This is a genomic window from Vibrio sp. Vb2880 (assembly GCF_033337975.1).
Taxonomy (GTDB): domain Bacteria; phylum Pseudomonadota; class Gammaproteobacteria; order Enterobacterales; family Vibrionaceae; genus Vibrio; species Vibrio alginolyticus.
In genome coordinates this window covers 57,672-148,790 of the sequence record NZ_JAWORT010000014.1, presented here as the reverse complement: position 1 = coordinate 148,790, position 91,119 = coordinate 57,672, and the positions used below count along the sequence as shown (strand labels likewise).

General features: G+C 45.6%; 76 protein-coding genes and 1 other RNA gene. 48 read left to right on the top strand and 29 right to left on the bottom strand.

Annotated elements, in window-relative coordinates; all coding sequences use genetic code 11:
• Nucleotides 1-100: 100 nt before the first annotated feature.
• The 4 genes from rpoD to rpsU all read right to left on the bottom strand — a co-directional run bounded on the left by rpoD (nucleotide 101) and on the right by rpsU (nucleotide 4,665).
• On the bottom strand, nucleotides 101-1,963 hold the full coding sequence (gene rpoD, locus R7M92_RS16165; protein WP_005395986.1) for an RNA polymerase sigma factor RpoD: 1,863 nt from the start codon (nucleotides 1,961-1,963) through the stop codon (nucleotides 101-103).
• 99 nt (nucleotides 1,964-2,062) lie between these two features.
• The gene (gene dnaG / locus R7M92_RS16160) at nucleotides 2,063-3,829 is read right to left on the bottom strand and encodes a DNA primase (protein ID WP_005379719.1); all 1,767 of its coding nucleotides are present in this window, start codon (nucleotides 3,827-3,829) and stop codon (nucleotides 2,063-2,065) included.
• A 149-nt stretch (nucleotides 3,830-3,978) separates the two neighbouring features.
• The gene (locus tag R7M92_RS16155) at nucleotides 3,979-4,422 is read right to left on the bottom strand and encodes a GatB/YqeY domain-containing protein (RefSeq protein ID WP_005379720.1); all 444 of its coding nucleotides are present in this window, start codon (nucleotides 4,420-4,422) and stop codon (nucleotides 3,979-3,981) included.
• A 27-nt stretch (nucleotides 4,423-4,449) separates the two neighbouring features.
• Nucleotides 4,450-4,665 carry a 30S ribosomal protein S21 gene (rpsU, locus tag R7M92_RS16150; RefSeq protein ID WP_001145625.1) on the bottom strand — a complete coding sequence of 72 codons (216 nt, stop codon included), beginning with the start codon at nucleotides 4,663-4,665 and terminating at the stop codon, nucleotides 4,450-4,452.
• A 230-nt stretch (nucleotides 4,666-4,895) separates the two neighbouring features.
• On the opposite strand from rpsU, the gene tsaD reads away from it, so the two are divergent.
• Complete coding sequence (tsaD, locus tag R7M92_RS16145) at nucleotides 4,896-5,912, top strand: tRNA (adenosine(37)-N6)-threonylcarbamoyltransferase complex transferase subunit TsaD (protein ID WP_005379854.1); 1,017 nt, start codon at nucleotides 4,896-4,898, stop codon at nucleotides 5,910-5,912.
• Between the two features lie 176 nt (nucleotides 5,913-6,088).
• Entirely contained in the window at nucleotides 6,089-6,904 is an 816-nt protein-coding gene (locus tag R7M92_RS16140; protein WP_318133826.1) for an alpha/beta fold hydrolase, read from the top strand.
• A 34-nt stretch (nucleotides 6,905-6,938) separates the two neighbouring features.
• Here R7M92_RS16140 and plsY read toward each other — a convergent pair whose 3' ends face one another.
• Nucleotides 6,939-7,550 carry a glycerol-3-phosphate 1-O-acyltransferase PlsY gene (plsY, locus tag R7M92_RS16135; RefSeq protein ID WP_005379857.1) on the bottom strand — a complete coding sequence of 204 codons (612 nt, stop codon included), beginning with the start codon at nucleotides 7,548-7,550 and terminating at the stop codon, nucleotides 6,939-6,941.
• A gap of 250 nt (nucleotides 7,551-7,800) precedes the next feature.
• Here plsY and folB point away from each other — a divergent pair, with 250 nt between their 5' ends.
• The 3 genes from folB to R7M92_RS16120 are packed head-to-tail and all read left to right on the top strand — an operon-like array spanning nucleotide 7,801 to nucleotide 9,457.
• Nucleotides 7,801-8,160, top strand: coding sequence for a bifunctional dihydroneopterin aldolase/7,8-dihydroneopterin epimerase (folB, locus tag R7M92_RS16130; RefSeq protein ID WP_005387458.1), 360 nt, complete (start codon nucleotides 7,801-7,803; stop codon nucleotides 8,158-8,160).
• Nucleotides 8,157-8,639 carry a 2-amino-4-hydroxy-6-hydroxymethyldihydropteridine diphosphokinase gene (folK, locus tag R7M92_RS16125; RefSeq protein ID WP_005387457.1) on the top strand — a complete coding sequence of 161 codons (483 nt, stop codon included), beginning with the start codon at nucleotides 8,157-8,159 and terminating at the stop codon, nucleotides 8,637-8,639. Before folB ends, folK begins: the two co-directional genes overlap by 4 nt.
• 14 nt (nucleotides 8,640-8,653) lie before the next feature.
• Nucleotides 8,654-9,457, top strand: a complete 804-nt coding sequence (locus tag R7M92_RS16120; RefSeq protein WP_137281697.1) for an undecaprenyl-diphosphate phosphatase — start codon at nucleotides 8,654-8,656, stop codon at nucleotides 9,455-9,457.
• Between the two features lie 52 nt (nucleotides 9,458-9,509).
• On the opposite strand, the gene R7M92_RS16115 is transcribed toward R7M92_RS16120, so the two are convergent.
• Nucleotides 9,510-10,730 carry a multifunctional CCA addition/repair protein gene (locus tag R7M92_RS16115; RefSeq protein ID WP_318133824.1) on the bottom strand — a complete coding sequence of 407 codons (1,221 nt, stop codon included), beginning with the start codon at nucleotides 10,728-10,730 and terminating at the stop codon, nucleotides 9,510-9,512.
• Between the two features lie 138 nt (nucleotides 10,731-10,868).
• Between R7M92_RS16115 and R7M92_RS16110 the strand changes: the two genes are divergently transcribed.
• The 3 genes from R7M92_RS16110 to ggt all read left to right on the top strand — a co-directional run bounded on the left by R7M92_RS16110 (nucleotide 10,869) and on the right by ggt (nucleotide 15,175).
• The gene (locus tag R7M92_RS16110; protein WP_104975840.1) at nucleotides 10,869-12,485 is read left to right on the top strand and encodes an ExeA family protein; all 1,617 of its coding nucleotides are present in this window, start codon (nucleotides 10,869-10,871) and stop codon (nucleotides 12,483-12,485) included.
• Nucleotides 12,485-13,171, top strand: a complete 687-nt coding sequence (locus tag R7M92_RS16105; RefSeq protein ID WP_005387437.1) for a general secretion pathway protein GspB — start codon at nucleotides 12,485-12,487, stop codon at nucleotides 13,169-13,171. The genes R7M92_RS16110 and R7M92_RS16105 overlap by 1 nt, the downstream gene beginning before the upstream one ends.
• Before the next feature lie 273 nt (nucleotides 13,172-13,444).
• A complete protein-coding gene (gene ggt, locus R7M92_RS16100) occupies nucleotides 13,445-15,175 on the top strand; it encodes a gamma-glutamyltransferase (RefSeq protein ID WP_318133821.1) in 1,731 nt (576 codons plus the stop codon).
• An 89-nt stretch (nucleotides 15,176-15,264) separates the two neighbouring features.
• On the opposite strand, the gene R7M92_RS16095 is transcribed toward ggt, so the two are convergent.
• The 3 genes from R7M92_RS16095 to R7M92_RS16085 form a co-directional block, all read right to left on the bottom strand.
• On the bottom strand, nucleotides 15,265-15,876 hold the full coding sequence (locus tag R7M92_RS16095; protein ID WP_005379900.1) for a TIGR04211 family SH3 domain-containing protein: 612 nt from the start codon (nucleotides 15,874-15,876) through the stop codon (nucleotides 15,265-15,267).
• A 178-nt stretch (nucleotides 15,877-16,054) separates the two neighbouring features.
• Nucleotides 16,055-17,314, bottom strand: coding sequence for an inorganic phosphate transporter (locus R7M92_RS16090; RefSeq protein ID WP_005379898.1), 1,260 nt, complete (start codon nucleotides 17,312-17,314; stop codon nucleotides 16,055-16,057).
• Between the two features lie 131 nt (nucleotides 17,315-17,445).
• Complete coding sequence (locus R7M92_RS16085) at nucleotides 17,446-18,126, bottom strand: TIGR00153 family protein (RefSeq protein WP_005379896.1); 681 nt, start codon at nucleotides 18,124-18,126, stop codon at nucleotides 17,446-17,448.
• A 212-nt stretch (nucleotides 18,127-18,338) separates the two neighbouring features.
• Between R7M92_RS16085 and R7M92_RS16080 the strand changes: the two genes are divergently transcribed.
• Nucleotides 18,339-19,871, top strand: a complete 1,533-nt coding sequence (locus R7M92_RS16080) for an inorganic triphosphatase (RefSeq protein WP_005379894.1) — start codon at nucleotides 18,339-18,341, stop codon at nucleotides 19,869-19,871.
• Between the two features lie 41 nt (nucleotides 19,872-19,912).
• On the opposite strand, the gene R7M92_RS16075 is transcribed toward R7M92_RS16080, so the two are convergent.
• Nucleotides 19,913-20,686 (bottom strand): potassium channel family protein, encoded by a 774-nt coding sequence (locus tag R7M92_RS16075; RefSeq protein WP_005387432.1) that lies wholly within the window; start codon nucleotides 20,684-20,686, stop codon nucleotides 19,913-19,915.
• 105 nt (nucleotides 20,687-20,791) lie between these two features.
• On the opposite strand from R7M92_RS16075, the gene R7M92_RS16070 reads away from it, so the two are divergent.
• The 3 genes from R7M92_RS16070 (at nucleotide 20,792) to hldE (ending at nucleotide 26,503) form a co-directional block, all read left to right on the top strand.
• The gene (locus R7M92_RS16070) at nucleotides 20,792-22,048 is read left to right on the top strand and encodes a methyl-accepting chemotaxis protein (RefSeq protein WP_005379890.1); all 1,257 of its coding nucleotides are present in this window, start codon (nucleotides 20,792-20,794) and stop codon (nucleotides 22,046-22,048) included.
• Nucleotides 22,049-22,161: 113 nt separating this feature from the next.
• Entirely contained in the window at nucleotides 22,162-25,005 is a 2,844-nt protein-coding gene (gene glnE / locus R7M92_RS16065; protein WP_137281700.1) for a bifunctional [glutamate--ammonia ligase]-adenylyl-L-tyrosine phosphorylase/[glutamate--ammonia-ligase] adenylyltransferase, read from the top strand.
• A gap of 67 nt (nucleotides 25,006-25,072) precedes the next feature.
• A complete protein-coding gene (gene hldE, locus R7M92_RS16060) occupies nucleotides 25,073-26,503 on the top strand; it encodes a bifunctional D-glycero-beta-D-manno-heptose-7-phosphate kinase/D-glycero-beta-D-manno-heptose 1-phosphate adenylyltransferase HldE (RefSeq protein ID WP_017633601.1) in 1,431 nt (476 codons plus the stop codon).
• 178 nt (nucleotides 26,504-26,681) lie between these two features.
• Here hldE and tolC read toward each other — a convergent pair whose 3' ends face one another.
• Nucleotides 26,682-28,010: an outer membrane channel protein TolC gene (tolC, locus tag R7M92_RS16055; RefSeq protein ID WP_005379884.1), complete on the bottom strand. Its 1,329-nt coding sequence runs from the start codon at nucleotides 28,008-28,010 to the stop codon at nucleotides 26,682-26,684.
• A 229-nt stretch (nucleotides 28,011-28,239) separates the two neighbouring features.
• On the opposite strand from tolC, the gene nudF reads away from it, so the two are divergent.
• The 6 genes from nudF to parC all read left to right on the top strand — a co-directional run bounded on the left by nudF (nucleotide 28,240) and on the right by parC (nucleotide 35,252).
• Nucleotides 28,240-28,890 carry an ADP-ribose diphosphatase gene (gene nudF / locus R7M92_RS16050; RefSeq protein ID WP_017633602.1) on the top strand — a complete coding sequence of 217 codons (651 nt, stop codon included), beginning with the start codon at nucleotides 28,240-28,242 and terminating at the stop codon, nucleotides 28,888-28,890.
• Nucleotides 28,890-29,333 (top strand): DUF1249 family protein, encoded by a 444-nt coding sequence (locus tag R7M92_RS16045; RefSeq protein ID WP_005379879.1) that lies wholly within the window; start codon nucleotides 28,890-28,892, stop codon nucleotides 29,331-29,333. The genes nudF and R7M92_RS16045 overlap by 1 nt, the downstream gene beginning before the upstream one ends.
• A gap of 61 nt (nucleotides 29,334-29,394) precedes the next feature.
• Nucleotides 29,395-30,201: a 3',5'-cyclic-AMP phosphodiesterase gene (gene cpdA / locus R7M92_RS16040; protein ID WP_005387419.1), complete on the top strand. Its 807-nt coding sequence runs from the start codon at nucleotides 29,395-29,397 to the stop codon at nucleotides 30,199-30,201.
• A gap of 47 nt (nucleotides 30,202-30,248) precedes the next feature.
• Nucleotides 30,249-30,833 carry an esterase YqiA gene (gene yqiA, locus R7M92_RS16035; protein WP_017820245.1) on the top strand — a complete coding sequence of 195 codons (585 nt, stop codon included), beginning with the start codon at nucleotides 30,249-30,251 and terminating at the stop codon, nucleotides 30,831-30,833.
• Between the two features lie 249 nt (nucleotides 30,834-31,082).
• Nucleotides 31,083-32,963, top strand: a complete 1,881-nt coding sequence (gene parE / locus R7M92_RS16030) for a DNA topoisomerase IV subunit B (RefSeq protein WP_005387417.1) — start codon at nucleotides 31,083-31,085, stop codon at nucleotides 32,961-32,963.
• A 3-nt stretch (nucleotides 32,964-32,966) separates the two neighbouring features.
• Nucleotides 32,967-35,252, top strand: coding sequence for a DNA topoisomerase IV subunit A (gene parC, locus R7M92_RS16025; protein WP_017633605.1), 2,286 nt, complete (start codon nucleotides 32,967-32,969; stop codon nucleotides 35,250-35,252).
• Nucleotides 35,253-35,289: 37 nt separating this feature from the next.
• On the opposite strand, the gene degS is transcribed toward parC, so the two are convergent.
• From degS to zapG, 3 genes are all read right to left on the bottom strand, one after another.
• Complete coding sequence (gene degS, locus R7M92_RS16020) at nucleotides 35,290-36,354, bottom strand: outer membrane-stress sensor serine endopeptidase DegS (RefSeq protein WP_017633606.1); 1,065 nt, start codon at nucleotides 36,352-36,354, stop codon at nucleotides 35,290-35,292.
• Nucleotides 36,355-36,544: 190 nt separating this feature from the next.
• Nucleotides 36,545-37,912 carry a Do family serine endopeptidase gene (locus R7M92_RS16015; RefSeq protein ID WP_025768400.1) on the bottom strand — a complete coding sequence of 456 codons (1,368 nt, stop codon included), beginning with the start codon at nucleotides 37,910-37,912 and terminating at the stop codon, nucleotides 36,545-36,547.
• 200 nt (nucleotides 37,913-38,112) lie between these two features.
• Nucleotides 38,113-38,556: a Z-ring associated protein ZapG gene (zapG, locus tag R7M92_RS16010; RefSeq protein ID WP_005379861.1), complete on the bottom strand. Its 444-nt coding sequence runs from the start codon at nucleotides 38,554-38,556 to the stop codon at nucleotides 38,113-38,115.
• A gap of 195 nt (nucleotides 38,557-38,751) precedes the next feature.
• Between zapG and zapE the strand changes: the two genes are divergently transcribed.
• From zapE to sspB, 8 genes are all read left to right on the top strand, one after another.
• Complete coding sequence (zapE, locus tag R7M92_RS16005; RefSeq protein WP_005387411.1) at nucleotides 38,752-39,855, top strand: cell division protein ZapE; 1,104 nt, start codon at nucleotides 38,752-38,754, stop codon at nucleotides 39,853-39,855.
• Between the two features lie 251 nt (nucleotides 39,856-40,106).
• Nucleotides 40,107-40,535 carry a 50S ribosomal protein L13 gene (gene rplM, locus R7M92_RS16000; RefSeq protein WP_005372872.1) on the top strand — a complete coding sequence of 143 codons (429 nt, stop codon included), beginning with the start codon at nucleotides 40,107-40,109 and terminating at the stop codon, nucleotides 40,533-40,535.
• A gap of 15 nt (nucleotides 40,536-40,550) precedes the next feature.
• On the top strand, nucleotides 40,551-40,943 hold the full coding sequence (gene rpsI, locus R7M92_RS15995) for a 30S ribosomal protein S9 (protein ID WP_005372876.1): 393 nt from the start codon (nucleotides 40,551-40,553) through the stop codon (nucleotides 40,941-40,943).
• 693 nt (nucleotides 40,944-41,636) lie between these two features.
• Complete coding sequence (gene petA, locus R7M92_RS15990) at nucleotides 41,637-42,227, top strand: ubiquinol-cytochrome c reductase iron-sulfur subunit (RefSeq protein WP_005372877.1); 591 nt, start codon at nucleotides 41,637-41,639, stop codon at nucleotides 42,225-42,227.
• Nucleotides 42,227-43,492, top strand: coding sequence for a cytochrome b (locus R7M92_RS15985; RefSeq protein WP_005372880.1), 1,266 nt, complete (start codon nucleotides 42,227-42,229; stop codon nucleotides 43,490-43,492). The genes petA and R7M92_RS15985 overlap by 1 nt, the downstream gene beginning before the upstream one ends.
• Nucleotides 43,489-44,226, top strand: a complete 738-nt coding sequence (locus R7M92_RS15980) for a cytochrome c1 (RefSeq protein WP_005372881.1) — start codon at nucleotides 43,489-43,491, stop codon at nucleotides 44,224-44,226. Before R7M92_RS15985 ends, R7M92_RS15980 begins: the two co-directional genes overlap by 4 nt.
• A gap of 96 nt (nucleotides 44,227-44,322) precedes the next feature.
• Nucleotides 44,323-44,958: a stringent starvation protein SspA gene (gene sspA / locus R7M92_RS15975; RefSeq protein WP_005372897.1), complete on the top strand. Its 636-nt coding sequence runs from the start codon at nucleotides 44,323-44,325 to the stop codon at nucleotides 44,956-44,958.
• 17 nt (nucleotides 44,959-44,975) lie between these two features.
• Nucleotides 44,976-45,461, top strand: a complete 486-nt coding sequence (sspB, locus tag R7M92_RS15970) for a ClpXP protease specificity-enhancing factor (RefSeq protein ID WP_005387408.1) — start codon at nucleotides 44,976-44,978, stop codon at nucleotides 45,459-45,461.
• Between the two features lie 71 nt (nucleotides 45,462-45,532).
• On the opposite strand, the gene R7M92_RS15965 is transcribed toward sspB, so the two are convergent.
• Genes R7M92_RS15965 through R7M92_RS15950 form a run of 4 tightly spaced genes read right to left on the bottom strand, consistent with a single transcriptional unit; the run spans nucleotide 45,533 to nucleotide 48,983 of the window.
• Nucleotides 45,533-46,201 (bottom strand): BON domain-containing protein, encoded by a 669-nt coding sequence (locus R7M92_RS15965; protein ID WP_318133819.1) that lies wholly within the window; start codon nucleotides 46,199-46,201, stop codon nucleotides 45,533-45,535.
• Between the two features lie 21 nt (nucleotides 46,202-46,222).
• Nucleotides 46,223-46,813: a phosphoheptose isomerase gene (locus R7M92_RS15960; protein ID WP_005372901.1), complete on the bottom strand. Its 591-nt coding sequence runs from the start codon at nucleotides 46,811-46,813 to the stop codon at nucleotides 46,223-46,225.
• A gap of 3 nt (nucleotides 46,814-46,816) precedes the next feature.
• Entirely contained in the window at nucleotides 46,817-47,185 is a 369-nt protein-coding gene (locus R7M92_RS15955) for a YraN family protein (protein ID WP_005372903.1), read from the bottom strand.
• A complete protein-coding gene (locus R7M92_RS15950; RefSeq protein WP_318133817.1) occupies nucleotides 47,172-48,983 on the bottom strand; it encodes a penicillin-binding protein activator in 1,812 nt (603 codons plus the stop codon). The genes R7M92_RS15955 and R7M92_RS15950 overlap by 14 nt, the downstream gene beginning before the upstream one ends.
• 68 nt (nucleotides 48,984-49,051) lie before the next feature.
• Between R7M92_RS15950 and rsmI the strand changes: the two genes are divergently transcribed.
• The 16 genes from rsmI to lpxC all read left to right on the top strand — a co-directional run bounded on the left by rsmI (nucleotide 49,052) and on the right by lpxC (nucleotide 67,360).
• Nucleotides 49,052-49,915: a 16S rRNA (cytidine(1402)-2'-O)-methyltransferase gene (rsmI, locus tag R7M92_RS15945; protein ID WP_182038534.1), complete on the top strand. Its 864-nt coding sequence runs from the start codon at nucleotides 49,052-49,054 to the stop codon at nucleotides 49,913-49,915.
• Between the two features lie 167 nt (nucleotides 49,916-50,082).
• Nucleotides 50,083-50,513: RNase P RNA component class A (gene rnpB, locus R7M92_RS15940), an RNA gene on the top strand.
• Nucleotides 50,514-50,688: 175 nt separating this feature from the next.
• Nucleotides 50,689-51,639 (top strand): 16S rRNA (cytosine(1402)-N(4))-methyltransferase RsmH, encoded by a 951-nt coding sequence (rsmH, locus tag R7M92_RS15935; RefSeq protein ID WP_005372918.1) that lies wholly within the window; start codon nucleotides 50,689-50,691, stop codon nucleotides 51,637-51,639.
• Nucleotides 51,640-51,644: 5 nt separating this feature from the next.
• Nucleotides 51,645-51,962 carry a cell division protein FtsL gene (ftsL, locus tag R7M92_RS15930; RefSeq protein ID WP_005372920.1) on the top strand — a complete coding sequence of 106 codons (318 nt, stop codon included), beginning with the start codon at nucleotides 51,645-51,647 and terminating at the stop codon, nucleotides 51,960-51,962.
• Nucleotides 51,959-53,752, top strand: a complete 1,794-nt coding sequence (locus R7M92_RS15925; RefSeq protein WP_086046525.1) for a penicillin-binding transpeptidase domain-containing protein — start codon at nucleotides 51,959-51,961, stop codon at nucleotides 53,750-53,752. Before ftsL ends, R7M92_RS15925 begins: the two co-directional genes overlap by 4 nt.
• A gap of 62 nt (nucleotides 53,753-53,814) precedes the next feature.
• Nucleotides 53,815-55,296 carry a UDP-N-acetylmuramoyl-L-alanyl-D-glutamate--2,6-diaminopimelate ligase gene (gene murE, locus R7M92_RS15920; protein WP_054578500.1) on the top strand — a complete coding sequence of 494 codons (1,482 nt, stop codon included), beginning with the start codon at nucleotides 53,815-53,817 and terminating at the stop codon, nucleotides 55,294-55,296.
• Nucleotides 55,293-56,657 (top strand): UDP-N-acetylmuramoyl-tripeptide--D-alanyl-D-alanine ligase, encoded by a 1,365-nt coding sequence (locus R7M92_RS15915; protein ID WP_054574276.1) that lies wholly within the window; start codon nucleotides 55,293-55,295, stop codon nucleotides 56,655-56,657. Before murE ends, R7M92_RS15915 begins: the two co-directional genes overlap by 4 nt.
• Nucleotides 56,657-57,739, top strand: a complete 1,083-nt coding sequence (mraY, locus tag R7M92_RS15910) for a phospho-N-acetylmuramoyl-pentapeptide-transferase (RefSeq protein ID WP_005372931.1) — start codon at nucleotides 56,657-56,659, stop codon at nucleotides 57,737-57,739. The genes R7M92_RS15915 and mraY overlap by 1 nt, the downstream gene beginning before the upstream one ends.
• A gap of 39 nt (nucleotides 57,740-57,778) precedes the next feature.
• Complete coding sequence (gene murD / locus R7M92_RS15905; RefSeq protein WP_053306876.1) at nucleotides 57,779-59,092, top strand: UDP-N-acetylmuramoyl-L-alanine--D-glutamate ligase; 1,314 nt, start codon at nucleotides 57,779-57,781, stop codon at nucleotides 59,090-59,092.
• Between the two features lie 18 nt (nucleotides 59,093-59,110).
• A complete protein-coding gene (gene ftsW, locus R7M92_RS15900) occupies nucleotides 59,111-60,307 on the top strand; it encodes a cell division protein FtsW (RefSeq protein WP_005372933.1) in 1,197 nt (398 codons plus the stop codon).
• Nucleotides 60,294-61,361: an undecaprenyldiphospho-muramoylpentapeptide beta-N-acetylglucosaminyltransferase gene (gene murG / locus R7M92_RS15895; RefSeq protein WP_318133815.1), complete on the top strand. Its 1,068-nt coding sequence runs from the start codon at nucleotides 60,294-60,296 to the stop codon at nucleotides 61,359-61,361. The genes ftsW and murG overlap by 14 nt, the downstream gene beginning before the upstream one ends.
• 23 nt (nucleotides 61,362-61,384) lie before the next feature.
• Complete coding sequence (murC, locus tag R7M92_RS15890; protein ID WP_005387395.1) at nucleotides 61,385-62,842, top strand: UDP-N-acetylmuramate--L-alanine ligase; 1,458 nt, start codon at nucleotides 61,385-61,387, stop codon at nucleotides 62,840-62,842.
• Nucleotides 62,843-63,034: 192 nt separating this feature from the next.
• Entirely contained in the window at nucleotides 63,035-63,817 is a 783-nt protein-coding gene (locus tag R7M92_RS15885; protein WP_025768409.1) for a cell division protein FtsQ/DivIB, read from the top strand.
• Nucleotides 63,810-65,072, top strand: a complete 1,263-nt coding sequence (gene ftsA / locus R7M92_RS15880) for a cell division protein FtsA (RefSeq protein ID WP_005372946.1) — start codon at nucleotides 63,810-63,812, stop codon at nucleotides 65,070-65,072. The genes R7M92_RS15885 and ftsA overlap by 8 nt, the downstream gene beginning before the upstream one ends.
• Nucleotides 65,073-65,102: 30 nt before the next feature.
• Nucleotides 65,103-66,341, top strand: a complete 1,239-nt coding sequence (gene ftsZ / locus R7M92_RS15875) for a cell division protein FtsZ (RefSeq protein WP_017633617.1) — start codon at nucleotides 65,103-65,105, stop codon at nucleotides 66,339-66,341.
• Nucleotides 66,342-66,442: 101 nt separating this feature from the next.
• The gene (gene lpxC, locus R7M92_RS15870; protein WP_005381871.1) at nucleotides 66,443-67,360 is read left to right on the top strand and encodes a UDP-3-O-acyl-N-acetylglucosamine deacetylase; all 918 of its coding nucleotides are present in this window, start codon (nucleotides 66,443-66,445) and stop codon (nucleotides 67,358-67,360) included.
• A gap of 113 nt (nucleotides 67,361-67,473) precedes the next feature.
• Here the strand turns inward: lpxC and R7M92_RS15865 are convergent, their stop codons facing one another.
• Nucleotides 67,474-67,932, bottom strand: a complete 459-nt coding sequence (locus tag R7M92_RS15865; RefSeq protein ID WP_005381869.1) for a DUF721 domain-containing protein — start codon at nucleotides 67,930-67,932, stop codon at nucleotides 67,474-67,476.
• A 407-nt stretch (nucleotides 67,933-68,339) separates the two neighbouring features.
• Between R7M92_RS15865 and secA the strand changes: the two genes are divergently transcribed.
• From secA to carB, 5 genes are all read left to right on the top strand, one after another.
• Complete coding sequence (gene secA, locus R7M92_RS15860) at nucleotides 68,340-71,069, top strand: preprotein translocase subunit SecA (RefSeq protein WP_225473423.1); 2,730 nt, start codon at nucleotides 68,340-68,342, stop codon at nucleotides 71,067-71,069.
• A gap of 155 nt (nucleotides 71,070-71,224) precedes the next feature.
• On the top strand, nucleotides 71,225-71,623 hold the full coding sequence (mutT, locus tag R7M92_RS15855; protein WP_005387387.1) for an 8-oxo-dGTP diphosphatase MutT: 399 nt from the start codon (nucleotides 71,225-71,227) through the stop codon (nucleotides 71,621-71,623).
• A gap of 110 nt (nucleotides 71,624-71,733) precedes the next feature.
• Entirely contained in the window at nucleotides 71,734-72,543 is an 810-nt protein-coding gene (gene dapB, locus R7M92_RS15850) for a 4-hydroxy-tetrahydrodipicolinate reductase (protein WP_318133813.1), read from the top strand.
• 481 nt (nucleotides 72,544-73,024) lie between these two features.
• Entirely contained in the window at nucleotides 73,025-74,164 is a 1,140-nt protein-coding gene (carA, locus tag R7M92_RS15845; protein WP_017821483.1) for a glutamine-hydrolyzing carbamoyl-phosphate synthase small subunit, read from the top strand.
• 16 nt (nucleotides 74,165-74,180) lie between these two features.
• Nucleotides 74,181-77,414 (top strand): carbamoyl-phosphate synthase large subunit, encoded by a 3,234-nt coding sequence (gene carB / locus R7M92_RS15840; RefSeq protein WP_318133811.1) that lies wholly within the window; start codon nucleotides 74,181-74,183, stop codon nucleotides 77,412-77,414.
• 323 nt (nucleotides 77,415-77,737) lie between these two features.
• Here the strand turns inward: carB and R7M92_RS15835 are convergent, their stop codons facing one another.
• Both R7M92_RS15835 and R7M92_RS15830 read right to left on the bottom strand, forming a co-directional pair.
• The gene (locus tag R7M92_RS15835; protein ID WP_017633621.1) at nucleotides 77,738-78,163 is read right to left on the bottom strand and encodes a hypothetical protein; all 426 of its coding nucleotides are present in this window, start codon (nucleotides 78,161-78,163) and stop codon (nucleotides 77,738-77,740) included.
• On the bottom strand, nucleotides 78,160-79,029 hold the full coding sequence (locus tag R7M92_RS15830) for a hypothetical protein (RefSeq protein WP_054576665.1): 870 nt from the start codon (nucleotides 79,027-79,029) through the stop codon (nucleotides 78,160-78,162). The genes R7M92_RS15835 and R7M92_RS15830 overlap by 4 nt, the downstream gene beginning before the upstream one ends.
• Before the next feature lie 304 nt (nucleotides 79,030-79,333).
• Between R7M92_RS15830 and R7M92_RS15825 the strand changes: the two genes are divergently transcribed.
• A complete protein-coding gene (locus tag R7M92_RS15825; protein ID WP_017821480.1) occupies nucleotides 79,334-80,113 on the top strand; it encodes a TSUP family transporter in 780 nt (259 codons plus the stop codon).
• Here the strand turns inward: R7M92_RS15825 and R7M92_RS15820 are convergent.
• The 8 genes from R7M92_RS15820 to gltB form a co-directional block, all read right to left on the bottom strand.
• Entirely contained in the window at nucleotides 80,055-80,909 is an 855-nt protein-coding gene (locus R7M92_RS15820) for a LysR family transcriptional regulator (RefSeq protein ID WP_005387379.1), read from the bottom strand. The two genes, R7M92_RS15825 and R7M92_RS15820, sit on opposite strands and share 59 nt — an antisense overlap.
• A 128-nt stretch (nucleotides 80,910-81,037) precedes the next feature.
• Nucleotides 81,038-81,658, bottom strand: a complete 621-nt coding sequence (locus R7M92_RS15815; protein WP_005387377.1) for a TRIC cation channel family protein — start codon at nucleotides 81,656-81,658, stop codon at nucleotides 81,038-81,040.
• A gap of 69 nt (nucleotides 81,659-81,727) precedes the next feature.
• Complete coding sequence (gene btuF, locus R7M92_RS15810) at nucleotides 81,728-82,549, bottom strand: vitamin B12 ABC transporter substrate-binding protein BtuF (protein ID WP_213877239.1); 822 nt, start codon at nucleotides 82,547-82,549, stop codon at nucleotides 81,728-81,730.
• The gene (locus tag R7M92_RS15805) at nucleotides 82,549-83,502 is read right to left on the bottom strand and encodes a cobalamin biosynthesis family protein (protein ID WP_318133809.1); all 954 of its coding nucleotides are present in this window, start codon (nucleotides 83,500-83,502) and stop codon (nucleotides 82,549-82,551) included. Before R7M92_RS15805 ends, btuF begins: the two co-directional genes overlap by 1 nt.
• Nucleotides 83,503-83,513: 11 nt before the next feature.
• A complete protein-coding gene (gene mtnN, locus R7M92_RS15800; protein WP_318133808.1) occupies nucleotides 83,514-84,209 on the bottom strand; it encodes a 5'-methylthioadenosine/S-adenosylhomocysteine nucleosidase in 696 nt (231 codons plus the stop codon).
• 63 nt (nucleotides 84,210-84,272) lie between these two features.
• Nucleotides 84,273-84,701: a DUF1499 domain-containing protein gene (locus tag R7M92_RS15795; protein ID WP_025768418.1), complete on the bottom strand. Its 429-nt coding sequence runs from the start codon at nucleotides 84,699-84,701 to the stop codon at nucleotides 84,273-84,275.
• A 91-nt stretch (nucleotides 84,702-84,792) separates the two neighbouring features.
• Complete coding sequence (locus R7M92_RS15790; RefSeq protein ID WP_213917038.1) at nucleotides 84,793-86,205, bottom strand: FAD-dependent oxidoreductase; 1,413 nt, start codon at nucleotides 86,203-86,205, stop codon at nucleotides 84,793-84,795.
• Nucleotides 86,206-86,225: 20 nt separating this feature from the next.
• Nucleotides 86,226-90,689, bottom strand: a complete 4,464-nt coding sequence (gene gltB, locus R7M92_RS15785; protein WP_318133806.1) for a glutamate synthase large subunit — start codon at nucleotides 90,687-90,689, stop codon at nucleotides 86,226-86,228.
• Nucleotides 90,690-91,119: the final 430 nt, after the last annotated feature.

The following is a 91,119-nucleotide window of genomic DNA, read 5'->3' as shown; positions in this document are numbered from 1 at the left end:
TGGCGCTGGACTAAACAAAGGCCCCCTTTTAGGGGGCTCACACAAAGCCACCTTCTTTAGAAGGTGGTAATTTACTTCTAAAAGCTTGTATGCGCTGCGATTATTCGTCTAGGAAGCTGCGCAGAGTCTCTGAGCGGCTTGGGTGACGAAGTTTACGTAGTGCTTTTGCTTCGATCTGACGGATACGCTCACGAGTAACGTCGAACTGCTTACCAACTTCTTCTAGAGTATGGTCAGTGTTCATGTCAATACCAAAGCGCATACGAAGTACTTTCGCTTCACGTGGTGTTAGACCTGCAAGCACGTCTTTTGTTGCCACTTTAAGGCTAGTTGCTGTTGCAGAATCTAGCGGAAGTTCTAGCGTTGTATCTTCGATAAAATCACCTAGATGCGAATCTTCGTCGTCACCGATTGGTGTCTCCATTGAGATAGGCTCTTTAGCGATTTTTAGAACTTTACGAATCTTGTCTTCTGGCATTTGCATGCGCTCTGCCAGTTCTTCCGGTAGTGGCTCGCGACCCATCTCTTGCAACATTTGACGAGAGATACGGTTTAGCTTGTTGATCGTTTCGATCATGTGTACCGGAATACGAATCGTACGTGCTTGGTCCGCGATTGAACGAGTGATTGCCTGACGGATCCACCACGTTGCGTAAGTCGAGAACTTGTAACCACGACGATATTCGAACTTATCTACCGCTTTCATCAGACCGATGTTACCTTCCTGGATCAGATCCAAGAACTGTAGGCCACGGTTGGTGTATTTCTTCGCGATAGAAATTACAAGACGCAAGTTCGCTTCAACCATCTCTTTCTTCGCACGGCGAGCTTTTGCTTCACCGATAGACATACGACGGCTGATGTCTTTAATGTTCTGTACGTTTAGAGAAGTCTCTTCTTCAATCATTTTTAGCTTAGCGATTGAACGACGGATTTCTTCTTCGTTACGTTTGATCTTTTCAGCGTATGGCTTGTCTGAAGCAAGAACTTCATCCAGCCAAGCTTCACTTGATTCATTACCAGTGAACAGCGCGATGAATGATTTCTTCGGCATTTTGCCGTATTCAACCACTGACTTCATGATCAGACGCTCTTGAGTACGAACGCGATCCATAGCAGTACGCAGTTCATTCACTAGGTGATCAAACTGTTTAGGCGTTAGACGAAACTCGCGGAATACGTCTAGCATCATTTCATTAGCAACGGTTGCTTTCGGGCTGTTATAGCCGTACTCGTTGATTGCTAATTGAAGATTTTGATAGGTGCTGCGTAGTTGGTTGAATTTCTCTAGCGCTAGCTCTGGGTCGATACCTACATCTTCTTCAGAATCATCTGAATCGTCATCGCTATCTTCGTCGTCATCAACGTCTTCATCGTCTTCTTCTTCTAACTGAGATTCAGTCAGTTCAGAACCGATGTGTGTTGCCGTTGGTGCAGCGGTGTCGTCAGCATCTGGATCTACAAAACCTGAAATTAGGTCTGTAAGACGTAGTTCTTCAGCTTGAACTTTGTCAAATTGCTCAAGAATGTACGGAATTGTGCCTGGGTATTCAGCAACAGACGATTGAACTTGGTTAATACCTTCTTCAATACGTTTTGCGATGTCGATTTCGCCTTCGCGAGTTAGAAGTTCGACAGTACCCATCTCACGCATGTACATACGTACTGGGTCTGTTGTACGACCAATCTCACTCTCTACGCTAGAAAGTGCAGCGGCTGCAGCTTCGGCTGCATCTTCATCGGTAATATTTGTGTCATCGTTCAGTGCTAAATCATCAGCATCAGGAGCAGTTTCTACTACCTTAATGCCCATGTCGTTGATCATCTGAATGATGTCTTCTACCTGTTCTGAATCTACGATTTCAGCAGGTAGGTGGTCATTTACTTCGGCGTAGGTCAGATAGCCTTGTTCCTTGCCTTTAATAACAAGTGACTTTAGCTGTGACTGCGGATTGTGATCCATAGACGGTATCCAACTTCGTAATCTGGTGAAGGAATCAGTATGCGAAATGCAAACCACTTACTATAACAAATTAAATCGTTGCTGACTAATTAAACAGGGTTACGCTTTTAAATCTAGCATAAGTGCTAGCAGCTCCCTTTTCTCTTCGGCTGATAAACCGACACTTCTTGCTTTGGCCTGCAGGTTTTCAATTTGTTTTTCTACGCACTGGGCAATAATTTTATCCAGTGAGTCTAAAAAGATTTCTTCTTGGTTGTCCTCATCGAGTGGAATGTCCCAACTCGCGAGACGAGACAGAAGGGTCTCATTTTGGCTGTTTCGCCAATGCTCTAATAATTGGCCTGTGTTGATATGGGGATGCGCTTGGCATTTATCAAGTACATCAACAAATAAACTTAGACCAGGAATGGGCAAATCTCTAACGCTAGTTAGATCTGGCACCATACTTACGTATTGTGGGTTTTGAATCAGTAACGCGATCACTTCTCGCATCGGTGTTCGCTTGATTTCTTTATGAGGTTGAGGCCTTTTATCCTCTTTACCTTGTTTTGAAATTAGCTGCTGTAGTTGGCGTTCATCAACCAAACCCAAACGGCGGCCAAGCAATTCTCTCAAGTATAGTCTTAAAGTGCCGCCAGGGACTTTATCAATGAGAGGAACCGCAAGAGTACTCAGTTTTGCCATGCCTTCTTTCGTGCTCATGTCGACCTGCTGAGTCAATGAGCTGAACATGAATTCAGACAAGGGCATCGCATTAGACACTTGCTGCTCAAATGCTTGTTTTCCGTTTTGCCGGATATAAGAGTCGGGATCTTCTCCATCCGGCAAAAACATGAATTTTAACTGGCGACCATCAGTTAGGTAAGGCAATGCATTTTCCATGGCACGCCACGCTGCTTCACGGCCTGCGCGGTCACCGTCATAACAACACACGACGGTGCTTGTTTGCCTGAATAACACTTGCAAGTGATCGCCCGTTGTCGAGGTTCCCAATGAGGCAACGGAATAATCTACGCCATATTGAGCAAGCGCGACAACATCCATATAGCCTTCAACCACTAAAATTTGTGGTGGCTCACGGTACGCTTGTAGTACTTCATAAAGGCCATACAACTCTTTACCTTTATGAAATATCGGGGTTTCGGGTGAGTTGAGATATTTTGGTGTCCCATCACCTAATACTCGACCACCAAAGCCTATTACTCGACCGCGTCTGTCTCGAATAGGAAACATCACTCGACCACGGAATCGGTCGTAGCGGTTGCCTTTATCGTTTTCAATCAACATGCCGCCAGTGACGAGCATGTCTTGGTTTTCTTTATTCTGGCCAAAGTTCTTACGAACTAAATCCCATTCATCAGCCACATAGCCGATGCCAAACTTCTGGACGATTTCACCAGACAGGCCGCGATCTTTTAGATACTCAATCGCCACCTTACTTGCTGGCTGTTTGAGTTGGTTACGATAAAATTGAGCAATGCTGCCCATTAAGTCGTATAGGTTACGTTTTTCACTGCTGCTTGCTTGTGGGCCTGATTGAAACGAACCATTACCGCCGCTACGTTGTTCGCGAGGAACATCTAAACCCAAGTATGAAGCGAGTTCTTCAATGGCTTCGACGAATTCTAGTCGGTCGAATTCCATCAAAAAATCGATGGCATTTCCATGCGCGCCACAACCAAAACAATGGTAGAACTGCTTTTCTTGACTGACACTGAATGAGGGTGTCTTTTCGTTGTGGAAAGGGCAGCATGCGCCGTAGTTTTTGCCTTTTTTCTTAAGTTTCACACGTGCGTCGATGATATCGACAATATCAAGTCGAGCTAGAAGGTCATCGATAAAACTGCGAGGGATGTGTCCAGCCATAAAACCTAACAAAAAAAGAAGATGATGAGTGGAGTGAATGCCTTAAAAGAATGAGCGTATTGCCCATTGATTTCATTCCATCCATCCAGATACAAACAAGCCGTGCGCTCCAAAGGATAGCACGGCTTGCTGCAATTGGGTGGGGTACCTTAAGCCAATTTAGCGCGAACTAAACCGCTTACTTTACCCATATCTGCACGCCCTTGAATTTGCGGTTTCAGAACGCCCATTACTTTGCCCATGTCTTGCATGCCAGCTGCGCCAGATTCAGCAATCGCGTTCTCGATGAGAGCCGCTACTTCTTCGTCTGTCAGTGGTTGAGGCATAAAGTCCTCAAGAACGGTAATTTCTGCTTGTTCCGCATCAGCAAGATCTTGACGACCCGCTGCTTCAAACTGCGCTACAGAGTCGCGACGTTGTTTAACCATCTTGGTCAATACTGCAAGAATGTCGTCATCGTTCAGAGTAATCTGTTCGTCAACTTCACGTTGCTTGATTGCTGATAGGGCTAAACGAATAGTACCAAGGCGCAATTTGTCCTTGGCTTTCATCGCTAATTTTTGCTCTTCTTTGAGTTGATCAATCAGAGCCATAACTAAATTCCTTTTGGAGCTCAGTTATTAGTACAGGCGAACGCGACGAGCGTTTTCGCGAGCTAGCTTCTTAGCGTGACGCTTTTGAGCAGCTGCTTTAGCGCGTTTGCGAACTGTAGTTGGTTTTTCGTAGTGCTCACGACGACGCACTTCAGAAAGGATACCTGCTTTTTCGCAAGAGCGCTTAAAACGACGTAGAGCAACGTCGAACGGTTCGTTTTCACGTACTTTAACTACTGGCATATGCCTTTCACCTCAGGGGTTATTCGTTAACGCTGGTATTCAACAGACCAAATCACAATTGTTAGGTCTCTTACCAGCTTGATCAAAAATGGTGCGGAATTTTAATCCGATCACAACTACTTTGTAAAGCCTTTTGTCGATTATTGTCTGTACAAAATTTGTTTGCAGCACCAAGGCGAGGTAATATGACGCCCAAATTTCCTCTATACAGAAAGCATACTGAGAAAACCATGCGCATTATTGGTATTGAAACCTCTTGTGACGAGACTGGCATCGCAATTTATGACGATGAAAACGGTCTCTTGTCACACAAGCTATACAGCCAAGTAAAACTGCACGCAGATTACGGCGGTGTGGTGCCTGAGTTGGCTTCACGTGACCACGTAAAGAAAACCATTCCTCTTATTAAAGAGGCACTAAAAGAAGCGAACTTAACTTCAAAAGACATCGATGGTGTCGCGTATACCGCGGGGCCTGGTCTTGTTGGGGCGCTATTAGTGGGTGCGACTATCGGTCGCAGTATTGCTTATGCTTGGGGAGTGCCAGCGGTACCTGTTCATCATATGGAAGGTCACCTATTGGCCCCAATGTTGGAAGATAACCCTCCACCGTTCCCGTTTGTGGCGGTATTAGTATCGGGCGGCCACTCTATGATGGTGGAAGTGAGAGGCATCGGTGAGTACAAAATTCTAGGTGAGTCGATTGATGATGCGGCGGGCGAAGCGTTTGATAAAACAGCGAAGCTAATGGGTTTGGATTACCCAGGCGGTCCACTATTATCTAAACTGGCGGAAAAAGGTACACCGGGCCGCTTTAAGTTCCCACGCCCAATGACGAATGTGCCAGGTTTGGACATGAGTTTCTCTGGTCTAAAAACCTTTACGGCTAACACGATTGCTGCAAACGGTGATGACGAGCAAACTCGCGCGGACATCGCATTGGCATTTGAAGAGGCTGTGTGTGCTACGTTGGCTATTAAATGTAAGCGCGCGCTTGAGCAAACAGGCATGAAACGCATTGTTATTGCTGGTGGTGTGAGTGCTAACCGTCGTTTGCGAGCTGAGTTAGAGAAGTTAGCGAAGAAAGTTGGCGGCGAAGTTTACTACCCACGTACTGAGTTCTGTACAGATAACGGTGCGATGATCGCTTACGCAGGCATGCAGCGCTTGAAGAATGGCGAAGTGGCTGACATGTCAGTAGAGGCTCGTCCACGTTGGCCAATTGATCAACTAACACCTGTCGCTTAGTCAAATTTATGCGGTAGGTTTGAAACCGGTTCTGTGTAATAAAGGTCTCTGCTCCTCAGAGGCCTTTATTTTTAATTATTCAATGAACCGCCTCGTTTTACATTCTGACTGATGCGAGCAGTTCGCTATTGTTTCAGTGCTAGGATGACGTGGAAGAATAAGAAATGGATATAACAATGAATAAGTTTGAAATTGAAGGTCAGCAACTTGCTTATCTAGATAAAGGTGAGGGCCCTGTGCTTCTATTTGGTCATAGTTACCTTTGGGATAGCCAAATGTGGGCGCCGCAAGTTGAGGTTTTAAGCCAGTCATTCCGTTGTATTGTGCCAGATCTTTGGGCACATGGTGAATCGGACGCTGCACCTGCATCGACACAGTCATTGGCCGACTATGCACAACATATGTTGGCATTGATGGATCATTTAGATATCGAAGAGTTCTCGATAGTGGGCTTATCTGTTGGCGGCATGTGGGGAGCAGAGCTAACGGCTCAAGCGCCGCAACGTGTTAAGTCACTGGTATTGATGGATACCTTCATTGGCTGGGAGCCAGAAGTTACGTATAAGAAGTATTTTGCAATGCTTGATACCATCAGCCAAGTCCAAGCAGTGCCTGCGCCAATTATTGAAGTCGTTGTGCCGCTGTTCTTTGCCAACAACGTCAATCAGGATAATCCTAAACTTGTCGCTTCATTCAAACGCAGTTTAGAAGACCTGAATGGTGAGCGTGCGGTGGAAGTCGCTCGCATAGGGCTCATGGTGTTTGGTCGCCGTGATGTGATTGAGGATTCGGAAAAATTTGCTCTGCCGACGTTAATTGCAGTGGGCTGTGAAGATAAACCACGTCCAGTTTTTGAATCTTATTTAATGAAAGACTGTATCACAGGCAGTGAGTTGGTGGAGATTCCCCAAGCTGGACACATCAGTTGTTTAGAGCAACCTGAGTTCGTCAACCAGATGTTGTTGAACTTCCTGAATCGAGTTCATGCATAACCAATACATCCTTCTTTAAACGAAAAACTCGGCATTAAGCCGAGTTTTTTTGTGTCAGTTTTTTCTCGCCGATTTTTGGCTCGTCGCCAGACAAAAGCCGACGAATATTTTGATGATGCTTAAATACGATTAAGCAGCACAGCATAGCAACAGGTAACGTGTATTGCGGTTTAAACATCCAAGTATAAAACGGAGTGACCAAAACCGTGACGAGAGCCGCTAAGGATGAATAGCGGAATAGCGCGGCTACTGACAGCCAAGTTAACATTACCAATCCTGTTAAGTCCAAACCAATCGGAGCGATAGCGCCAAGCGCGGTTGCGACACCTTTTCCGCCTTTAAAGTGGAAAAAGATAGGGTACATGTGGCCAAGACAGGCAGCAATGGCGATGACGCCAAGAATGATAGGGTCGATACCAAGAAAGTATCCGCCCCACACGGGGATAGTGCCTTTGAGCATATCGCACAACAAGACTGAAACAGCGGCTCCTCTTCCGCCAATACGCAATACGTTCGTTGCTCCAGGATTGTTAGATCCCACACTGCGTGGGTCTGGCAGTTTTAAGAGTCGACAGATCAAAACCGCACTGGAAACCGAACCTAATAAATAGGCGGCCATTGTCATTATCAGTGCCAGTGCGTCCATAGAAGTCCTTGATGGATTGGAATTTAATGCTCGGTTCCCGCGTAGTTGCTATCATACCCCGAATTTACATAATGCAGAAATCCTCACTGTGATAGAGCTTGCATTATGTGATTTCTTGTATATAAAGATGCTTTCGCAGTTTATACCTAAGTAACATTGTGATGACCAAAGTAAATGTTACTTAGGTATAGAATACTACGATCAAATTACCCCTCACGGGTATCCGACCTCTGTAATAGAAGGACATAAGATGGCTCTGGATAAAGTTTTTATTGAACAGTTAGAAGTAATCACCACAATTGGCGTGTACGACTGGGAACAACAAATCAAACAAAAGTTGGTTCTAGATATTGAAATGGCACACGATAATAAACCTGCGGGCAAAAGTGATGATGTGCAAGATGCACTGGATTATTCGCAGGTGAGTGAGGCGGTACTTAACCACATTGAAAATGGTCGTTTCTTACTGGTCGAGCGCGTGGCTGAAGAAGTAGCAGAGCTTATCATGCAGCGTTTCTCTGTGCCTTGGGTGAAAATCCGCCTAGCGAAGCCTGGCGCCGTGCCACAAGCACGTGCTGTTGGTGTGGTGATTGAGCGAGGCCGAGCATGATCACCACCTATATCGGTGTTGGGACGAACGTAGAAAGAGAGCAACATGTGCTTGCTGCGTATCAGGAGCTGCAACGGCTTGGAGAAAATCTCCTCGTATCACCGATATATGAATGCGAACCTATTGGTTTTAGCAGCAAGAATTTCTACAACTTTGTCGTTGCAATGCGTACCGAGTTGTCATTAGAAGAGTTGAGCCATCAACTACGCGAGATTGAATTTAAGTGGGGACGCGAAGAAAACGCGCAAAAGTATCAGGATCGAACACTGGATCTCGATATAGTGTTGTTCGGTGAGCGCGTCTCCAAGAAAAAACCTGAGCTACCTCGCAGTGATATCTACAAATATCCTTTTGTCACAAAGCCGCTGTATGATCTCGAACCGCAATTAGTGATCCCAGGCGATGGACGCACAGTCGCAGACATTTGGCATGCTATGCAGCCAGTCGATTCGCTCAAACCCGTTTCCTTTCATTTTTAATTTGAGTTGTTTACATGAGTTATTTTGAAGCCTTTATTTTGGCTCTGATTCAGGGGCTGACAGAGTTTTTGCCTATCTCAAGCTCTGCCCATTTGATCCTGCCTTCCGCTATTTTAGGATGGGAAGACCAAGGTCTGGCCTTTGATGTTGCTGTTCACGTCGGTACATTAATGGCTGTCGTGATCTATTTTCGTCATGAAGTAATCACTTTGTTTCAAGCGTTATTTGCTTCGATCTTTAAAGGAGATCGCAGTAAAGAAGCTAAATTGGCTTGGATGATCGTGATTGCGACGATTCCAGCTTGTGTGTTCGGCTTATTGATGAAAGACATCATTGAAGTGTATCTACGTAGCGCTTACGTCATCGCGACTACCACGATCGTATTTGGCTTGTTGCTATGGTGGGTAGACAAAAACGCTGAACTCGTTGCCGATGAATACCAAACGGGTTGGAAGAAAGCTGTATTTATCGGTATTGCCCAAGCCTTAGCGATGATTCCTGGAACTTCACGTTCAGGGGCGACCATTACAGCAGCGCTTTACCTTGGCTTTACTCGAGAAGCGGCTGCCCGCTTTTCATTTTTAATGTCGATCCCAATCATTACATTAGCTGGTAGCTACTTAGGTATGAAGTTAGTGACCAGTGGTGAACCTGTCCATGTTGGTTTCTTACTGACTGGCATTATCACATCGTTTATCAGTGCGTACATCTGTATCCACTTCTTCTTGAAGATGATTTCACGCATGGGCATGACACCGTTTGTGATTTACCGTCTGATTTTGGGCGTCGGTTTGTTCGCTTTTCTATTAAGTGCATAATTGATGTTAACGAAAAACGCCCGTGAAATCCGCGGGCGTTTTTGTTTGTTCGTTACTTCTTAAGTGCTGCTTTCACTGCTTCAATACGTCGTTTTTCTTGCTCGTCACGAATCGCAGGGCCTTTAAAGCCCTCTTTGATTATGGTTTGAACGTCAACTGCCGCTGCTGCTTGGTAGGCTTGCCTAAAAATATCCGCCTGTGGATATGGTTGCGTTTCCAGTCCTTTACGACCAGCGTGATCCGCTTGGCAGCAAAGCAAGATATCTTGCAGACGTTCGGACTTACGCCACACATCAAGTTTATTGAGTATTTTAATTATGGTTTGTGGTTTAAGTTCAGCCGCGCGATGAATATTGGAGTGCTGTTCGCACACCATCAAGGCTAAATCACGAAACTCATTTGGTACCCGGACACGTTCGCACAGCTTTTTGATCAGTTTTAATCCTGTATGGCAATGCATTTTGTGGCTTGGCCATTCGCTCTCTGGCGTCACGCCTTTACCCAAGTCATGCACTTGGGCGGCAAACCTGACGGGGAGTGAGTTACTCAATTTTGCGGCTTGCTCTGCCACCATCAAAGTATGGATGCCAGTATCGATTTCTGGATGCCACTTCTCAGGTTGAGGCACGCCAAATAGTGCATCAATTTCAGGTAAAACCACGGTTAATGCACCACAGTCTCGTAGAACCGATAAGAAAATATCAGGGCGAGGAGTAGGGAGAGATTTATGCCATTCTTGCCAAACACGCTCGGGAGTCAGTGTACTTAGCTCTCCAGATTCTGCCATGTGACGCATTAACCGCATAGTTTCGTCGGCAACCGTAAAGTTTAGATCAGCAAGCTTTGCAGCGAAGCGAGCGACACGTAAAACGCGTAGAGGGTCTTCAATAAAGGCGTCTGATACATGGCGTAGCAGTTTATCGTTGAGATCTTGCTGGCCACCATATGGGTCATGGATCGTGCCATCACTCTCCATTGCCATCGCGTTAATGGTTAAATCACGACGTATCAAATCTTCTTCTAAGGTGACGTTTTGATCGAAGAAACATTCAAAACCAGTGTAACCAGAACCTGACTTTCTCTCTGTTCGTGCAAGGGCATGTTCTTCTTTACTTTTGGGATGCAGAAATACAGGAAAGTCTTTACCAACGGCGGTGTACCCTTGGGACAACATCATCTCAGGCGTCGCGCCTACGACCACCCAATCGTTGTCATAGCTATCAATTCCGAGCAATTTATCTCGAACTGCGCCACCTACTAAATAAACTTGCACGAATTACCTCTTAATTTATGGATATGCCGTTGGACATTGTAGCAAGCAATGGTACTTTTCTTTACTCCCGAGAGTAGATGCGGCTATGTTTATATTATATCTGACTATTCTCAGGTGGTTTTTTAGCTGGAGAGCCTAATGTATAAGGACTTTTTTGGGTTTGTCGAACAACCATTTTCGATTGTTCCAAACTCACGTTATTTGTATTTAAGCCAACGTCACAAAGAGGCAATCACACATCTCCAAGCCGGGCTAGGCGATGGCGGTGGTTTTGCTATGCTTACTGGCGAAGTAGGTACAGGCAAAACGACTGTCGCAAAAGCGATGCTGGCGAATTTGGGTGATAACACCAAAGCGGGTCTTATCCTCAATCCCACGTTTTCGAGTCGGGACTTGCTCGAAGCCATTTGTGATGAGTTCAAAATCACCTATCCACCAGATGCAAACCTCAAACAGCTAAACCAGGTTATCCATCAATATTTGCTGCGTAATTATCGTTCAGGCTGGCAGACATTGCTGGTCATTGATGAGGCTCAACACCTTGCTGCCGACGTTCTAGAGCAGTTGCGCTTGTTGACCAACTTGGAAACCGATACCAGAAAACTGCTCAAAGTGTTGTTGGTCGGGCAACCTGAATTGCAGCGGTTATTACAAACAACACAACTACGCCAACTTGCCCAGCGTATTACCGGGCGTTATCACCTGTTGCCGTTGGATGAAAAAGAGACAGAAGATTACATCGCATTTCGACTACATACAGCAGGTGGCGACCAGCAACTGTTTAATCGTGCTTCTTGTAAACTTATAGCCAAATACAGTCACGGTATACCGCGGCTCATCAACCTTATCTGTGACAAGTCCCTCAACATTAGTTATCACCAGGGTAATGTGGTTGTGGATAAGCAAACCGTTCAGCAGGCCTGTGAAGAGGTGATGCAGTTTCAGGCAGATATTTATCAGCAAGATAAAAAAGAGCGCCGGACTTTCCGTTGGCCTGCTTGGGGCTCTGTCACGGTAGGCCTTATTGCTGCATTAAGTACGGGGTGGGCGGTCGTGAATTATATGCCAGCTCAAGCGACGTCAGTGTTGACACAAGTGACGGAGCCAAGAGTAGAGCCAACACCAACCGTCGTCAGCCAACAGTTAACGGATGAGCAGCGTGCTTTATTGTTAACACAAAAACAGTCGAACCTCGCTGTAAATGATTTGTATCGTTTGTGGGGGTATCAAGCATCGGTTCGCGATAATCTTTGTTTGTCAGAACCGCAGTCGACTATGCGTTGTGAGCGTAAAATGGCGACTTGGCCGCTGTTGATGCAACAAAATCGCCCTGTGATCTTGGAGTTGAATTATCAAGGTGATGTTGGGTATGTCATTCTATATGCCGTCGGTAATGATCAAGCTGAAGTGCTCAATGGTAAGCAGCGTCTCCGTCTGCCAGTTTCGTGGCTAAAGCCGTTGTGGCAGGGAAATATTATCGAGCTGTGGCATGCTCCGCTGAATGAAACATTACGTTTAGACATGGAAGGCCCTGCGATTGAAGTATTAGACCGATTATTAGCAGAAGCGGTGAGTGAGCCACTACTTGAAACGTCTATTTTTGATGGTGCGATGAAAGAGCGAGTCGAGTTATTTCAACGTTGGCAAGGAATTGGTGTCGATGGTATTGCAGGTAAGCGAACGCTAGACCGACTTCAGCAAAATGTTCAGCCAGATGCGCCTCAACTGGCGAGAATAGAAAAGGAGGACGCATAATGTCAGCTGTGAAACATATAGGTCTGTTCTTGCTGCCAATCACTGCTTCTGCTATTGGAGTCGCTTGGTACTTAGATCTCTTTGCACCGAGTGTTGAAGTAGATACAACGTCCCCGATAGAAAAGGTTGAAGTGGTATCACCTTTCAAAGTATTAGACTATCCAGAGAACACCCAGTTGGCCCAATTGCCAAGAGAGTGGCCAAGTGCAGAGCTATCGCGTGATTTTGGTACATTTACCACCCCCGATGAATACACGAGCCATACACCAAGCAGAGATGAAACACGCAACTCAGCATCAACCCAAACGACTTCTGCTGCTGAAGAGGACCTCGGGTTGTCTTTGGATGATCTGGATTTATCCTCATTATCTCCTGATTTAGCTAGGAAGGTCGAAAATGCTTTATCCCGAGATGATGACAATTCATCATCACAAACGGCACGCGTGAACGATTTAGAGCGCAACGCTCACCAGTGGCAAGGGCGTCTACCTGCGCTTAATTTGCAAACCCATATGTATGCTAGTGATGAAAATCGCCGTTGGGTGAAAATTAACAATGTTGAGTATCATCAAGGGGATGTCGTTGATGATCAGGTCACTCTAAGAGAAATACAACCGCAAGCTGTGATTGTTGAGTTCCAAGGTGAGCAAATTCGTATACCAGCGTTGTATGAGTGGAAAGGGTAACTCTTGTAGAAACACATCAAGCCAGCGAAATTATATCGCTGGCTTTTTATTTTTCAGAGCATCTTTTGCATCTATTCTGGTGATGATTTTTAGATACTCAAACAAGCAAAATATAGCTTTTCTCAGTCGTTTAAATAGCACCAATATCATTCATCTATTGATAGCGCGATTCCAGTCAGCGTTGTGTAAAAAGACACCATTTTCACGAACTTCGGAGTAATGACTTGGTCCACGTTAGACCCCTTCACATAATAGGAGTCTAAACAGAGACACATGCGTATTCTGATTTTTTCTTTAAGTATTGTTGCATCGACAAGCTATGCAGCAAAGCCAGACCCATTCCCAGTTACACCAGATAGTCGCGGGCAAGATTTCATGGTCAGTGCGACGAATCCTTACGTGAGCAGTACCGGTTACTCAATATTGAAAGAAGGCGGTAACGCTGTTGATGCTATGGTCGCGATGCAGATGGTGATGTCTGTCGTTGAGCCAGATATGACCGGAATTGGCGGCGGGACTTTCGCGCTGTTTTATCAACATGACGAGAAAAAATTTCTGGCCCTTGATGGTCGAGATGAAGCGCCCTCTAGCGCGAACCCTGAAATGTTTGTTGAGAATGGGGAAGTACTCAGTCGCAACGAAATATTAGGCCCTCGTTCTGTTGCGGTTCCGGGCACGTTGCGGTTGCTTTACACCACTCATGAACAATACGGCAAGTTGCCATGGGCAGAGCTGATTAAGCCGGCGATTACATTGGCGAGCAATGGGTACGCGATGAACAGCTACACCTACGACATCGTAGTAAGAGAGCAAAGCCGACTTGAGCAAGATCCGGAAGTGAAAGCCTTGTATTGGCAAGGGGACGATATTAAGCCGACGGGAACCTTGATGAAGAACCCTAAGATGGCTGAGACGCTGAGGAAGATCGCGCAACAAGGCGATAGTTACCTTTATGGTGGTGAGCTTGGTCAGCACATCGTAGAGACGGTTAATAGTCGTATTGACGACCAACACGAAAAGTTGTCTTTAGAAGATTTTAAACATTACCAAGTGAAGCAGCGTGACATCATTGAGAGCGACTACCGTGGGAATAAAATCGTCTCTTTTGGTTACCCAGCTTCGGGCGGTGTGATGGTCGCTCAGAGTCTTGAACTGCTTGCACCCTATGACATTGCCCATATGGCGAAAACGGATGTGGAACCTTGGCGTCTCATGACTGAAGCGATGCGAATTGCAAAAGCCGATCGTATTGCGTATGCCGGAGATCCGGATTATGTGGAAGCGCCAGTTGAACAGTTATTGTCTAAAGCCTATCTAGATCAGAGACGTGATTTAATCCCTGATAATGGCACTTTAAAAGAGGATCCAAAAGCAGGACAGATAACGCAAACTCAGTATGCGCAATATCAAGGCTTCGAGAGCAAAGATACAGGGCACATTTCTATCGTTGATAGGGAAGGTAATGCGATTGCTATGACCAGCACCGTTGGCACGGGAATGGGATCTGGTGTCATGGTTGATGGCGTTATCTTGAATGCACAAATGGCGAACTTTTCACCTCAACCAACGCTTAACGGTAAGCCTACTCAAAACTCGATTGAAGCGGGTAAGCGTCCACGCTCAGCCATTACGCCATTAATGGTGATGGACAGTGATGATAACTTGCGTTTGGTGGTTGGGTCACCAGGTAGTTCACAAATCCCGGGGTATGTACTCAAAACCGTGGTTGGGGTGCTGGATTGGAATTTATCAGCGCAAGAGGCTATTGACTTACCAAACATCCAGTATGGCACTAAGATAGACCGCACCAAGTCTTATGACCCGACTGGTTTGCTGGTGGAAAAGAAAACGTTCGCAGAAATGTTGGTGCCTGAGTTTATGGAGCTTGGCTACCCAGTGCACGTTATTCCAGTGGTAAGCGGTTTGAATGCAATTGAGCTAAAAGATGGCAAGCTTTATGGCGCAACGGATCGTCGTCGAGCCTCTAGTTCAATGGGGGAGTAGTACTCACTTCTATCAAACGAAGCAAACTAAAAAGCCAGTCAATATCGACTGGCTTTTGCGTTCTTTTTATAGATAAAAGGGCGAAGGATTTATGCCCAACCCGCAGGTGAACGTTTTCTACGAGGCATGACATGCGGAAGAATCAAACCAAATAGTAAACCTAAACCTGCAACACCGCCGCCATAAGTGAAGTACTTAAGCAGCATGTCATCTTTTTGTGTATCCAGTTTTGCGCGTAGCTCGCGGTTTTCTGTTTCAACAGAAGTAAGCTGATCGCTGATCTCAGAGTATTTATTTTCTAGATCTGAAATTTGTTGGTTACGTGTTTCGAGAGAGGTAACAAGACCGGCTTTCTCTGCATCAGAAGTTTGACGAGCATTAGCAAGCTGCTCTTTTACTTCGGCTAGCTCTTTCTCAATGCGAGGAAGGCGAATTGCCATGCTCTCTTGGTTTGTCACAAACTTGCTTTGTACCCAACCAGTGCGACCACGGTCATCACGAACTTGCGTGTAGCCAGTATCTCGGTTGGTTTTAATCAGTTGTACTTTAGAACCGGCGTTAACACTACCAATAATACGGTAGGTGTTATTTGGACCTGAGTGCATAAAAGTGAAGAGGTCATCAGAAATATAACGGTCTGCTGCTAGGGCCGCTGGCGCTGCTAGCAAAGTAAACAAAACCGTGATGATTAGTTTTTTCACAGTAAATCCCTTAACGATTTTTCTTGGAGACAGCGTTGGCACCGAATGATTGGAGCCGGAAATAGACGAATAGTATGCAGTTTCAAACTTCGGTGCAACAAAGAAGGGAGGCAAAGCCTCCCTTTCTGTGCGTTTGAGTCAATAATGACAAAGCGCTTACATTCTATTGACGAGTGTCTTAAGCGAACATCGCTTGAAGTCCGTAGAAGAATACTACGGCCAATAACGCACCCGCTGGTAGTGTAACGATCCATGATGCCACGATGTTACGAACTACGCCTAGGTTCAGTGCTGCGATACCACGAGCAAAGCCAACACCGAGAACCGCACCAACCAATGTTTGAGTAGTTGAAATTGGCAGGCCTGTACCAGACGCTAGAACTACCGTACATGCTGTTGCTAGCTGTGCTGCAAAACCGCGGCTAGGCGTTAGCTCAGTGATGCCTGTACCAACGGTTGCCATTACTTTGTGACCCAGTGTTGCAAGACCGACCACGATACCAATACCACCAAGAGGTAGAATCCACCAAGCGATGGTGCTTTTCGTGCTGATTTCGCCCATGTGTTCAACAGTCGATACGACAGCAGATAGTGGACCAATGGCGTTTGCAACGTCGTTTGAACCGTGTGCAAATGCCATCGCACAAGCGGTGATAACCATCAGAACGCTGAAGATACCTTCCACGCCAGAAAAGCTGCGGTCCTCTTCGCGATTAGCGAATTTTTTCTGGATGTATACGTAGCCGCCAATCATCACAAGTGCTGAAACTGCTGCTGCCCACATCCAGGCTTCACCATTGGTCAGGTGAAGACCAACGTGTTTTAGACCTTTTTTGATGGTTACAAGTGCAATCACCATTGTTGTGATGAACATGTAAACAGGTACAAAACGTTTCGCGTTAAACAGAGGGTTCTCTGTATCAAAAATCAGGCGTTGTGCGCTGACAAAGATAACGTAAGCAAAGAAACCTGAAATCACTGGCGTAATAATCCAGCTACCAACAATGCCTTGAACGCTGCCCCAGTCAACCGCTTCAGTACCTACTGATACGCATGCAAAACCAATGATTGCACCGATGATTGAGTGAGTCGTTGATACTGGCCAGCCCATGTAAGAAGCAAGAAGCAGCCATGTACCTGCTGCTAAAAGCGCAGACATCATGCCGTAGACAAGAACATCTGGTTGACTAGCAAATAAAGAAGTTTCGATTACACCTTTACGGATAGTGTCGGTTACTTCACCGCCTGCAAGGTAAGCACCTGCAAATTCGAAGATCATCGCAATGATGATAGCTTGTTTTACAGTTAGCGCTTTTGAACCTACAGATGTACCCATCGCATTAGCAACGTCGTTCGCGCCAATACCAATCGCCATCATGAAACCAAAAATCGCTGCAACAATAATCAGGACAGTGCCGTAGTTCGCAAGGATATCCATCGTAATACCTAGTTGTTTTATAACAAGCGGAACAAAATTTTACGCGCGCCAAACCATAAGACGATGAAAATAGTCATCGTCCCTATGACACGTGTTAATTATGCTCTTCGTTATGTCGTTAACTTTATGTTTTAAGATCGAGATAGCATGACTTCCAAACGAGCACCTACGCGCTGCGCTTGGTCGGCAATACCACCTACCCATTCAAGAATCTTGTACAGGAACATGACATCGATAGGGTTCATGTCAGCTTCAATCACCATCAACTGTTGGCGAAGTTCAATCTGCATGGCATCGGTATCATCTTCGATAACGTCTAATTGATGAATCATTTCAGCGACGAGCGTCACTTCACGGCCTTTGAAGCCGGTTTCTAGCAATTCATCAAGTTCATTGATTACCTTTTGCGCCTGATCGGCAGCATCAAGACAACGTTGAACGTAAGCGAGGAAGTTTGGTTGGAGAGCCTCAGGGATGACAAGTTGACGACCATATACACGGCCAGCAATGTCTTTTGCCAGGTTTGCAAGTTTGTCCTGTTGAGTCAAAAGCTCAAGCATGTCAGTACGGTCGACTGGCATGAACAAACCGCGAGGCAGTTTTAGACGGATTTCACGTTTCAGCACATCCGCTTCTTTCTCTAGGTGAGAAATTTGTGCACGGATTTCTGCTGCTTTTTCCCAATCACCCTTTGAAGATACTTCAAAGAATTTCACCAAGTGTGAACAACATTCGTTGACACACACAACGTGGCGTTGCAAAGGCTTAATTGGGGACTTTGCAAATAACCCCATAATTGTATTTACTGGCATGGTCATTCAACCTAATAACTATAACCTTAAAAAAACATACACCATTTCTGAGTGCTTGGCGAAATGTTGAACGATGGCTATAAAGGCGCGCATGGTAACGCATTAAATCGCTCATTAAAACTGTTTTAGATCATCAATCCGGCGATATTTCTCTCTTGCCGTGTGAGAAATTACGCAATATCCTGTTTCTATCTGCTTTGAAAGGTATAGCTATGGAAACCGAAATAGAACTGAAGTTTTTTGTTTCTCCTGAATTTTCAGAAACTTTAAAAGAAAAAATTTCTGAGACAAAAGTACTTCAGCATAGTTGTCGTGACTTGGGTAACACCTATTTTGATACTGCCGATAAATGGCTTCGAAAGCACGACATTGGTTTAAGAATTCGCCGTTTTGATGATGTATTCGTCCAAACCGTAAAGACAGCAGGACGCGTCGTCGCAGGCTTACATCAAAGACCAGAATACAATGCTGAGCACACTAGCGACGAGCCTAATCTGTCGCTTCATCCTCTAGATATTTGGCCTCCAGGTAAAGATGCAGAAACGCTGCAATCCGAGCTTATGCCATTATTCTCGACCAACTTCACACGTGAACAATGGCTGATTGGCATGCCCGATGGCAGTCAGATTGAAGTTGCTTTTGACCAAGGCTTAGTTGTAGCCAAAGGTGAAGACGAAGAAGAGAAGCAAGAGCCAATTTGCGAAGTTGAACTGGAACTTAAGTCTGGCCAAACCGAAGCTTTATTCACACTGGCACGCAGCTTTTGCGAGCAAGGTGGTATGCGCTTGGGTAACTTGAGCAAAGCGGCGAAAGGTTATCGACTTGCAAGCGGTTATGCGGGTGATGAAGTAAAATCATTGGCACTTGTGGACAGTAGTCCGACGGATACCGTTGAATTTTGCTTGATCAACTCTTTAGAGCACGCTTTGTCTCATTGGCATTATCACGAGCAAATTTATGCTGAGCGTGACAGCGTGGAAGCACTGCGTGAAATCAGTAATGCCATTCGTTTCATTCGTCAAACATTGACCATTTTTGGCGGGATTGTCCCTCGTCGCGCGAGCGCGATTCTGCGCCAAGAGCTTAAATGGTTGGAAGAAGAACTGAGTTGGTTAGATGAGCATGCACACCTTGAAGAGCTCTTAGATGACAAAGGCAATGTGCTGCGTAAGTTGGATGCGCGTAAGTTCTTAGTATCTGAGCTGACTCAGCAGTTACAAGAGTTGCCAAGCCGTGAAGAAGTGCTAGGGTTGCTCAATTCCGCGCGTTACACAGGGTTACTGCTGGATCTAAGCCGCTGGATCTTAGCACGCGGTTGGCAGCCATTTCTTGATGAAAAAGCACGTGAAAAAATGGCAAGTAACATCATGCCGTTTTCAGTTACTCAGCTCGATCGCACTTGGGCTGAGCTAATGGAAGCTTTCCCAGCAGAGCGCGATTTGACGGCGCAAGAGTACGTTGATCAGCGTTATCGCTTATTGCGTAACCTCTATACTGGTATTGGTTTCGCGAGTTTGTATAACTCGGATGAGCGTAACAGCTTCCGTTTACCATGGGCGGATCTAGTGCATGGTATCGATGATCTGCTAATGCTGAACCACTTACTCCCGTTGGTTGATATGCTGGAAGACGCAGAAAAAGAGCAGTTAGAACGCTGGTTGCACCGTCAAGAGCGCTCAATTTTGCATGCAATGGATCAAACCCGAGCGATCAGTGTGGAAGTTCAGCCTTATTGGCGTGAATGATCGTTCTGGTGATAAGAACAAAAAAATAGGACCGCATGGTCCTATTTTTTTGTCTCTGTTTTACGTTGTTGTAGCTCTTTTTCCATGAAATCGAGTCGTTCTAGTATTTGCGCTTGTTGGCTTAGGAGCTGCTCGAGCATACGTTCTTTATTGATTGAACTGTGCGTCTGTTGTTTCGTTGGGGCAGTAAGGATAGAGGTGATAAGACCCGAGATCATACCAAAGATACCCACCCCGCAAACAATGATGATGACAGCCAAAAACTTTCCTATGGAGGTCACTGGATAATGATCGCCGTAACCAACCGTTGAGATTGTTACAAATACCCACCACAAAGCATCGGCGCCAGTACGAATATTCGCTTCTGGGTTTTTCGCTTCGATAAACAGCATTGCACTAGAACCGAGTGTTATGAGGATAACCATCAATAGCAGTATAGAGGCGACCGTGGTTTCGCGGCGGTTTTCTTTGAGCTGATGCAAAATGAACTTTGACGAACGCAGTACTAATACCACTCGCATAATATGAAAAATACGAGCAAAGCGCAGGGGCTCTATCAATGGGATGCTCGCCACGAAATCTATCCAATGACGTTTAAGGAATAACCAGCGATCTGTGGACCGGATCAAATCAATGGTGAGCTGTAGTAGAAAAATACTACAGATTATGAAATCCAGACCGATAAGAACTTGACGGGTTTCGTGATCGATCGGGAAAAACAACAAGCCAGAGATCACAAATAGTGCCATAAAAGACAATATTAGTGACAACAGGCCCATCGGTCGTGTGCTGTCTTTGATATCATTGTTTTTCATACGAAGCTCAAAATAAATCGCGTAACCACGCAAAGCGCGAACATAACTATAAGTAATATAAAGATTATAGATAAAGACTATATAAGACTCGGTGGAGAACTGACAATGGAAAAGCTGGCATTTAAGCCATGGGAAAGGGTCATATCCGACATTCGACTGGTGCCTAAAATGGTCATGTTGATGGTCTTCAGTACTGTCCTGATCGTGGCAAAACAACTGTGGGACGCAAACACTTTTTACGACTCACTTTTAGCGGCGACACAAAACGCGCAAGTTGCCCAACAGCATTATGAAGCATACTTAACGCAAGTTGCTTGGCAAACCGCCTTATTGATAGTGGTTTTTGTCGTGCTCTTATTAGCGGCGGCTAGAGTGATGTTGCGTCAAACACAGTATCTGAGCGACGCGATCAAACTGATGGCGAGCAAGAACCTCTCTGTTCCATTTGGTATGGATTGTAAAGATGAATACGGAGACGTGGCACGTGAATTAGAAAAGACACGTCGACAATTGCACGATGTGATTCAAATGCAAATTAATGCGTCTGATGAATTATCAACGCTCACCGAAGTCATGACACTGAGCATGTCGGAAACGAAGGAATCGGCGCAAGAAGAGTTTAACGAAATTGATCAACTTGCTACGGCGATGAGTGAAATGTCGTCGACGGTCCAAACGGTTGCGGAACATGCCCAGACGGCATCTTCTCTAACAGAGCAAGCTTCCGCGCAAGCAATTTCTGGTCAGCAGTTCTTGCAAAGTACAATGGCGAAAATGAGTGAACTTTCGTCGGATATCGCTTCATCGGCACAAGCGGTTAACCAAGTTGAAGAGCGTGTTGAAGCCATTGGTAGCGTTGTGGGGACGATTCAAGGCATTTCTGAACAAACCAACCTGCTTGCACTGAATGCGGCGATTGAAGCGGCGCGAGCTGGCGAGGCTGGGCGGGGTTTTGCTGTGGTTGCAGATGAAGTTCGTAACCTTGCCCAACGCACACAACAAGCGACGGTAGAAATTCAAGAGATGATCGCACAGCTGCAAACCAGTGCTGAATCTGCGGTAGAACTCATGGAAAAAAGCGTTGTAGAAGCGGCAGATGGAAACGAGCTGGTTTCTAATGCTGGATCTGAGCTCGATGGTATTGTTGGGCAAGTGACGCAAATCAATGACATGAACTTCCAGATCGCGACGGCGTCTGGTCAGCAAAGCAGTGTTGCAGAAGAGATGAGCCAAAACCTCACCAATGTACGTGAGTTGGTGGAAGCCTCAGTTGTTGTTGTTACCGAGCTGCTAGAAACCTCTGAAATGATGCAAAATAATGCAGGTGAGCTAGACAAGAAGATCAAATCTTTCCAAGTTTAATATTCGATCCCGAACTTTTGATAAAACGCCCACAAACCTTTTGTGGGCGTTTTTATTTGCTTTCAGTCTGGTATAAAGAATGAGTTACCGTGCTTTTCAAACAAGGAAGAAAAATGCAGCTGCCTTCGCCACTGATTTCTATCGCTGAATCTGCCGTACAAAACGCCCAAGACGCAGGTTATTTTCCCCTTTGGCCCGATGAGGTTGCGCAGCAATTTCGTTATGTGGCGGGCTTAAGCCAATTTATAACCGAAGCCATTCATCGCGATGAAGTCCTAGCCCGTGAGTTGCCAAGTATGTTAGCGCAGCCAAGTCGTCAGGAGTCTTACCGCTCACGTCTTGCTGAACTGTTGGAACAATGTCCTGATGAGATGTCTGGTCATCGCGTGTTGCGTCAGTTTCGCAACCGAGAAATGGTGTACATTGCGTGGAAGGATTTCACGCATGCATGGTCGCTAGAGACGTCTTTAAGCCACTTATCTGAGTTGGCAGAAGCGATGATTTTTGAAACCTATCAATGGCAATATCAAGTGTGTTGTCAGGAGTGGGGCACACCAACAAGTGAGGACGGTGAAGTGCAGCCGATGTTAATTATCGGCATGGGGAAACTGGGTGGTGGCGAGCTAAACTTTTCTTCCGATATTGATCTAATTTTCACGTACCCAGAGAATGGCGAAACCCAAGGCGCACGCCGAAGCATTGCCAATGCCCAGTTCTTTACTCGTCTTGGTCAACGCATCATCAAAGCGCTCGACCAACAAACCTTCGATGGTTTTTGCTACCGCGTCGACATGCGACTTCGCCCATTTGGAGAAAGTGGCCCCTTGGTAATGAGCTATGCCGCACTTGAAGATTATTACCAAGAACAGGGGCGAGATTGGGAACGTTACGCGATGATCAAAGCTCGGGTGATGGGATGTGAGATGTACCCGCAGTATCAAGAGCTACGCCAAATGCTGCGCCCTTTTGTTTTTCGTCGTTATATTGATTTCAGTGCGATTCAATCTTTGCGACGAATGAAGTCGATGATCAGTAGCGAGGTTCGCCGCCGAGGGTTGAATAACAACATTAAGCTAGGTGCGGGTGGCATCCGAGAAATTGAATTTATCGCTCAAGTTTTTCAATTAATTCGAGGTGGTCGAGAGCCTTCTTTGCGTAATCGAGGGCTGTTGGAAACGCTGCAAGGCATTGAAGAGCTGGCATTGCTTACTCCACAAGAAGTCAGCGATCTAGAAGCCGCATACAAGTACTTGCGTCAATTAGAAAACTTGTTGCAAGCAATGGCGGATAAGCAAACCCAGACGCTGCCTGATTGCGAAACCGAACGCTTAAAGCTCGCCACCGCGATGAAAATGAGCTGTTGGGAGCAATTAATTGAGCAAACCCAGCAGCATATGGCAAATGTTCACCAAGTTTTTGAATCACTAATTGGTGATGATGAAGAAGACGAGGGGACTACCGTTGCTCGTCATTTTCATGAGCTATGGGATATGGCCGACAAACAAGACGTTCTTGAGCATATCTTGCAGCAGGATATTCAGATTGAAGACTTTGCTTCATGCGCGAAAACCATCATCAACTTTAAAACCGATCTGGCCAAAAAAACGTTAGGCCCACGTGGACGCGAAGTGCTCAATCGTTTGATGCCGAAAGTGTTTGATGCGGTGTTTGCCCATCCTGATGCACAGTTTGGTTTATCTCGTGTACTTCATTTGCTACACAACATCTGCACTCGCACAACTTACTTGGAATTATTGGATGAGCATCCAGCGGCTCTGGTGCAGCTCGTACGTTTGTGTACCGCAAGCCCAATGATTTCAGAGCAGCTGTCTCGTTATCCTATCTTGCTTGATGAGTTAATCGACCCTGCGCAGCTGTACAATCCCATTCCATTAGACAGTTACCGTACAGAGCTGCGTGATTATTTGGCGCGTATTCCTGAAGATGATATGGAACAGCAAATGGAAGCGTTGCGTCAGTTTAAGCAAATTTGTATTTTGCGTATTGCAGCGGCAGATATTGCTGGCGCATTGCCAGTGATGAAAGTGAGTGACCATTTAACTTATTTAGCGGAAGCTATCGTGGATGCGGTGATCTGTCAGGCTTGGTTGCAAGTATCTGAAAAGTATGGCGAGCCAACGCATGTGAAAGATCGTGAAGGCAAAGGCTTTGCTGTAATTGGCTATGGTAAAGTCGGAGGGTGGGAGCTCGGCTATAACTCCGACTTGGATATTGTCTTCATGCATGACTGCCCAGTCAATGTCTACACTGACGGCAAAAAAGAGATTGATGGTCGTCAGTTCTACCTTCGTTTAGCACAGCGTATCATTCATATTTTCTCCACTCGCACCGCTTCCGGTATTTTATACGAGGTCGATACCCGATTGCGTCCGTCCGGTGCATCGGGTTTGTTGGTTAGCCCAACGGACGCGTTCGACGACTATCAACATCAAGACGCGTGGACATGGGAGCATCAAGCACTTGTCCGCGCGCGCATGATTTATGGTGATGAACCACTGGCGATTGCATTTCACAATACGCGGCATGATGTGTTGTGCAAAGCACGCGATCAAGCTGAACTGAAAAAAGACGTTGTCGAAATGAGAGAAAAAATGCGCGGTCATCTTGGGGGGAAAAAGCCAGGCCGCTTTATGCTCAAGCAAGATGTAGGTGGGATTACCGATATCGAATTTCTCGCTCAGTACCTAGTGCTCAACTATAGTCACGATAAGCCGAAATTGACGCGTTGGTGTGATAATGTGCGCATCTTTGAAACGCTCATTGCGCAAGATGTTATGGACGAAGACCAAGCAATGCAGTTGATACGTGCTTACACGACAATGCGCAACGAAATACACCGCCGAAATCTACTCAATTTAGACGCTGATGTGGTGGAAGATAAGTTTGTTGCCGAAAGGGAGTGGGTAAAACAGGCTTGGAATCAGTGGTTCAGTTAAGACCATATATTTAGCCTCGATAAGGGCTGTGATAAACTCACTTCGATTTAATTTTTGGAGACCAACAATGAAACCAATTCTACCTGATTACAACAGCGCTGGTGTGCTCATCATCGGTGATGTCATGCTAGATCGTTACTGGTATGGCCCAACCGGGCGCATTTCTCCTGAAGCGCCGGTTCCTGTTGTAAAAGTAGAAAACAATGAAGAGCGTCCTGGTGGTGCTGCGAACGTTGCGATGAACATCGCATCACTAGGTGGCCATGCTCACATTGTTGGTCTAACTGGGGAAGATGAGCCTGCAAAAGTGCTGACGGAGACGCTGAGCTCACTCAATGTGAAGTGCGATTTCGTTGCACTGCCTGATTACCCAACGATTACGAAGCTTCGTGTAATGAGCCGTGGACAACAGCTTATTCGTCTCGACTTCGAAGACAAGTTTGAAAACACAGATTCTGCGCCAGTGTTATCTCGAATGGATGCCGCACTGCCAAACGTTAAAGCCGTGATTATGTCTGATTACGCAAAAGGTTCGTTAGAGCATGTTCAGGCATACATTCAAAAAGCGCGCGCAGCAAATATTCCGGTTTTCATTGACCCGAAAGGTGCGGATTTTGAACGCTACCGTGGCGCAACACTTCTTACGCCAAACATGAAAGAGTTCGAAGACGTTGTAGGTAAAGTGAAATCTGACCAAGAGCTAGTAGAGAAAGCACTGGCTTTGGTTGAAGAGTTTGAATTTGAAGCGCTTTTGGTGACACGCAGCGAAAACGGAATGACCTTGATTCGTCGTGGCCAGGAACCGTTCCACCTTCCAACTCAAGCGAAAGAAGTGTACGACGTGACAGGTGCGGGCGACACGGTTATCTCTGTATTGGCAGCGTCTGTTGCCGCAGGCAAATCATTTGAAGAAGCGTGTGCATTAGCAAACGCAGCGGCAGGTGTTGTGGTTGGTAAACTAGGCACGTCAACGCTTTCTGAGATTGAATTAGCAGAAGCGGTACATGGCAGCCAAGACACGGATTACGGTGTGATTTCAGAAAAAGCACTGATCGAAGCGGTGAAAAAAGCACGAGCTCGTGGCGAGAAAGTCGTTATGACAAATGGCTGCTTTGATATTCTACACGCTGGGCATGTGTCTTACTTAAACCATGCTGCTGAACTGGGCGATCGCCTAATCGTTGCGGTAAATACCGATGAGTCAGTAAAACGCCTTAAAGGCCCTGGTCGTCCGGTAAACCCAACCGATCGCCGCATGGCGGTGTTGGCAGGTTTGGGCGCTGTGGATTGGGTTGTACCATTTAGTGAAGATACGCCGCAGCGTTTGATCTCAGAAGTTCTACCAAGCTTGCTAGTAAAAGGCGGTGACTACAAACCAGAAGAGATTGCTGGTGGTAAAGAAGTCATTGCGGCGGGTGGTGAAGTTCGTGTATTGAACTTTGAAGATGGCTGCTCGACCAGTGAAATCATTAATGCAATCAAAGGCGGTAAGGGCTAAGCTTGCTGTTTGTTAGCATTGAAATGCTATTTACTTATAAAGGTCGCTAAGTGCGGCCTTTTTGATACTTGATGCTCAGAGACACTTATAGGCTCTGAACTATAAGTAATAAAAAACGCCAGCTGATAACTCAACTGGCGTTTTTTATTTATTAAGGCCTGGAGTATTCAGTTCGCGGTTATTTTGCCGCTTTCAAACCTGCATCAACATCCAAGATGTCTTGTTCGCTTAGCGTACCAACGGCTTGGCGTAGCTGAAGAACACTTAAAATGTAGTCGTAACGAGCGTTCGATAGGTTTTTGTTCGCATCGTATAGACGACGAGTCGCGTCCAGTACATCAACGATAGTACGAGTACCTACATCAAAGCCAGCTTCTGTTGCTTCTAGTGCAGAGCGTGCAGAAATAACCGCTTGCTCATACGCACGTAATGCGCCGATAGAGGCGTTAATGTTGTTGTTTTGTGCGCGAACATCTTTGACTACGCTACGGTACTGTGCTTCAAGATCTTCGCTTGCTGCCACGTACGCGTATTCAGCTTGTTTGGTTTGAGAGGTTACGTTACCACCTGTGTATAGCGGTACAGCAAGGTTCACACCAATATTGAAGTTGTCTGTCGTGTTGTCACGAGAGCTATGAGAAGTATCACCGTAGTTGTAACCACCGTCTAGAGAGAGCGTTGGTAGGTGGCCAGAGCTTGCTAGTGAAATATTGTCACGCGCAATGTCTTGAAGAATACGTGAAGATAGCAAGGTCAGGTTTTTGGTTTTTGCTTCATCAATGAGCGATTCAGCTGGTACGGTCGATGGGCTAGCAGTGAAGCGGCCAGTGTCCAAAATGTTGAGATCTTTGTGCTCTTGGCCTGTAATTTCACGCAGTGACTCGTAGCTATTAGTTAGCGCGTTTTCTGCCAACACTTCGTCCGCTAGCACTTGGTCGTACTGAGCTTGTGCGTCATGCACGTCAGTGATTGCAGACAAACCTACTTCAAAACGCTGTTTAGTTTGCTCAAGTTGACGGCCAACCGCGGCTTTTTCTGCACGTACGAAAACAAGATTATCTTGTGCGCGTAGAACTTCAAAATACGCTTGTGACACGCGAAGAATCAGTGCCTGTTGCGTCGCTGCGTAAGTTGCGTCTGCTTGGCGAGCACTTTTCTCAGCAGTATCTAGAGAGATCCAAGATGCGCGGTTGTAAAGTGCTTGTGAAAAGCTAACGCCAGCGGTTAGTGCGTTGCCATCGTTTGATACGTCGCTAATTAGATTTGAATCGTATTCAGTATCACCACGAGTTAAATTGTAACCCGCAGTAAGGTTAATTTGTGGTAATAGAGCACTACGGCTTGAGGTGATTGCTTCGAAAGCTTGGTCACGTTGTGCTGCTACACTGAGCAATTGTGGATCATTTTGTTTTGCCAAGTCGTAGATTTCAGCCAAAGAGTCTGCGAACGCAGACGTACTCATGCTACCTAGCGCTGCACTGATAAATAGTGGAAGCAATTTTTTCATTTTCTATTCCCGCGGTCCATAGATTGGTTAATTCTCAGTAGTTTAACTCAATTTGCACGATATTTACTCTAAAGTTTGCACTTTTTTACACGTAATTATCCACTTGTGCAATAAATTTTTAGCAAAGACTTAAATTAATTTGTAACTATTATACAAAAAGTTGAGCCAAGTCCTTTGAGCAAGCGAATAACAATGAGTAAACTACAGGATTCACTCAGAGAGGTGTTGAATGCAACAGCGTGACAAACAACAACAAGATTTTACTTCGCGAGATGTAAAAGTCATCTCGAAAGAAACCTTATTTGAAGGTTTTTTCAAAATGGTGAAATACCGCTTTCAGCATAGGCTATTTGCTGGTGGTTGGAGTGGAGTTGTCGAACGAGAAATGTTCGAGCGTGGTCACGCAGCAGCGATGCTTCCTTATGATCCAAAGACGGACCAGGTCGTAATCATTGAACAGATTCGTATTGGCGCGTTGGAACATGAACACCCTTGGCAGCTAGAAATTGTCGCCGGTATGATTGACCGCGATGAATCTGCTGAAGCCGTAATTCGTCGAGAGGCTGTCGAAGAAGCGGGGATTCAGGTGGGGCGCGTTGTACCTGTTACGTCCTATTATCCTTCGGCTGGTGGTTGCTCGGAAAAGCTAGACGTCTTTGTTGGTGAAGTGGATGCGTCTAAAGCGCACGGCATTCATGGTTTAGACTATGAGAATGAAGATATCCGAGTTCATGTCATGAGTCGTGAAACGGCGTATCAATGGGTGAAGGACGGAAAATTTGAAAATGGTGCGTCGATTATTGCGTTGCAATGGCTGCAATTACACCATCAAGAGTTAAAGTCAGAATGGGGACTATCCCAAACGGTGGAGAGTGAGTAATGGCACAATTGGCTGAAAAACAGAGATATCATGTTGATTTAGCTGGTCTTATGAGAACGTATGAGACCAACTACGCTAAATTGAATGCCTTATTGCCTGCTTCTGCTGAAGTTGGGGATGTACGTTGCTACCAAGCGGCGAACATGGTTTACCAATTGACCGTGAATGAAATCACAAAATACACCACAGTTGTTGAGATATGTCAGAGTGATGAAACGCCAGTGTTTCCTTTACCGACGATGTCTGTCAGGCTTTATCATGATGCGAGAGTAGCCGAAGTATGCTCAAGCGGAGAGTTCTCTCGCATAAAAGCTAAGTATGATTATCCCAATGACCAACTGATGCAGAAAGATGAAAAGCATCAATTAAACACATTCCTCGGTGAATGGCTGACGTTTTGTTTACGAAGTGGTATCAGTAGAACACCACTTGCCTTCAATTGATCGTCACTTCACTAAAGGAAAATAACAAATAACGATATAGTGGACGAATCAGGTTTTCATTTTGCAATCATCTAGTGACAGCATCAAACTTTTACAAATTACGGATACTCATCTGTTTGCTGCCGATGAGGGAAGTTTGCTAAGCGTAAAAACAGTCGATAGCTTTAATGCTGTTGTTGCTGATGTTTTACGCCGCAACGTGGCGTTTGATTACATTTTGGCGACGGGCGATATTTCCCAAGACCATAGTGCAGAATCTTATCAGCGCTTTGCCAACGGCATTGAACCGCTAGAGAAAGACTGCTTTTGGCTACCTGGTAATCATGATTACAAGCCTAATATGGGCAGTGTTTTGCCTTCGCCACAAATCAAAGCCGCAGAGCATGTGTTGCTTGGCGAGCATTGGCAGTTAATTCTTTTAGACTCGCAAGTTGTTGGCGTTCCTCATGGGCGCTTGAGTGATCAGCAATTAACGCTACTCGAAGAAAAGCTAGCCGAACACCCAGAAAGACACACACTTGTTTTGTTGCATCATCACCCGTTACTGGTGGGAAGCGCGTGGCTTGATCAACATACTTTAAAAGATGCCGAAGCGTTTTGGCAGGTTGTCGAGCGTTTTGATAACGTGAAAGGCATTCTCTGTGGCCATGTTCATCAAGATATGAATGTGCTTCACAAGGGTATTCGAGTGATGGCAACACCCTCAACTTGTGTTCAGTTTAAGCCTAACTCGGATGATTTTGCCCTTGATACCACTTCGCCTGGTTGGCGGGAGCTGCAACTACACGCTTGTGGCGATATTACGACCCAAGTAGGTCGGCTTCCTGATGGCCAGTTCCAACCAGACTTCTCTTCTAACGGCTACTAACGCGCCCGAGCTCTCTGTTCGGGCTCGCTTTTTTGTGCGAGATATCTATGAGTAAACCTTCACTTCTTCTCTATATCCATGGCTTTAATAGCTCTCCACTCTCCATGAAAGCGAATGTGATGAGAGCCTACTGCGAGCAACATAGGCCTGATATTAAGGTGATTGTTCCCCAGTTACCTTGTTATCCTCAGCAAGCGGCGAAAATGTTGTTGGATATTATCGAGCAATATAAAGACGACTATAAAATTGGTCTAGTGGGCAGCTCATTAGGCGGTTTTATGTCAACGTGGCTAAATGACAAGTTTGGGTTTAAAGCGGTAGTGGTCAACCCCGCAGTCAAGCCTTATGAGTTGCTAGTAGATTATTTGGGTAAGCAAACTAACCCATATACGCATGAAACCTATACACTTGAAGCTTGTCATATTGACGAGTTAAAAGCTCTTGATGTACAAAGCATCGCGTCGCCACATTCTTTTTGGTTATTGCAACAAACAGAAGATGAGGTTTTAGACTATCGACAAGCGGTAGATAAGTTTGCAGACGCTAAGCAAACAGTAGAACAAGGCGGTGATCACAGTTTTGTAGGCTTTGAGCGTTATCCTGCACAGATTATCGAATTTCTAGAACTGTAATTCGAAAGCGATTGGAAAAGGCTCATAGTTTTTATTGATATATCCAACCGTTTCTTGACATGGGCGGTATGCTTTCCGACTATGTTTTGCCAAAAGATCTTAAGGGTCGAGGACCCTGGCTACTTTGTTATGCATCATGTTTACAAACTCTTAGTGATGTGAACAGGGTGGCTTTTTCGTTTCCTGAGTATGGGTACGCCCATTGGTGATACTCAGGCAACAAGTAAACTTTGAGAATAATTCCGTATTATGACTGAACAATATAATGCTGGTGCCATTGAAGTACTGAATGGCTTAGAGCCAGTGCGTCGCCGACCAGGGATGTATACGGATACAGCGCGCCCAAACCATTTGGGCCAAGAAGTTATCGACAACAGTGTCGATGAAGCGCTAGCCGGACATGCCTCAAAAGTACAAGTCATCCTACATGCTGACCAATCACTCGAAGTGATCGATGATGGTCGAGGCATGCCTGTTGATATCCACCCAGAAGAGAAAGTATCAGGCGTAGAGCTAATTCTATGTAAGCTACATGCGGGTGGTAAGTTCTCTAACAAAAACTACCAATTCTCTGGTGGTTTGCACGGGGTAGGTATATCTGTAGTAAACGCGTTGTCAAAACGCGTTGAAGTAACAGTTCGTCGTGATGGTCAAGTGTATGAAATTGCATTTGAACACGGCGAGAAAGTGTCTGATCTGACCGTAACTGGCACATGTGGTCGTCGCAATCGCGGTACCAGCGTACATTTCTGGCCTGATGCGAAGTACTTCGATTCGGCTAACTTCTCTGTGACGCGCTTAGTCAACAACCTGCGCGCAAAAGCGGTTTTGTGTCCGGGCTTAGAAATCACATTAACCGACAAAGTTAATGGCAAAGACTATAAGTGGTACTACGAAGATGGTTTGAAAGACTATCTTGCGGAAGGTGTAAAAGGCTATCCAGTTATTCCTGAAGAACCATTTACTGGTGAGTTCTTGGCGGATACTGAAGCGGCAAACTGGGCGGTAATTTGGCAGCCAGAAGGCGGTGAGATGATCACCGAAAGCTACGTTAACCTGATCCCAACCGCTCAAGGTGGTACGCACGTTAATGGTTTACGCCAAGGCTTGTTGGAAGCGATGCGCGAATTCTGTGAGTTCCGTAATCTATTACCTCGTGGTGTGAAGCTAACGGGTGATGACGTTTTCGACCGCTGTTCTTACGTGCTGTCGGTTAAGATTCAAGACCCGCAATTTGCAGGCCAGACCAAGGAACGTCTCTCTTCTCGTCAAACCGCGGCATTTGTCTCTGGCGTAGTCAAAGATGCGTTCAGCCTTTGGTTGAACGAAAAGCCTCAGCTCGCAGAGCAATTGGCAGAAGTCTGTATCGCTAACGCGCACCGTCGTATGCGAGCGGCGAAAAAAGTCGTACGTAAGAAAGTGGCTTCTGGCCCGGCACTGCCAGGTAAGTTGACCGACTGTTCTGCACAGGACTTAAGTCGCACGGAAATCTTCTTCGTGGAGGGTGACTCTGCGGGTGGCTCGGCAAAACAGGCACGTGACCGTGAATTCCAAGCCGTGATGCCACTGCGTGGTAAGATCTTGAACACTTGGGAAGTCTCTGCCGATCAAGTTCTTGCGTCTCAAGAAGTACACGATATCTCCGTTGCTTTGGGTATTGACCCAGATAGCGACAACCTCGAGAGTCTTCGTTACGGTAAGATCTGTATCCTTGCCGATGCGGACTCGGATGGTCTTCACATCGCAACGCTGCTTTGTGCTCTATTTACTCGTCACTTCCGCGCACTAGTGGAAGCGGGTCATATCTATGTGGCGATGCCGCCTCTGTATCGAATCGACTGCGGGAAAGAAGTGTTCTACGCTCTCGATGATGATGAAAAAGATGGCATTTTAGAGCGCTTGTCGAAGAAGAAAGCCAAAATCAACGTGCAACGATTCAAAGGTCTGGGTGAGATGAACCCACTTCAGTTACGTGAAACCACCATGGATCCGAACACGCGTCGCTTAGTGCAGTTAACCATTGACGACTCTACGGCGACCATGGAAATGATGGACATGCTGCTAGGTAAAAAGCGTGCAGATGACCGTCGTTCTTGGCTACAAAACAACGGCGACTTGGCAGAGGTGTAACGGATGTCTACAGAAATTACCTACGATGGCGTCGAACAATTGCCAATGCGCAAGTTCACTGAAGACGCTTATCTGAACTACTCGATGTACGTAATCATGGACCGCGCCTTGCCATACATTGGTGATGGCTTAAAGCCGGTTCAACGACGCATCATTTATGCGATGTCAGAGCTTGGTCTCTCTGCATCAGCAAAATACAAAAAATCTGCACGTACCGTTGGTGACGTGCTAGGTAAATACCATCCGCACGGTGATTCAGCGTGTTACGAAGCGATGGTATTGATGGCTCAGCCATTCTCTTACCGCTATCCATTAGTGGATGGTCAAGGTAACTGGGGTGCGCCAGATGATCCGAAATCATTTGCGGCAATGCGTTATACCGAAGCAAAACTGTCTAAGTTTGCTGAAGTATTGCTTGGCGAACTTGGCCAGGGCACGGTTGAATGGCAACCTAACTTTGATGGCACAATGAAAGAGCCACAAATGTTGCCAGCACGTCTGCCTCACATCCTGCTCAACGGTGTAACCGGCATTGCCGTTGGTATGGCAACAGACATCCCACCGCACAACGTTCGTGAAATCGCAGATGCGACTATTCATTTGATCGACAACCCGAAAGCAGAACTGCCGGACGTGATGCAGTATGTCAAAGGTCCAGATTACCCAACAGAAGCAGAAATTATCTCGCCGCAAGCGGATATCGAGAAGATTTACCGCAACGGTCGTGGCAGCATCAAAATGCGCGCGGTTTGGCATAAAGAAGGTTCTGATATTGTTATCACTTCTTTGCCTCACCAAGTATCGGGTGCCAAACTGCTTGAGCAAATCGCTAACCAGATGCGTGCGAAGAAGCTGCCAATGGTTGACGATCTTCGTGACGAATCGGATCACGAGAACCCAACGCGTATTGTTGTGGTGCCTAAGTCAAACCGCGTCGATTGTGACTTGTTGATGAACCATTTGTTCGCATCAACGGATCTTGAGCGCAGTTACCGCGTTAACTTGAACATGATTGGTTTGGATAACCGTCCTCAAGTTAAAGGTCTGGTGCAAATTCTATCTGAGTGGATCGAGTTCCGTCGTACGACTGTGCGTCGTCGTCTACAACACCGCCTAGACAAAGTAATGGCTCGTCTACACATCTTGGAAGGTTTGTTGGTTGCTTACCTCAACCTAGATGAAGTGATTGAGATCATCCGTACTGAAGACGATCCAAAAGCGGTGCTGATGGAACGCTTTGGTATTACCGATATCCAAGCGGATGCAATTTTAGATACCAAACTTCGTCATCTAGCAAAACTAGAAGAGATGAAGATCCGTGGTGAGCAAGACGAGCTAGAGAAAGAGCGTGAGAAGCTAGAACAGCTACTCGGTTCTGAGCGTCGTCTGAACACACTACTGAAAAAAGAAATCAAAGCAGATGCAGAGAAATACGGTGATGACCGTCGCTCTCCAATGGTTGAGCGTGCAGAAGCAAAAGCGCTGACTGAACGTGACCTCGTACCAAGTGAGCCAATCACGGTTGTGCTTTCTGAGAAAGGTTGGATTCGTCACGCGAAAGGCCATGACGTGGATGCCGAAGGCTTAAACTATAAGTCGGGTGATAAGTATTTAGCGCATGCTCGAGGTAAGAGTAATCAGCCTGCGGTATTCCTAGGTAGTGACGGTCGAAGTTACTCTCTGGAATCGCACTCACTGCCTTCTGCTCGTAGTCAAGGTGAGCCGATTACCGGTCGCTTGAATATTACGGCTGGTAGCAGTATTCGCCAAGTCATCATGAGTGAAGAAGATCAGCTGTGGCTGGTGGGCTCAGATGCAGGTTACGGCTTTGTATGTAAAGGCGCGGACTTGCTGTCTAAAAACCGCAGTGGTAAAGCGCTCGTCACTTTACCTGCCAACTCTGAGATAATGACGCCAAAAGAGATTGAAGATTTAGACTCTGATGAAATCTTAGCAATCACTAACCAAGGTCGCATGCTGCTGTTCCCAATCAAAGACTTGCCACAACTGGCGAAAGGTAAGGGGAATAAGATCATCAACATTCCTGCTGCTAAAGCAAAAGAGCGAGAAGAAGTACTATCTCACTTAATGTCTTTACCAAAAGGTGCATCGTTAACGCTGTACGCGGGTAAGCGAAAGTTGGGTCTTAAACCGTCTGACCTTGATAACTTCCGTGGCGAACGTGGTCGCCGAGGTGGGTTATTACCGAGAGGTTTGCAGCGAGTCACTCGCATTGAAGTTGAGCTAGATGATTCCGATACGACGGAAACACCGAGCGATAGCGAGTAACGCACAAATAAAAATCCCAGCCAATGGCTGGGATTTTTTATGCTTCTTGCTTGTCTTCGGCAATGGTGACTTTCAAGGTCATCTCTTTTCCTTTGCGAATAATGCCGACATCCACGGTGGTGCCAGGCCGTAAATCGGTGACGATATCCATAACGCTCTGACGCCCCTGAACCTTATTGCCATCAATACTGATAATGATATCTTGTTTTTGAAAGCCAGCCGCATTTGCTGGGCCATTTGGATCAATACCAAGTACGACAATACCACCTATGTGTTCATTTCCAAGTAAGCGAGCAGTGACCGCATTAATGTCTTGGCCGTCGATTCCAATATAACCACGAATCACGCGGCCATCAGCGATGATTTTCTGCATGATCTTACTGGCTAGCGGCGCAGGGATCGCAAAAGAAATACCGTAAGTTTCTAAGTCTGTCGCTTGCTGAAAAGAGGCGGTGTTAATGCCGACGAGCTCGCCTTGTGTGTTCACTAGGGCTCCACCAGAATTACCTTCATTGATGGCGGCATCGGTTTGAATGAATGCTTGACGACCATCGCTAATAGATGAACGACCTGTGGCAGAAATAATGCCGAACGTTGTGGTTTGTCCAAGGTTGTATGGGTTACCGATGGCTAGTACTACATCGCCCACTTGTGGTTTGTAATTAGAGTTTAGAGGGATTACGGGCAAATTCGAACCTTCGACACGCAGCACGGCTATATCAGTACGTTTATCTGTCCCTACGAGCTGAGCCGCTGCGGCTCTGCCGTCTTGTAATGCCACAACAATTTGATCAGCTTGAGCAACCACATGATAGTTAGTAATGATGTAGCCTTTCTCACTAACAATGACACCTGACCCCAGACCTTGAGTCGAGAGTTTACTGCGATCATTCTCAACATACTTACGGCTGTAGATGTTTACCACTGCAGGCGCTGCTCTTCGGACCGCTTGATTAAACGTCAACTCGACTGATGCGATATTAACAGGTTGAGGATCAAGCGCGGCAGGAATTACGTTGTTGCGCAAAGATGGAACCGCCAGTAATACCACTGCGGCAGTAGCCAAGCCTAAAAAGACAGAACGTAATAAAAAGCTGAGCATATCCTCTCCATGCGTGAGCGCCAAAATGGCATCGAAGATGAAGAATAGCATTACATTGAAAAATAACAAAAGGGCAGCACGTCATCGCGCTGCCCTTTTCATTAGTTATTGAGCGATAAGGAAAAGTGATCGAGCCTTATCACTCAGTACTATGCATCGAAAACCTTATTTTCTATCACTTTGAAAGTGGTTAACGAATGACAAGGTAAATAGTACGTTCACCACGTTGAATATTAAGAGCCAGTACACCTTTGTGTTTCTCTACGATTGTACGAAGCTCGGCAAGGTTTTTCACTCGTTGACGGTTCACACCGATAATAATGTCACCTTGTTGTAATTGATATTGAGCAGCCGGAGAGTTATCTGCAACGCTCGATACTTTAACACCTTGGATTACATCACTTGGTGTTGTATTGCTTAATTCCGCACCTTTGAGTCCCTCATGTAATGTCTCCGCTTTAGCTTTCATATTCGTAGATTCGCCAAGCGTTACATCAAAGGTTTTATTCTTACCATCTCGAACCACACCTAATGTGATTTCTTTACCTGCGCCCAGTGTTGCCACTTTTGCGCGGAGCTCTGAGAAAGTATTAATCGCTTTGCCGTTCACCGATACAATTACGTCACCGGCTTTTAACCCTGCTTTATCGGCTGCGCTGTCCGGTACGACTTGACCAATAAAGGCCCCTTTACTCGACTCGTAACCCAATGCATCAGCTAGCTCAGAGGTTACTTCGCCACCTTGCACACCCAACATGCCGCGTTTGACTTCACCAAACTCTAGAATTTGATCGGTGAGGTTTTTCATCATGTTTGATGGAATCGCAAAGCCAATACCCACATTACCGCCGTTAGGGCCTAAAATCGCAGTATTAATACCGATCAGCTCACCATTAAGGTTGACCAATGCACCACCAGAGTTACCGCTGTTAATTGCGGCATCGGTTTGGATGAAGTTTTCGAAGTTTTCAACGTTTAAGCCACTACGACCAAGGGCTGAAACAATACCCGAAGTCACAGTTTGACCGAGTCCAAATGGGTTACCAATCGCAACCGTAAAGTCACCGACACGCAGTTTGTCGGAATCCGCGACTTTAATCTGCGTTAAGTTTTTCGCTTTCTCTAATTTAAGTAACGCAACATCGGCCATTTCATCACCGCCAACGAGCGTAGCGTCATACTCGCGCCCGTCAAAGAGGCGAACTCGAATCTCATCTGCCCCCTTGATCACGTGGTAGTTAGTGACAATATGGCCTTTCTTCGCATCAATAATGACACCAGAACCTAAACCTCTGAACGGGCGCTCTCGCCTTTGTTCCATAGGAAAGTCTGGGCCAAAGAAAAATTGAAATTGCTCGGGAATGCGGCTGGTTTGTACTTGTTTACCTTCTACAGCAATACTCACAACAGCTGGGGTCACCTTCTCAAGCATTGGTGCCAAGCTAGGTAACTGTTGGCCATCCACATTCAAAGGTAATGCGGCAGTGGCTTGAACTGGGGCAATAATCGAACCCAAACTCAGAGATAGAACGGTGAGCGCAAGCAGTGGTTTTTTCATCCAATAACTCCTCTTGAAACATGTCTGCCAAAAAGAAATATCCGAACGGTTAGTTCACTTTGTTAATAACTAATATAGGGTCTAGTTCGGACAATCAAAAGGGGAGGCAGTGCACATCCAAGTTAGAGCGAAGGTGAGGGGAAAAAGTTCAAAAAAGGGCCGATGCAAATGTATCGGCCCTAGATAGAAGTAAGAGAGGATTATGATGCTTTTGCGGTTACCGCTTCGGGAGCATTAATGATTTCTTTCTCTTGATCCTTCAAAAGACCGGTGGCGCCATTAGCGTAGTCTTTTGGTTGTTCGTTAAACTCTGGTTGATCTTCTGCAATGGTTTCAGACGACATTGCCGTTTTCTTATCAAACGGGTTGTCTTGTTCTGGTAAGTTTGGCAAAAGCTCAGAAGAGGTCTTGGCCATATGTTGGTATAGCTTGGTGTAATCTTTACCTAGGGTGTCCAACATTTCTGCGGTTTGTGCAAAGTGATCGACGAGCTCTTGACGTTGTTGCTCTAATTCAAACTTGGCCGCTTCAAGTTCTTTCTGCACAGACTTTTGTTTCTTGTATTCAGGGGTGGTTAGTCTACTAATGACTACGCCTACGATTGTACCGACCAGCAAACCCACAATGGCATAAATCCAAGGCATAACTGCTCCTTATAGTTGTTTTAACAAGTCTTTTACTACTTAGTTACACGCGGTGCTCGTCCATGTTACTATGGCTTGAACAGCCGATAAAGAAAAATAGCAGTATGTCTTCGGGGACTGATAACTACTTCTCTCTATTCTCAAAGTTGACCCCGAGGTAACCCTTTTCTCTATACCTCTATACGACTTAATACGATGACACCACTACAACAATATCAAAAAGACATAGCAGAACACGGGTTTCAGCGTGATGAAGCTCAGTATCAAGCGGTCGTTGCATTAGACAAGCTTTACCATGCTATCGTTGAATTTCAGTCAGCGCCTGTGCCTCAGCTTTCCAAATGGCAAAAGCTAATGGGGAAAAAAATCGACAAGCCTGAACCACCAAAAGGCCTTTACTTTTGGGGTGGGGTAGGTCGCGGTAAAACCTACCTTATGGACGCATTTTTTGATGCTTTACCGACCCAAAGAAAAATGCGCGTCCACTTCCATCGATTTATGTATCGAGTACATGATGAGTTGAAGCTGTTAGGTGATGTCGAAAATCCTCTATCAAAAGTGGCGGATAAATTTAAAGAAGAAGCAGATGTGGTTTGCTTTGATGAATTTTTTGTTTCCGACATTACTGATGCGATGATCCTTGCAACGCTACTTCAAGAAATGTTCAAGCGGCAGATGATCCTAGTCGCGACTTCAAACATCGAGCCGCAGAACTTATATCGTAACGGTTTGCAAAGAGCGCGCTTTTTGCCCGCGATCGATATGATTTTGGCACGTTGTGAAGTGTTGAATGTCGATAGTGGCGTTGATTATCGCTTAAGAACGTTAGAACAGGCTGAAATATACCATTACCCGCTTGATGAGCAGGCTAGCATAAACCTTAACAAATATTATCAGCAGCTGACTGGAGAGCGTCAGTTTGTTGCTCATCAAATCGAAGTTAACCACCGTCAACTAGCGGTGATTGAAGCAAGCGACGGGGTGCTGCATGCGTCGTTTGCTCAGTTGTGTCAAACTGCTCGCAGTCAAAATGACTACATTGAATTGTCTCGTATTTACCACACTGTATTACTGGCAGATGTTCAACAAATGAACCGAAAAATAGATGATGCGGCGAGACGCTTTATCGCGCTAGTCGATGAGTTTTACGAGCGCAATGTTAAGTTGATTATTTCTGCTGAAGTGCCAATGGCCGACTTATATACTGACGGGCAGTTAGAGTTCGAATTTAAGCGCTGTTTGTCTCGGCTTACTGAGATGCAAAGTCATGAGTATCTCGCGCGTGAACATTTGGCCTAGATCCAATGGGTTCTTAAAAAAGTGAAGAAAAAATTAGTGATTTGGCGCAAAAAAAGGTGATTTTTTCTTCGCTCTTCTCTATAATCCTGCGACCCACCGTTACTGCAGACCTGATTATCGAAGTTATTTCGAAATTGAAGGTCGAGAGTACCAACGACTCGAAGGGGTGATGACTGGGCTCTTAGACAGTGTGGGAGCACTATTGGGTGTTCCTTTAAAGTTTAAAATTTAATTAACGGGTTATTGTTAGCATGAAAACTTTCGTTGCTAAACCAGAAACTGTAAAACGCGACTGGTACGTTGTAGACGCTGAAGGTAAAACTCTTGGCCGTCTAGCAAGTGAAATTGCATCTCGCCTACGTGGCAAACATAAAGCTGAATACACTCCTCACGTTGACACTGGTGATTACATCATCGTTATCAACGCTGAGAAAGTTGCTGTAACTGGTAACAAAGCTAAGAACAAAGTGTACTACCGTCACTCTGAATTCCCAGGTGGTCTAAAATCTATCACTTTTGAAAAGTTGATCGATCGTAAACCTGAGATGGCTCTTGAGCTTGCAGTTAAAGGCATGCTTCCACGTGGTCCTCTAGGCCGTGCTATGTACCGTAAGCTAAAAGTTTACGCGGGCGCTGAGCACAACCATGTTGCTCAACAACCACAAGTACTAGACATCTAATTGGGGATTTCGAAAATGGCAGAGAATCAATACTACGGCACTGGCCGTCGCAAAAGCTCAGCTGCACGTGTTTTCATTAAACCAGGCAGCGGTAACATTGTAGTAAACAAGCGTAACCTTGACGAATACTTCGGTCGTCCAACAGCACGTATGGTTGTACAACAACCTCTAGAGCTAGTTGAACTAACTGAAAAGCTAGACCTTTACGTAACAGTTAAAGGCGGCGGTATTTCTGGTCAAGCTGGTGCTATCCGTCACGGTATCACTCGCGCGCTTATGGAATACGATGAGTCTCTACGTCCTGCTCTACGCGCAGCTGGCTACGTTACTCGTGACGCTCGTTGCGTTGAACGTAAGAAAGTTGGTCTACGTAAAGCACGTCGTCGTCCACAGTTCTCTAAGCGTTAATTTCCTCTTATCGGGAATTATGCTTTCAGAGTTACTCTGGAAACTGTGTACCAAAAGCTCGGCTCTATGCCGGGCTTTTTTGTATTTAAAGACATCATACTTGTCTTCAAGCAACGAACAGCCTTCACTTATCATCACACTCCGAGCAGGCCTTCTTATTCGTCCTCTTCGTCGAAAGGTTGTCAGTGCCGTTTTATATGTGTGCCTTATTTAATCGCGACTCACCACGCTTTCTCTTGCGATGCAGCATAGATGTATTCATCAGCAGGAATGTCTTTGTATCTTATTCTTCCTGTAACATGTTTTAAAATGACTTACGTTCCTTTTTGAGCATTCTGCGTGCTACAAAATTGAAAATATAAACACAGTAAGCTGAACGCGTAATACGAAATATTTCTCTGTGTAATTAACTGAAAACTACCAAGATAAAAGGTTTTATCCGCTTTCAGCGGGGCTTCTATGTGGTGCTTTCTTGTTACAAATCACATCAATTTTTTATAATTCTGCCGCTTTTGTGACGACGCGAGCGATTTGCCTCACAAATGTTACAAAAAGGTAGCTTTATCTTGTCAAAAAGTAGGGTTTTCTTTATCATTTCCCTCCAATAAATAGAACTAAATTCATTATTTGTTAGCCATGCTCTTATAAGCGGAATAATAACGATCCAAAGGGAGCAAATGGGAGAATGTTTGGATGAGCAACGCGCCTTTAAATAACGGTCGCAGGCGTTTTCTAACCGCTACAACGGCAGTTGTTGGTGGGTTAGGGGCAGTCGCCGTCGCCGTGCCTTTTATCAAATCATGGAATCCGAGTGCTAAAGCCAAAGCGGCGGGCGCACCGGTTGAAGTGGATATAAGTAAAATTGAACCAGGTCAGCTGGTTCGTGTTGAGTGGCAGGGAAAACCTGTATGGATTGTTCGCCGCACTCAAAGCGTTCTGGATAACTTAAAATCGATCGGTGATAAGCTTCGCGATCCACAATCTGAAATGGAGCAGCAGCCTGAGTACGCTCAGAATGAGTTTCGTTCGATTAAGGAAGAGTTTTTCGTCGCAGTTGGTTTCTGTACCCACTTAGGTTGTTCACCAACCTATCTACCTGACTCTTTCTCAGAGCAGGTGCAGGGCGTAAGATCTGGCTTCTTCTGTCCTTGTCATGGTTCTAAGTTCGACATGGCTGGTCGAGTGTTCCAAGGAGTACCTGCTCCGTTGAACCTTGTCGTTCCTAAGCACATGTATTTGAGCGATACCAAGCTCATTGTGGGTGTTGATGAGGGAGATGCATAATGCAAGCAATGTTAGATTGGGTTGAAAAGCGTATTCCTGCAATGAATGCTTATAAAAAGCATTTGTCTGAATACCCAATGCCTAAGAACTTCAACTTTTGGTACCTTTTCGGTTCTCTGGCGATGCTGGTTCTTGTTAACCAAATCCTAACGGGTATTTGGCTAACGATGAACTATGTTCCTTCAGGTGACGGTGCATTTGCGTCTATCGAATACATTATGCGTGATGTAGAGTACGGTTGGCTTCTGCGTTACATGCATTCCACTGGCGCGTCAGCGTTTTTCGTTGTTGTGTATCTTCACATGTTCCGTGGTTTGATCTACGGTTCATACCAAAAACCTCGTGAACTATTGTGGATCTTCGGTATGTTGATCTTCCTTGTTCTCATGGCTGAAGCGTTCATGGGTTACCTACTTCCATGGGGTCAGATGTCATACTGGGGTGCGCAGGTAATCATTTCCCTGTTTGGTGCTATTCCTGTTATCGGTGATGACCTAACGCTTTGGATTCGTGGTGACTACATCATCTCTGGTGCAACGCTAAACCGTTTCTTCGCACTACACGTTATTGCCCTGCCTATCGTTTTGCTTCTTCTTGTTGTTTTGCACGTATTGGCGCTGCACGAAGTAGGCTCAAACAACCCGGATGGTATCGAAACTAAGCTGCCAAAAGGCTCAATGGGCGACGATTACAAAACGCAATTCAAGTTCCACGATTACTACACGAAGAAATATGACATCATTGATTCGATTCCTTTCCATCCGTACGGCACGGTTAAGGACTTGGTTGGTGTCGCTGGTTTCTTGTTCTTCTTCTGTTACGTGCTGTTCTTTAACCCAGAGATGGGTGGGTACTTCCTTGAGCCGCCTAACTTTGAAGCTGCAAACCCACTGAAGACACCAGAGCATATTGCTCCGGTATGGTACTTCACGCCGTTCTACGCAATCTTACGCGCGGTTCCAGACAAACTATTAGGTGTTATCCTAATGGGCGCGTCAATTGCAGTGCTGTTTGTTCTACCTTGGTTGGATCGTTGTAAAGTTCGTTCATACCGTTACCGTAGCAAACTTCATCTATTGAATATTGTACAGTTCACTATCGCCTTTATCGCTCTGGGTATTTTAGGTGCGTTACCTGCAACACCAACGTACACACTACTATCTCAGATCTTTAGCTTGTGTTACTTCATGTTCTTTGTGTTGCTGTTCTTCTACAGCAAAAATGAAGCAACCAAACCATTACCAGAGAGGGTGACATTCAAATGAAGAAGTGGATTGTAATTCTATTTGCTATGTTGCCATCACTAGCGATGGCAGCTGGGGCCAATGTTCCGCTGGATAAAGCGAATGTTGACCTTACGGATAAAGCTTCGCTACAAAACGGCGCGAAGTTGTTCATGAACTACTGTTTTGCTTGTCACTCTACGCAATACCAGCGTTACGAGCGTGTAGCAACAGACTTGGAAATTCCAACAGACTTAATGAAAGAAAACCTGATTTTCAATCCTGAAGCGAAAATCGGTGATCTAATGGTCAATGCTATGCCACCGAAGCAAGCGGCAAACTGGTTTGGTGCTCCACCACCAGATCTTACGTTGGTTGCACGAGTTCGTGGTGCTGATTGGTTATACACTTACTTACGCTCTTTCTATGTTGATCCATCTCGTCCATTCGGCGTGAACAACATCGTCTTCCCGAGTGTTGGTATGCCGCATGTGCTTGAAGAGCTACAGGGCATCCCGACGCCGATTTACGATACGAAAATCGTAGATGGCGAAGAAGTACAAGTTGTTGTTGGTACTGAAACCGATGGCACGGGTGAGCTGAGTGAAGGCGAATATGACAAAGCGGTTGGCGATCTCGTTAACTTCTTAGTTTATTCAGGTGACCCAGTGCAGCTTGAGCGTCATGCTCTAGGCTGGTGGGTAATGGGCTTCTTAGTGCTTCTAACCATCGTTGTTGTGATGCTCAAGAAAGAGTATTGGCGCGATGTGCATTAATTGTGCTAAAATACCGTGCTAATTCCCAATTTTAATTGATGTACAATGGAGGCTTAGCCTCCATTGTTTTTATTTGTAAGTGTACTGGAGGGCTCCATGGCTGTAGCTGCCAATAAACGTTCTGTGATGACTCTTTTCTCAAGTGCATCAGATTTGTATAGCCATCAGGTTCGCATTGTACTAGCTGAAAAAGGCGTAAGTGTTGAAGTTGAGCTTGTTGACGAAGCAAACCTTCCTGCTGAGCTTGTTGAGCTAAACCCATATAAATCAGTGCCAACTCTTGTTGACCGTGAGCTAGCTCTTTACGATTCAAAAATCATCATGGAGTACTTGGACGAGCGCTTCCCTCATCCACCTCTAATGCCGGTTTACCCTGTTGCTCGTGGCAACAGCCGCTTGATGATGTACCGTATCGAACGCAACTGGTATTCACTCGCTGAAAAAGTGATGAAAGGTAATGCGGAAGAATCAGAAAAAGCACGCACAAAGCTGCGTAATGATCTTCTGACGTTAGCGCCAATTTTTGCTGAATATGAGTACTTCATGAGCGAAGAATTCAGCTTGATCGATTGTTACCTAGCTCCACTATTGTGGCGTTTGCCTCAACTTGGTATCGATCTTGTTGGCCCTGGTTCAAAAGAAATCAAGGTATACATGAACCGCGTATTTGAACGTGATTCGTTCCTTGCTTCTTTGACTGAAGCTGAACGTGAAATGCGCCTAGTTCGCTAAGCGATTTAAAACACGTTATGGATATTGCAAAAATGACTGCTCGCCGCCCGTATATGCTTCGCGCATTTTACGACTGGTTAGTAGACAATGACTTGACTCCTCACTTGGTTGTGGATGCAACAATGCCAGGGGTGCGTGTCCCGGTTGAATTTATTCAAGATGGTCAAATTATTTTGAATATTGCGCCACGTGCAGTGGGTAATCTTGAGTTAGGTAATGATGCGATTACCTTCCATGCTCGCTTTAGCGGTCGTCCGCACTCAGTGATCGTGCCTGTGTATGCTGTTCAAGCTATTTATGCACGTGAGAATGGTGCTGGTACTATGTTTGAACCAGAAGAAGCGTACACTCACATCGAAGAAGAAGCGATGACCGAGGAAGAATCATCCCCATCGTTCACAACGGTTAGCGATGAGCCTTCTGAGTTAGTTTCTGATTCAGATGCCGAAGAGGACGATGCTCCTCGACCAAAAGGCAAACCAAGCTTAAGAGTGATTAAATAATAAAAAAGCAGCGTTACGCTGCTTTTTTCTTTTTAACTTGTTGAAGATGATTTCAAGCCAGACTTTGGAAATTACTCACTAATCGTAAAGACTTCGACGTTCTTTTCACTTTCTGTACTTGCCTCACTTTCTATTGTTTGTACACCGTCACTCGGTAAGTCTACTTCAACAGGCTCCATTTCGCCGTATTGGAACCCTTTAATGACTTGTTTTACGCCTGAGATATTACGCGCGATTTCTGTCGCTCGATCGCCTTGCTCTGGCGTGACATAACCAAACAGAAAAACGTCGCCATCTTCGGTGATCACTTTAACCTTAACACCATTAAGCTCAGAATCAGTAAGCAAAGCTGACTTTACTTTGGTTGTGATCCAGCTGTCATTGCTAATCTGGGTAACAGTGAGTTGCTCTTTTTGTTTGATTTGATTGTGTATGACTTTTACACCACTAACTTCTCGAGCCCTTCGCTCTAAAGCAAGGATAAGGTCTTGTGTCGGAGCTTGTCCCATAAGGACTACAGTCCCATTATATGAACTGGCAACGACACGAACTTCACCTTTAAACGGTGCTTTATTGCCGATCGCCGCAACTTCGAATTCGATGTTATTGTCCTGCCAGATTTGTTTTGTCGTGCGTGTGTCCGTGACAATATTCGCTGTGGTTGCTGCACCTGCGATAAACAAACCTGCGCAACCACTTAAACTCAATGCTGTTAATAAGATAACAAGGCTACGTATCATAATTCTGACTCTCAGTCTTGGTTACTCTTCGTGAGCAGGGAAAAGCACCTGGTCAATAAGATCACAAAGACAATGGAGTGTTACCATATGTACTTCGTGAATACGTGCAGTGCGGTGTGATGGAATACGAATTTCGACGTCGTTCTCACCGAGCAGCCCTGCCATCTCTCCGCCATCTTTTCCTGTTAGCGCGATAATCGTCATGTCTCGAGTTACGGCTGCTTCCATCGCTTTGATAATATTTTTACTGTTACCGCTAGTCGACATGGCAAGCAAAATGTCGCCTGGTTGACCAAACGCTCGTACCTGTTTTGAGAAGATTTCCTGGTAGTGGTAATCGTTGGCCACTGCGGTTAGGGTGGTATTATCGGCGGTTAAGGCCATTGCTGGTAGGCTAGGGCGCTCAGTTTCAAAACGGTTTAAAAGACAAGAAACAAATTGTTGAGCGTTTGAAGCACTGCCGCCATTACCACAACATAAAATTTTATTGCCATTAAGCAGGCTCGACACCATCGCTTGAGCTGCATGAGTAATGGCATCAGGCAGCGCCTCTGCTGCTGCGATTTGAATTTGAATACTTTCTGTAAAGCTGTCTTTAATGCTGTCTAGCATCGCTTATCCTTCAGAGATTGCGTTTTCTATCCAGTTGATATCTCGCCCATTATCATGAATGGCGATGACATCAAATCGATAATCGATATTGTGTTTTAAGCGCTTTTGTTGGCTAAGCCAAACTTGTGCGGTTTTGACTAGCTTGCGCATTTTAGCGTGCGTCACCATTTCTGCTGCCGAGCCAAAGTGATTGTTCTTACGGTATTTGACTTCAACAAACACAATAGTTTCACCTTGTTGGAAGATTAAATCAATCTCACCGACCTTAGTCAGAAAATTTTGTTCAATAAAGTTTAAGCCCTGGCGTTGTAAATACTGCTTCGCCAGAGCTTCATATTGATTTCCGATTTGGCGCTTACTAAAGAGCCCCACGCTCAGCCCAGCTTAGCTCACGCTGTACAACACAATTATTGTCGATACTTAAAATACCGGTTTGGCCGCCAACTGAGTAGCCCGGAACGACCTTCATTTGTGGCAGCTCCCCAATCAATTTATACGCATCCATACCCAGTGCTTTCAAACGTTTTTCCATGTTAGATTGCTCTGACCACAGCTCGTTCATTTCAGCAGTCACGCTAGGGTCTGGGTCAATCAGTAATGGGATATCGCTGTAGATGATGCCTGTTAGATCTTCGTAAGTCGCGCCGCCACTGTTGCTACGCGAGCTAGAGAAAATTTGTGGTGCTTTGGCGTCTGGGTTAATCGCTACCTCAATAAACGGCTTGATCAAAGTCAGTTCCGTGCTTCTAGCAACAATATAAACCGCATCGACATCACGACGGCTACGTGGCTGTGTTTCAAGCTTGATACGCATTAGTGATTGCATCTGAGCAATACGTTGTTTGCTTTCTTGCAGACCAAATACTTCATTGATGTCTTTTTGAAGTTGGCGCTTGTCGCCAAAATAACTTGCTGCGACTTTATTAGAGCTGTACTTGCGCCATTCTTTGTTGAACGCTTCAGTTACACGCTCACCAAAGCTGCCCTTTGGTGCCAGAATCAGAGGGAAGTTATAGCCTTCGCTGAACAAGTGTTTCGCTGCCTGTGCGGCTTCTTGTTCTGGTGATAATGCCAAGTAGCAAATATTGCTATCTGGTTGCACATCTTCGGGAATATTTAGCGCAAGGGCTGGAATCGTAGGACCATTTTCTGAGCCATCCATGGTTGTGTGCAATAGCTCAACGTTTTCTTTTTCTAGGGGACCAACAACAAAGTCGATGTTTTCATTGATCAAACGTTGTTTAATTTGGTCGGCGTTATACGCATTAGTGTCTATTACCGTGAGGGTAGCGCTTGGATCACGGTTACGATCATTCATCATCGCAAACACAAAACCATCACGAATTAATTGCGCTTGTGGCGAGAATTTACCAGTAAGCGGCAGTAACAAAGCGGTGTTGTTTGGTTTAACAATGTCTAGAGAGAGAATGTTTTGAATCTCTTCTGGTGTGTAGATAGCGGCTGGGTGAGATGGGTTCTCGTTTAACCAGCGTTCTAGGGTATTTTTTAGTTGGGATAAGTTGCCCGACAGCGTTTTCGCATAAATAGCGAGTTGTAGCCAACCATCTAAAACATCTTCATTTGGCTCTGTTTCTAATGAGGTCAGTTCGTACTCGGAGTAGCTGCCAAAGTTCATCCAAATACGGCTAGAAATATCTCTCTGCTCCGCGGACGATGCATATTGGCCAAATGCAACCAGTTGGCGGTTTGCCTCAAACGCTTGGTTAAGACCTTGATAAGCGTCGGCACGCATCAAGTAATAGTCTTTCCATTGCTCATTTGGCAACTTCCACCAAGGTTTAAAATTCAACAATTGCAGCAACTGAGAGTAATTACCCTGTTTTTGCTGTATGGTCGCACGCGCTAGTTGCCACTCTGCTTGCTGAACTTCGGTTAACTGTTGACGAGCCAGGCGCTTGATCAACATTTCTGCTTGATCAAACTGGTTTGCTTGAATCGCGGCTTTGGTTGCCATGATCAACCAGTCATTTTGTAAACTGCCTTCCGTGCTATCAGCTTGGATCATATAGTTCTGAACAGACTGAGTAGGCTCAAGTGTTACATCAACGCCATCAGGCTGTCTTGGACCTGAAGAACAGGCGGCGAGCGTAATTGCTAGTGCAACAGGAGTAAGTATGCGTGGTACACTGAGTCTCTTATGGTTAATCATTGCCGTGAGTTCTCTATAATTTTGTACAAAATTGTCTCTATATTAATCGTTGAAGTGATGGTAAACAAATGACAGATAAAAATAAGTTGCCGAATGAGGGGCCAACTCTCTATATCGTACCGACTCCAATCGGAAATTTAGCGGATATCACCCAACGTGCTATCGAAATTCTGTCGACTGTGGACATCATTGCCGCTGAGGATACTCGACATACGGGCAAATTACTGTCTCACTTCAATATTCAAACCAAAACTTTTGCTCTACACGACCACAATGAGCAGCAAAAAGCACAAGTTTTGGTAGAAAAGCTGCTTTCCGGTCAGTCTATCGCATTAGTTTCTGACGCTGGTACGCCACTTATCAGCGACCCAGGATACCATTTGGTGACAAAATGTCGTCAAGTGGGCGTTAGAGTTGTGCCTCTTCCAGGTGCTTGTGCGGTCATTACGGCGTTAAGTGCCTCTGGCTTGCCATCGGATCGCTTTAGCTTCGAAGGTTTTTTACCACCGAAAAGCAAAGGTCGTAAGGATAAATTCCTAGAGATTGCTTCGGTAGAGCGTACGTGTATTTTTTACGAGTCACCGCACCGTATTTTAGACTCTCTACAAGACATGTTAGACGTTCTTGGCCCAGATAGAGAAGTTGTGTTGGCAAGAGAGCTAACAAAAACCTTTGAAACCATTCAAGGCATGCCGTTAGGTGAGCTGATTGAATGGGTGAAAAGTGACGATAACCAACAGCGTGGTGAAATGGTATTGTTGGTACATGGCCATCGTGAAACAACAGACGACTCACTACCTGAAGATGCTTTACGCACGTTAGGGATTTTGACCAAAGAGCTGCCTTTGAAAAAAGCAGCTGCTTTGGTGGCAGAAATACATAACTTGAAGAAGAATGCGCTATATAAATGGGGCTTAGAAAACTTAGACTAAGTGCCGCTAGCGAGATAAATGGTCAATGAGGGCTGATGTTTAGGCATCGGCCTTTTTATTATCTATTTTTGGCACGTTGACTAAAAAGTCATCACTTAGTGCATTCATTTCATCATATCTGTGATCTAACTAGACTCTGAAGTGAGAACTCTATACAATCCGCCCTCGGAGCTGACTGGGTAGTCGCTGCTTTGTTGATGTCCTTCGGGAGACTGACGTCGAAGTCCCTTTGGGAGACTGACGTTGACGTCCTTCGGGAGACTGACAAAGGGGAGGAAAGTCCGGGCTTCATAGAGCAAGGTGCCAGGTAACGCCTGGGGGGCGCAAGCCTACGACAAGTGCAGCAGAGAGAAGACCGCCGATGGCCCGTAAGGGTACAGGTAAGGGTGAAAGGGTGCGGTAAGAGCGCACCGGACGACTAGCAATAGTTCGTAGCAGGGTAAACTCCACCTGAAGCAAGACCAAATAGGCCTCCACATTGCGTTGCTCGCGTAAGGAGGCGGGTAGGTTGCTCGAGCCAGTGAGTGATTGCTGGCCTAGACGAATGGCTACCGCCGCGCAAGCGGAACAGAACCCGGCTTATGTGTCGGCTCCACCTATTCGAGACCCATCTCTACTTCGGTAGTGATGGGTTTTTTGCATTTAATTGACGCAAACTATGTCATTACCAATAAACTTGGCGTAAATCACGTCTAACTTTAGACTTGTGGTGGCGATGATGTAGGAAATCAGTACACTAAAGAATCGCTTCAAGATCATTCAACGAGAAAGCTATGACCGAAACCTTCCAACATATTTCCGTGTTATTAAATGAATCCATTGATGGCTTAGCTATCAAACCAGACGGCGTCTATATTGATGGAACATTTGGCCGTGGCGGTCACAGCCGGACAATTCTATCTAAACTCGGTGAAAATGGCCGACTGTACAGTATCGACCGTGACCCTCAAGCGATCGCTGAGGCAGGAAAAATCAATGACCCTCGCTTCACCATTATTCATGGTCCATTTTCTGGTATTGCTGAGTATGCTGAAGAGTATGGGCTAGTTGGAAAAGTGGATGGTGTTCTGCTGGATTTAGGCGTTTCTTCTCCTCAGTTAGACGACGCAGAGCGTGGCTTTAGCTTTATGAAAGACGGTCCGCTAGATATGCGTATGGACCCGACATCAGGTGTTCCAGTATCTCAATGGTTGATGGAAGCAGACCTCGATGATATCACTTGGGTCATTCGCGAGTTTGGGGAAGATAAACATGCGCGCCGTATTGCAAAAGCGATTGTTGCCTACCGTGAAGACGAAGAAAATGAGCCAATGGTTCGCACTGGTCAGCTGGCAAAATTGATTTCAGATGCCGCACCGAAAAGTTTTAAAGAGAAAAAACACCCTGCGACTCGTGCTTTCCAGGCTTTTCGTATTTACATCAACAGTGAGTTAGAAGAAATTGATACGGCACTTAAAGGCGCGGCGAGCATTCTGGCTCCTGAAGGCCGTTTATCTGTGATTAGCTTTCACTCTCTGGAAGACCGTATGGTCAAACGTTTTATCCGTAAAGAGAGCAAAGGGCCTGAAGTGCCACACGGTATTCCAATGACGGAAGAGCAAATTCGTGCTCTTGGTAGTGCGAATATGAAAGCGGTGAGCAAAGCGATTAAGCCAAGCAAACAAGAAATTGAAATGAACCCTCGCTCGCGCAGCTCTGTGTTAAGAATTGCGGAAAAGCTTTAATTATTATGACGAAATCCACTCCTAATCTTGCTAAGTTGATTGCAACAGATCTCCTCACTGTTGGTCGCTGGCCATTACTGTTGTTGCTATTGATCGTGGCATCGGCAATGGGAGTGGTATTTGCTACCCACCATGCGCGTCAAGCGATTACCGAGAAAGACCATACGTTGGTTGAACGAGAACGATTAGATAGCGAATGGCGTAACTTAATGTTGGAAGAAACTGCCCTCGCGGAACACAGTCGTGTTCAAGACCTTGCCAAAAAAGAACTTGAAATGAAACGACCTGATGGCGATAAAGAAGTGGTTGTCACGCTCAAATGATTAGAAAAAAATCCAACACGAAACAAGCCAATAAGCGTAAACCTGTAGCAAAAGAGAAAGCGGCTACGGGGGATAAGAAAACCGATAACAAAGCAGTGAAAGTGGCGGTCGAAGAATCTTTCTTGATTCGTTGGCGCTTCCATCTATTACTGTTTTTTGTTTTTTGTGCATTTGCCCTTTTGGTGGCACGCGTAGCCTACATCCAAATCATTGAGCCAGATAACCTTATTAAACAAGGTGACCTACGTTCGGTTCGTGTTAAATCCATTCCTTCTGCTCGCGGTATTATTTCGGATCGAAATGGTGAGCCGCTTGCTGTCAGTGTACCGGTTGAGGCGGTTTGGGCAGATCCTGCCACGATATTTAAAGAAAACGCGTTAAGCCAGACCAAAAGTTGGCATGCATTAGCGGATGTTCTTGGTATTGACCGACAAGGGTTAATAGACAAAATCAAGCGCAATGAAAAACGCCGCTTTATCTACTTGCAGCGCCAGGTCAGTCCGGCCATGGCGAACTATATTCGTGAGCTAAAGCTGCCAGGTGTTGGCCTTAAGTCGGAATCTCGTCGTTATTATCCTGCAGGTGAGGTTAGTGCTCACTTAGTCGGTGTAACAGGCATTGACGGGCATGGCCTAGAAGGTGTGGAGCGTAGCTACGATGAGTGGCTCACTGGCGCGGCGGGTAAGAAAACTATTCGTAAAGACCGTTATGGTCGTGTTGTGGAAAACATTGCTTGGCAAGACAAGCAAGAAGGTAAATCACTTCAGTTAACCATCGATCAGCGCCTACAGGCGATTGCGTATCGTGCGATTAAGCAAGCCGTTGCGGACCACCGCGCCACTTCAGGTTCCGTTGTCATGTTGGATGTAAAAACGGGCGCCGTATTGGCCATGGTTAATGCTCCTTCTTACAACCCTAACAATCGTAGCGATTGGCAAAGCTATCAAATGCGTAACCGAGTGATCACGGACTCAATGGAGCCTGGTTCGACCATTAAGCCTTTCGTTATTTTAGCCGCCTTAGAAAATGGGATAGCCGATAAAGATACCATCGTAGATACCGGTAATGGTGTCCTACGTTTAGGTGGTAGTCGAGTCAGAGATGTCTCTCGCGTAGGCAAAGCGAGCTTGACCACGATCCTTAAAAAGTCGAGTAATATCGGTGTGACGAAGCTAGCAATGCAAATGCCGGTAGAGGCGCTTCTTGGGCTGTACAGTTCAGTGGGTTTTGGTGAGCTTTCTGGCCTAAACCTAGTTGGGGAAGTGACGGGTATTTTTCCTACACGAACTCGTTGGTCGCCAATTGAACGCGCCACGATTGCGTTTGGTTACGGTCTATCAATTACACCAATCCAGCTAGCCCATGCTTATGCGACGCTTGGAAACCTTGGCAAATACGAGCCTATTCATATTATTGAAAGCAATGATCATGACATGTCACGTCAAGTGGTGAGTGCGAAGTATGCGCGTCAAGTATTAGACATGTTGGAAACCGTAACTCAAAAAGGGGGCTCGGCTCGCAGAGCGGCAGTTCCTGGTTATCGAGTAGGAGCGAAAACGGGTACATCACGTAAAGCTTCTGCCGGTGGGTACAGCGACGAGTACATCACCTACACGGCTGGGCTTGCTCCGGTTAGCGATCCGCGAATTGCTTTAGTAGTGATCGTAAACGAGCCTCAAGGCGATGACTACTATGGTGGCTCGGTAGCGTCTCCTGTCTTCTCTGAAATCATGAAAGGCGCGCTACAAATACTCAATGTTGCACCTGACGAAAACAAATTCCAACAGTAAGCCCTGTGGTTTACTGAGCAAACAAAATTAAGAAAACCTGAGCCAAAGCTCGGAGAACAAATATGACTAAAGCCATCAGTATGGACGTGCTGCTTTCCCCTTGGGTGGATTGCCCTAGCTTATCGTCCGTTCTTGTTTCTGAATTGGAGCTCGACAGCCGAAGAGTTCAACCTGGAACCACGTTTGTAGCAGTGATTGGCCATGTTGTGGATGGGCGTAAATTCATTGCCTCTGCAATTGAGCAAGGTGCAAATGCAGCCCTGGCGCAAGCCTGCGATGTCAAAACACATGGTACGGTGGAAATCATTGATGATGTTCCCGTCATTTACATTGATAGGTTGGACCAACGTTTATCCGCAATTGCTGGAAAGCTTTATGCTTACCCTGATATGGATTTGATTGGTGTCACCGGCACCAACGGCAAAACCACCATTACCCAGTTAATAGCGCAATGGCTAGAACTGCTTGACCATAAAGCGGCGGTAATGGGAACAACAGGAAATGGCTTCCTCAATAACTTGCAACAAGCTGCGAATACAACGGGGAATGCCGTTGAAATTCAGAAAACGCTCTCCTCTCTCGCAAATCAACAAGCCACATACACCGCGCTAGAAGTATCTTCCCATGGCCTGACGCAAGGTCGTGTCAAAGCATTATCATTTGCGGCGGGCGTGTTTACTAACTTAAGTCGTGACCATCTTGATTACCATGGCACGATGGAAGAGTATGCCAATGCAAAGCTTGGGTTGTTCACGCAACACCAATGTGAACGTGCCATTATCAATGTTGATGATGAAGTAGGTCATCAATGGGCGTCGCAGTTAAGTAATGCGGTCGCTGTTTCGCTCAAACCGAACACTGAATTTGAAAGCGCAATTTGGGCGACGGAAGTCAGTTACGCGGAGTCAGGGATTACTATTAAGTTCGATGGTAAATTTGGCTCAGGTGAATTGCACGCGCCATTGATTGGTGAGTTTAATGCAACCAACTTAATGCTCGCTTTTGCGACCTTATTAAGCTTAGGTAAAGAGAAACAAGCGTTACTCGAAACCGCAGGTCAACTGCAACCTGTACTCGGCCGAATGGAGTTATTCCAAACTGAGGATCGTGCCAAAGTCGTGGTTGATTATGCCCATACTCCTGATGCTTTAGAAAAAGCGCTGCAAGCTTTACGAGTTCATTGTGAAGGCCAGCTGTGGGCTATTTTTGGCTGCGGTGGCGATCGCGATGCAGGTAAGCGCCCAATGATGGCGGAAATTGCAGAGCGTCTAGGCGACAGAGTGGTGTTGACTGACGATAACCCACGCAGCGAAGACCCGGTTCAGATTGTGAAAGACATGTTAGCTGGGCTGTCAAAACCTGCTGAAGCGATTGTTCAGCATGACCGCTTCAAAGCACTGTCTTATGCCATTGAAAATGCTTCGCCAAACGACATTATCTTGTTAGCTGGGAAGGGTCATGAAGATTATCAGATTCGTAATGGCGAAACGATTCATTACTCCGACCGCGAGTCCGCAATGCAACTTTTAGGATTGACCTCATGATCAAAGTAACGTTATCTCAAATTGCAGACATCACACGTGGCGAGCGATTCGGCGACGATCTACTTATCGACGCGGTTTCTACTGATACACGAGCGATTGAGCGTGGGGCTCTATTTGTGGCGTTAGTAGGGGAGCGCTTTGATGCGCACAACTTTTGCCAACAAGCGGTAGATGCAGGTGCCGGTGCTTTACTCGTGGAAAAACGCTTAGATGTGAATGTGCCGCAAATTGTGGTGTCGGATACCAAACTTGCATTGGGTGAATTTGCTTCTTGGGTGCATCAAGCATGCCAAACACCTACCGTTGCGATCACCGGAAGTTGCGGTAAAACGACCGTAAAAGAAATGGTTGCGAGTATCCTGCAATTGAAAGGCAAAGTGCTATTCACGGCGGGTAACTTCAATAATGATATTGGTGTTCCGTTGACATTATTACGCTCACAGCAGGATGATGATTATGCCGTGATTGAGCTTGGTGCTAACCATATAGGTGAAATTGCTTACACGACTCAGTTAGTAAAACCAGATATCGCGTTAGTGAACAATGTAGCCGCCGCTCACCTTGAAGGCTTTGGTTCTATCGATGGCGTGAAACAAGCCAAAGGTGAAATCTACCAAGGCCTTTCAGCTGGTGGTATTGCGATTGTTAACCTAGACAGCAATGGTGAAGCCAAGTGGGATGAAGTGTTAGCAGATAAGAAAGTCATTACTTTTTCACAAAGTAATACTGATGCAGACTTCTTCGCTTCTAACATCGTATTGAACGCCGCAGGTGAAGCAAGCTTTGACTTACATATCGCAGCAAGCTCACAAGAAATTGAACTGTCTCTGGGTATTATAGGTCAACACAACGTTGCGAATGCCATCGCTGCTTCTATTATTGCGTTACAAATGGGCGCCACATTAGAAGAGGTTCGCGCTGGCCTTAAACATTTGAACAAAGTGAAAGGTCGCGTCGAGGTTGAAGCGCTGAGCGAAAAGATAAAATTGATTGACGACAGCTACAACGCGAGCGTGCCAGCCATGAAAGCGGCAGTTGATTTATTGGCCGCTTTCCCAGGTCAACGCTGGCTGATTTTAGGTAATATGGCGGAATTGGGCGAGGAAAGTCTTGCACTTCATCGTCAAGTCGGGGAACATGCTGCCCCACAAAAATTTGAACATGTTCTCACATATGGTGCAGACGCCAAGGTGATCAGTGATCTTTGCCAAGGCATTCATTTTGAGACGCACCAAGAGATGATTGAATACATCAAGCAGCATCTAGACCAAGCCGTTCCTGAAAACCATACGATATTGGTGAAAGGAGCGAACGGTGCACGTATGTTTGAAGTCGCTGCTGCTTTGAAGGAGTATTATTAATGATTATTTGGCTTGCCGAGCTGCTACAGCCATACCTGTCTTTTTTCCGATTGTTTGAATACTTGTCTTTTCGAGCAATCCTAAGCGTATTAACCGCTCTAGGTCTGTCATTATGGATGGGACCAATCATGATCAAGCGTTTGCAAATGCTGCAAATTGGTCAGGTAGTGCGTAACGAAGGTCCTGAATCTCACTTTAGTAAGCGTGGTACCCCAACAATGGGCGGTATCATGATCTTAGCGGCCATCTCAATCACGATTTTGCTATGGACAGACTTATCCAACCCTTACGTATGGGCGGTACTGACAGTCTTACTTGGCTACGGTGCGGTCGGATTTGTTGATGATTATCGTAAAGTGGTACGCAAAAATACCGATGGCTTGATCGCGCGTTGGAAGTACTTCTGGCAGTCGTTGATCGCGTTTGTCGTCGCTTTCGCATTGTATGCTTACGGTAAAGACACAGCAGCAACTCAGCTAGTGGTGCCATTCTTTAAAGACATCATGCCGCAGCTTGGTTTGATGTATATCATTCTGACTTACTTTGTCATTGTAGGTACAAGTAACGCGGTCAACCTGACTGATGGTCTAGACGGTTTGGCAATCATGCCAACGGTTCTTGTTGCAGCAGGCTTCGCGGTTATTGCATGGGCGACCGGTAACGTTAACTTCTCTGAATACCTTCATATACCATACTTACCACATGCTTCTGAGTTAGTTGTCGTATGTACAGCAATCGTAGGTGCAGGCCTTGGTTTCTTGTGGTTTAACACGTACCCAGCACAAGTGTTCATGGGCGATGTGGGCTCACTAGCGCTTGGCGGTGCATTGGGCACCATTGCTGTTCTAGTTCGTCAAGAGTTGGTGTTGGTGATCATGGGTGGCGTATTTGTAATGGAAACGCTATCAGTCATCCTGCAGGTAGGTTCTTACAAATTACGTGGTCAGCGCATTTTCCGTATGGCACCAATTCACCACCACTACGAATTGAAAGGTTGGCCAGAACCTCGCGTAATCGTGCGCTTCTGGATTATTTCTATGGTTCTTGTTCTGATTGGTCTTGCGACATTGAAAGTGCGTTAATCGCGCTTTCCAAGAACAAGATTTACAGTGTGATCAAATATGGAACGTTGGCAAAACATACATAGTGTTGTCGTCGTAGGGCTCGGTATTACCGGGCTCTCTGTCGTTAAACACCTAAGAAAAAATCAGCCACAACTTGTGGTCAAAGTCATTGATACTCGTGTAAACCCTCCAGGTGCAGAGCGCTTGCCGGAAAGTGTTCAACTGCATAGTGGTGGTTGGAATACAGACTGGCTTTCTGACGCGGATCTTATCGTGACCAACCCTGGTATTGCGCTAGCGACACCAGAGATCCAAGCCGTATTAGCAAAAGGTACGGCCGTAGTAGGTGATATCGAGTTATTCGCTTGGGCGGTGCAGAAACCGGTGATTGCGATTACGGGCTCAAACGGTAAGAGCACAGTAACCGACCTCACAGGTGTGATGGCTGAGGCTGCAGGTTTGGATGTTGGCGTTGGTGGTAACATCGGTGTGCCTGCACTGGATTTGTTAGAACAAGACGCAGACCTATATGTACTCGAACTCTCGAGCTTCCAGTTAGAAACGACGTCAAGCTTAAAGCTCAAAGCCGCTGCGTTTCTGAATCTTTCTGAAGATCATATGGATCGTTATCAAGGCATGTCTGACTATCGACAAGCTAAGTTGCGTATTTTTAACCATGCTGCTCTTGCAGTCGTGAACCGTGATGATCAAGAAACCTTCCCAGACGCAGAGATGCCATTGGTGACATTTGGCAGCGACAATCAGGACTTTGGTCTCGAGGTGGATGGCAACCGTACTTGGCTGCTCGATCACGGTCAACGAGTTGTCGCAAGTGATGAGCTTAAGTTGGTTGGTAAGCACAACTTATCTAACGCTCTGGTTGCTTTAGCGCTATTAAAAGCTGCGGACGTAAACTATCACAAAGCATTGAATGCACTTAAAAATTACACAGGACTGACACACCGATGCCAGGTGGTTGCGGATAATCAAGGCGTCAAATGGGTGAATGACTCTAAAGCAACTAATATTGCCAGCACTATGGCTGCGCTATCTGGTTTGGAATCGACAGGCAAGCTCTACTTACTCGTTGGTGGTGTTGGCAAAGGTGCTGACTTCTCGCCATTAAAACCGATCTTCGCGACGCTTAACTTGCAACTGTGTTGCTTTGGCGCTGATGGCGATGAATTTATGCCACTGCATGAATCTGCAATACGTTTCGACACTATGGAAGATGTGATTCAACAAGTATCTTCGCAGTTAAAACCAGGTGATATGGTGATGCTGTCTCCTGCATGTGCTAGCTTTGATCAATTCGACAACTTTATGGCAAGAGGTGATGCTTTCGCTGCTCTTGCTCAGAAATATGCATAATTAAAGGTTACACACTTCGTGGGTTTAGGTAACGTTAAACGCAGTATTGGCAATTGGCTCAAGCATCCAGCCCCAGAGGCGATGTTTGATCGTCAGTTAGTGTGGATTGCACTGGGTTTGATGTTGACTGGTTTGGTCATGGTAACCTCTGCATCATTTCCAATCAGCTCTCGATTAACGGAACAGCCGTTCCACTTTATGTTTCGTCATGCGACGTTTCTCGTGCTGGCGTTAGGGACCTCCGCTGTTATTTTGCAAGTGCCTTTGCAAGAGTGGTTTAAGAAGAGCCATTACTTACTTTGGGCTTCTTTCGCACTGTTGATCATCGTGCTTTTGGCGGGTAAGTCGGTTAATGGTGCGTCTCGTTGGATTCCCCTCGGGCTGTTTAACCTTCAGCCAGCGGAGGTCGCGAAGCTATCGCTGTTTATCTTCATGTCTGGTTACTTAGTTCGAAAGCAAGACGAAGTACGACAAACGTTCTTTGGTGGCTTTATGAAGCCAATCATGGTGTTTGCCTTCTTCGCAGTATTACTACTTGGTCAGCCAGACTTGGGGACGGTGGTCGTGATGCTGGTCACGCTGTTTGGCATGCTTTTTATCGCAGGTGCAAAACTAACCCAGTTTCTCGCCTTGATGGTGGCAGGTATCGGTGCTGTCGTTGGTTTGATTCTCGTCGAGCCATACCGTATGCGACGTGTAACCTCCTTCCTTGACCCGTGGGAAGACCCGTTTGGTAGTGGCTATCAGTTGACTCAGTCTTTGATGGCGTTTGGTCGTGGTGAATGGTTCGGACAAGGTCTCGGTAATTCAATTCAAAAACTGGAATATCTACCGGAAGCGCATACCGACTTTGTGTTTGCCGTACTTGCTGAAGAGCTTGGTTTCGTAGGCGTAGTGCTGGTCTTAATGCTGATTTTTAGCTTGGTGCTAAAAGCGGTTTACATCGGCAAGCGTGCATTTGAAGAAGGCGAAATGTTCGGAGGTTATCTGGCTTTCGGAATTGGTATTTGGTTTGCGTTTCAAACCTTGGTTAATGTTGGAGCTGCCGCCGGTATTGTTCCAACTAAAGGTTTAACACTTCCACTCATCAGTTATGGTGGTTCTAGTCTAATAATTATGTCCGTCGCAGTGTCCATACTACTGCGTATCGATTACGAATGCCGCTTGAAACGCGAGCAACAACAATCAGAACAACAAGCTAATGAAACAAAATAAACGTTTGATGGTGATGGCTGGTGGTACTGGCGGTCACGTATTCCCAGGTTTGGCGGTAGCAAAACAGCTTCAAGAACAAGGTTGGGAGATCCGTTGGCTAGGTACGGCGGATCGAATGGAAGCGGATTTGGTGCCAAAACATGGCATTGAAATCGACTTTATCAAAGTGAAAGGGTTACGAGGTCAAGGCGTTAAACGTCTTCTTGCAGCACCATTTCAAATTATCAATGCCATTATGCAGGCTCGTGCTCACATGAAACGCTGGCAGCCAGACGCAGTGCTTGGTATGGGCGGTTATGTTAGCGGCCCGGGCGGTATTGCCGCTTGGATGAGTGGCATTCCTGTTGTTCTGCATGAACAAAATGCAGTAGCAGGTTTAACGAACCAATGGTTATCGAAAATCGCTAAGAAGGTTTTTCAGGCTTTCCCCGGCGCTTTTCCAAATGCCGAAGTGGTTGGGAACCCAGTTCGTGAAGACGTGACTCAATTAGCAGCGCCAACTGAGCGCATGCAAGAGCGCCAAGGTCCAATTCGCATTTTGGTGATGGGTGGCAGCCAAGGCGCACGTATTCTTAACCAAACTCTGCCAGAAGTGATGTCGAAATTGGGCGAAGATTACTGTATTCGTCATCAAGCGGGTAAAGGTGCCGCCGAAGAAGTGAACGCAGCATACCAAGCTAATGGTGTGGTAAATGCAGAAGTAATGGAATTCATTGATGACGTTGCAGAAGCTTACGCATGGGCTGACCTTTTAGTTTGTCGCTCTGGAGCGTTAACCGTATCTGAAGTCTCGGCGGCAGGTGTAGGCGCTATTTTTGTTCCATTCATGCACAAAGACCGCCAGCAAGCACTTAATGCAGACCACTTGGTGGATTGCGGCGCGGCGAAAATGATTGAACAACCAGATTTAACCGTTGAGTCTCTGACTCTGCAGATCCAACAATTGGATCGCCAAGTTTTACTTACAATGGCTGAGCAAGCGCGTGGTGCTGCAAAATTGAATGCTGACCGAGTTGTCGCACAAGCCATTGTCGCTTTGACCGAAAAGCGTTAACCGAATTATTGAGAATAGAATTGATGACAATCCAACATACACAAGACTTAGCTCAGATTCGCGCAATGGTGCCAGAGATGCGCCGCGTGAAATCCATCCACTTCATCGGTATTGGTGGTGCGGGCATGAGCGGCATTGCAGAAGTGCTGTTGAACGAAGGCTACCAAATCACAGGTTCTGATCTATCAGAGAACGCTGTGACAGAGCGTTTGGTATCAAAAGGTGCGACGGTATTTATTGGTCATCAAGCCAGTAATGTAGAAAAAGCCAGTGTGGTTGTTGTGTCAACGGCGATCAACGAAGAAAACCCAGAAGTGATGGCGGCACGTGAATTACGCATCCCTATTGTACGCCGCGCAGAGATGTTGGCTGAATTGATGCGATTCCGTCACGGTATTGCCGTTGCGGGTACACACGGTAAAACCACGACGACCGCTCTTGTTACTCAAATCTATTCTGAAGCCGGTCTTGATCCAACGTTTGTGAATGGCGGTTTGGTGAAAAGCGCAGGTACAAATGCGCGTCTAGGCTCGAGTCGTATTCTAATTGCAGAGGCAGATGAAAGTGACGCGTCATTCCTGCACTTGCAACCAATGGTGAGCATTGTTACCAATATCGAAGCCGATCATATGGATACCTATGGTGGTGACTTTGAAACCTTAAAGCAAACCTTCATCGATTTCCTTCATAATCTACCGTTTTACGGCCAAGCAATTGTTTGCATTGACGATCCTGTGGTTCGAGAGTTAATCCCACGTATTAGTCGTCAAGTGATAACTTACGGTTTTTCTGAAGATGCCGACGTACGTATTGAAGATTATCGTCAAGAGGGGCAGCAAGGCAAATTTACGGTAGTACGTAAAGGGCGAGCTAACTTAGATATCACGCTGAATATTCCAGGTCGTCACAATGCATTGAATGCGTCTGCTGCGATTGCGGTTGCTACTGAAGATGATATTGAAGACGATGCGATCCTAAAGGCAATGGCTGGTACGCAAGGTACGGGAAGACGTTTTGATCACCTTGGCGAGTTTGATACTGGCAACGGCCATGCAATGCTTGTTGATGATTACGGCCATCATCCAACAGAAGTGGATGTAACCATTAATGCAGCACGCAGTGGTTGGCAAGACAAGCGTTTGGTGATGATTTTCCAACCGCACCGTTATAGCCGTACTCGTGATTTATACGATGATTTCGCGAATGTGCTTGAACAGGTGGATGTATTGATCATGCTGGATGTTTACGCAGCGGGTGAAAAGCCGATTGCAGGTGCTGATGGGCGCGCTTTATGTCGCACAATTCGCAGCCGAGGCAAGGTAGATCCGATTTTTGTTCCAGAAATCGAGCAATTACCTTCAGTTTTAGCTAACGTTATACAAGACGGCGACCTAATCTTAACGCAAGGTGCGGGTGATATTGGTAAAGTGGCGAAACAGCTGGCAGGTCTTAAATTGAATATAAACAAGATGCTTGGCTGACACATATTGTTGATGCGAAGGACAGATAAAGACTCAGATCTCGATTTTGCGTCAATATCATTGTGATTTATTGCTATCAGTGTTTGATAGTTTACAAGAGCTCAGTATAATCCCAAGGTTAAAGTCAAGACTTTTACCTCTGCGTAATTATATGGGTAAAAAGTACACGACAAAAGTCAGGAAACGAAGACGTTGTTGAATATTGCACTGAATGACGAGCGACCAAATACGGGTAACAACCCTGGTCGCCAAGAAAAAATCTTGGGTGCGTTATTTTTCGTTGTGGTTGTGACTTTAATTAGTTCTGTTTTGTACGCGGCGATCAGTTGGATGTGGGATGACCAAAGGTTACCTCTCTCCAAAATAGTACTTCAGGGGAAACTGGAGTATGTCCAAGCTGACGATGTGCAGGCTGCATTTAGTCGAATTGATCACATCGGTACATTTATGTCTCAGGATATTGATGTATTACAGCAAAGTGTCGAAGCTCTGCCATGGGTAGCGCATGCCGCAATCCGAAAGCAGTGGCCGGATACAGTAAAAGTTTTTTTGACGGAGCATCAACCAGAAGCCATTTGGAATGGCAACGAACTGTTAGATAAAAACGGGTTCGTTTTTGATGGAGATGTTGCTCTGTTGCAAGAAGAAAAAGTGAAGCTGTACGGACCCAAAGATAGCGGACCGGAAGTCTTACAGACTTACCGTGATTTGAGTCCTAAGTTTCAGCAATTGGGTTTAGCGATATCGTCTCTGGTATTAAACGAGCGACGAGCTTGGCAAATCATTCTTGATAACGGTATTCGATTAGAGCTCGGTAAAGAGTCTCTTCTTGAGCGTATAGAGCGCTTTTTTAAGCTCTATAACAAGCTTGGCAGTGACACGCAAAGAATCAGTTATATCGATCTTAGGTACGATACAGGAGCCGCAGTTGGTTGGTTTCCTGAACAAGAGTTAGAAGAGAGTACAGATGACTAAGGCCGCTGATGACAACATTATTGTTGGTCTTGATATAGGCACTGCAACCGTATCGGCTCTAGTGGGTGAGGTTTTACCAGACGGTCAAATTAATATTATTGGCGCAGGTAGTAGCCCCTCACGCGGCATGGATAAAGGTGGCGTGAATGATTTGGAGTCGGTTGTAAAATCAGTACAACGTGCAATTGATCAAGCTGAATTAATGGCAGAGTGCCAGATCAGCCGAGTCTTCATTTCGTTGTCTGGTAAGCATATCGCAAGCCGAATTGAAAAAGGTATGGGCACGATTTCTGATGAAGAGGTGTCTCAAGAAGACATGGATCGCGCTATCCATACCGCAAAATCGATTAAAATCGGTGATGAACAGCGAATTCTTCATGTGATCCCGCAAGAGTTCACCATTGATTACCAAGAAGGAATCAAAAATCCGCTTGGTTTATCTGGGGTAAGAATGGAAGTGAGTGTCCACCTTATCTCATGCCATAATGACATGGCACGCAACATTATTAAGGCGGTAGAACGCTGCGGCCTTAAAGTAGAACAACTCGTATTTTCTGGGCTTGCTGCTAGCAATGCAGTAATCACCGAGGATGAAAGAGAGCTTGGAGTTTGTGTGGTTGATATTGGCGCCGGCACGATGGATGTGGCCATCTGGACTGGCGGTGCGTTACGTCACACAGAAGTATTTTCGTACGCAGGAAATGCTGTAACCAGTGATATTGCTTTTGCTTTTGGCACGCCAGTGAGCGATGCTGAAGAAATAAAAGTCAAATATGGCTGTGCTTTGAGTGAACTGGTCAGTAAGGATGACACGGTTAATGTACCAAGCGTAGGTGGACGACCATCACGTAGCCTGCAACGTCAAACGTTGTCAGAAGTGATTGAGCCACGCTACTCTGAGCTTATGGGACTGGTTAACCAAACTATCGACTCTGTACAAGCAAAATTGCGCGAAGAGGGTATCAAGCACCATCTGGCTGCGGGAGTTGTACTCACCGGCGGTGCTGCGCAAATGGACGGAGTGGTAGAATGTGCGGAACGCGTATTCCGCAATCAAGTAAGGGTCGGCAAACCGCTCGAAGTCAGCGGATTAACTGACTATGTAAAAGAGCCGTACCATTCTACGGCAGTTGGATTACTTCATTACGCAAGAGACATGCAGTCTAGCGACGATAGCGATTATAATGAACCTAAACGCTCATCTGTAACTGGCTTTTTCGATAAATTGCGTAACTGGATACAAAAAGAGTTTTAACCTGAGTTGCAGGATAAACGGAGACAACACATGTTTGAACCGATGATGGAAATGTCTGACGATGCAGTAATCAAGGTCGTTGGGGTTGGTGGCGGCGGTGGTAACGCCGTTGAACACATGGTGCGTGAATCCATCGAAGGTGTGGAATTCATCAGCGTCAACACTGATGCGCAAGCACTTCGTAAGACAAGCGTTGGCAATGTTATTCAGATCGGTGGTGATATCACTAAAGGTCTGGGTGCAGGTGCTAATCCACAGGTTGGCCGTGACGCAGCTCTCGAAGACAGAGATCGAATTAAAGATTCCCTGACTGGCGCCGATATGGTGTTTATCGCAGCTGGTATGGGTGGCGGTACCGGTACTGGTGCAGCGCCTGTTATTGCTGAAGTGGCTAAAGAGCTTGGCATTCTAACAGTAGCGGTAGTAACTAAACCGTTTAGTTTTGAAGGTAAAAAGCGTTTGGCATTTGCTGAGCAAGGTATCGATGAGCTGTCTAAGCATGTTGACTCTTTGATCACGATTCCAAACGAAAAGCTACTTAAAGTACTTGGTCGTGGTGTAACACTACTAGAAGCTTTTGCAAGCGCTAACGATGTTCTTAAGAATGCCGTTCAAGGTATTGCTGAGCTAATTACTCGCCCTGGCATGATCAACGTCGACTTTGCGGACGTAAGAACTGTAATGTCTGAAATGGGTCACGCAATGATGGGTAGCGGCATCGCCAAAGGTGAAGACCGTGCTGAAGAAGCGGCTGAAATGGCAATTTCTAGCCCACTTCTGGAAGACATCGATCTAGCGGGCGCTCGTGGTGTTCTTGTCAATATTACTGCTGGTCTGGATATGCGTCTTGACGAGTTTGAGACGGTTGGTAATACAGTGAAGGCATTCGCTTCTGACAATGCGACTGTTGTTATCGGTACTTCTCTAGACCCTGATATGACTGACGAAATCCGCGTAACAGTTGTAGCGACAGGTATTGGTAATGAGAAAAAGCCAGATATCACGCTAGTTGCGGGTGGTAAAGCTAAAGTGGCACCGACGCCGCAAGCTCAACCACAGCAACAAGCAGCGGCAACGCAAGCTGAAGAAAAACCGGCACAGACCTTGCAAAATAATCAAGTGCAAGAGAAGCCACAGGTAACTCCTCAGCCGACAAACACTGCTCCTTCTTCTCCAGCTTCGTCGAGCCAAAGTTCTGCGGCTCCAAAGCAAGAAAAGGAAAGTGGTTATTTAGATATACCAGCATTTTTGCGTCGTCAGGCTGATTAATCTTTAACCCATAAATTTGACATGGCTCAAAATTATGGTAGCATTCACGGTCGACGTTACAGACGGCCGTGTTTTGTAGCAAATTTTTGAGAGGCAAGCAGATGATCAGACAACGTACTCTGAAAGAAATAGTGAAAACAACTGGTGTGGGTCTCCACTCTGGTCGTAAAGTCACACTTACTCTGCGCCCGGCTGCTGCAAATACAGGTATCATTTACCGTCGTACAGATGTAAATCCACCTGTAGATTTTCCAGCTGATCCAGCTTCGGTTCGTGACACCATGCTTTGTACTGCATTGGTAAACGATGAAGGTGTGCGTATTTCAACTGTTGAGCACTTGAATGCGGCACTTGCTGGTATGGGCATCGATAACATTGTTGTCGAAGTAGACGCACCTGAAATTCCGATCATGGATGGTAGTGCAAGCCCATTTGTATACTTGCTACAACAAGCAGGTATCGAAACGCAAAATGCGCCAAAACGCTTCATCCGCATCAAAAAGCCAGTTCGTTTTGAAGATGGTGATAAATGGGCAGAATTTGTACCATTTAACGGCTTCCGTATGGACTTCGAAATTGAGTTTAATCACCCAGCGATTGAATCAGACGAGCAACGTTTGCTGTTTGATTTCTCGTCAAAAGGCTTTGTTCGTGAGATTTCTCGAGCACGTACGTTTGGCTTTATGCGTGATATCGAATATCTACAATCTCAAAACCTAGTTTTGGGTGGTAGTTTTGACAATGCTATCGTTTTGGATGATTACCGTATTCTTAATGAAGAAGGTCTACGCTTTGAAAATGAGTTTGTGACTCACAAAGTGTTGGATGCGATTGGTGACCTTTACATGTGTGGCCACCCAATCATTGGTGAATTCCGTGCCTTTAAATCTGGCCACGGTTTAAATAACCAACTGTTACGTGCTGTTCTTGCAGATCAGGAAGCGTGGGAGTGGACTACATTCGAAGAAGAAGTCGGCTCACCAGTAGCATTCGCAGAACCAAATATGGTGCTTGCGTAAATACTTGGCATTAGAATTAATAAAAAACCAGGCTTATGCCTGGTTTTTTGCTATTTGGCTTTAATCCTGGATTTATCAATAACATTCAAGCTTTCAGCATATTGAAATAACGTTCACTTACGATCTTCCTTTTCTGCCATATCGGCTAATCGTTTTAAACGCTCTTGAATTTTCGGTGGCGCCATGTCGGCAATCGTCATTAATGACTTTGCTGCAGATTCGGTTAGTGGTGGACGCTTAGGTCTGTCGTCTTGTTGAAAGCGGTTTCGATATAGTGAAGGATTGATCCTCACTTCAACGCTCATCAGCTTGGCAAAGCCTTGAGTACGAAGTTTATTTAGGATCATGAGGCGATCGTAATCGATCTTCATTTTGATTGCGGCACTAGAGACATCGATCAATAGATGGCCGTTACGAACATTCGCTACTCGGCAATGATCGGCCGTCCCCATGGGTAAGACCTCTTGCAAAGCTTGGTTAAGCTGTAAGATTTCTCCAGCATGTTCTTGAATCTGCTTGAACTGTGACTCAGCAATAACATCTTCAGTCGAGGTTGGACGGTGATCACGCATAGGTAAAATCTAATTTTGTTGAGATATAGCTATTCTAGAGCAGCTTTCTATCAAGGTATAGTTTACATTAACGTCTTTAGCTTCAGTTTTACAATGTAGCAAGGTAAAAAGCAAAGTTTGTTCTGGATGGATTACACATATTGCGGTATGCAATATCGGCTAATCAGTCACCACTTTAAGTAAAAACTTCAGAGTGCTTCAAACAAATACGTCTATTTATGGTTGTATCGATTAAAAATCCTTACACTAAGCCACATTGTTTCAAAACTTAGCCTTGAAATATGGATGTTTGAACTCAATATCTTTGATAAATGATTTATCTCAGTATTCTTAGTTCCAAACTGGCAGAGACTGAAGGCATTATGAGTAGATCGGGAACGGTCTGAATAAAGAGAGATTCACGAAAAATGATAACTAAGCTACTGACAAAAGTGATTGGCAGTCGCAACGACCGAACACTGCGCCGCCTTAGAAAAATTGTAAAAGAAATTAATAACTATGAGCCAACATTCGAGGCTCTAAGTGATGAAGAGTTAAAAGCAAAGACGGTTGAATTCCGTGAGCGCCTAGAGAAAGGTGAAACTCTTGATAAACTACTTCCAGAAGCTTTTGCTACGGTTCGTGAAGCATCTAAGCGTGTCTACGGTATGCGCCACTTCGACGTCCAGCTTATCGGCGGTATGGTTCTAAATGCGGGTCAAATCGCTGAAATGCGTACGGGTGAAGGTAAAACGCTGACGGCAACGCTTCCTGCTTACCTAAATGCCCTGGCTGGTAAAGGCGTTCACATTGTAACAGTGAACGATTATCTAGCTAAACGTGATGCAGAGACAAACCGCCCTCTATTTGAATTTTTAGGTATGACTGTTGGCGTAAACGTGCCAAACATGCCTCCTCAAGAGAAAAAAGAAGCGTACCAAGCTGACATCTTGTACGGAACGAACAATGAATTTGGTTTTGACTACCTTCGTGACAATATGGCTTTCCGTAGCGAAGATCGCGTACAACGTGAACGCTTCTTTGCAGTTGTCGATGAGGTGGACTCAATCCTAATTGATGAAGCTCGTACCCCTTTAATCATTTCTGGTCCTGCTGAAGATAGCTCTGAGCTATACACCCGAATCAACCTTTTGATCCCGCATCTTAAAAAGCAAGACAAAGAAGACTCTGAAGAATATCGTGGTGATGGTCACTACACTGTTGATGAGAAATCAAAGCAAGTATACCTCACAGAAACGGGCCAAGAGTACGTTGAAGAACTGTTGGTGAAAAATGGTCTTATGGAAGAGGGTGACACACTTTACTCTCCGACTAACATCAGCATGTTACATCACGTGAATGCCGCTTTGCGTGCTCATGTGTTGTTTGAGCGCAACGTTGATTACATCGTTACTGACGAAGGTGAAGTAGTAATTGTTGATGAACATACTGGTCGTACAATGCCAGGTCGTCGTTGGTCTGAAGGTCTTCACCAAGCAGTAGAAGCGAAAGAAGGCGTTAAGATTCAAAACGAAAACCAAACTTTGGCTTCGATTACCTTCCAGAACTACTTCCGCTTATACGAAAAACTGTCTGGTATGACAGGTACTGCGGATACTGAAGCGTTTGAGTTCCAATCTATTTATGGCTTGGAAACGGTGGTTATCCCAACCAACAAACCAATGATTCGTAACGATATGCCGGATGTGGTGTACCGTACCGAAGCTGAGAAGTTTGCTGCAATCATTGAAGATATCAAAGAGCGCGTTGCGAAAGGTCAGCCAACATTGGTTGGTACAGTATCGATTGAAAAATCAGAACTTCTTTCTAACGCATTGAAGAAAGCGAAGATCAAACACAACGTATTGAATGCGAAATTCCATGAAAAGGAAGCGGAAATTGTTGCTGAAGCGGGTATGCCTGGTGCGGTAACTATCGCGACCAACATGGCCGGTCGTGGTACGGATATTGTGCTTGGCGGTAGTTGGCAATCAAAAGTGGAAGCTTTGGAGAACCCAACTCAAGAACAAATCGATGCGATTAAAGCAGAGTGGAAAGTGGTACATGATCAAGTACTAGATGCTGGTGGTCTACACATCATTGGTACTGAGCGCCACGAATCTCGCCGTATTGATAACCAGCTACGTGGTCGTTCTGGTCGTCAAGGAGATGCAGGTTCATCTCGCTTCTACCTATCTATGGAAGACTCTTTGTTACGTATTTTCACTTCTGATCGTATGGCGAGCCTTATTCAAAGTGGTATGGAAGAAGGTGAAGCTATTGAATCGAAAATGCTTTCTCGCTCAATTGAAAAAGCACAGCGCAAAGTGGAAGGTCGTAACTTTGATATCCGTAAGCAGCTACTAGAATACGATGATGTGGCGAACGATCAGCGTAAGGTTGTCTACGAGCTGCGCGACGAATTGATGAACGTTGAAGACATCAGCGGTATGATCGAGCAAAACCGTGAAGATGTGCTAACAGCGGTTATTGATGAGTACATCCCGCCACAATCACTAGAAGATATGTGGGACGTTGAAGGTCTGCAAGAGCGCTTGAAAGCAGACTTCGATCTTGATGCGCCAGTGAAGCAATGGCTTGAAGAAGACGATAAGCTTTACGAAGAGGCGCTACGCGAGAAGATCATCAATCTATCCGTTGAAGTGTACAAAGAGAAAGAGGAAGTGGTGGGTGCCCAAGTGCTTCGTAACTTCGAGAAATCGGTTATGCTTCAAACTCTGGATACGCTTTGGAAAGAGCACTTGGCAGCAATGGATCACTTGCGTCAGGGTATTCACTTACGCGGCTATGCGCAGAAGAACCCGAAACAGGAATACAAGCGTGAATCGTTTGAACTGTTTGAAGGTCTACTAGAAGCGCTGAAAACTGATGTGATTACTGTTCTATCTCGCGTTCGAGTTCAGCAACAAGAAGAAGTTGAACGTATGGAAGAGCAACGTCGTGCGCAAGCTGAAGAGGCCGCTCGTCGTGCTCAAGCGCAACACGCAGCAGCACAAAACCCTCTTTCTGAAGGTGAAGAATCTGAAGAAGGTTCAAGTCAGCCAATGGTACGTGATGAACGCAAAGTAGGTCGCAATGAGCCTTGCCCTTGTGGTAGTGGTAAGAAGTATAAACAGTGCCACGGCAAAATCGACTAACGTATTAGTCAGATAATTTTTTAAAGAGTCGCCTAGGCGGCTCTTTTTTTAAGCAAATTCTGTGGCTGTCGAATTTCATAAGTTTTGATAGCATCGGATAGTTTTAGAGATTCAAAGACCGTTGAAGTGTAACGGCTTGAGAGTTAGGAACCCCTATGAAAAGAATTCACATAGTCGCGGCTATTATTTTTAACCAAGACAAATCAAAAATTTTTATTACAAAGCGTCCAGACGACAAGCATAAAGGCGGGTTTTGGGAGTTTCCCGGCGGGAAAGTCGAGTCAGGAGAAAGTATTGAACATGCTCTAGCAAGAGAACTTGAAGAAGAGGTAGGAATTGAAGTTACTGAGCAAGCCCTTTTCGAGCATTTGGAATATGACTATCCAGACAAATCACTTAAGTTTGATTTTATTACGGTATCTAAGTTCAGTAATGAGCCTTACGGCCGAGAAGGTCAAGAAGGTCGCTGGGTTGAGATAAGAGAATTGGGTAACTATGCCTTTCCTGAAGCGAACGTGCCTATCTTGGAGCGTGTCGTAAAAGAGTTCGCTTAAGCCTGATGAACTTGCTTGTGGTAACCACGGTATGTTGTTAGTTTAAACAGATTAAGCGAAACGAGAGAACGAGAGCAAACCTCGTTATCCAGAGAAGGAGAGAAAGCGCAATGGTTCGTATTGCAATCGCAGGAGCAGCAGGCCGAATGGGCCGTAATTTGGTTAAAGCTTCACACCTTAACCCAGAGGCGACAGTGAGCGCGGGATCAGAACGACCTGAGTCCTCACTTGTCGGTGTCGATATCGGTGAACTTTGTGGTGAAGGCAAATTCGATGTGTTCTTAACGGATGATCTTGCTAAAGACGTCGATAATTTTGATGTAATCATCGATTTTACTGCCCCAGTAAGTACGTTGGCGAATCTTGAACTGTGTAAGAAGCATGGAAAGAGTATTGTGATTGGGACGACTGGTTTCAGTGATGCAGAGCGTGAACTGATTGACGAAGCCGCTAAGCAAGTGCCTGTTGTCATGGCTCCTAACTACTCTGTTGGTGTGAACCTAGTATTTAAGCTTCTTGAGAAAGCAGCCAAAGTGATGGGCGACTACTGTGATGTTGAGATTGTCGAAGCACATCATCGTCATAAAGTTGATGCTCCTTCTGGTACCGCTATCGGGATGGGCGAAGCCATTGCTGGTGCGATGGGCAACAAGCTGAATGATGTAGCTGTCTATGCGCGAGAAGGTATCACAGGTGAACGTACTAAAGATGAGATCGGCTTTGCTACAATTCGCGCTGGCGATATTGTCGGTGAGCACACAGCCATGTTTGCTGATATCGGGGAACGAGTGGAGATAACGCACAAAGCGACCGATCGTATGACGTTTGCTAATGGCGCCGTCAAGGCCGCTGTTTGGTTGAGTGCCAAACCAGCAGGCTTTTATACCATGACAGATGTTTTGGAATTGAATGAACTCTAAATACATAATTATTCGCCGGCGGTAGCCGGCTTTTTTATATCTATAGAATTATTTGTAAATGAAATGATTCTAACAGAAAGTATTTTGGCGCTTACTTTAGTTGTTATTTTGGTTGTTTTGTGGGTATTTTGGGTTTTGATGTCTAAAAACTAATGTCTTTTTTGTTGGGTGAACGTTTGCTTGAAAAACTCATACTTTTTTGTGATCTCTAAAAAGTTCAAATTTGTAAAATTCATTAAACCTCTATGCCTCTCTATGTAATAGCATGTAAAAGTTATCTTTTTGGGCCTTACTGATTCAAAATGACCTTACTCGCTAGAAATTAATCATTTATTTTTGATTGTAGGTTGACAGGTTTCGAGTCCAACTTTAGAATACCGCCAATTTGTCTGAAATACCTATTTATGTAGATTTTATAGGTAAAGGAAGGCATGTTTGCAGTTTGATTTATTTTTTTTGCATTTTTATTCTGGAGGTTGTCTTGGGTAAATTAGCACTGTTGGTCCTAGAAGATGGGACAGTGTTCCGCGGAGTGTCCATAGGGGCAGATGGTCTTTCCGTTGGTGAAGTCGTTTTTAATACCTCGATGACGGGGTATCAAGAAATCCTCACTGATCCTTCCTATTCTCAGCAAATCGTCACTCTCACTTATCCTCACATTGGCAATACCGGAACCACTTCCGAAGATGAAGAATCCTCTTCCATTCATGCACAAGGCCTTGTGATTCGCGATCTTCCTCTAATCGCTTCTAACTTCCGTAACGAACAATCCCTCTCTGATTATCTTAAGTCTCAAAATATCGTTGGCATCGCTGATATCGATACTCGTAAGCTCACTCGTATCCTGCGTGAAAAAGGTGCTCAAAACGGCTGTATTGTTGCGGGCAATAACCTAGACGAAGCTTTGGCACTAGCGAAAGCAAAAGAATTCCCAGGCTTAAAAGGAATGGACCTTGCGAAAGAAGTTACAACAAAAGAAGCGTATCAGTGGAAACAAGGTTCGTGGACGCTTGAAGGTGGACTTCCAGAGGCGAAAGATGACAGCGAGCTGCCATACCACGTTGTCGCTTACGACTTCGGCGCAAAACGCAACATCTTACGAATGTTGGTTGACCGCGGCTGCCGCTTAACGGTTGTACCTGCAGAAACGTCAGCGGAAGAAGTTCTGGCACTAAATCCAGATGGCGTATTCTTATCGAACGGCCCTGGTGACCCAGAACCATGTACTTACGCGATTGAAGCAACCAAAGTGTTCCTAGAAAAAGGCCTGCCAATTTTTGGTATTTGTCTAGGTCACCAAATTCTGGCGCTAGCATCAGGTGCGCAAACGGTGAAAATGAAGTTTGGTCACCACGGTGCAAACCACCCAGTAAAAGATTTAGAGCGTAACGTTGTGATGATCACTTCGCAAAACCACGGCTTTGCGGCAGATGAAGCAACATTACCGGAAAACTTACGTGCTACTCACGTATCGCTATTTGATGGCTCTTTGCAAGGTATCCACCGCACAGACAAGCCAGCATTTAGCTTCCAAGGTCACCCAGAAGCGAGCCCTGGTCCACATGACGCGGCACCGCTATTTGACCACTTTATCGAACTAATCAAAAAACACAGCGCTTAATTCGGAGTAGTAGATAATGCCAAAACGTACTGACATTCAAAGTATTCTAATTCTTGGTGCTGGTCCGATTGTTATCGGTCAGGCATGTGAGTTTGACTACTCTGGCGCACAAGCGTGTAAAGCTCTTCGTGAAGAAGGCTACCGAGTTATCCTGGTTAACTCTAACCCAGCAACGATTATGACTGACCCAGAGATGGCAGATGCGACTTACATCGAGCCGATTCAGTGGGAAGTTGTACGCAAGATCATCGAGAAAGAACGTCCTGATGCAGTTCTGCCAACTATGGGTGGTCAGACAGCACTTAACTGTGCGTTAGATTTAGAGAAGCACGGCGTTCTCGCAGAGTTTGGCGTAGAGATGATTGGTGCAACGGCTGATGCAATCGACAAAGCGGAAGACCGTTCTCGTTTTGATAAAGCGATGAAGTCTATCGGCCTTGAGTGTCCTCGCGCAGATACAGCGAAGAGCATGGAAGAAGCTTACAAAGTTTTAGATATGGTTGGCTTCCCTTGTATCATTCGTCCATCGTTCACCATGGGTGGCACTGGTGGTGGTATCGCGTACAACAAAGAAGAGTTCGAAGAAATCTGTCGTCGCGGTCTGGACTTATCTCCGACCAACGAACTTCTTATCGATGAGTCACTAATCGGTTGGAAAGAGTACGAAATGGAAGTCGTTCGTGACAAAGCGGACAACTGTATCATCGTATGTTCAATCGAGAACTTTGACCCAATGGGTATCCATACGGGCGACTCAATCACGGTTGCTCCAGCACAAACACTGACTGACAAAGAATACCAGCTTATGCGTAATGCATCGCTAGCCGTTCTACGTGAGATTGGTGTTGAAACAGGTGGTTCAAACGTACAGTTTGGTATCAACCCGAAAGACGGTCGTATGGTCATCATCGAGATGAACCCGCGTGTATCTCGCTCTTCTGCGCTAGCATCAAAAGCAACAGGCTTCCCAATCGCGAAAATTGCCGCGAAACTGGCTGTTGGCTTTACGCTAGACGAACTACAAAACGACATCACAGGTGGTGCAACACCTGCGTCATTTGAACCAACTATCGACTACGTCGTAACTAAGATCCCTCGCTTTAACTTCGAGAAATTTGCTGGTGCAAACGATCGTCTGACAACTCAGATGAAATCGGTTGGTGAGGTAATGGCGATTGGTCGTAACCAACAAGAATCTCTTCACAAAGCACTGCGTGGCCTAGAAGTTGGCGCAAGTGGTTTTGATGAGATGGTCGATCTGGAAGCGCCAGATGCACTGACTAAGATTCGTCACGAACTTAAAGAAGCAGGTGCAGAGCGTATCTGGTACATCGCCGATGCATTCCGAGCGGGTATGTCAGTCGACGGTGTGTTCAACTTGACTCAAATCGACCGCTGGTTCCTGGTTCAAATCGAAGAAATTGTAAAACTCGAAGAACAAGTCAAGGCGGGCGGCTACGCAGGTTTGACCAAAGAAGTGCTTCGTCAGATGAAACGCAAAGGCTTCTCTGATGCTCGCTTGTCTAAATTGCTTGGTGTCGCTGAAAGTGAAATTCGCCGTGCTCGTGAGCAGTTTGATATTCATCCGGTTTACAAACGTGTGGATACATGTGCAGCAGAGTTTTCTTCTGACACGGCTTACATGTACTCATCTTACGATGAAGAATGTGAAGCAAACCCAACAGACAAAGATAAGATCATGGTTCTTGGTGGCGGTCCAAACCGTATCGGCCAAGGTATCGAATTCGATTACTGTTGTGTTCATGCATCACTTGCGCTGCGTGAAGACGGTTACGAAACCATTATGGTTAACTGTAACCCAGAAACGGTATCTACTGACTACGATACGTCTGATCGTCTGTACTTCGAACCAGTAACTCTGGAAGATGTACTGTCTATCGCTCGCGTTGAAAAACCAAAAGGTGTGATTGTTCAGTACGGTGGTCAAACGCCACTTAAACTGGCTCGTGCTCTAGAAGCGGCTGGTGTGCCAATCATTGGTACTAGCCCAGATGCTATCGACCGTGCGGAAGACCGTGAACGCTTCCAGGCCGCTGTTGACCGTTTAGGTCTACTTCAGCCAGAAAACGCGACAGTAACAACGATGGAGCAAGCGGTTGAGAAATCGAAAGAAATTGGCTTCCCATTAGTTGTTCGTCCATCTTATGTACTCGGTGGTCGTGCGATGGAAATCGTGTACGACGAGCAAGACCTGCGTCGCTACTTCAACGAAGCAGTAAGCGTATCGAACGAGTCTCCAGTTCTGCTAGACCGTTTCTTGGATGATGCAACCGAAGTTGATATTGATGCTATCTGTGACGGTGAACGCGTCGTTATCGGCGGTATCATGGAGCACATCGAACAAGCGGGTGTTCACTCTGGTGACTCTGCATGTTCACTGCCTGCATACACGCTAAGTCAGGAAATTCAAGACAAGATGCGTGAGCAAGTTGAGAAGTTAGCATTCGAACTCGGTGTACGCGGTTTGATGAACACGCAGTTTGCTGTGAAAGATAACGACGTTTATCTAATTGAAGTGAACCCTCGTGCTGCTCGTACGGTACCATTCGTATCGAAAGCGACAGGCGCTCCTCTAGCGAAAATCGCTGCACGTGTAATGGCGGGTCAATCTCTAGAGTCACAAGGCTTTACTAAAGAGATTATCCCACCTTACTACTCAGTGAAAGAAGTGGTTCTGCCGTTCAACAAATTCCCTGGTGTTGATCCTCTATTGGGCCCTGAAATGCGCTCAACAGGTGAAGTAATGGGTGTGGGTGCAACGTTCGCAGAAGCTTACGCGAAAGCAGAGCTAGGTTGTGGTGCGGTATATCCTGAAGGTGGTCGTGCGCTACTGTCTGTACGTGAAGGTGATAAAGAGCGTGTTGTTGACCTAGCTTCTAAGTTAGTGAAACTGGGTTACCAGTTGGATGCGACACACGGTACTGCTGTAATTCTGGGCGAAGCGGGTATTAACCCACGTTTGGTAAACAAAGTACACGAAGGTCGTCCACACATTCTTGACCGCATCAAGAACAACGAATACACCTACATCGTAAACACGGCTGCTGGTCGTCAAGCGATTGAAGATTCGAAAGTTCTACGCCGTGGTGCACTGGCAGAAAAAGTGAACTACACAACGACACTGAATGCAGCGTTCGCTACATGTATGTCTCATACTGCAGACGCAAAAGCGTCAGTAACTTCGGTTCAAGAGTTACACGCTAAAGTGAAAGCGAGTCTAGACGCGTAACAGATAAAAATCAGTAAGCTCGTTAATCAGGGCTTACATGACAACCTCATTGCCCGCTCATTTGAGCGGGCTTTTTTATATCGAGGTTTTTCTAAAATGAAGAGCATTAAAGTGTGCTAGGAACGATTGGTATGCTTCGCTTTTGAAGATCATTAAGCTAATGATGGCAAGCAATGTGTCCAAAGATGAAGCAATAGAACTACCACTTGCTGCAACAAAATTAATGCTGTAGGACTGAGGTATTAAGCCGACCATAACTCTTTAAGCAGATAGGTAATTAGAAAAAGTTAAAATAAGCAGTGTCGAGCTTAAAGACATACTAACTATGGAGTGCTTCGATATGTTCTTTTTTCTAAGACTAAGTTATAAGTTGATTCTTCAGTATCAAGAGAGTATCCGTTACTTTTTGCAAAAACATCTGCTGCTAGTAGCGAGGGATAAAGAAGAAAAAAACTAGTTACCGATATAGTTAGGAATATCTTACTAGAGCTTTTAAACTCACTTTTAGTTAGGAAATTATTTGATTTTAATGTTTTTACGGACATTCTAGAGCATTCAAATAAGATCAAACTAGAGCCTATAATCAAAATATCAGCCTGATCAAAAGATGAATAACTTTCATTATTATAGATGTTAAGATAAAAGTCTGACAATCCATCAAAACCATATATTAACAGTGATATTGCTGATGCTAATAAAATTATTAAATAAAAAAACACTTGCGTTCGGTCGTAACTCCCTTTTTTCATCGTAACAAACCTCGCTGTATTTCTTGCGAGAAAATCATACTTTGAGTTTTACGTTGAATCTCATTATATTCTTCTTTTGCTCTTCTCTTTGCTTCTATATCTCTTTGCTTTAAGTAAATATCTATAGAGGCTATTAACTTCTGTGTTAAACCTCGTTTATCATTTTCTCTATTCAATAAAAGACCTACAGCCGAGCTTATCAAAATAGCCCCTAATAATGGGCCAGCACTTAAAGTTACAACACTGCCACCCACTGCTGCGGCAAAGTTTACAAATATAGCTGCTGCAGCTGACGATAACCCGATAGTGATTATATCACTAGCTAAAGTACCAAATAGTTTGGCTAAGGTTTGACGGTCATTGAGGAAAAAGTCAATCACTCTGTATGTGGATATTAAGATAATTGTTATTATGCCCCCACTTCTAATGGATTGTAATGCCCCTTCTGGTCCAACAGCGAACTTTGCCACAGTTGGAGTGGGAAGAAATTTTCCTAATCCAGAAAGCTTTGAGTGCATAGCAGGGGAGCCTGTGAGTATGATATGTGGAGCTCCAGAATAATTTTTAACGATAACAGAGCTATTATTTCCGTACAAATAGTTTGATAAGTTGGTTATAAAAACTAAGTCCTGTCCTGTAGCATAATAGTTTGCTGTATTTTCAAACATTCCCTTTATCTTTTCCCAACGTTCTAATTTCGCTTTATCTTTTACATTGTTCTTGACAACGATATCGAAGCTATCGATAGATAAGATAATGGTTTCTTGATTTCGATGTTGATGATTTGATTTATAAAGTGGGTAGGTGCTTATACTACCACTATTTTTTGAGGATTGATGTCGTGATAAAGGGTAGTTGCTAGTCATGTATTTTCCTCAGATATCGGGCCTTGAGCGCTGACAATGTAAACTCTACATGCTGAACAGATCTTTCATATTCGTCTAGTTTTATATTTAAAGGTAAGCGTTTGATCTCATTATCAGGAATAGATTTGTGACAGTGATTCAATTCTTTCTGACAACTAAATTTTATATAAAAGTTTGGAGTCAAGTTTAAGCATTAATTCTATGAAAATTAGGAATAGATTGGTGTCTTGACTTTCCATTGGTAGTTTTGTGAATAAATGCTACCGTTTCTTCCTCTTTGATACCTCTTCAAAAAGGAAGTGTAGTGGAAATCACGGTTGAAATTTTGTTGGCCTTATTTTTGGTTGCGACTGCCGCAGGCTTTATTGATGCGATGGCTGGTGGGGGAGGGCTCATTACGCTCCCTGCGCTTTTGGCTGCGGGGTTGAGTCCGACTCAAGCTCTAGCAACCAATAAGTTACAAAGTTCGTTTGGCAGTTTCTCTGCTAGCTGGTATTTCGTGCGTAACGGTATTGTTAGCTTAAAGGAAATGCGTTTTGCGATACTCTGCACTTTTATAGGCGCTGCAATCGGTGCCGAGGCTGTGCAGTTTATTGATGCTAGCGTACTCACCAGTTTGATCCCTGTTCTTTTGATAGCCATTTCCCTCTATTTTTTACTCGCGCCAAGTACGCGAAAAATCGATGGAGAACCAAAGTTATCTGAAGCGATGTTTGCGCTATGCATTGGTGGCGGGATCGGTTTCTATGATGGCTTTTTTGGCCCTGGGACTGGATCTATTTTTACTGTTTGTTTTGTTGCACTAGGTCACTTTTCTTTGGTCGAAGCCACAGCTAGAACCAAAATCCTCAATTTCACGTCAAACATTGCGGCACTACTCTTTTTTATCTTAGCTGGGTTGCCAGTGTGGAAGCTTGGCTTAACTATGGCTGTTGGCGGTTTTCTTGGTGCTCAGTTAGGGGCGAAGGTCGTGGTAAGTAAAGGGCAAAAATGGATTCGTCCTCTAGTTATAGTGATGTCGATGCTTATGGCAACGAAACTTCTTTGGCAACAACATCAGCAATGGATTCTGTCAGTGCTTTAACTCGCTCGCTACGATATGTGCTGTGACGTAAGCAGATATGTATTGGTCGAACTAACTGATCTAGCTCTTCAAAGTCATAGCAGAACTTAGGTGTGATATTAAGTGTCGTTAGGATAGATTTAGGGATTAAAGCGGGAGCCATACCTCCCAAAGCCAGTTGTGCTGCCGCAGTATACGAATCCATTTCCATCAAAGGTTCGATTCCGTGTTTGGATAAAATAGCTTGTTGATATGTGTTGGCAGGGTTAGTTAGGTCATTGGTCAAAATAGCTTTAGGTAGTTGTGAAAGTGAATGTCGACTGACAATTGAGAAAGGTTCATCGGCGAGGTGAAGGCTCATTAATCCATGATGAGGTGGTAGATAGCCAGCGCAAAATCCCAATGTTGCTTTGCCTGATTTCACATTCTCAATAATGCGTGGCGTATGATTGGTCGATATTCGTATGTACTGATCATGGGCAAAGTGTTCTGCCATGATCATGCTGAGGTATCCAGCGACTAAGGTTTCAGAGCAGTCTATCTTGATCAAAGAAGTATCTTCTATTTGTTGTTGATCATAGATCTGACCTCTTAACTCATTGAACGTGGGTTCTATTGTGTTTATGAGGGCAAGGCCATCGGAGGTCAGCTTTATGTGCCGACCATTTGGCTCTATCAATTTTTTTCCTAACTTCTTCTCTAGATTTGAAATACGTTTACTCACGGCAGACTGACTAATATAGAGTTGACTGCCCGTGCGGCTCATGGTTTTTTCTTTACTGAGGACAAGTAACGTTTCAATACCTTCAAGCAACATAATGATTAATGAAAGTTAGGAATGGTTGAGATAATTTAGCGAATTGCCCAAGAATTGGCGAATCAAATGAGCATAAATGAGAGGAGCCGACACTTGGTCGACTCCATGATGAGTGATGTTGTTGGTGTTCAACGGTTAATGGCGAAAGTTGGCAGGGATAGATGCCAACGAATCGCACCGAGACGTATAATGAGCGTTGAGATTACACCAGCGAGCAAAGCCGTTGAGTGGTCATAACCCATGTTTACCGCCATCGTATGGAAGATGCCGCCAATAATACATGCCGTAGCATAGACTTCACTTCTTAATACCATAGGAACTTCGCGAGCCAGCACGTCTCGTATAATGCCACCGCCACAGCCAGTAATAACCCCCATTATCACCGCGACCATCCCAGAAGCATTGTAGGCGAGTGCCTTTTCTACTCCTATTCCTACAAATACAGCGAGACCGATGGCATCACAAACGGGTAATACCCACCATGAGAGTCGCTTGGGTCTTCGAATAACAAGCATGGTTAGTAGACACGTAACAAATATCACCCATAAGTAAGTCGTATCTGTTATCCAAAATACGGGAGTGGCACCAAGCGCCATGTCTCGGATTGTTCCGCCACCTATAGCAGTCACACTGCCGAGTACGATAACGCCGAATGGATCCATTTTTAAACGGCCAGCCAGTAATACGCCAGAGATAGCGAAAACAGCGGTACCGAACAAATCGATCATATAAAGCAGCATGGAGTCCATGTTACTTAGTACCTTTAAATAGTGTGAGAAAAAATGGGCGGAAATTGTACGGTATTTGCCACGAAATCGTTAGCGTTTTTGACGAACGCTTTTAAAGTGCTCACACACTTCCTTGATCGCGTTCAATGTGCGTGGTGTCGGACGGTTAATCCAATCAGAGTTTAGGGACCAGATGTGTTTGTTTTTAAGAGCAAGAAGCTCATTACTCCACTCAGCCCACATACCATCGTTACTCATTGCGTGACGAGAAGTAAAAATAACCTCTGGCTGGCGAGTAATGACTTGCTCGATGCTAACTTGAGGATAAGGCGCGCTGGATGCGGCGAAAATGTTCTCACCACCGCAAAAAGTAAAGACTTCACTTGGCCAGTTCTTTCCGGCGACAGTGATGATAGGCTTTTCACTCAACTGATAAAAGTAACGAACTTTCTCGTTCGTGTTGTACTGTTCTTTTAGTGTACTCAGCTGCGTTCTAAAATCTTCAGCGGCCTTTTTTCCTACTTGTGGAGTTTCGCTGTATTGGCTGAGTTGCTCGATATTATTGGCGATATCTTCTAATGAACCTGTAGTGGAGTAATAGATAGGAATACCGAACTGTTTAATTTTCTCCAACTCTTTAGCGGGGTTTCCGGCTGGCCAAGCAATCACTAAGTCCGGCTGAAGAGCAATAATGCGCTCTAATTTAATTCCTTGATAATTTGAGACTCTTTCTAGCTGCTTTGCCTGTTCTGGATAATCGCTCATTTCGCTGACAGCAACAAGCTGCTCTCCTAGCCCTGCTGCAAAGGCAATTTCGGTGGCATGTGGAGCTAAACTTATAATGCGTTGAGCGGGTTGAGCGAAGGTCGCTGTCGAAACAAACAGCGTTAATGCGAAGCATAATTTATTCATCATAATCCTTGATAAATTATTCCTAAAAGCAAACTTTGGATTGCGATCCAAGCCAGGACGCGCCAAACGAGCAGCGTATGTATTTGTGAAAGGTGAATAGCCGATGGCGCAATGCGCCCACCGATTTTTGCGCGCTCTGCACGCACACCTTGATAGATAGCAGGGCCGCATAAAGACAGTTGTAGTTTGTGTCCGATAGTACATAACACCCAGCTAGGTCCTGGTAAGGGCCAAGACTTCGCTTGCTGTTGTATTCCAGAGAGCACATTACTTGTATTCTTTCCGGCAGCTAAAAGTATGGCAAAGAGACGAAGTGGAATAATATCCAGAGTAGCAACCAGTTGAATCACAGGTTTACCAAAGGGCAAATATTGGCGTCGGCTAGGGGACCACACTCGCGCTAATTCTGTTGTGAGTCGATACATTAACGCACCAATACCACCTGTTAGTGCGTACCAAAATAGCACGCCGATCACGTTGCGGCTGTATCCCATAATCAGGGTTTCTGAGCCAGCTTTACCTATGCCAACGATCGAGAGGTTACCAGTGTCGCGATTAAGATATGGTTGCAGTAATGCTCGACATTGGGCTTTGTCTTCCGAAGAGATACTTGTGACGAGCTGTTTCGTTAACGTTTCGCTGTTGCGCCAGTCTAGCGCAAGGATCAATAGAACCAGTTCATATAAAGGGATTTGCCAAACAAATGGCTTTACTGCAATCAGTAATATCAAGCAAGGAAACAGCATCAAGCCTAATGCAAGACTGCCTGAGATTACACTCTGTGAGTAATTGTGATTATTGTTCACTTTGTTGGCTAGCTGTTCTGCTAGCTTTCGCCATAAAGTGATAGGGTGCGCTGAATGGGGGATTGGCACTAAAAGGTGCAAGAGCAGTGCACCCCACATAATGAGGAGCGCACCGTTGGCATAAAATGACTGAAAAACTTCTTCCATGAATGAGTCGTTTACTTAATGAGTTCCAGCATTTTGAATACCATTTCGGAAGAGCTTTTTGCTGCTAGAGGCAGGAACTCATCAAAGCTCATTGGTGATTCTTTATCAGCGACATCAGAGATTGCACGCACAACAACAAACGGTGTGTTGAATTGGTGACAAGTTTGAGCGATAGCAGATGCTTCCATTTCTACAGCGATAACTGACGGGAAGTGTTTACGAATAAACTCTTGACGCTCAGCGGTACAAACAAACGCATCGCCAGTACAAATTAGGCCGCGAACCGCATGAGTGTTTTCCATTTGTGCTAGGGCTTTTGCTGCTAAGTCCATTAGCTTGTCATCCGCTTTGAATGCAGCTGGTTGACCGGCCATTTGGCCAATTTCATAGCCAAAAGCGGTTACGTCTGCATCGTGATGACGAACTTCTGTAGAGATAACTACATCGCCAAGGTTTAAGCTTGAATCGAAACCGCCAGCAGAGCCTGTGTTAATCACAACGTCTGGTTGGTATTCATCAAGAAGGATTGTCGTGCCCACCGCCGCTGCAACTTTACCGATGCCCGATTGTAGTACGACGACTTCAACATCGTTAATTTGACCAGAGAAAAACGTACAACCTGCTTTATTTACAGTTTTGCAGTTTGTAATTGCTTGCTTCAGGATGGTCACTTCTTGTTCCATCGCACCGATGATACCAACTTTCATAACACTCTCTTTAAGTAAATATTTTAGTTGGCCGAGAGTATAGCACTCCCCGTTGGCAGTTTTCTATTTGATGAGCTTCGCTTGAGTGAGCTTTTCTCGTAATTGATCGGCGCGCTTTCTGTTTACGCCAAAGTCAGAGTAGCCCACACGAGATTCCGAGCGCACAATCAGTTGGTCTCCTGCTATTTTTAGTTCGAGGTCATCCACGAAGCGCATGATTTTAGATGTGCACTCGATACGAAGGTAGTTGCTTTCTTTCACCGCGGTTTTCGCGCCTGGCAGTTCAAGCGCAACTTGCTCAATAGCGTCGATGTTCGCTGAATCAACTAAGATAAATGGCGTTAGGTTGTATTTTTCTCGCGTGTCTTGGGTGGAGACGCAGTTTGGTTTGTCACCACAAGGTGATTGAGAACGATCCGTCATGGTTGTGACTCCTTGGCTACAAGCGGTTAAGCCGAGCAAAGTAATGGAAAGGAGAGCGGCTTTTTTCATTATATTTACTCTTATAATTTTGTTTCTAATTATATGGATACAAAAGAAAAAGGATCCAATAACAGGACCCTTTTTGTGAGGTTAGCTGAGATTAAACTTCGAGGTAATCGAGAATGCCTTCTGCCGCTTTTCGTCCTTCATCAATTGCGGTTACGACAAGATCAGAACCTCGTACCGCATCGCCACCCGCAAAGATCTTTTCGTTGCTGGTCTGGAACTGGAACTCTTGCTTCGCTGGGGCTTTGATACGACCCCACTGATCCAAATCGACATCAAACGGTGCTAACCAGTCCATTTTGTGCGGCTGGAAACCAAACGCCATGATAACAACGTCTGCTGGTAGAACGTGCTCGCTGCCTTCAACGGGCTCTGGGCGTCGGCGACCCGCTTCATCAGGTTCACCAAGTGCGGTTTTCACCACTTTGACTCCCGAGACTTTGCCTGACGCATCCACTTCAACTCCCAAAGGCTGAAGGTTGAACATGAACTTCACGCCTTCTTCCTTTGCGTTTTTTACCTCGCGACGAGAGCCTGGCATGTTGGCCTCATCACGACGATAAGCACAAACTACGTTGGAGGCACCTTGGCGAATTGAGGTACGAACGCAGTCCATTGCTGTATCACCACCACCCAGTACGACGACTTTCTTTCCTGCCATATCGATAAAGGGTTGGTTACTCTCAAGATCCATGACTTTGTAGGTGTTCGAAACTAAAAATGGCAGCGCGTCATACACACCCGGCGCATCTTCATTATCTAGACCTGCACGCATGTATTTATAGGTGCCAACGCCCAAGAAAACAGCATCGTATTCATTAAGCAGCTCTTGCATTTGGACATCTTTGCCTACTTCCATGTTCATGCGGAACTCGACGCCCATTTCAGTGAACACACGGCGGCGGTTTTCCATCACGCCTTTTTCAAGCTTGAAGGAAGGAATACCGAAGGTCAGAAGGCCTCCAATTTCAGGGTAGCGGTCAAACACGACTGGCTTAACGCCATTGCGCACTAGGATATCCGCGGCAGCCAAGCCAGCTGGGCCAGCTCCAATGATTGCAACCTTTTTATCGGTCCACTCCACCTTGGACATATCTGGCTTCCAGCCCATTTCAAACGCTTTGTCGGTAATGTACTTTTCTATGTTACCGATGGTGACGGCACCAAAGTCATCATTAAGCGTGCATGAACCTTCACATAGGCGGTCTTGAGGACAAACGCGCCCACATACTTCCGGTAGGCTATTGGTTTGATGCGATAGTTCAACCGCTTCAAGAATACGACCTTCATTGGCAAGTTTTAACCATTGAGGGATGTAGTTGTGGACTGGGCATTTCCATTCACAATATGGGTTGCCACAATCTAAGCAGCGATCCGCTTGTGCAGTCGCCTGTTGTTTAGTGAACGGTTCATAGATTTCAACGAACTCGATCTTACGAACTTTTATAGGCTTTTTCGCAGGATCTACACGCTGTACATCGATAAATTGATAAACGTTCTGGCTCATGATTCAAACATCCTCCATGATTACTGTGCTTGAACACGCAGCTCTGCAGCACTGCGGCTCTGGTGACCAAGTAGCGTGCGAAGATCTGCCGCTTGTGGTTTCACCAAATAGAACTTTGGAATCCATTCATCAAAGTTCGCCAAAATATTTTCTGCATGACTCGACCCTGTTTCTTCAAGGTGTTCCGCAATTAGGCCACGCAAATGTTCTTGGTGGATGTAAAGATCGGACAACGAGATGGCTTCGACAGACTCAGTATTAACTCGACCTTCAAAGCTTTGGTTCTCATCCAGAACATAGGCAAAGCCTCCAGTCATACCCGCGCCAAAGTTCACACCTGTCGCACCAAGAATGGCAACAATACCGCCAGTCATATACTCACAAGCGTTATCGCCAGCACCTTCAATGACGGCTATCGTACCTGAGTTTCGTACGCCGAAACGTTCACCTGCTTTACCCGCCGCAAACAGCTTGCCGCCAGTCGCGCCGTACAGGCAGGTGTTACCAATGATAGTTGCTTCATTGCATTTAAATGCGGTACCAAGGTGAGGTTGGATAACCACTTTACCACCCGCCATGCCTTTGCCCACGTAGTCGTTCGCATCGCCCGTGAGGTAAAGCTCTACACCACCTGCGTTCCAAACACCAAAGGACTGACCTGCGGTGCCGTCAAGATAGATTTTGATAGAGGAAGCCGCCAATCCTTGGTTGCCATAGCGTTTTGCTATTTCGCCAGATAAGCGTGCACCAACAGAACGATCAGTGTTGATAACATTGTAGAAGAAACTTGCCGATTGACCGTTTTCGACCGCATGCATGGCATCATCAATGATCTTTTGGTTGAGCTCAGCTTTATCAAACGGTTTGTTTGGCTCTGTCCAAAATAGCGGATGACCCTCAGGTGATACTGGAGCTTCTAGAATATTGGATAGATCCAGCTTGGTCTGTTTCGCTGTAAATCCCTCTACTGCCTCAAGTAAATCGGTACGACCAATCAAGTCCGTCAGCTTTTCAACGCCAAGTTCGGCGAGTAATCCGCGCACTTCGTCTGCCAAGCCGATGAAGTAATTCATCACCATTTCTGGTAGACCTTTGAAGTATTCTTTACGCAGTGTCTCGTCTTGAGTCGCAACCCCAGTTGCACAGTTGTTGAGGTGACAAATTCGTAGGAACTTACAACCCATAGCGACCATTGGCGCAGTACCAAAACCGAAGCTTTCTGCACCTAAAATTGCGGCTTTAACTACGTCTAAACCAGTCTTTAGACCACCATCTACCTGTAGGCGGATCTTATGACGCAGACCATTAGCAACCAGTGCTTGTTGTGTCTCTGCCAACCCCAACTCCCAAGGGCTACCAGCGTATTTTACCGAAGTTAATGGGCTTGCTGCGGTACCACCGTCGTAACCCGAAATGGTAATAAGATCAGCGTAAGCTTTGGCTACGCCCGTTGCGATGGTGCCGACACCTGGCTCGGAGACGAGTTTTACCGAAACCAGCGCATTCGGGTTGACTTGTTTAAGGTCGAAGATCAGCTGGGCCAAATCTTCAATCGAATATATATCGTGGTGCGGAGGAGGGGAGATCAGAGTCACGCCTTGTACCGAATAACGCAGTTTTGCGATTTCAGCGGTGACTTTGTGTCCTGGTAGCTGTCCACCTTCACCCGGTTTCGCACCTTGTGCCACCTTGATTTGCAGTACATCCGCATTAGTCAGGTAATGCGGCGTTACACCAAATCGGCCAGAAGCAATCTGTTTGATACGTGAGTTACGCTCAGTACCGAAACGGCGAGGATCTTCACCGCCTTCACCCGAGTTAGAGTAACCACCAAGACGGTTCATCGCCGTTGCAAGTGCTTCATGCGCTTCTGGGCTAAGTGCGCCAATGGACATTGCCGCTGAGTCAAAGCGTTTGAACAGTTCAGTGCGTGGTTCTATTTGCTCAAGTGGCAGCGGTGAGTCTGATTTTTTCAGCGACATTAAGTCACGCAGCATGGCAACAGGGCGTTGGTTTACCTGCTTAGCAAAGCTCTGATAGTCGTTACTTTCGCCAGATTTAACGGCCTGTTGCAGCGTGCCGACGACATCCGGGTTGTAAGCATGATATTCACCTCCATGGACGTACTTTAACAAGCCGCCATGATCAATCGATTTGCGTTTCGCCCATGCTTTACGAGATAAGTTTGTAAGATCTTGCTGGAAGTCGTCAAAATTCGCGCCTTCAATTCGAGTTGTGACGCCTTTAAAACACAGATCGACCACATCTTGGCTCAAGCCAACTGCTTCAAATAGTTGTGAGCAGCGGTAAGAGGCGATGGTTGAGATCCCCATTTTCGACATGATCTTGTACAGGCCTTTGTTGATGCCGTATTGGTAGTTTTGCATCACATCGCGGTAGTCTTTCTCTAGCGCTTTATCATCAATCAGTTTACCTAACGCTTCATAAGCAAGGTATGGGTAAACCGCAGTGGCACCAAAACCAAGCAAGACGGCAAATTGGTGTGGATCACGGGCTGTTGCGGTTTCGACAACAATGTTGGCATCGCAACGTAAGTTCGCGTCAATCAGACGAGTTTGAACGGCGCCGACTGCCATTGCTGCCGGAATTGGTAACTTACCTTTGACCAAGGCTCTGTCCGAAAGAACCACTAAAACCGTGCCTTCACGAACGACTTGCTCTGCTTGCTCACACAGATCATTAATGGCTTGTTTAAGATCTTTTTGTTGTGGGTCGTAGTTGATATCGAGAATGGTATTACGGTAATGATCGTCACTCAGCTCTAGTAGTTGCTGCATGTCAGAATAGAGCAGTACTGGAGAATCAAAGGTTACACGATGCGCGTGGCCATCGGTTTCACAGAAGACGTTCATCTCCTGGCCGATGCTGGTTGCCAGCGACATGACGTGTTTCTCACGCAGCGGATCGATTGGTGGGTTGGTGACCTGCGCGAACTTCTGACGGAAGTAATCAGTCACCAAGCGCTCTTTCGAAGAAAGAACCGCCATCGGGGTGTCATCACCCATCGAACCGACGGCTTCTTGCCCCATATCACCGAGGACACGCAATACTTGATCGACTTCTTCATTGCTCATGGCAAACTGCTTTTGATAAGTCTTAAGCAAGTCTTCATCAAAGCTACGCTCACCTACTTGATCTTCAGGCAGTTGAGAGAACGGTGTTAGTTTGCGAACGTTGTTCTCCATCCATTCGCGATAAGGGTGACGAGATTTCAGATCATTATCGATCTCGCTAGATTGCCAAAGCTTACCTTTACGAGTGTCGATGACGAGCAATTCCCCCGGACCTACACGACCTTTTTTGGCAACTTCATCTGGGGCGTAATTCCAAATCCCTACCTCAGATGCCAGAGTGATCAACTTGTCTTTGGTAATTACATAACGCGCAGGACGTAGACCGTTTCGGTCTAGGTTACAAGCAGCATAACGACCATCGGACAGTACGATACCTGCTGGGCCATCCCATGGTTCCATGTGTTTGGAGTTGAAATCGTAAAACGCACGCAAATCCGGATCCATGTCAGGGTGGTTTTGCCATGCTGGCGGCACAAGCATACGCATGGCACGGAAGATATCCATGCCGCCAGCTAAAAAGAGATCTAGCATATTATCTAGGCTAGACGAGTCTGAGCCTGTCTCGTTCACAAACGGTGCTGCAGTTTGTAGGTCAGGCAGCAGTGGTGACGAGAACTTGTAAGCACGAGCGCGTGCCCATTGTCGGTTACCTTCAATGGTATTGATCTCACCATTATGAGCAAGGTAGCGGAACGGTTGAGCTAATGGCCAACGCGGTTGAGTGTTGGTAGAAAAACGCTGGTGGAACAGACAGATAGCAGATTCCATACGTAGATCGGCAAGATCAAGATAAAAGCGCGGTAAGTCCGCAGGCATGCATAGGCCTTTGTACACCAAAACTTGAGTCGACAAGCTACAGATGTAGAAATCCGGATCTTCGGTGATTTGTTTCTCGATGCGACGGCGTGCGATGTAGAGACGACGTTCAATGTCGCGTTCGCGCCAACCTGCCGGTGCAGAGACAAAGACTTGCTGAATATTTGGAAGCGAGTTGGCCGCAATTGGACCGAGTACTTCTGAATTAGTTGGTACTTCACGCCAACCAGCCACAGTTAGCGTCTCTTGCGCCAGTTCTTTGTTGACGATGTCTTTAGCGAGTTGAGCTTTGACTGGATCTTGGTTGAAGAAAATCATCCCTACGGCGTATTGCTTGCCAAGGTTGAAACCATTTTCTTCGGCAATAAGACGTAAATAGGAATCGGGCTTTTGTAATAGAAGACCACAACCATCACCAGTTTTACCATCGGCGGCGATACCACCACGGTGAGTCATGCGGTCAAGTGCAGAAATTGCTGTACGTACCAGCTTGTGGCTTTGTTCGCCTTCCATATGCGCGATCAAGCCAAATCCACAGTTGTCTTTCTCAAGACTTGGATCATAAAGAGCCATTGCAATTCTCCCTTTGCTTATCCGTCATCCCGACAGATATATCAACACTGCTTACGTCGATATCGATGACTAACTATGCGTCATCTTTATAGCTTTATGTATAATTATTCAGTAAAAGTTGTGAAATATTTAACATTTTTTGAGTGTTTTATTTTCATCAACTTCACAAGCTATAGCTTATTGTAAAAAAGGTCAAGTTATTAGTGGATCATCACGTGAATATACGATTTACCATTTAATAAGCTAAAATAGTTTAATAATTTCAAATAGATAGAAAATTGATTGTTACAAAAAAGTAACATTTGATTCTGTGGGAGATAAAAAAGACCAGCATAAAATGCTGGTCAAAATAGAAAGATTGGAAGGAATTGTTTTCTTTCTTCACCGATAGCCATCGATATTGCTGATGGCTATTAGGCAATTGAAAGAG

Coding starts and splice junctions, on each gene's coding strand:
- rpoD (WP_005395986.1), bottom strand. CDS start 1,963: ATGGATCACAATCCGCAGTCACAGCTAAAGTCACTTGTTATTAAAGGC.
- dnaG (WP_005379719.1), bottom strand. CDS start 3,829: ATGGCTGGACACATCCCTCGCAGTTTTATCGATGACCTTCTAGCTCGA.
- R7M92_RS16155 (WP_005379720.1), bottom strand. CDS start 4,422: ATGGCTCTGATTGATCAACTCAAAGAAGAGCAAAAATTAGCGATGAAA.
- rpsU (WP_001145625.1), bottom strand. CDS start 4,665: ATGCCAGTAGTTAAAGTACGTGAAAACGAACCGTTCGACGTTGCTCTA.
- tsaD (WP_005379854.1), top strand. CDS start 4,896: ATGCGCATTATTGGTATTGAAACCTCTTGTGACGAGACTGGCATCGCA.
- R7M92_RS16140 (WP_318133826.1), top strand. CDS start 6,089: ATGAATAAGTTTGAAATTGAAGGTCAGCAACTTGCTTATCTAGATAAA.
- plsY (WP_005379857.1), bottom strand. CDS start 7,550: ATGGACGCACTGGCACTGATAATGACAATGGCCGCCTATTTATTAGGT.
- folB (WP_005387458.1), top strand. CDS start 7,801: ATGGCTCTGGATAAAGTTTTTATTGAACAGTTAGAAGTAATCACCACA.
- folK (WP_005387457.1), top strand. CDS start 8,157: ATGATCACCACCTATATCGGTGTTGGGACGAACGTAGAAAGAGAGCAA.
- R7M92_RS16120 (WP_137281697.1), top strand. CDS start 8,654: ATGAGTTATTTTGAAGCCTTTATTTTGGCTCTGATTCAGGGGCTGACA.
- R7M92_RS16110 (WP_104975840.1), top strand. CDS start 10,869: ATGTATAAGGACTTTTTTGGGTTTGTCGAACAACCATTTTCGATTGTT.
- R7M92_RS16105 (WP_005387437.1), top strand. CDS start 12,485: ATGTCAGCTGTGAAACATATAGGTCTGTTCTTGCTGCCAATCACTGCT.
- ggt (WP_318133821.1), top strand. CDS start 13,445: ATGCGTATTCTGATTTTTTCTTTAAGTATTGTTGCATCGACAAGCTAT.
- R7M92_RS16090 (WP_005379898.1), bottom strand. CDS start 17,314: ATGGATATCCTTGCGAACTACGGCACTGTCCTGATTATTGTTGCAGCG.
- R7M92_RS16085 (WP_005379896.1), bottom strand. CDS start 18,126: ATGCCAGTAAATACAATTATGGGGTTATTTGCAAAGTCCCCAATTAAG.
- R7M92_RS16080 (WP_005379894.1), top strand. CDS start 18,339: ATGGAAACCGAAATAGAACTGAAGTTTTTTGTTTCTCCTGAATTTTCA.
- R7M92_RS16075 (WP_005387432.1), bottom strand. CDS start 20,686: ATGAAAAACAATGATATCAAAGACAGCACACGACCGATGGGCCTGTTG.
- R7M92_RS16070 (WP_005379890.1), top strand. CDS start 20,792: ATGGAAAAGCTGGCATTTAAGCCATGGGAAAGGGTCATATCCGACATT.
- glnE (WP_137281700.1), top strand. CDS start 22,162: ATGCAGCTGCCTTCGCCACTGATTTCTATCGCTGAATCTGCCGTACAA.
- hldE (WP_017633601.1), top strand. CDS start 25,073: ATGAAACCAATTCTACCTGATTACAACAGCGCTGGTGTGCTCATCATC.
- tolC (WP_005379884.1), bottom strand. CDS start 28,010: ATGAAAAAATTGCTTCCACTATTTATCAGTGCAGCGCTAGGTAGCATG.
- nudF (WP_017633602.1), top strand. CDS start 28,240: ATGCAACAGCGTGACAAACAACAACAAGATTTTACTTCGCGAGATGTA.
- R7M92_RS16045 (WP_005379879.1), top strand. CDS start 28,890: ATGGCACAATTGGCTGAAAAACAGAGATATCATGTTGATTTAGCTGGT.
- yqiA (WP_017820245.1), top strand. CDS start 30,249: ATGAGTAAACCTTCACTTCTTCTCTATATCCATGGCTTTAATAGCTCT.
- parE (WP_005387417.1), top strand. CDS start 31,083: ATGACTGAACAATATAATGCTGGTGCCATTGAAGTACTGAATGGCTTA.
- parC (WP_017633605.1), top strand. CDS start 32,967: ATGTCTACAGAAATTACCTACGATGGCGTCGAACAATTGCCAATGCGC.
- degS (WP_017633606.1), bottom strand. CDS start 36,354: ATGCTCAGCTTTTTATTACGTTCTGTCTTTTTAGGCTTGGCTACTGCC.
- R7M92_RS16015 (WP_025768400.1), bottom strand. CDS start 37,912: ATGAAAAAACCACTGCTTGCGCTCACCGTTCTATCTCTGAGTTTGGGT.
- zapG (WP_005379861.1), bottom strand. CDS start 38,556: ATGCCTTGGATTTATGCCATTGTGGGTTTGCTGGTCGGTACAATCGTA.
- zapE (WP_005387411.1), top strand. CDS start 38,752: ATGACACCACTACAACAATATCAAAAAGACATAGCAGAACACGGGTTT.
- rplM (WP_005372872.1), top strand. CDS start 40,107: ATGAAAACTTTCGTTGCTAAACCAGAAACTGTAAAACGCGACTGGTAC.
- rpsI (WP_005372876.1), top strand. CDS start 40,551: ATGGCAGAGAATCAATACTACGGCACTGGCCGTCGCAAAAGCTCAGCT.
- petA (WP_005372877.1), top strand. CDS start 41,637: ATGAGCAACGCGCCTTTAAATAACGGTCGCAGGCGTTTTCTAACCGCT.
- R7M92_RS15985 (WP_005372880.1), top strand. CDS start 42,227: ATGCAAGCAATGTTAGATTGGGTTGAAAAGCGTATTCCTGCAATGAAT.
- R7M92_RS15980 (WP_005372881.1), top strand. CDS start 43,489: ATGAAGAAGTGGATTGTAATTCTATTTGCTATGTTGCCATCACTAGCG.
- sspA (WP_005372897.1), top strand. CDS start 44,323: ATGGCTGTAGCTGCCAATAAACGTTCTGTGATGACTCTTTTCTCAAGT.
- sspB (WP_005387408.1), top strand. CDS start 44,976: ATGGATATTGCAAAAATGACTGCTCGCCGCCCGTATATGCTTCGCGCA.
- R7M92_RS15965 (WP_318133819.1), bottom strand. CDS start 46,201: ATGATACGTAGCCTTGTTATCTTATTAACAGCATTGAGTTTAAGTGGT.
- R7M92_RS15960 (WP_005372901.1), bottom strand. CDS start 46,813: ATGCTAGACAGCATTAAAGACAGCTTTACAGAAAGTATTCAAATTCAA.
- R7M92_RS15950 (WP_318133817.1), bottom strand. CDS start 48,983: ATGATTAACCATAAGAGACTCAGTGTACCACGCATACTTACTCCTGTT.
- rsmI (WP_182038534.1), top strand. CDS start 49,052: ATGACAGATAAAAATAAGTTGCCGAATGAGGGGCCAACTCTCTATATC.
- rsmH (WP_005372918.1), top strand. CDS start 50,689: ATGACCGAAACCTTCCAACATATTTCCGTGTTATTAAATGAATCCATT.
- ftsL (WP_005372920.1), top strand. CDS start 51,645: ATGACGAAATCCACTCCTAATCTTGCTAAGTTGATTGCAACAGATCTC.
- R7M92_RS15925 (WP_086046525.1), top strand. CDS start 51,959: ATGATTAGAAAAAAATCCAACACGAAACAAGCCAATAAGCGTAAACCT.
- murE (WP_054578500.1), top strand. CDS start 53,815: ATGACTAAAGCCATCAGTATGGACGTGCTGCTTTCCCCTTGGGTGGAT.
- R7M92_RS15915 (WP_054574276.1), top strand. CDS start 55,293: ATGATCAAAGTAACGTTATCTCAAATTGCAGACATCACACGTGGCGAG.
- mraY (WP_005372931.1), top strand. CDS start 56,657: ATGATTATTTGGCTTGCCGAGCTGCTACAGCCATACCTGTCTTTTTTC.
- murD (WP_053306876.1), top strand. CDS start 57,779: ATGGAACGTTGGCAAAACATACATAGTGTTGTCGTCGTAGGGCTCGGT.
- murG (WP_318133815.1), top strand. CDS start 60,294: ATGAAACAAAATAAACGTTTGATGGTGATGGCTGGTGGTACTGGCGGT.
- murC (WP_005387395.1), top strand. CDS start 61,385: ATGACAATCCAACATACACAAGACTTAGCTCAGATTCGCGCAATGGTG.
- ftsA (WP_005372946.1), top strand. CDS start 63,810: ATGACTAAGGCCGCTGATGACAACATTATTGTTGGTCTTGATATAGGC.
- ftsZ (WP_017633617.1), top strand. CDS start 65,103: ATGTTTGAACCGATGATGGAAATGTCTGACGATGCAGTAATCAAGGTC.
- lpxC (WP_005381871.1), top strand. CDS start 66,443: ATGATCAGACAACGTACTCTGAAAGAAATAGTGAAAACAACTGGTGTG.
- R7M92_RS15865 (WP_005381869.1), bottom strand. CDS start 67,932: ATGCGTGATCACCGTCCAACCTCGACTGAAGATGTTATTGCTGAGTCA.
- secA (WP_225473423.1), top strand. CDS start 68,340: ATGATAACTAAGCTACTGACAAAAGTGATTGGCAGTCGCAACGACCGA.
- mutT (WP_005387387.1), top strand. CDS start 71,225: ATGAAAAGAATTCACATAGTCGCGGCTATTATTTTTAACCAAGACAAA.
- dapB (WP_318133813.1), top strand. CDS start 71,734: ATGGTTCGTATTGCAATCGCAGGAGCAGCAGGCCGAATGGGCCGTAAT.
- carB (WP_318133811.1), top strand. CDS start 74,181: ATGCCAAAACGTACTGACATTCAAAGTATTCTAATTCTTGGTGCTGGT.
- R7M92_RS15835 (WP_017633621.1), bottom strand. CDS start 78,163: ATGAAAAAAGGGAGTTACGACCGAACGCAAGTGTTTTTTTATTTAATA.
- R7M92_RS15830 (WP_054576665.1), bottom strand. CDS start 79,029: ATGACTAGCAACTACCCTTTATCACGACATCAATCCTCAAAAAATAGT.
- R7M92_RS15820 (WP_005387379.1), bottom strand. CDS start 80,909: ATGTTGCTTGAAGGTATTGAAACGTTACTTGTCCTCAGTAAAGAAAAA.
- R7M92_RS15815 (WP_005387377.1), bottom strand. CDS start 81,658: ATGGACTCCATGCTGCTTTATATGATCGATTTGTTCGGTACCGCTGTT.
- btuF (WP_213877239.1), bottom strand. CDS start 82,549: ATGAATAAATTATGCTTCGCATTAACGCTGTTTGTTTCGACAGCGACC.
- R7M92_RS15805 (WP_318133809.1), bottom strand. CDS start 83,502: ATGGAAGAAGTTTTTCAGTCATTTTATGCCAACGGTGCGCTCCTCATT.
- mtnN (WP_318133808.1), bottom strand. CDS start 84,209: ATGAAAGTTGGTATCATCGGTGCGATGGAACAAGAAGTGACCATCCTG.
- R7M92_RS15795 (WP_025768418.1), bottom strand. CDS start 84,701: ATGAAAAAAGCCGCTCTCCTTTCCATTACTTTGCTCGGCTTAACCGCT.
- R7M92_RS15790 (WP_213917038.1), bottom strand. CDS start 86,205: ATGAGCCAGAACGTTTATCAATTTATCGATGTACAGCGTGTAGATCCT.
- gltB (WP_318133806.1), bottom strand. CDS start 90,689: ATGGCTCTTTATGATCCAAGTCTTGAGAAAGACAACTGTGGATTTGGC.